We start from the raw sequence: 115343 nt of genomic DNA, 5'->3' as shown, positions 1-115343 counted from the left end.
CAGGCCCCCTGCCTCAGACATGCGGTCGGACATCTCCGTATCCAGCATATCCCGGAATATCTTCTCGCCGTTAGACTCCCCAAACAGGGAATTTTCCGGCACGGTCTTGCGCATTTCCTTCCACATCAGCTGAATGAACATGGATTCAAAGCCCTTGCAGGCATCCTTCAGCTTCTTTTGATACGCAGGGTCATCCAGAGTATTCTTCTGAGCCGCCTGCAGCTCATCAGCAAAGCTCTTTGCCTTGTCCACATCCTTGCTGCCCTGCAAATTCTGTGCCTGCTGCTGCGCCAGTATGGAATTTGTCCCAATATTGTCAATCTGCATCATAAATCCCCCTCGGCACCAGCTTAAATCAGCTCCAGATCAGCATGCAGCGCACCGGACGCCTTGATAGCCTGCAAAATGGAAATAATATCCCTCGGAGTAGCCCCCACAGAGTTCAGTGCCCCTACAATATCATTGATGTTTGAAGTAGCAGGCAGCACAATGGAGCTTGCCGTCTGCTCCTGTACATCTACATTCTCATCCGGCAGGATAACCGTGTTGCCGTGGGAGAATGGCGGTGGCTGAATCACATCATAATCCTTGCCAATCTTCACCGTAATGCCGCCCTGGGTAATGGCAATGGTATCAACGGAAACATCGCCGCCCATAACAATGGTGCCGGTACGCTCGTTGACCACCACCTTGGCCAGGTTGTCAGGGGTTACCGTCAGCTCCTCCAGGCTTGACACAAAGCCCACCAGGTTGTTTCGATAATACGCCGGTACAGTCACATCCACACGCCCCGGGTTGGCAGCCTTGGCAATGCCGCCATACTGGGAATTGATGGCCTGGGCAATCCTGCTGGCAGTGGTAAAGTCCGCCTTGTTCAAGGACCAGGACAGCACCCCGTTAGGTGCCAGGGTATCATCCTCAACAGAACGCTCTACGATGGCACCATTCGGAGTAGTTCCCACAGTGGGGAAATTCTTCTGGGCATTGTTGCTGCCCCTGCCGGCCGTAAAGCCGCCGGTGGACACCGCCCCCATGGCAACAGCATAGATGTTGCCGTTGCCTGCCTTCAGAGGCGTCTGCAAAAGGGTTCCCCCCTGAATGCTCTTGGCATCCCCCATGGAGGACACCGTAATATCAATAGTATCACCCTCACGCACAAAAGGCGGCAGGGTAGCCGTCACGATAACGGCAGCCACATTCTTGGGCTTCAGGCCGCTGGTATCAATCACCACGCCAAAGTCCTTCATCATGTTGCCGATGGACTGAATAGTCTGCTTCATCTTGTCGGAGTCACCAGTACCATTAAGCCCCACCACCAGCCCATAGCCCATCAGCTGGTTGGCACGGACGCCCTGCACCTTGGCAACATCCTTCAGCCGGGCTGAGGAGTAGCCAGCTGCCAAAGCACTGCCCGATGCCAGCAGGCACAGGCAGGTTATCAGGCTAATTATGCGAAATAGCTTTTTCATATAATTCTCCTTAGCTTTAGAACAAAATATTGAAAATCTGTGTCAAAATACCCTGACGCTGCTTTGCATTCAATGGGCCCTTGCCATCAAATCTCAGGGTAGCATCCGCTACCTTGTTGGACAGGATAGTGTTGTTATAGGAAATATCATCCGGGCGCACCACGCCGCGCACCGTGATCTTATGCTCGTTCTTATTGTTCCAGATGGACTGGGTGCCCTCCACCACCATATTGCCATTGTCCCTGACCTCCACCACGGTAACAGTCACGTTGCCGCTGGCAGAATTGGTATTGTTGGCACTGCCATTGGCCTTGAAGCTGTCAGAGCCGGAGGCAGTTGCCGCCGCCAAAAAGCTGAACACGCCCGTACCGGCCGCCAGGGTATTCTTGCCTTCCTTGGAATTGGAATTGGAAAGGGACTGGGATGTATTAGAGGACTCATTGATCACAATGGTCAGGATATCCCCCACCTGGGAGGCCTTGCGGTCAGCAAAAATACTGTGCCGCCCCCAGAGGCTTTCAGCACTGGCATTTCCTGGCACAAGCCCTGCCTGGGAAACCGCAAGCAAGGCCGCCAAAATAAGGCAGCCCCAGGCTTTTACACCTATTTTCTTCCCGGAAAAAAACTTTCTTTTCATCTGTATCACCTCTGATGACGCACCGCTGCCCCCTGCCGCTACTACGGCAGGACAGCACCGATATACTGTACGGCAGGCAGCTCACTCAGCTTACTGCACCACCATGACATTGTTTTCATCAATCACCTTCGCCCTGACCTTGCGGCCGGAGGAATCATTCTTGACAGAAATATATGCTCCCCTGCGGCCTGTTTCCAGGGCCGTGCCGGGAACCTTGATATCCACACCATTGAAAACAGTGCAGATATTCACCACCGCATAAGGGCGAATCAAAATAGGCTCACGCACCAGGCCGCTGTGCAGAACAGTGCCCTCGCTCACATTGGAGAATAAAACCTTGCCTATCAGCTCCTGGGGATCCGTATAGGTTGCATAGGCTCCGCCCTTGTCTTCACGCTCCTCTATGCGCAAATCCGCCGCCTGCAAAGGCACCTCATGCTGAATACGGCGGGCAGAGGTCACCACCTTGCCAAAAAAGCGCACCTTCATGATGCACTTCATGGTGGCATAATGCTCGCCATTAACCAGCACCTCAACGGAGATAGCCGAATTCAGGCTCTTGCGGATACCGTTAGGCGCATATGTCCGATAGGTAATCTCCCCCCAGGGCAGCCTGAGCCCTGCCGGAACATTGACAGGTACCACGGTATATCGCTTTGTCTCACCGCTGGCCGCCAATGTCTCATCAATACATTTTACTGCCTGCTGAATGAAATTCTCACGCACAATCACCTGCGGCAGCTGCGGGGTAGGCGTTACCGTCACAGCCGCCTCCGCCTGCCCGGCAGCCAGCCAGCCAGGCACCGCCTTATCCCGGCTCACAGCAGGCAAAAGCAGGAGCAGCGCCCCCAGCAGGCATACCACACCGAAAAAACTGCCCGGCCTGCCCATAGCATTAACGCTTCAGGCCGTTGGCAATCTCCAGCATGCTGTCAGAGGTGGTGATAGCCTTGGAGTTGGACTCATAAGCTCTCTGGGAAACAATCATATTTACCATCTCATCCACAATCTGAATGCTGGACATCTCCAGGCAGGACTGCACAATATTGCCCATGCCGTCAGTTCCCGGAGCGCCCTCCTGCGGTCCGCCGGAAGCTGCCGACTCCAGGAAAAGGTTCTGACCGATAGAGGTTAAACCTGACGGATTCAAAAATCTTACCAGATTGATCTGGCCAACCTGCGCCGGCTGCGTATCACCGCCCTGAATCACGCTTACCGCGCCATTCTGGCCCACAGTAATGCTGTCATGCTTCGTATTGGCAGCAAAGGTAATGTTTGGCACCAGCCTGTAGCCATCGCTGGTAACCAGGTTGCCGTCACCGTCAATCTTGAAGGAGCCATCCCGGGTATAAGCAGCAGTTCCATCCGGCAGCTCAATCTGGAAAAAGCCCTCCCCCTGAATAGCCAGGTCAGTAGGGTTGTCAGTAGTCTGCAGGTTGCCCTGGGTAAAAATCCTGTTGGTAGCACTCAGGCGCGTACCGAGACCGATCTGCATCGGCGTCGGATACATAATGCCATCGCCGCTCTCAGCACCGCCCTCACGCAAGGTCTGATACAGAAGATCCTGGAACTCAGCCCGCTGTGCCTTGGCACCATAGGTATTTACATTGGCAAGGTTATGAGAAACTACATCCATCTGCTTCTGCTGGCCCTTCATGCCGGAAGCAGCAGACCATAAGGAACGCATCATATCTATTATCCCCTTTTTCTAAAACATAAAAATACAAGTCATCACAACATAAATATCGTCATTTCAGCAATTCTGCTTAACTATTGCTTAGCTATTCCTGCCTACCTCGTTGACGGATTTATCCAGCATGGAATCCTGGGTAGTAACAGCCTTGGAGCTGGCCTCATAAGCACGGTAGTTGGCTATGAGGTTAACCATCTCCGACACTACCTCCGTATTGGAACGCTCCAACGCCCCCTGCTGGACAGAGCCGGTAGCCTGCCGCGGCCGCTGTGCCGGATCATCTACCCGGTAAAGGCTGCTGCCCTCCTTTGCCATTACGGCATCGCCTCCCGGAAAGGAAACCAGTCCCAGCCTTGCCACCTGCACGCCATTGGCAGAGATGGTGCCCTCCGGCGAAACCAGGAAATTTGCCGTTTCCTCCGGAATAGTAATCGGCCTCCCCCTGTCATCCAGCACATCATTGCCATTTACCGTAACCAGGCGGCTTCTGCTGTCCCGATAAAAATTGCCATCACGGGTATAACGCTCGCCCCGGGGGGTGGCAATCCTGAAATAGCCCTCACCCTGCACGGCAAAATCCAGCTGGTTGCCGGTAGTCTGCAAGGAGCCCTGGGCATGGTCCGTGGCAATAGCCGCCACCTGGGAGCCAAGCCCCAGCTCGCCTACCACAGGTGCCTTCCTGCCCAGGGAGAACCCCTTGAACTCAGTGACATCCTTCGGCCCGCTCTGGTCGTTGATGCGCCGTATCAGCATCGGCTCAAAATCAGAGGTCACCGCATCATCCCGCTTGAACCCGGTAGTATTGGCATTTGCCAAGTTATTGGCAATCGTATCTGTACGCTTGGTCTCAGTTATCATACCTGTAGCAGCCGTATATAGTCCACGCCACATAGTATTCCATCCCCCTTTTTGTTGCGGTATATTATCAGCAAAATCCTATTTCCAGAAGGAAATAGAATTCTTGGTTTCCAGCTTGTCAATATTCTCCAGAGCCCTGCCGGTACCCAGAGCCACACAGCTCAACGGGTCCTCAGCCAGGCTGGTGGAAATCTGCGTCTCCCTGCGGATGAGCTCATCCAGCCCGTACAGCATGGCTCCGCCCCCTGTCAGGATGATGCCGTGGTCCATGATGTCGGAGGCCAGCTCCGGCGGACATTTCTCCAGCACATTCTTCACCCTGTCCACAATCTGGGCAACGGACGGATTCAGGGCTTCGCTGATCTGCTCCGTAGTGACCTCGATATTCTTCGGCAGCCCCGTCAGCAAATCCCTGCCGCGGATATTCATCTTGCCCCTGCGGGCATCTGCAAATGCCGCACCGACCTCCATCTTGATGTTCTCGGCAGTGCGCTCGCCAATCATCAGGTTGAATTCCTTCTTGACATAGTCAATGATGGCATCATCAAACTTGTCACCGGCAATCCTCAGGCTGTCGCTGAGCACAATGCCACCCAGGCTGATGACAGCAATATCGGTAGTGCCGCCGCCAATATCAACCACCATGGAGCCATAAGGCTCGGAAATATCCAGGCCTGCCCCCATAGCTGCCGCCAGCGGCTCCTCAATGAGATATGTCTTGCGCGCCCCGGCCTGCTCTGCTGCTTCCTGAATGGCACGCTGCTCCACCATGGTAATGCAGGAAGGGATGCACACCATAATCCGCGGCCGGATCATGAAGCTGTGGCCTGTCACCTTCTCGATAAAATGGCGCAGCATGGTCTCCGTAATATCAAAATCCGCTATTACGCCATCCCGCATGGGACGGATTGCCACAATGTTGCCGGGAGTACGCCCAATCATCTGCCGTGCTTCCTCACCAACTGCCAGAATATTATTGGTATCCCTGTCAATTGCCACCACGGACGGCTCCTTCAGCACGATACCCTTGCCCTTTATATAAATCAATACATTTGCTGTACCTAAATCTACACCTATATCCATAGACATGCCAAACAATGTCTTCAACATCCTTCCTAAAATTAAACAAGATAAACGCTAATTGTTCCTAAATAAATATATAACAAAATCACATAAAAGACAATAAGCAATTTCTCTCTTTTTTTAGGAAAGCGGCCTCATAAATTTGCCCGATAAAAATTGGGATGCCGCCGCAGCAGCACCCCAAAAATTTACGCACAATATACTATTTGTTATACAAATCAGCAGGTATGGCACTTGTCATAAATGCCCTTCTCCTTCAGGAGCTTAACCATGGTCTCGCCAATCTGGGCTACGTTCTCAGCCACCGGAATGCCTACAGCATTCAGAGCCTTGATCTTGTCAGCAGCAGTGCCCTTGCCGCCTGCAATAATAGCACCGGCATGGCCCATGCGCTTGCCCGGAGGCGCCTGAGTACCTGCAATGAAGCCTACAACAGGCTTATTTGGCATGTTCTCAGCAATCCACTTGGCAGCATCTTCCTCGGCAGTACCGCCGATCTCACCGATCATGATGAGAGCCAGGGTATCATCATCATCCTTAAAGAGCTTCAGTGCATCGATGAAGTCAGTACCCTTTACAGGGTCGCCGCCGATACCTACAGCAGTGGTCTGGCCAAGGCCTGCCTGGGACAGCTGGAAGGAAGCCTCATAGGTCAGGGTGCCGGAGCGGGAAATAACGCCTACATGGCCCTTCTTGTAGATGTAGCCAGGGATAATGCCCAGCTTTGCCTCGTCTACGGTCAGGATACCAGGGCAGTTAGGGCCGATCAGGCGGGTCTTCTTGCCAGCCATGTAAGCACGAACCTTGATCATATCCTCAACAGGCACATGCTCGGTGATGCAGACTACCAGATCCAGGCCTGCCTCAACGCCCTCCATGATGGAGTCAGCAGCGAAGCGAGGCGGTACGAATACTACGGAAGCGGTAGCGCCGGTAGCCTCAACAGCATCCTGTACGGTGTTGAATACAGGCACGCCCTCTACTACCTGGCCAGCCTTGCCCGGAGTTACACCGGCAACAATCTTGGTACCGTATTCCAGCATCTGCTTGGTGTGGAACATTGCAGTCTTGCCGGTAATACCCTGTACGATAACTTTTGTATCTTTATTTAAAATAATACTCATTTTTGCAATCCTCCTTATCCTTAAGCGTTCTTCTCTGCCTCTTTAACAAGGGCAACGATCTTCTCTGCACCACCCTCCATGGTCGGAGCCATGATTACGTTCTTTACAGGGTTGTCAGTGAGAATCTTGCGGCCTTCTTCTACCTTGGTGCCCTCAAGACGAACTACTACAGGAACAGGAATACCATCACTGCCGGTCTTCTCAGCAATAATCTGAGCAGCCTTCTGGATGCCCTCGGCAATGACATCGCAACGGTTGATGCCGCCGAAGATATTTACGAAAATACCCTTTGCCTGGCCGCCGTCCAGCATAATCTCAAATGCGGTGGCAATCTTCTCAGGAGTGGAGCTGCCGCCTACATCCAGGAAGTTGGCAGGATTGCCGCCATAGTACTTCAGAATATCAACAGTAGCCATGGCAAGGCCGGCACCGTTTACCATACATGCCACATCGCCGCCCAGATTTACATAGTTCAGGCCTTCCTCAGCAGCCCACAGCTCCTTCGGGTCCTCCTCGGTCTTGTCCCGGAGCTCAACGATGTCAGGATGACGGAACAGGCCGCTGTCATCAAAGTTCAGCTTGGCATCCAGGCAGATCACATCGTCCTCGGCAGTTACAACCAGAGGGTTGATCTCAACCTGGCTGCAATCCTTGCCGATGAAGGCTTCGTACAGCTTCATCATGGTAGCGGTAGCCTTGCGGATAACCTCAGGCTTGAAATTCATCTTGTAAGCCATGCGGGTTGCCTGGAATGGCAGCAGGCCGACAGAAATATCAATGTACTCCTTGATAATCTTCTCAGGGTTTTCGGCAGCAACCTTCTCGATCTCCATGCCACCTTCCTCGGAGCCAATCATCACGATCTTTGCAGTATTGCGGTCATTTACAAAGCTCAGATAATACTCCTTGGCGATGTTGGAGCCTTCCTCAATGAGAAGTCGTCCAACCTTTTTGCCCTCCGGACCGGTCTGATGGGTAACCAGCACCTTGCCCAGGAGCTCCGTTGCATACTCCTTAACCTCGTCCAGGGACTTGGCAATCTTTACGCCGCCAGCCTTGCCGCGGCCGCCTGCGTGGATCTGTGCCTTTACTACAGTCACCTTGGAATCAAGCTTTTTTGCAGCCTCAACAGCTTCCTCAACGGTAAATGCCGGAATGCCGTTTGGAACGTTTACACCGAAAGATTTCAGTACCTGCTTACTCTGATACTCATGAATATTCATTCGATCTGCCCTCCTAATTTGTATACAAAATGTTTATGTACATATTTTATCGCTTTTTTCTTTATCTGTCCATAGAAGTTTCATATTTGTACAATTGTTTATTTTTTCCCATTATAATTGACATAATTTCAATTGCATTTATTCTTTTGTTTTTTGTGTTTATTCTTTCGCGTCACAATCTTTTCTGTTTTATCTTGTATTTTCTTGATGGATATTAGTTGTATTTTCGGGTACTATTTTATTTGTACAACAAATTTGGATGTTTCAGTTTATCGTCGTGAAGGTATGAGGCTTTGGGAACATTAACGGAGGAGTTTTTTTGGTTCGTGCACTCTGTTCAGACTATAAAAATGGGCTGAGCGGGACAGCTACCCATAGAAAACACGCTCTCGCTCCTAGTTGTGCCTAGCGGATGCTAAACTCACGCTTCGCCTACGGCTCGCGTATTGTTAAGCACCGAGGCACAACAAAGGTTTTCTATGGGTACTGTCCTCACTCATCCCTTTCTTTGTCTGAACAGATACAACAAAATGATAAAACGCCACTTGCTATATGTTACCATAGTGGTGCATACAGCTTTACGAGTAAACTGAAATAAAGGGGCGAAGTGGCTGACGAAACCTGTAACTGCCAGATATTTGCAAGGTAACTTAGCAACTTTACAGAACCTATATATTGTATTTTTATTGTAAATATGATACAATACAAGTGTTGCAGGATTATGCCTGCAGGGCGGACGCGGTATGAAAATACCGTTATCAATGATACGGAATGATGGTCGCTCTATAAATAAGGCGGTGGGTTCTGCTCAGGCAGTTTTTCACCGCAGAGAGCGTGATAGCATGGCTATGTTATCTAAGGTACGATAATAGTGTTCCCTGAAAAGGGAAGCGCCTGTGATAAGGCATTAGCTGAAGCAATTCGTGCACTCATCCCCCTAATCACATTAGTTGTGGTGACGGGCTTGGTGCTGTTGTGCAAGCTAACAATCACAGGCGAACTAATTTTGATGTTTCGGCATTGAGATATAAGTCACATATCGACCACATCTTCTAGCAGTTTTACTGCACGAAAAAAGCCATCCGTGCCTGGATGACTTCTTCGTAGATGTTGTGACCATCAGTGTCGTCCACACTGGTGTATGGTCGAATTAAACATTCACCAAAAACCTATAGCGGCGAGCCATCGTTGTGGTTCGCTCTTTTTTTATGTTTTCATTTTACAGCATTTTTTTCATCAAGTCAACCTGCAAGAAAAAAGCACCAGCCTTATTGCCGCTATTGAGGGCGGCAATAAGCTGGCGTGAGAAAAAATTTTTTACTGCATTTTTTGACAGCAGCAATTTTTATACTGACCTATTTGTGACAGGTGAGCAGAAAAAATTTTTATAATTCGTCTTATGCATTTATCTTTATCTTATATATATTATAGGACGTAGCACTTCTGGTAGCAGTTCCTGTAGCAGTCTGATAGCATTTAGTGCTACGTGAAAGCCCATAAATTGATGTTTTTAACCGTTGCTTTTTTCAGTCAGTTCCTGATACATCTTCATCAAAGCTGCCACTGTTTCCGATGGGCTGTACCATTTTGACGGATGCTCCGGTGTAGGCTCCATAAAAAAGCCATAGGCTTCCATTACCGCCATGTCATTGGCAACGTGGGCTTTTCTCAACTCCGGCGGCATCGTCAGATCATCATACAAGTCAGCCAGGCTGCAATCAGGGTACAGTGCCCTGGCATCTAATATGCTCTTAGCAGTCCTTTCTATTTTCTTCTTTTGCGCCTCTGTAGGATTGCACCACGGAAAGTTGTTATAAACCAATGTGTTAGAATATCTATAATCACTTTTTAGTCTACCACATACTATCCGCATCCAATAATTATGAACATTAGATGTCAAAATGCCAAAATCATATACAGAAGCATTCGGTATCATTTTTGCTAAGTTTGTACAGATAACATCAGATTTTAAAAATCCTAACGGAATGTATTTTCTTTGTTCAGAAGAGACTTCTGGAATGATTATAAACGTATCAGGATTTTTAGTTTCTCTAAATAAAGTAGGCGTATCTGCCAGCTTTTGCCTGTCGGGAGCACCGCCAAGACGTGCTTCACGGCATAGCTCTACGCGTTTAATTACCTCTGGCATTTTGCGTAATTCTGCCGGACTTACACCAACCAGCCACAAGCAATACCTCTTTTTGTTATTTATATACTCCGCTGAACCAGTCAATTTTTTAATATATTGCTTCGCTGATGGTTCTTTTTTTACAAAAGAATCATAATCTTCTGCTTCTATTATAAGATGACCGCCGTCAGCCGGTCTATTGCCAGTAACCATTTCAGGTACTGCACATAATGTTTTTTTCCGTGTTTCTATAAATATATTTGGTGAATCCAACAAATAAGGACTGATATTCTCCGCTATAATCTTTCGTTCATTTTCTATTATGAATTTCTGAGAAAAATTATTACAACTTGTTCCTACAATGATAACATGAACAGCTGCCTGTTCAAATGACTCACTAGCCCACTTGAATGTCCGCCAGGCAAAGTCAATGTGTATGCCAAAACGCTCGTAAAGCGGCTTCCATACGGATGCCACCTGCTCCCCCTGGCAGATGCTGTTAGTTGATACAAAGGCTGTGCGAATGAAAGTGTTTTGCATCATTTCTGCTGCCTTGAAATACCAGCCAGCTACATAATCTATTTTTCCTGCTGTTTTGTATGATTTCCCTTTTTCGTCTACATATACTGATAATATATCTGCCTTTTGGGACTTATCCTGCATGGAATAACCAAGGAATGGCGGATTGCCCATAATATAATGCAATTTGTCAGGCGATATAACACTGTTCCAGTCAAGCCGCAGGGCGTTGCCCTCTACGATATTTGAGTAGCTCTTGAGGGGCAAGAAGTCCAGATTCATGTTGACGATGCCCTGGGTTTCCACCATCATCTGGTATTCCGCTATCCACAGGGCTGTTTTGGCTACGGACACTGCAAAGTCGTTGATTTCAATGCCGTAGAACTGATGAATGGACACCTTGATTGGGTTAGCTATGTCACCAAGGACAATCTGCTCCCCCAGCATGGACTGAATCACTCTGTTTTCCAGCCTTCGCAAGGCAATATAGGTTTCCGTCAGGAAGTTGCCGCTGCCACAGGCTGGATCAAAGAAGGTAAGCCCTGCCAGCTTGTCCTGATAGGCCGCCAATTTGCTGTTCCTCTGCTTTACCTGGGGGATAGAAAGAATGGCTTCCAATTCCTCTGCCAGGTCATCCAGAAACAGCGGATCGATAACTTTGTGTATGTTTTCGATGCTGGTGTAGTGCATACCGCCACTGCGCCTGGTTTTGGCAGACAGGGTGCTTTCAAATACCGCCCCGAAGATAGTGGGGCTGATGTCGCGCCAGCTAAAGCTGAGAGAGGCTTCTTCCAGTATGATCTCTACGGTACGCTCATCAAACTTGGGAATTTCTATCTCGCCATCAAAAAGACCGCCATTGACATAAGGAAAAGCAGCCAGCTCATCGTCAAGATATTCATCACGTTCACTGATTGGCGTGTTCAAAACGTGAAATAATTCCACAAGGGAAGTGCGGAAGAACTTGGCAGGGAAATTCTTCATGTAATTGTAGAACTGATTGTGCTGGAAAATCCCTGCATCCTCGGCATACATACAGAATATCAGCCTCACGCACAGCTTGTTGAGGCTTTGCAAAACTTCCGGTGTCAGGCTGTTGTATCTGGCAGCAATATAATCGTATATCCTGCCCACCAGCTTGCCTGCCTCAACAGATATTTCCACTTCTTTCCGTATATGGACATTTTCCTTGGCAACGAGAAAGTCAAGGCGATGAAATTCATCAGGTAAATCTGCCAGCCTGATACGCTCCGGCTCGCTGTGCTTGTTGTTGAAATCAAAAATCATAAACTCCTGAAAGTTGCAGGAGATACCCCAGCGGGGCATTTCGTCATAGTTCATGGCATTGGCATAGCGTATCATCTGCTGCATAGGTGTCAGCCATGTGCCATCGGACTGCTTAATGCCCTTGGTCAAATCTTTTCCTAGGCTTTTCTGCTCAATGATAACCTTGGTGGAGGGGATATACACATCGATAAAGCTTACGTTGGACAACTGTATCTGCACTTCAAAATTCATATAATCTACAGGAGCTTTTACCCCATAGACTGTACTGATAAGCTCCAGCCAGAATTTTTGCGTTTCGCCCTTTTCATAGCCCTTGCCCTGCCATTTTTCCGCAAATGCCTTTGCCGCTTCCCTCTGCTCGTTTTCCGTCATTCAAACCACCCTCACAACATGCACATAATGTCTTCTGCTATCATTGTAACAAGCAAGCAAGACAGTAGCAAGCATTTTATACATCGGCTGGCTATATCAGTTTTCAGCAACCCATCGCTAACAGATTTCAGCTTATACAGCGGTCGGCAGTAACAGGTCTCGCCAGCCTCCCAGCTCCCCCTTTTCAGGCTTGCTCGTAAAGTCAGAATTAGTTGCTACAGTTGCATACTAATTAAATACAGTTGGATTATTATGTGCATATCTGTTCAGACACAAAGAGGGACAGGTGCGGCATGTACCCAAAGAAAACCTTGAGTGCAGCCTCGCTTCTTAGCGAGTGCGAGCGTAAGCGACGCAGGAGCTTAGAAGCGCGAGGCTGTGCTAAGAGCGAGAGCGAGTTTTCTATGGGTACTGCCGCTACCTGTCCCTTTAAAATGTCTGAACAGAGTCCACGAACTGTCAAAACATTTCAGTCAGTATGTGCACGAAGTAACAAACCGGCACGACGATAAACTGAAATTTATTTCATGGGAAGAAGGATTTCGAGTTTTTTTGCAGAAATATTATATATAATTTGGGGAGAAAGGGCTAATAGGGGGGTATGCTCAATGGAAAACAGAAAAACAATGCTGATTGTTGACGATATGGAAATCAACCGCGCCATCCTGATGCAGTTTTTTCAGGATGAATTCCATATCATCGAGGCGGAAAACGGCAGGGAAGCACTGGACTTCATCAAAAGCCAGCCCATCGACATCATCCTGCTGGATTTGATGATGCCGGTCATGACAGGCATGGAGGTACTGGAATGGCTGCTGTCAAATCCGCGCTACGGTGACATTCCGGTGATCGTCACCACATCTGCCGACGATGTGAACAGCGAGGTAATGGCAATGGAACGGGGCGCAGCCGATTACCTTACCAAGCCATACAATCCGTCCATCGTCAGCTGCCGTGTACAGAACGTACTGGGACGGCGCGAAAACGAAATCAGCAAGCTGAGGCAGGCGGCCCAGGACAAAAAAATCAGCGCCATGCAGCAAATTCTGGACATTGACCAGATGACAGGCCTCCTGACGCAAAAAGCATTCCTGCAGCAGGCAGCTGACAAGATATCCGGCAATCCGGAAACGCGCTATTGCTTCGTTTACCTCAACATAGCCAGCTTCAAGCTGATCAATGAGCTTTTCAACATGGAAACAGGCGATACCATCCTCAAGACTGCCGCCTCCTACTTCAATACCATCGTGGGCAAGCGAGGGCTTGCCAGCCACCTGACGGCTGACTCCTTCGCCATACTGCTGCCTGAGGATATGCTGGACATGGATTTGCTCATTCAGGGGCTGGATGCCATGATGCACTCCCTGACCATTTACCGCACAGTGGCATTTTTTGCCGGTGTCTATCAGATAGACAATATCTACCTGACTACCAGCCAGATGCTGGACAGGGCGCACATGGCAATGACCTCGGTAAAGAATTCCCATGCCCGCCGCTTTGCCTTTTACGATGATGCCCTGCGCACCAAGCTGATGGACGAGCAGATTATCGCCAGGGAAATGGAACCGGCACTGAACAACGGCCAGTTCTTCGTTAAATACCAGCCTATCTACAAAATAGACACGGAAGCCAGAACCATGGCTCCTATTGCTGCAGAGGCGCTGCTGCGCTGGCAGCATCCGGAACAGGGAATTATCAGCCCTGACAGGTTTATTCCCGTCTTTGAAAAAAATGGTTTTATCAACAGGGTGGACAGGTTTGCCTGGGAGCAGGCATGCCACTTCCTCAGCCGCCAGCGTGACTGGGGGCTGGACATACAGCCTATCTCCATCAATATTTCCCACATGAATTTTTATGATATGTCCTTTGTGGACTACCTGCTGCGGCTGCTGAGAAAGTATGACCTGCAGCCCTGGATGCTGTGGCTGGAGCTGACGGAAAAATCCTACAACCACGCCCCTGAGCAGCTGACAAAAATACTGCGCCGCCTGAACAGCTGCGGATTCTCCGTTATTCTGGACGATTTTGGCAGCAGCTTCAGCTCCCTGGGCATCCTCCGGGACCTGACCATTGACATGCTCAAGGTGGATGTGCGCCGCCTCTACGCCCACGGCAATCATGACAGGGTGGACATCATCCTGCAGGCAATCATCGATATGGCAAAGAAGCTGAACATGCAGGTAATTGCCGAAGGAGTGGAAACTCCGGTGCAGGCAGAGCTGCTGCAGACCATGGGCTGCCATACCATGCAGGGCTTCCACTACTCCCGTCCCCTGAACTCCGATGCCTATATCGAGCTGCTCTCCAGCCTCCGATAAAACTGCTTTGCAAAAAGAAAAATTGCCGCAGATGATTTCTCATGCTGCGGCAATATTTTTTGCCCTAAATTTAAATTCAGAACTGGAACTTCTGCAGATTCTCCTGCACCTCCTGGGCCTGGCGTGCCAGTGCATCACTGGCGGAGGCAACCTCCTGGGCCGAAGCGGACTGCTGCTCCGTGGCCGCCGAGATGGACTGCATGTTGTCAGCCACATGCTTTGCGCCCTTGTCAATCTCGTTCATCTGGCTGGTAATCCCCTCCGCCTGCCTGGCAACAGCTGCTACAGACCGGGACATATGATTGATCTTGTCAGATACCTGCACCACCAGCACATTGATTTCCTCAAATACCTGACGAAGTCCCTCGACAGACTCAGCCCCCTTGGCTACCGCATCCCGGCCGGAGTTCATAGAATCTACCGCCTTGCCGGTATCTTCCTGAATGCTGCCAATCAGGCCTGCAATCTGCTGGGCTGCCATGCCTGACTGCTCCGCCAGCTTTCTCACTTCCTCTGCCACTACGGCAAAGCCCCTGCCCTGCTCACCGGCACGGGCCGCCTCAATAGCCGCATTCAGTGCCAGCAGGTTGGTCTGCCCGGCAAGGTCGGAAATGGTATCTACGATGGCGCCAATTTCCTGGGAACGCTCTCCCAGCTTGTCCACCAGCTCCGCCGTCAGGCGTACGGTTTCCTCCACGCTCTGAATCTGGCTGACAGACGCCCCTACCACGCCATTGCCGGAAGATGCCTTTTCCGCTGCCTGCTCCGCGTTGGCAGAAACCTCCGCCGCCTCCCGGCTGATGCCCTCTACGGACTCAGTTATGGCAGCTATGCTATGGGTTCCCGAATCCACAGAGCCCTGCTGCTGGATAACCACCGTGGCGGCATCCGCCACGGACTGAGCCACTGCCGTGGCGGCATTGGCAGACTCCATGGAGCTGGAATTCAGCTGCTGGGAAGATGCCGCAATCTGCTCCGTAGTGCGGGAAAAATTCTTCAGCAGCTTGCTGACTGCCAGCGTCATATCATAGAGGCCCCGCTGGACATCGCCAAATTCATCACCCCGGTCAGAAGGTGCCGTCTTCACCATGAAATTGCCCTTGCTCAGCTTGTCGCAGACATGCAGCATAATCCCCAGGGGCTGCTTGATGGCGTTGATCAGCTTCCAGCTAAAGCCCAGCTGGATAATCATGCACACCACCGTTGTAATCAGCATCAGGGTAATGGCACTCTGCCCGTCAGCGGCATTCTGCTGATTTGCCTCGAAGGCTGCATCCCGGGTGGCATTGCTGAGTGCCGTCAGGGAATCCCTGAGCTTTACAGTATCCTGCCGTGCCGCCCTGTCGTACTCGGCGATGCCTGCCTCGGAGCCCCCGGACTTCACCGCAGACATGACGGCAGGCATGGATCTCCTGAAGCTTGCCCAGTACCCCATCATCTCCTGCACGGCAGCATCATTTCCATCACCGGCAGCCAGGGAGGCATACTCACCCAGGAGAGCCTCCATGTCGTCGATATCCTTCGCCTGACTCTTGGACAACTCCTCCAGCCTTGAAGCATCGGCTATCACCTGCATGGAACGCACCTGGATAGTGCGCATCTTCTCACAGGCCTGTCCCAAAAGTTCCACGGAACGCATATCGTCCTCGTACATTCTCGCCATCTGCTCATTGGCATTCTGAATAGATACAGCACCGCGCACCCCTACGATAGCCATACCTACAGCAGCTATAATCACCATAATCAGGATCTTGTAGCTGACCTTTACATTGTCCATAAAAATCACACTCCTTATATTTTTAATATGTTTTATTTTTAAGGCAATCCACCTCTCTGAAATTTTATTCTACAATTCTTCCATCCCAATAACAATAAAAATAAAATTCGGAGAGGGTTGCCCTTATTTGCACAAATGATTATTTGATTATGCAAATTAGTACAAGTCCTAAAAATAGGCGTATGCCGTAATCCACATACGCCTATTCTTTTCATCAAAGCATATAAAATTATGCCAAAACCTTGGACAGCCTGATGAACTCAGGATCCAGAGTCTTGGTGTTGGTAGCTGCCTCCTCCAGAGGAATCTCAACTACCGTACCTGTATCTAAGCCATACATGATGCCGCTTTCGCCATTCAGGAGGCCAAGGGTCGCCTTCTCACCCAGCAGGCTGGCATTGATGCGGTCCTGCACAGTAGGAGAGCCGCCCCGCTGGATATGTCCCAGCACGGTAACACGGGTATCGATCTCGGTCTTCTCGCCTACCTGCTTGCCCAGCTCCACGGCAGAGGCAGCACCCTCGGATACAACGATAATGCTGTAACGCTTGCCAGCCTCATAGGACTCACGGATTTCAGCGCACATGCGGTCCAGATTGTACTTTGCCTCAGGAGCCAGCACATACTCCGCACCACCGGCAATGCCGGTAGTCATGGCCAGCCAGCCGGATGTCTTGCCCATTACCTCGATGAGGATGATGCGGCGATGAGCGCAGGCAGTGTCACGCAGCTTGTTGATAGCATCCACAACGGTATTGGCAGCCGTATCGGAACCAATGGTATAGTCAGTACCCCACACATCGTTTTCGATGGTACCAGGGATGCCTACCACGTTCATGCCCAGCTTGGACAGCTCCCAGGCACCTGCCAGGGAACCTGCACCGCCGATGACAATCAGCCCCTCAATGCCCCGCTTCTGGAGATTTTCCAGGGCAAGCTGGCGCTTCTCCGCCTCCATGAACTCAGGGCAGCGGGCAGTACCCAGAAAAGTACCGCCCCTCTGAATCATATCACCCACGCTGCGGGTGCTCAGCTCCTCGATCTGGTCGCGAATCAAGCCCTTGTAGCCGTTGCGCACACCCCAAATCTTGACGCCATCATGACGTGCCGTGCGAACTACGGCACGAATAGCGGCATTCATGCCCGGACAGTCATTTCCACTAGTAAGAATAGCAATGTTTTTCAGCATATATACAACCTCCACATCAATGTGCTTTCATAATAATTTATCTAACGTTATAATTCAATAGCTTTTGGCAAAATCCTGCTAAATTCACAAAAAATTTGAGAAAAAAGTTTTAGGACCGTTTACTTGTACAAACATTCCGACCTACTTCAGCCCTTCTGCCTGTCCCGCAGCTCCCGTGCCACATCACGCTTGACGGCACGCTCCTGCAAATCACGGCGCTTGTCATAGTTGTGCTTGCCGCTGGCCAGAGCCAGCTCCAGCTTTGCCCTGCCCTGCTTGAAATAAATCTTCAGGGGCACCAGGGTAAAGCCCTTTTCCCTTGTCTTGCTGAAAAGCTTCACAATCTCAGCCTTGTGCATGAGCAGCTTCCTGGGGCGGAGCTCCTCATGGTTAAAGATGTTGCCATGCTCATAAGGGCTGATGTGCATATTTTGGATAAAAATCTCACCATTTTTGATTTCGCCATAGCTGTCCTTCAGGTTTGCCCTGCCGTCCCGCAGGGATTTTACCTCGGTTCCCTGCAAAACCAGCCCCGCCTCAAAGGTTTCGTGGATGAAATAATCATGCCTTGCCTTGCGGTTTTCACAGGCAATCTTGACAGCGGCATTTTTACGTCCCATATTTATCTCCTGTCATCGTTCCTACAAATTCCAATTATCCTTACAGGTCAGGCGCACCTCAGATGCTCAGGGGATCAAAGCTGGCAATCACGTCACTGCCCTGCTTTCTCCTGCCCTTCCGCTTGCTGTGCTTGTCCTTTCCTGCCTTCTTTTCCTTCTTGTTCTTCTTGCGCCCCATGTGCCCGGCAGCATTCCTGCCGTCATCCTTCCCGGCAGCAGCCCCCTTGGCGGCAGCCTCCCTGCCGCTCTTGGCGGACTTCCTGTCCTTTTTGGCACTGCGCTTGATTTTCCGCGCCTCAGAACGGCTCATGATACCGGCGGCCTCTCCCGGGTCCCTGTCCTTGCTGCCCTGCATGTTCAAGGCACGCAGGTCGCAGTTGTCCTTCACCAGGAAGTCAAGGGAGCGTGCCTCCACATCGGCACGGGCAAGGAGTATTTCCACTGCATCCCCCAGCTGATAGCGGCGCTTGTGATGGGTGCCCACCAGGGCATACTGGCTCTCCACATAGTCATAATAATCATCCTTGAGGGTGGTCATGTGCACCAGCCCCTCCACACCGTTGTCCAGCTCCACGAAAAAGCCGAAGCTGGTAACGCTGCTGATGATGCCCTCAAAGGTATCACCCACAAACTGCTGCATGTACTCCACCTTCTTGAGGTCAGTGGTATCACGCTCTGCATTTACCGCGATGCGCTCCCGCTGGGAGGCATGGTCTGTCCGCTCTGCCAGCTTCTCCATAATCTTTTCCCGCTTTTCCTTCGGGATGGAGCCTGTCTCAAAGGACTCCCGCAGCAGGCGGTGCACCATCAGGTCAGGATAGCGGCGTATTGGCGAGGTAAAGTGTGTATAATACTGTGCCGCCAGCCCGAAATGCCCCAGGTTTTCCGCCGCGTACCTTGCCTGCTGCATGGAGCGCAGGGCAACAGTGCTGACGATTTTTTCCGCCGGGCCTCCGGCAATCTTTTCCAGTGTCACCTGCAAGTCCTTCGGCCTGATGCTGCCGTCAGCAGCCGTTCTCAGGTGCAGCCCGAAAGTATTCAAAAGCCCGTTCAGTGCCGTGACCTTGCTTTCCTCCGGCTCCTCATGGACGCGGTAAACAAAAGGCTGCTTGCGGCGGCACATGTGCTCAGCCACGGTCTCATTGGCAGCCAGCATGCACTGCTCAATGATGGACTCGCCCAGGTTGCCCACACGCTTCTTCAGTCCGACCGCCTTGCCGTTCTCATCCAGCTTCACCTTGATTTCCGGGATTTCAAAATTGATGGCACCCCGGCGGTGACGGTACTTGTACATGGCATTTCTCACATCCTGCAAATTATGCAGCAGCGGCACGATGTCCTCATTATCCCGGACAAATTCTTTATCGTTATCCACGAGGATTTTATTAACCAAGGTATAGGTCAGGCGGCGATAGACATGGATGACCACTGGCAGGATTTTGTAATCCGTCACCTTGCCCTCCGGGCTGATGTTCATCTCGCAGGCCATGGAAAGCCTGTCCACGCCAGCATTCAGGCTGCAGATACCGTTGGACAGTGCCTTTGGCAGCATAGGCACAACCCTGTCCACCAGGTAGACGCTGGTACCCCGTGCCTCCGCCTCCACATCAAGGGGCTCATGCTCACGGACATACCAGCTGACATCGGCAATATAGACACCCAGGAAAAAGCTGCCGTCATCCTTCTTTTCCACATAAACGCCATCGTCCAAATCCTTGGCATCCTCGCCATCAATGGTGACGATTTTCAGGTGCCGCCTGTCCTCCCTGCCGTTCCTGCCAATATGCTCCTCAGCATTGATGGACTGCTCCACCCCATCCGCAGCGGCCTGCACCTCAGCCGGGAAGCTCTCCGAAAGGTCATACTGGCGCATGATGGACAGGATATCCACTCCCGGCTCTCCCTTCTGGCCGATGACCTCGATAATCCTGCCCTCCGCCTTCTGCTTGCCATCAGGCCACCTGGTGACCTCCGCCACCACCTTGGAGCCGGTAATGGCATCCATGGCCTCACCCTCCGGAATGTAAATATCCGCCTTCAGGCGGGTATCATCGGGAGCCACAAAGCCAAAACGGCGGCTGGCTGAATAAATACCCACAATCCTGCTGTTGGCACGTTCCAGCACCTCCGTCACCCTGCCCTCCCGGGACTGGCTGCCGGCCGGGGCATAGGCTGGCTGCTGTGCCAGCTGCACCTGCACCGTATCGCCGTTCATGGCGGTATGAAGCTCATCCTTCGGGATAAAGATATCCGCCTGATTTTTCTGCATTCCCTCAGGAGTCACAAAGCCAAAGCCGCGGCTGTTGATGGAAATCCTGCCCTTCACCGCTTCATCAGTGTATTTCAGGGCAGCATAGCGCATATCCCTGGGTGGCTGCGCCTGCCGCACCTCCTGCCTGGCACCTTTGCTCCTGCCAGCCTTGCCAAGGCTTTTCCTGCGTATGCGCACCGCTTTTCTCTGCTGTTTCATAATCTGTCACTCCCATCTATGCATGGATTCAGCTGAAATCCATTTTAATTCGGTTTTAATTCAATTTCAATTCAATTTCAATTCAGTTCCAATCCATTTACAATTCATTTTTGCAAGAATGCACTAACACGCTGGAAAACCTCCTCACGCTGGCAGTCCAGGGTCAGAAGATGGCCTGACTTATCCAGCCATTGAAGCTCCTTCTCCTGGCTGCCTGCCCGGCGGTAGATATAGCTGGCACTCCGATAGCGCACCGTATGGTCGTTGTAGCTCTGTATCAAAAGCAGCGGCGCAGTAACACGGGGCAGCTCCTTCTTGACCACCTCAATCAGGTCAAGCACCTCATGGACAGCCCCCAGGGGCATCTCCAGATAGGAAGCGTTGCATTCCTCCGGCACATCCGGCAGCTGGCGCCGCCGCTTGGGCTGAAAACGCCCGGTGCACTTCTCCCTTGGCGGCAGCCGGTACAGCATCTTGTCCTCATGAATAAAAATCGGTGCCGCCATAGCCGCCACCCTGTGAACAGGCACGTTAGCAGCCAGCCGCAGGCTCAGAAGCCCCCCCATGGACTGTCCTACCACAGAAATCTTCTCACAGCAGCTATCCAAAAGAGCATAGCCGTCACACACAGAATCATACCAGTCCTCACGGCTCATCCTCTCCAAATCCTTGGGTGTTGTGCCATGACCTGCCAGCCGTACCCCCAGCACAGTATAGCCCAGGTCATGGAGATGACAGCCCAGAAGCAGCATTTCTGCCGGAACGCTGGTAAAACCGTGCACCAGCAGCACCCCATGGCTGCCTCCCCGATAAAAAAATGGTTCCCCTCCGCGCAAAATCATTCTCTCACCTCTTGCATACATATTCTCCTAGCCCTATTCTACCACAAAAAATAAGCGTTCTCAATTTTTATATTGAGAACGCTCAACCATTTCATTTATATGCCTCAAAATCAGAAGCTTGTCAGCTTGGCAATAAACAGGGTAAGTACGCCAAACAGCACTGCCAGCACCACAGTAACCCTTGCCAAAAGGGCATCCAGCCCCCTGGCACTGCTGCTGAAAACAGTGTCGCTGCCGCCGCCCATGCCCATACCGGCAGACTTCGGCGTCTGCATAACAACGGAGCCAATCAGCAGCAAGCCGATAATGGCATCCAGAACCATCAAAACCGTAATCATCTACGGACAACCTCCTACCTCTTAAAAACTCCCATCATCATAACACAAAGCAGGAGATATTTCAAGCAAAGTTATTTGTTAATCCACTACAGCAATCTGGATTTTGGTAGTGTTGTTGCCCTTGCTCTTGAAGCCTGCCTCGCCGGAGGAAATGCCGGAGGTAATAACGGTGGTATCACCGATTTCCACATAGCCCTCACGGAGAGCGGCAGCCACAGCAGCCGCAGCACTATCATGCTCATCATCCCAGATGCGGCCATTAATCAGCTGCACGCCCCAGTACAGATTCAGCTGGCGGGCAACCTTGGCAGTGGTGGCATAAGCCACAATATCAGCCAGAGGGCGATACTTGGACACAGCCTTGGCAGTGTAGCCGGAATGAGTAGGAGTCAGGATTGCCTTCGCCCCCAGCTCATAGGAAAGCTGTACACTGGAATGAGCGATAGCATCAGTAATGTGCTTCTGCTCCTCCACGCCGGTGTGGGCAAAACGCTTTTGATAATGGATAGTGCTCTCAGTCTTCATGGCAATCTTGCTCATGGTCTGCACAGCCTCCACCGGATAGTCACCGCTGGCAGTCTCGCCGCTGAGCATGATGGCATCAGTGCCGTCAAATACGGCATTGGCAACGTCAGAAACCTCGGCACGGGTAGGACGAGGATTGTTGGTCATGGACTCCAGCATCTGGGTGGCCACGATAACCAGCTTGCCAGCCCTGTTGCACTTGCTGATGATTTCCTTCTGGAGGAATGGCACATCCTCCGCAGGAATCTCTACGCCCAGGTCACCACGGGCTACCATGATGCCGTCAGCAGCCTCGATGATGGCATCGATATTCTTCACGCCCTCCAGGTTCTCAATCTTGGCAATAATATCCATGCCGCCCTTGTGCTTCTTGATGAGCTTCCTGATTTCCTTTACATCGCTGGCACGCTGAATGAAGGAAGCAGCCACATAGTCCATGTCATTCTCGATGCCGAAGATGATATCCTTCTCATCCTGCTCGGAAATAGGCGGCAGGCTTACAGCTACGCCAGGAGCTGCTACGCGCTTCTTGGTGCTCATCGGGCCGCTGTTCAGGATTTCCGTCACGATATCCTTGCCCTTGATTTCCTTTACGGTCAGGCCTACCAGGCCGTCAGACAGCAGGATGGTGTTACCCGGCTTTACTTCCTTGTACAAATCCTTGTGGCTGATAGGGGCATGATGCTCATCACCCGGGGTATCTGCATAGGTCAGGACGAACTCCTCGCCCTTGGTCAGCTGAACCTTGCCGTCCTTGAACGTGCCCAGGCGCATCTCAGGCCCCTTGGTGTCCAGCAGCAGTGCCACGATGCTATCGGTATGGCGTGCCGCATCGCGCACCATCTTGATGCGTCCTGCATGCTCCGCATGGTCTCCGTGGGAGAAATTAAAGCGGGCACAGTTCATGCCATTCTTAATCAATTCTTCAACCAGTCCTGGTTTTTCAGTAGCAGGTCCCATTGTACATACGATTTTTGTCTTCTTTAACATGATTATATACTCTCCTTTCGCGCTGGTGCGCTCAACGTGACTCATGCCGCAGCCCCCTCAATACAAACATTCACACTTACAGCCGCTATAACTGCGACACCCGTCACCACTCATACATTACTTATTATTTATATTGTCATAATCAAAATATATGATACTTTCCTCATTCCATGCGTATTATATATGATAAAAATAAACTTGTAAAGGAAATACAGCCATTAGGCACAAACACTTTGCATTGCCATCAATCTACTATCTATTGTACCACAATAAGAAAGTTCCTTCAATTTTCGTCATATTTATTTTTCATTGCAGGAATTTTTCTTCTTTTGACGAATTATTACATATAGCAGATACAGTAAATATAAAACAAGATTTTTTGCAGAAAGGATGATTATATATGTTCGTTGCCAATCGCATGACCAAAAATCCTATTACCGTAGAGCCCACCACCCCCGTCAATGAGGCCGCCAAGCTGATGAAAAGGAGAAATATCCGCCGCCTGCCCGTAGTGGAAAAGGGCAGCCTGGTGGGCATCATCAGCGACCGGGACATCATGCGGGTTGCCCCGTCCCCTGCCACCACCCTGTCCAAGTTCGAAATCATGAGCCTCCTGGACAAGATTACCGTGGCTGAAATCATGGCAAAGGATGTGGTTTCCCTGCCTGACACGGCTACCATCGAGGAAGCCGCCCTGGTAATGTACAACGAAAAGCTCAGCGGCCTGCCGGTAGTCAGCAGCATGGGAGCCGTAGTGGGCATCATCACCGAAACCGATGTATTCAAGACCTTCGTTGATGTAATGGGACTGGCTGACGGCAAGACCCGCATCACCCTGGATGTAGTGGACAAAATCGGCGTGGTAAAGGAGCTGGCCGGCATCATCGCCGACGCAGGCTTCAACATCGACAGCATGGTCACCTGCAAGCAGGCATCCCTGGCAGGCCACTTTGAAATCGTCATCCGGGTGGATGCCGACAATGTAGAGGAAATCACCGCCAAAATTGAGGAAAAAGGATATAACGTTGTCCATGTGGCCAAAATCGGCTGATTTCATCTGTACTTACATCGTAACATACTTACAAAAAAAATTCCCTGAAAGCAGATAAACATCCGCTTTCAGGGAATTTTTATTCATATGTTGCGTATGGACATCAGCCGCCCAGGTATGCCTTCCTGACATCCTCGCTGGCGGCCAGCTCCTTGGCATCGCCACTGAGGGTGATACGGCCTGTCTCCAGCACATAGGCACGATGGGCAATAGACAATGCCATGTTGGCATTCTGCTCTACCAAAAGCACCGTAGTGCCAGCCTTGTTGATATCCTGAATGATAGCAAAAATCTCCTTGATAAGTAGCGGCGCCAGTCCCATGGACGGCTCATCCAGCAGCAGCAGCCGCGGACGGCTCATGAGGGCGCGCCCCATGGCAAGCATCTGCTGCTCGCCGCCTGACAAGGTGCCTGCCAGCTGGCTGATGCGCTCCTTCAGCCGTGGGAAGCGGTTAAACACCATCTCCATATCTTCCTTGATGCCATCCTTGTCCTTCCGGGTAAAAGCCCCCAGCTCAAGGTTTTCCAGCACTGTCATCTCCGCAAAAATCCGCCGTCCCTCCGGCACCTGGGAAATGCCGCACTTCACTATCTCATGGGCAGGCAGCCCGGCAATATCCCTGCCCTCAAACTCAATGCTGCCCCCCTTGGGCTTCAAAAGGCCGGAAATGGTGCGCAGGATAGTAGACTTGCCTGCACCATTGGCACCGATCAGGGTAACGATTTCCCCCTCGTTGACCTCCAGGGAAGCACCCTTGATGGCGTGAATTGCCCCATAAAAGACATTGATGTCATTAATCTTTAGCATAGTTCCCATTGTTCCATCAAGCCTCCCCGCCCAAATATGCCCTGATAACCTCAGGATTGCGCTGAATTTCCTGTGGCGTGCCGGTGGCGATAATCATGCCGTACTCCAGCACATAAATCCGCTCGCAGATGCCCATGACCAGGCTCATGTCATGCTCAATCAACAGCACCGTCAGGCCAAATTCCTTCCGTATCCAGCTGATCATCTCCATCAGTTCCCTGGTCTCCTGGGGATTCATGCCGGCCGCCGGCTCATCCAGAAGCAAAAGCTTCGGCTTGGCCGCCAAAGCACGGGCAATCTCCAGGCGGCGCTGAGCGCCATAAGGCAGGTTCTTGGCCTGCTCATCCGCCTTGCCGTCCAGCTTGAAGATTTTCAAAAGCTTCAGGCTTTCCTCCTCAATCTGCTTTTCCTCCCCAAAATACCTGCCTACACGGAAAACAGACTCCGCCAGGCCGTACTTCACATGGGAATGAAAGGCAATCTTTACATTGTCCAGCACGCTCAGCTCAGAAAACAGGCGAATATTCTGGAAGGTACGGGCCACGCCCCGCTGGGTAATCTCATAAGGCTTCCTGCCCACAATACTCTTGCCATTAAACTCGATATTTCCGGTAGTAGGCTGGTACACACCGGTAATCAGGTTGAATGCCGTAGTCTTGCCTGCACCATTAGGGCCAATCAGCCCCACCAGCTCACCCTTATTAATGTAAAAATCAAAATCAGAAACAGCCTTCAAGCCGCCAAACACGATGGAGACATTTTCAGCCTTCAGCAAAGCCTCGCTCATGATTCACGCCCCCTTTTGAAAATCCGGCGGAAGATACCCATGCTGGTAACCTCCATGTAGCCAAACAATCCCTGAGGACGATAGAACATCAGCAAAATCAGCGCCAGGGCATAAATAATCATGCGGAACTCCGGCCATGCTGCCAAAGCCGCCGAAATAAAGGTCACCACAAAGGCACCGGCAATGGAGCCGGTAATGGAGCCAAGGCCGCCCATAACTACCATAATCAGGTAGTTGAAGGACGCCAGGAAGGTAAAGGAGCCCGGATTGATGATGTAGAAATTATGGGCAAAGAGGCCTCCTGCCACACCGGCAAAGGCGGCACCGATAGTAAACGCCATTACCTTGTACTTGGTGGTGTTGATGCCCATAGCCTCCGCCGCAATCTCATTTTCGCGGATAGCGATGCAGGCACGTCCGTGGGAGGAATTAACAAAATTTTTGATAAAGAACAGGGTAAAGAGCATCACCATAAATACCCAGGCAAAATTGGTGTGATGGATAATGCCCTTGAAGCCTGCGGCGCCCCCCACATAATCCATGTTCATTATCACGATGCGGATAATCTCACCCAGGCCCAGGGTGGCAATCGCCAGATAGTCACCTCTGAGGCGCAGGGTAGGCAAACCAATCAGAAAGCCCAGAATACCAGCCAGCACGGCACCGGCCAGCAGGGCTGCGATAAACGGCAGGTGGAAGTAAGAGGTCATCACCACGCCGGTATAGGCGCCTACCGCCATAAAGCCCGCATGTCCCAGGGAAAACTGCCCCGTATAGCCGTTAATCAAATTCAGGCTGGCAGCCATAATCACGTTGATGCCGATAACAATCAGATTCAGTTCCCAGAAGGAGCTGAGGACACGGGTACTAATCAATGCCTGCAGCACAGCAAACAGCACCAGTGACAGGCCCAGCATAATTAAATCATTTTTACGCATTAAGTTCATATCCTGTCACCTACACTTTCTCACGGGTATTCTTGCCAAACAAGCCCGATGGCTTGAACAGCAGCACCAGAATCAAAATCGCAAAGGCTGCCGCATCACGGAAGGTGGAGGAAATAAATCCGGACACCAGCGCCTCAATCACGCCCAGGATGATGCCGCCTGCCACAGCACCCGGCAGGATGCCGATACCGCCCAGCACCGCCGCCACAAAGGCCTTCAGGCCCGGCATGATGCCCATCAGCGGGTCAATGGAGTTATAATACACACCTACCAGCACACCGGCAGCAGCCGCCAGGGCAGAGCCGATGCAGAAGGTAAAGGAGATTACCCTGTCCGCATTGATGCCCATGAGCTGTGCCGTCTCCACGTCAAAAGAAGCGGCCCGCATGGCCTTGCCCAGCTTGGTCTTCTGGACAATGTAGGTCAGCACCAGCATCAGTACCAGAGTAATGCCCATAATCAGCATCTGCTGGCCGTTAATGATAAACGGCCCCACGTTGAAGGCAATGCTTGGCATAACCTCCGGGAAGGTCCTCGGTGTAGGGGTAACAAAATACATAGTGGCATACTCCAAAAAGAAGGACACGCCGATGGCGGTAATCAGCACCGAAATACGGGGCGCATGGCGCAGTGGCTTGTATGCCAACCGCTCCACCAGCATACCCAAAAGGGCTGTCACCACCATGGAAATCAGCAGCGCCGGTACAATGGACAGCCCGGTAACGGTCACGGCAAAAAAGCCGATATAGGCGCCAACCATGTAAATATCACCATGGGCGAAGTTTATCAGCTTGATAATGCCATAAATCATAGTATAGCCCAACGCAATCAGTGCATAAATGCTGCCCAGGGAGACACCATTTATCAGCTGTTGGACAAACTGATGAGAAAATTCCATAAAAATTCCTCCGCGAAACTTAATTAAGCAAATCAATCTAATTAAGCAAATTAATTTTAAAAATATAAAGTAAATAATATCCTAAAAACTGAGAAAAGAGGTCACAGGAAGTGCTTACGCCGCACTAAACGTGACCTCTCAACTGTCATTAATCAATCAGCCGCAAAGCTGATTATGCTGCAAGTCAATCAGCCGCAAAGCCGATTCTGCCGCAAGTTATTTGCTGCAAATTATTTGCTTGGAGCAATCCTGCCCTTGAACACATACTTGCCATCAACGTTCTGGATAATGATAGCATCCTTAATCGGGTTATGGGTTGCAGAGTCCATGGTAATCTTGGCGGTAGCAACCTGCAGATCCTTGGTCTCCTCAAGAGCCTTGCGGATAGCCTCAGGATCATCACTGCCAGCGCGCTTCAGGGCATCTACCAGCAGCTTGCCGGCATCGTAGCCCAGAGCTGCGAATACGTTAGGTGCATGACCATACTCCTTGCTGAAGGCATCAATAAAGCTCTTGGCACCCGGGTCCTCTGCAAAGTAGTGGGTGGAGAAGAAGGTGTTGTTCAGAGCGGCAGCACCGGCAATGTCGGCAACCTTCGGGTCATCCCAGCCGTCAGTGCCCAGCATAGCGGAGGTAATGCCGATCTCGCGAGCCTGCTTTACAATCTTGCCCACTTCCTCATAATAAGCAGGAACGAAGATTACATCTGCATTGGCGCCCTTAATCTTGGTGAGGGCAGCCTTGAAGTCCTGATCCTTGGCCAGGAAGGCCTCCTCCATGACTACCTTGCCACCGGCAGCCTCAAAGGTCTCCTTGAACACCTTGCCCAGGCTCTTGGAGTAGTCGGAGCTGGAATCGATGTACAGAACTGCGGTCTTTGCCTTCAGCTCCTGAGTAGCAAACTGAGCCATTACGGTACCCTGCTGCGGGTCAATGAAGCAGCTGCGGAAAATGAAAGGCTTAACCTGACCGTTCTCAACGGTTACATCAGGGTTGGTAGCTGCAAAGCCAATTACAGGAACTTTATTGTCAGTAGCCACCTGGGACTCTGCGATAACGTTGGCAGTTACGGCAGGGCCAACAATAACCTTTACTTTATCATCAGAAATCAGCTTGGTTGCCGCATTTACGGCCTCGGCAGCCTCGGACTTGGTATCAGCCTCCACCAGGGTAATCTGCTTGCCGTTGATGCCGCCAGCATCATTGGCCTCCTTGATAGCCAGCTTCAGGCCCTCAAGTCCGGCCTTGCCGTAATTGGCCTGATTACCGGTCATCTCAATGTTGGCACCAACCTTGATGGTATCACCGGAGCCTGCATCGCTGCCACAGCCGGCAAACACGCTGCCCAGCATGGCAACACCCAAAAACGCACTTGCCAGACGAAGCTTTTTGCTAAAAAACATATTCATTCCTCCTATTATTAGTCATTTTCAGTGGAAAAGTATACTTTTTCATGTTTTTATCCATTTCAGATACTTTTCAGCCGCTGTACGCTAATGAAACTATTATAGTTTACATGTTTACAACTGTCAATACATTATTGTTTGTATTCAATGTACAGTTATGTGCAGATAACCTATCTATATCTGACCAAACACTCAGCAGCTGCCAATCAAGACATTTTTCCCTTCAAAGGCAAAGCCATACTTCCTGATGCGATTGGCAGCAATTCCCTTCGCTTCCAAGGCGGCAGCATACTGCTTTTCCTCAATCTGCTGCAGGGCGGACTGAACTGTTTCCTCCAAAGATTTCTCACCATATTTATCAAAAACCTTAAATTCCAAGATGATAGCGGCATCCACATCAGCATGCCTTGGCTCCAGCATAACATCATATCTGCCATAGCCGCTTTCCCGATTGGAGGTAATCACATACCTGTCCTTTAAATCCACCATCAGCCCCAGCACAAACCCATGATAAAAACGTTCCGGCTCTGTTTCCTCTGACGGATGCCGCCCGGCATCAAAGCTGCTGAATGTATACAACGCTATCCTGTTCATATAGTCATTCATTGCCTGTACATTGCCCTGCAGCATATACCTGATAAACTCATTATAGTATTCTTCACCACGCCGCCTGAACCATCTGCTCACCAGTCTTTCAAACATAATCCTGGTTTCCTTGTTGGTAATCCGCAGCCTGCAAAGAAAATGCCCTTCCTCCAGCAGCTTTATCTTTTCCCCGGTAAGATAGCCACTGGCCAAAAACAACGACCAGACAGAGGATATACTGTCATTTAAATCCACAAAAACTACCTGATCCTCTATCTCCGCTTCAAGGCTGTTCCCCTGCAGCAACACCTCAAACTGCTTTTTCAGCTCCGCCGAGCCGGACTGCAGCAGCTGGCTTACCAGTCCATTGCCGCTGCTATTTGCCCAATAGCATTCCAGCCTGCCCTTCCTGTCCAGATAATTGATTATTGACCATGTATTATATATGTCATGGTGACTGCCAATGGTGAAGCCATCATACCACTGCTTCACGATAGCCTTGTCTGCCAGCCCGTATTCGTCCATAGCAGCAAACACTTCCTGCTCCGTAAAGCCAAAGGCATCAGCATAATCATCGGACTGCACGGTGACAATCACCAGATGATTTAAATCCGAAAAAATTGATTCCTTGGCCACCCTGGTAATACCTGTCATCAGGGCCCGTTCCATATTTTCGTTGGTCTTAAAGGTAGCATTGAAAAACTGCCGCATAAAGCCTGACAGCTCCGCCCAATATCCCCCTGCAAAGGCCTCATGCATAGGCGTATCATACTCGTCCAGCAGAATAATAACCTTCTTGCCATAATACTGCCGCAGCCATTTGGATAATTTATGCAGGGCAACTGCAATATTCCCCTCCTCCCAGCGAATTTTCCGATAAAACTCCCTATCTGAGTCATCCATAAAATCCACATCATCCTTGATGAGAAAATCATAATCCTTGAAAATGTCCGCAACAAGCATCCTCATGCTCTGCATCATATCCGCATAATTATCCGCTTTCTGCCCGGCAAAACTAACAAATATCACAGGATATGTGCCCTGCAGCCTACGCATGGCTTCATCCTGCCATACCTTCAGCCCGCCAAACAGCTCAGCACCCCTGCCCTGGTACTCCACAGAAAAAAATGCCCGCATCATGCTCATATTCAATGTCTTGCCAAAACGTCGCGGCCGCATGACAGCCGTGGTATTGTCCGCACCACGCCACCAATCAGCAATAAAGCCTGTTTTATCGATATAAAAGTAATCGTTTTCCCGAATCTTGACAAAATCCTGCTCACCAACAGCTATCGCCCTTGCCATTAGCGTCACCCGCCTTCCTATCAGCCAGATATTTCACACAAATCCATTATATCACAAAACGCACATCCATATAGAATGTGCGTCTAAAAATCACTGCAACAGGCTCAGTACCCCACTTGGTGTCTGATTTGCCTGAGCCAGCATGGACTGGGATGCCTGCTGCAGTATATTGTATTTGGCATACTCCATCATGGTTTTCGCCATATCCGCATCCCGGATAACTGACTCTGCCGCCGTGGTATTTTCATTGCCAATAACCAGATTGGCTTCCGTTTCCTGCAAACGTGCCTGATAAGCACCAATACGGGTATTTTCATCAAGAGCATGCCGAATAGCGGTATCTATCTTGCCAATAGCATTGACAGCCTTGTGCCGGGTAGTCAGCTGCAAATCTGCAATCCCCAGCTTCCTGGTATGCATATCATTAATGAAAAACCGAGTATTGTCAGAAGCTCGCTGACCGGACTGAATAACCAGGCCAGGGAACTGATGCGCACCACTGCCTGCCGTATCGTCCCCCTCCAAGGACATCACCTCTGATACGATTGAACCTTTGTCATAAAACAGCCAGTCATAATTGGTGATTGTGCCATAATTCGCATCATAATTGTTGCCAACCTCGCGAGTGAGATAACAGGAACCGTCGGCAGCATCATAGGACAGGCGCATATTGTGGGTCCATCCCCAGGGATAGCCCAGATACGCCTCTCCTGCCACATTCTGCGTATAACCGGACCCATTGTTGTTATTGGCCGCAGTTACGCCATCATAAAAGGCCTTGGCCAGCCCCTGGGCATCATTTACATCCTTGATACCGATAACATATTGATAGGAGTTTAAGGCATCCGTGCCGTGCGCCCAAACCTCCGCAAATTCCACCGAAGACTCGCCAACGGATTTCGTGGCATCAAAAATAATGTTCACAAAGGATTCACACGCCGTACAGCCTATGGCAAAGCCCTGCCCATCAAAACTCTGGGGATAAGACACAGCTCCCCCTGACACTGTTGCCGCAGAAAAATCCACCTTCAACTTGCCGTCAGCCTTGGCATCCCTGGCAGTATCGGTAGCGGTGAAGCTATGCGTGGCTGTCAGCTCCTTCCAATCCGACGAATCCGGCGGGTCATAATAGCCAAAGATATTGCCGCCACCAGCTGCCATGGTAGAACCCACAACAGAAAAAGCACCCAGCAGATTTGTCACCGTGTTTTGACGAATTTTGCTATCCCTGCCATCTGCCACAATGGCTGACTGAGCATGGGGCTTTATTTGTTTGTAGTCACCATTGAGCAAATATTTGCCATTATAGTTGGTCTGAGCAGCTATATCGTCAATCTGATTCAACCTCTGGTCAACTTCTTTTTGGATAATTGCCCTATCCTTGTCCGTATTGGTATCATTAGCAGCATTAATCGCCTTTTCCTTTATATAGCGCAGGTTTTCAATAATCTCCTGAATACCGCCCTCTGCAATGGCCATCATACTGCGCCCTGTCTGCATATTCTCGATATTCTGCGATAATGCCCGCAGCTGCACACACATTTTTTCCGATATGCTGTAGCCTGAGGCATCATCCCCGGCTGAATTTATCCTCATGCCCGAAGCAGCCTTTTTCGCCGCCTTGCCCAGCTTATTGTTATTGCGGTTAAGCCTATTTAAGGCAAACATCGCTGCCATGTTATTGTTTATTTTCATCGCAAGCCCTCCCCTGCAGGGTTTACAACACAAAACTTTACAAAAAGATCCTTAAAAGCATCTAGATTATTTATGCGCACGCAAATAGCCGGCTGTGGTTGACGAATAATTTGCATGCTCCACATAATACTGCTCATCCTCCGGCAAATTATTTTTATCCAGATACCAAGGCAAATGCCTTATCATCAGATTGCCGGTAGTGCGAATAGACTTCATCATTCTATAGGAACATCTTGGCCTATGAAGTGCAAATGTAGTATCTACATGAGCAAACCATACATCCTTTTCCAGTGGAATTTGATAAAACTTTGCTTCACTATCACGCACATTTTCACGATCCAGCGTAATATCATCAGTAACAATCCCCAAGCCTGCCTTATCAATATCCGGATACCTGAATAGCAGCTCCGCCAATTGCCTCACCACATCATGCGGACAAGCTTCTACCGGCACAACATCCGAGTCAGTATATACGAACATATTATCTATACCAAATCTATAAAGTATATCTGCCTCCCACAGGGCAATATGCCCCATATTGGCTAACCGCACCACATCAACCCGCGCATCCTGCTCTATCCAAGCATAGTATTCCAGCAAAGGCTTATAGCTGGAACCATTATCCAGAATATAAATCCGTCTATAGCCAGCATCCAAAAGCCACGCCAAAAGCTGCTTCAGACAGCCCAGACGATCCCGTGAGTTAATTATAATAGGTACATCACGCCAGCTATCACCAGTCGGTACCTTCACATCAGCCTTGCGCAATCCATAATAAAGATGCTGCAAATAATCTATTGCCAAGCCAGCTTTAGTCCTTGAAGCCAAAAAGGCATCCACCAATGCCAAGTTTATGGCAGCTTCCGGATGGCTTGGGTGCTTTGCCAATATCTCCAGGAATTTTTCCCGCCCCTGCTCATACTGCCCCTGATGACAGAGCAGGCTGCCGAAAAACAAAGCAGCTTCATCATCGACACAAATACTCTCACAAAACCGACTTAGAAACGCAATCGCCTGATCATAATCCTCCATATTATGACAAAGCCTTGCTCCCAAGGCAAAATACTCATAGCTAAAGCCACAGGCAAAAGTTTCCACAAACCTGCCATATACATTAAGACACTCGATACTTTTGCCGGAATTGCCCACACGCAAATAGTAAACCGCAGCATAAAGAAGAACATGATGCCCCGCCAGCATAAACTTATATTTATCATCCTTACAGGCGCACAAATCATCAACGGACTGCAGCAGGCAATCTGCCATCTTCAGGGCATCACACTCCCGCTGAGCCTCCTTGTAAAGCTCTGAAAAAATAATCAATTTAGCCATATTAGTCACATTTGCCAAAACACTTCTCCTAAACTAAAATAAAACTTTAAACGTAAGCAATAGGTATTACAACAGGCTCAATCCCCCATTAGGTTTTACAGATTTTTAGGTTTCCAGCTTCATATTAATGAGATTTTCCAGCAAGGAAGCTGCTTCAAAAAACAGCCCCGGTGCCAATATAGCCGCACGATTCTCTTGTAAAAACTCATTTAAATCCTTTACTGCCTGCATAACGTGGACAAAATCCCGCGCCCTGTCTTCACGCTCCTGCTGCAGCCAGCCCTCAAACAAGCCTGCCACCTCATCCACCTTCTGGCGCACCAGTTGTCTCTGCCGCTCACGGGGTGGCACCGCAAAATCATCATCTGCCTGTTGCAGCATTCCCTTGGCAAAACCGGTAACAGCAACACAACCACTGTACAAATCCATAATCTGTACATCTCTCATATATGATGCCACCATCTTTGCATAATCTTGATTGCACATAACAATACATGGGCTATCCATGCATATTGCTGGGAAAATATTCGCCAGCACACCATCCATATCAATATCATTATCCATGCTGCCCGTACCAGAGCTGTGCCTCTTTAAAAGTTCTTGCATATCCAATACCAGCAGTTCACCAATAAAATGAGGCAAAGGAGATGCAAATACATCATGCTCGCTGACAATCATCTTCTTTGCAGGGCGTTCTGAAGGCTTTTCCATAGTTCTGCCTGTCACGGATGGCAAATAGCCAAAAAGCTCCGTAGCTGCTTCACAGAATTCATCCCCGTTCTGTCCGCCTACATACAAAATATCTCTTGCAGCAGGAACATACAGGAGCTTTTGCAACACCATCAGCAACAAGATAACCGTATGCAACTCATAATCCCCGCCAAAAATCTTGTTCGCCAATGGAGCAATAGACTTAATGAATGAATCAGGTTCTGCAATGGTTCCATAATCATCATTATCAAAATCCTGCAAAATACTGCACGTTGAATGATTAAGGCAGTTATCCGAAACATCCAGCAATGTAGCCTTTCTTCGTCCCCCCTCACTAAGGAAAACAGTCTTGGCATCACACTCCAGCTGCAATGTCAGCCTATCATAACCATACAGCAAATGCCTTAGCCTGCGTGCCAGCTTTTCATAGTCAAAGTTCCGCCTGCCATACTCAAGGGCATTAAGACAGCCTTTCTCCAACATATCAGGTGAAGAAAACAAGATTCTAAAACAATCAGCCAATGCCGATATATCCTTGCAGGGATATATCATACCGCAATTTCCATAATCCGTTGCATCATCCGCCCCATCAATATCGGATGTCACAATATAATCGCCAGCATACAGAGCCTCTGCTATAACATTAGGCGTTCCCCCTTCCCATTCTGATGTCAGGGCGAAAATTTTTGCCCTGCGATACCAATCATACAACACAGCCTTATCTTTTACCATGCCGGGGAGTATTACCCTGCCCTGCAAGAAGGGATGCTCAGCCAGAAACGCCTCTATCCACACTCCAAATTCCTCAGTTTGACCGCCTATCAATGCCAGCTGCCAGCTTGGATATTTCTCTGCCACCAGTGCAAAGGCTTCCAGCAAGTCCTCACTGCGCTTCTGCCGTGTTCCCAGCCTGCCCACTGTAATAATAAGGTCTTCCTTTTGCGTAAAATCAGGCTCCCTATATACCCCCAGAAAGTCATAAAAACCATTGGGAATATAATCTATGCGGTGAGGCCACTTGGCTCCCAGCCACCTGTGTATCTTGCGGCAGCTTGCCCCCACCACATCACACTGGGAGAGAAAATAACACAATTCATCTGTCAGTGGAATCCTGTCCACCCAATGGTTATTGGCATCCGTTTCCAGATAAACCTTCCCATCAGGCCGGAGCTGCTTATAAATATCAACCAATGGATAAAAGAAGGGAAACGTGCCATGCAATATAAGCAAATCTATATCAGCACTATGCTGCCTGATATAAGCTATACTGTTTTCCAGCTTCGGCTCCGACAGACAGACCATTTCCACCCCCGGCACTTCAGCCAGGGCAGGATATTCCACATTTTCCCGTCCTCCGACCATGACAGCCCTATCACCGTACAATTTGTGAAAAATATAGAGCAACATACCACAATTCTTCGTTATCTGCTGATTATCCCAGCCTTCACCGGCAGCAAAAGCAAAAACACCTGCCATATTTACCTCTCCCCTCATCTAGTAAAAAAGCTGCGGCCATCCCATAGACCGCAGCCAAAAATCACTGCAATATAATATTTCAAATTATTGCAAAAGGCTCAATACCCCATTAGGAGACTGATTTGCCTGCGCCAGCATGGACTGGGATGCCTGCTGCAGCAGATTGTACTTTGCCTGCTCCATAGCAACCTTGGCTATATCCGCATCCCGCTGAACAGACTCAGCCGCAGTTGTATTTTCCTGCATGACCACAATATTATCCTGAGTGTAATCCAGCCTGCTGGACTCCGCCCCCAGCGTAGTGTTGGCATTCAGCAAATATTTTATTGCCTGGTCAACATCGGCCAGAAAATCATTGGCTCTCTCCCTGCTACTGACACATTGGTCAACATCCAGCTTCACCTTGCGATTCGGATACTGCCATACTTCCTCTTTCCACTTTGCCTTCTTTTCAGCATCGCTGAGCGTATCATATCCCTTAGGCCACTCCTCCGGATAATCAACCTCCTTGGGATCAATATCCCAGCAGGAGCTGGCTGCCGGGAACAACATGGAAAGTGTTGTATTTGGCAGGGAAACCTTCACATTACGGCTGCTCTTGTCATCTGTGTGCAAGTACAAGTTCTGTTCCGGCTTGTAGCCCACATCCTCCTTCATTTCGCCCATCAGGCCGTTTTTCATTATAAGAGCCAGATTGCTATCCTTCTTAGTGATAGATAACTTACCTGTATCCGCATAATAATTAAGCTTAATAGTATGCCTGTCTGCCAAAGTTGTAGACGTATCGGTAGATGATGGCAAAGAATTTCCTTTGGCTCCCTGGGTAACAGCATTAACACCATTAAAAATAGCTTCTCCCAAAGATGCTTCCAATGTTGGAACATCAGTCACATCTTTCACGCCTATTACATAGCACAAAGGGTGAGGAGTTCCACTTTCTCCTTCATAAAGATTAGATGCACTTGTTGATGCATCAAACATAACCGTCACAAATTGGTCACAACCACCGCAGTCAAAAGAAAAACCGAGGCCATCCAAGTCCTCAGGTACATTGGCAATCGCACTACGGAGATCACTTAAATCCACTTCCGTTATATAGCTATAATCATTAAATGTATCCGTATTGAAATAAGACAGCTTGCCAGTAAAAGGATTTATCTCTACCCGATATGACTTGCCCGGATAATAAGGCGTATCAGAAACAAAATCACCAACACTCAGCGTAGTGTCAGGATTATGAATCTGTGGCAAAATACCATCATAAACATTGGTTGTAGTACCTACGTCACTAGGATTAGTACTTCCAGGGGGATTTGCCACACCATGTACTTCTATCAGGGCACCACTATCATTATCAAAGCGATAATGACCAGTTGAATCCGCATACACAGTATGAACATTGCCCCCTGCATCATACACCAGATTCCCAGCTGCTGGAATTACCGTCAATTGACTTCCTGGCGTAGTACCCGGTTCATACAACACACTGGAATGAGTAATTTCCACATACTCTCCCTGAGGCACGTTATAGTCACCTGTTGCCGCCTGCTTCAGCACAGGTATATTATTCCGATTGACCTTATAAGGAGCATCTGCATCAAACCACTTAATAGTTTCAGAAACCATCTTCTGATTAAGCAGTGAGATACCATTAAACTGTGTATTCGCTATATCCTCTGACTGGTCAAGCAGCTGGGACAATTCCTTCTGCAAATTGCCCCTGTCCGCATCCGTATAAGTACTATCCGTAGCACGCAGGGCAATAGTCTTGACCTGTTTCATAATATTTACCTGCTGGTCAACAGCTGCCGAAGCAGTATCAATCAAATCCTGTCCCTTGGCCGAATTCTCCTTGCACTGCCCCAAAGCACGAATCTTTACACGCATCCTTTCAGATATGCTATAACCGGAAGCATCATCCCCGGCCGAATTCAACCGCATACCGGAAGTTGCCTGCTTGATAGTCTTGCCAAGCTTGCTGGTATTGCGATTAGTTTCGTTCAAGGCAGACATAGCCGCCATATTATTAAAAATTACCATTGCATTCACTCCATACCATAAGGTTGTCACCATACATTTTTAGTATCGGAAGAACATTGGAAATTATTAATAGTTGCAACAAATAAAATTTAACAGGATAAATTTCCGCCCTCACAGACAACCATGCATCATTGCCAATTCTCCATACAGATTCTCTACGTTCCTGCAATACCCGATGCCATCCATCAATGGTGATTCCTGCACCATGCCACGCAGTTCCCGATGCAGGCAACGCAAAAGCTTTTTGTCCTGTGCCAGCCCGGCTGCCAGGCCTGCATAATCATCCTTATTGTCCGTTGCCAGCTCAGTCAATCCAAGATTGCTGAGAAAACTGAGGCCAAACCGTGTCCCATGCCGCTTTCCATACAAGCTCACAACGGGCACCCCCATCAAAAGTGCCTCAACAGTAGTCAGTCCGCCGGTATAAGGAAATGTGTCCATCGCTATATCAATATCACCGTACTCCTGCAAATAATCCGCTGAAAATCCCCGCAGCTCTATTCGTTCCACAGGCAACCCCAGATGGCATAGCCTGTCATTTGTCCAGTGCCTGCCTTCTTCAGAATCAAAAAGCTTGTGCTTCAGCACCAGATGGCTGCCAGCACATCGCTTCAATACATTCTTCCACACCAGCAGCATTTCATCCGTTACCTTGCTAAAATTATTAAAGCAGCCAAAAGTAATATAACCATTGCGCTCCCACGCCATCTGCTCAGCAACAGCTGGAAAATCTTCAAAAAAAACATAGCAAAAATGAGTTTGCGGCAAGCGAAGCAGCTTCTCGCTAAAAGCCGGATGCACCGCAGACGGACTGCAATACACATCTGACAAAAAACCATCCAGCGGCATGCCTGTACTGTTAAAATAACCAAGCCCTGACAAAAGCACAGGAGCCGGACGATAAGCCAATACCGGCAAACGATTGCCCTTGGTATGGCCTGACAAATCCACCAGCACATCAATTTCATCCCGGGCAATCTGCAAAGCCACTTCCTCATCCGCTAAACCTGCAATAAGTCTTGTGGCATCCGCCCACCCCTGCAGCTGTCTGGTCACGCTATCCTCCTCAGCATTTGCCCTATACAAAAAGACCTGAAACCTGGAACTGTCATGGCATTCCAGCAGCGGCCGCAAAAAATACGCCACAGGATGACAGCGTATATCCGCTGACAAATACCCGATGCGAAGCCTGTCATGATGATAAATATTTTTTCCATGCCCTGGTAACTCAAAAATCTCTATATCCGAAAGCAATGTTCTATATCCATCATACAGCTCCAGCCATTTTTCCGTGGGAAAATCACTGCAATAATTAGCCGCAAAAATGGCATTGCTGTATTCCTCCCGCCTTTTTGGAATATCCACTTCAAGGCTTGCAGACTGCAAAAAAGCCTCCACCGCCAGCCTGCAATCCCCCAGATTGACCAGTGCTTCTCCCAGCAGGCTCCAAGCTTCAGCTATCATGGCTGTATCGCTTGCACTACGCACCTCTATACGCTCTGACACCTGCAGCAAATCCTGCAAAGCCATCATCTCCTGCACATAGCATCCCAGCCCACGGAGTGCATACGCCCTAAGTAAAAAAGGCCTCAGCCAAACCAGCGGCCATTGCCCCACATCCGCCAATAAATCCATAGTCCCCTGATAATCCCGCTGCTGAAACCTGTCCAGGGCCTGCTCATATATATTTTCGTACAATACTCTCTCATTTTTAGCCATTCAAAATCCTCAACGAACTACCCGGCAGCCTCATATTCTCCTATTACCACATACCAGCATGCCACTATTATTACTTCGCCAGATACCGCTGCCAGATAAGCCGATACCCCTGCTGCAGCTCCTGCATATAACCAGCCTTGTCCATCACAGGTGAAGCCATAAGCATATTGCGTATCCCTAGATGCAATGCCTCCAAAAGTTCCATATCACCTGCCAGCAGAGCAGCTTTTTCGATATATTCCTCAACACTGGCAGCACAGCACGCATCCAGCCCGATATTTTTCAGCAGGCTGATACCAAAATTTCCACCGTGGCTGCCATCCCCCAAGGTAATGACAGGAACCCCCATATAAAGCGCATCGCAGGTAGTTCCCCCGCCCGGATAAGGAAAAGTATCCAAGGCTATATCTATGTCATAATACTCCGTCAAATACGGCTGCGAAAAACCACGCAGCTCAAAACGCTCCTCACTAATTCCCAGGGACAGCAGCTTCTGACGCACCAGCTCCCTGCCCTCGCGGTCCCCCAGCAGACTGCACTTCAGCAACAACCTGCTCTCCGGCAGCCTGTGCAAAATATCTGCCCACACGCAAAGCACCGTATCATTGACTTTGGTGAAATTGTTAAAGCTGCCAAAGGTAATATAGCCATTTTTCCTGCAAGGAGCTCCCTGGAGATCAGGCATCTCCGCCAAAGGCACATAACAGAAGTGCGAATGAGGCAGCACCAGCAGCTTCTCCACAAAACAATCACTCTCAGCTATTCTGGCTTCCTCCGAACCTACGCAGCTTTCACCACTCATACTGTCACAACTATCTGTTATCAGATACCTGTCTGACAAAAAATAATCCACTGACGACAGTCCTGTAGTAGCAAAATAACCAATACCGCACATCTGCACAGGAGCCGGCTTGTACGCCAGAATAGGCAGGCCGTTATTCTGGGAATGACCTGCCAGCTCCACCAAAATATCTATTTCCTTGTTATAAATCACTTTAGCTGCCTGCATGGCATCCAGCCCTGAAAGATTGCACCAAAAGTCAGTATGTGCCTTGATATATTCCGTATATTTATCCTCCGCAGGAGAATTGCTAAAGCAATAAACCTCAAACGCATCCCTGTCGTAGCAGGTAAACATCGCCCAGATAAATAGCAAAACCACATGCTGGCGAAAATCCGGTGACAAATATCCCAGCCGGATTTTTCTGTGCTGCTGATGCAGCCGCTTGTTGTGCCGGAGCTGTCTCACATTTCCATATCTGTCAAACAACCTGCCATATCCCAGATGAGCCTGCAGATATTCCCTAGGCGGCATAAACAGATAATGGGCATTAAACAGATAATTGCTGTACTCCAGCAGCCTGACAGGAAAATCCTCCACCACCCGGCTGCTTTGCAAATAACAGCTGCACGCCAGTTGGGAAAGTCCATAAAATTTGTAGCCATGTGCCAGCAGATTTAAAATGCGTTCCTTGATATCTGCATTAACCTGCCAATAGCTGCTATCCTGAGCAAAAAACACCTCTCCCCTGCCGGAATCAACCTGAAAATACTCCTCCAGCAAAGACAGCATCTCAAAGCAACGACCCTGCATCCAATATATCCGCGCCTGCAAAAAGATGCTATAAGGCTGTTCCCCTGCCGCTGACAACCTTGCCAGTGCCTCATCAGCACGCAGCATATCACCGGTTTCTATCACGATTGCAGCATTTATCTGTACCAGCTCCAACTGTATCTCCTGCCAGCCATCAGGCAAAACAGCTTCCTGTCCCTTGCCACCAGCCGCAAGCCGGCAGGCCGCCAAAAGCTCCTGGCACAAAGCATCAGCCTTTACCAGCTGATTACCTTCCATATATAAGTCCAGCAATTCCTTTTGCTGCCAAAAATCCTTACCAGCCAAGCCACACGCACCTCCCAACTGCCTATCCTACGGTCAGTGGCAATACATCTATAAAAGCCCTTCCTGTGCCAGCAGCCTGTCTATTGCTGACTGCACCATGCGAAAACTGATTGCCCTGCTGCATTCAAATTCACGTTCCGTACCGGCATGATACGGACAGCCATCCTTCCAATCCACCCGTATATCGTTGTAGCACCCATGGCAAACCATTTGATTGGTTACACGGTGAGGAGTATCAAACTCCCCTAAAGGCAAAGAAAAGCCGCTTATCAGCACTACAGGCACATCACAGGCATAAGCCAGCCAGGAAAGCCCGCTACCAAGGCCAATAAAAAAATCAGCATACGCCAAAAGATTAATCCGCTCCATCAAGGGACGCATCCCTGTAAAATCCTCTGCCCCGGCAGGACATTCGATTAAATGCCCCCCTGCTAGAACCTTGTTAGCACCATCAATGCACAAAACACGATACCCCAGATGCTTCAGATAAGCTATCACCCTCGCCCAGCCGCTGGAATTCAGCCAGCATTTCATTACCCCGGAAGCCTGAACAGCTATACACACATATTTTTCCCTAATCGTCCGCGGCAAAGTCGGCTTATAGATAACCTTTGGGGCATTACCATGCAGTCCCAATATGCTACGGGCAGCCATATCGGGAGTTACCGCCCGGCTATCTGTAGCAATCAGATAAGGCGGCCTCTGAAATACAGCCAGGCAGTAAGCAGCATAACAATCATCTGGAATTTTTTCCACAAGCTCAATATCCGGAAAATAATTGTTCAGCAATTCCTTAAAGCTTTCATTTGGAGGAAATAACGATACCCGGCAATGATATTGCTGCTGCAGCATCCTGATATAAGGAAACAAAGATATTGAATCTCCCAGGGCACCGCCTGCCATAAATACAAAAACTTCCTGATCTTCCAAATCCAGCACATGCTCAAAAACAGGTAGCCCATTCTGCCATACCTCCACCTGCCAGCGGATAAAATATTTTTCCGCTGACACCAAGGTACAATCTGATGCATCATCATCAAAAGCCACCAAACCACTGTCATAATCAGAAATCTTCACATGCCAGTTGCCGACAGGCAGCTGCACCCTTGCCCCGGAATTGAAGTCTATCTTCAGCCCTTCCACATCCGTTTCCAGTTTTACATCACCTGCCGCCTGTTCAAACGCCAGCAATCGCTTTATCTGCTCTGCCTGCAACTCATCACGGCTGATTGTATAATAAAAAATATGCTTCTGCATACTGCCTACACCTCAACACCGTATAGCACATCAACAGCTTCCAATATCCGCTCTGCTCTGTTCGCCCAGCGATGCCGTCTGACAGCCTTGCCGTAAGCACTAACAGCTACAGAAAGCCGCTTGCTCTCGTCAGCCAAAAGCTCATGGATAACCTGCACCTGCTTGTCACCGTTCTGCCAGTCAAACATAAACAAATCCCGCCCAGCTTCAAATTCCTCTGCCAAATAATGGCTGAATTCACTGACTACCACCGCACCATTCAGCATGCCCGTAAATACCCTGTCATGGGCACCGTGATTAAATTCCGCCTGGTCCTGAAAAATAATCTTCGCCTGAGAGGCAATTTCCAAGGATTGTTCATAAGAAACCGGGCCATGCAGTTTCAGCTTGCCTGCAAAAGGCACAATGTCCCAGCCGTTACCAAATACATCCACCGGAATATCATTCCGCGCCAAAAGCTCCACTGCTTTCAGCCTGCGATAAGACTTTATGTACAGCAGCAAGTCCCAGCAGTAGGGCAACATCCTGCGCAAATACTCGTCCCCCTGCAGTCCCCTCGCCTGCAACACATATTTCAGTGCCGCAAAGACACCTTCTGCATTAACTTCCAAATAATCCGCTGTATCGTCAAGAATTTTGGCAACCCGGCTGCTGACACCATTGCCATGCCACTGACGCTCCGTGCCCCCTGCTCCCCATGTACTGGCACTAACAACCACGTCGTAGCATCTTTCCCTGGCAAACACATCTTCAGCATTATCCGATTCCATACCTGCCAATGGCAAAAAAATAGCCTTTCCTGCCTTGTCCGGGTAAGCCAGCCTGACATATTCCTCCGCTGTCTTATCCAAAAGGGTGACAATATGCTTCGGACAATAATCATCAAAACCAGAAACAGCCTTGTTATACGGTGTATCCAGCATAATAGAGACATGAGGCACATCATATTCCTTATAGGTTTTGAAAATTTCCTTTTCTCCCACATTCCAAATCATGCCAAAGTTATTCAGTCCTGCACAAAATGCCACCTGCCTGGCACGCATCAGGTCAAAACAGGCATTCACACATTCAGTATCAGTACAATCACAAAAAGCTACATTTTTTCCCAGCTCCCTGAATCCGTCAGCAAGCCCCATGCTGATGGGCAACAGGCTAGGATGATTGCCTGCCCCCCAAAAAACGATTATATATTTATCCGCGTTTTTCTCTGTCATCATCTTTTCCCCTTACTCTAACGAACTATCCTTCTGATACGCTGCCATTAATTCCCGATAAGATATATCAGCGCTGAGAATAATTCCCTCATGCATTGAACCGCCCCTGACCGGCTTTTCATAATCGCCATACCGTCTGCTCAACACCTCATGATAAAGCTTCGGGGCAGGAATCTGTATGCCCTCAAAAGGCAAATACACCACATCTGCATAATACTCCCTTGGCAGCTGTACACCACTGCCGCCAAAAGTATAGGTGACCACATCTATCATCTCTGATGTGCCAAAATGATTGCTGCAAAATTTCTCATACTCGGCAAATCGCTCCTGCCGTGGCAATGCCAGCAGCCTGTGCAGCAAATCACCTGATAGCCTGGTAGCTGCCCCATTCGCCAAATCATGCTGCAAATTTCTCTCATCCATAATAGTCCGCCAGATTTCCAGCTCAATCTGAAAAATATTATTCTGCCGCACACTGCCATCCGGCACATCATCCAAGGGAAAAATATCCACAAATATTCCTTGATGCATGCCATCATAATCAGGAAATTCAACCGCTGAAGTTCGGCTATCACGAATTTTTGAAAAACCGATCACAAAGCCGTCCGTATATGTATTCTGAAAAACAATGGCTCCCTTATCTCAATGGCAGCAACCTGCTTAAACCTTTCATATTCTGGGCGCAGCATGACAACATCAATATCATCATCCCAAGGAACAAACCCCTGATGGCGCACAGCCCCCAGCAAAGTACCATAATCAGCAAAATATCTGATGCCATGCTTGCGGCAAATCCTGTCCAGCTCCCGCAATATATTCAGCTCGGCCTGCCATACCTTTTTACGATCAGCCGTCACCAGAAAATTGCTCCTGAGCTCATCCTTGTATAAATCCTTAATAACCCAATCCATAAATTATCCGCTTTCCTATCCTAATCACTCACAAACAGCAAGATGTGCCATAAAATACTTCTTATTTTCCTCTGCCGTGCTGGTTGGCCGCCCTAGGTCGATTCTTGCTCCAATAGCTGACCTGACCTCCACAAAGCGCAACCCCTTTGCTCCGGCATAACGCTGCAATACCTCCTGCAGGGACTGCATGTCTCTGACAGAAACCGCCTCATCATAGCCGCACCCTCTGGCAATCGCTGCAAAATCAGCCGTATTGCCAGCCGTCGGCATCCCTCCCACAGACTCATGGGCTTCATTGTTAATAATCACATGGATAAAATTGTCAGGATGCGCCTTGCCGATAACAGCCATAGCTCCCATATGCATCAGCAATGCCCCATCCCCGTCCACGCACCAGATATCCTGCTCCGGTTTCTGCATGGCTATCCCCAGGGCAATAGAAGAACTATGCCCCATAGAGCCTACAGTCAAAAAATCCCTGCCATGCAGCATTTCCTCCCGGACAGCTCCCCCCTGCTGCTCCCGCAGCTCAAAAAGCTCCCGGCTAGCCTTGCCAGTTGTGGACACAATAGGCGCATTGCCCGACACAGCAATAATCTGACGGATAATTTCCTCCCGCAGCAGGGTATAGCTGTTGGCATATTTCAGCTTGCCCTCATACTCCAATGCGCCCTTCTTTACCACCAGCGCCACACTGCCTCCCTGCTGCAGCACATGGCGAAAATCCGCCATACATCTACGCAGCTCCGTCAGCTCCGTCTCCTTGCCCAGCACCATGTAAGGTATCTCCAGCACATCCAGCAGCTGCAATGTAATCTCACCCTGAAAGACATGCTGAGGCTCATCTTTTTGCCCTGGCCCTCCGCGCCAGCCGATAACAAAGATTTCCGGTATGCCATACACCTTTCTGTGCAGCAGCGAAGCCACCGGATTGACAATATTTCCCTCACCGCTGTTCTGCATATAAACCACCGGCACCCTGCCGGTAGCCAGGTAATACCCTGCTGCAACCGCTACTGCATTCCCTTCATTAGCTGCTATTACATGATGCTGTGCATCCGTGCCATAATTATCCATCAGATAACTGCTCAGTGGCTTCAACAGCGAATCCGGCACCCCGGCAAAAAAATCCGCCTCCAAAGCCTCCACAAAATTCTCTACCCTCATCCTGCACACTCCTTCCCTGCCCTCAGCTTTTTTTAGCTGCATCTATCTTCCTGACAAAATCCTTCGATACACGTCCTCAATATATTCTCTGCTCAAAACAACAGGATGATTTTTTAACCTGACCGGATTCACATTATCCGCCAGAAGCCTCACTTGTTCCTCAGCAACATCAACATTTTCTGCAGTGGGCAGCTTCATTCCCCAGTCTTGCAAATGCTTCAGAAGCCAGTCAACATGCTTCTGAAGAAAAAACTTCTCCAGCAAATCCGGCATATCCTCCGCCAGTGCCGCAACACATAGGGCTGCTCCATGCCCATGGGCAATCCCGGTCAAAGCACACATCTTGTAGCACATGGCATGCCCCGCCGTTGTCTGGGTAATATCTATAGCACGGCCTGCCCAATAAGCTGCCGAAAAAAGCTGCCTATACACTGCCAGCTCAGTTTCACCACACGTCAAAGCCTTTTCCCCGGCATCAATATAAATATCGCCATACTTCTGCAGGATAGCCAGTGCCTTTTCTGCATGCAGCCTGCTTTCCCTAGTTCCATTAATGGACCAGCAGGCTTCCACTGCATGACAATAAGCATCTAAAAAAGCTGACTTTTTCTGATAAAGTGGCAAACTAGCCAAGCTGCTGGAAAAATACCAAACCACATCCGGATAAAAAATCTCATCCGTATGGGACTGCTTCTGACCATCCAGATAGGTTACAGCATATCGTGTCGCTTCGCTTCCCGTACCGGCAGTCGTTGGCAACACCAAAAAGGCCGTCTTCCTGCCAGACTCCGCCAAAAGCTTTTTCCGTATGCATTTTGCCACATCAATGGCACTGCCACCACCCACTGCTATCAGCAAATCGCACCCGGCAGCCAAAAATCTGTCACAACCTGCCTGCACCGACTCATATAGAGGATTTGGCTGAAAATCCCCAAAGGAAATCCTCTCTATTCCCTGCTGCACCAGCATATCTGTCAGCACCTGCCAACCAGCCAGCTGCATGGCAGAACCGCCATGCACCAGCATCGCCCTGTGACATCGGATATCCTGCAGCCACCCTGCCACCTCACCTGCGGCAGCCGCTTCTGTCAAAATTTTTGTCCGATGCAAATCAATCACCTCAACCGCCCCTGTCCAGCCTAAATAAATAACTTTAATAAACCTCAATAATCAGCCGGAATCAGCCGGATAATCTCCTTAAATGGCATACAAATATCATCACACTCCAGGGAACGGTGATTGGACAATATGCGCCTTGCCGCTTCCTGCATAGCCGGAACAGCAGCCCGGGTAATCTGATTGGCATAAATGATGACATTTACCCCTCGTGCCGCAAACTCCTCCTCACGCACATGGTTAAAAGAAGTAGGCACCACTACCAGTGGCGTTGCCGCATCCCCCTGACGGAACCTTTCCACAAACTCAAAAATCTCATCCGGTTCCTTTCGGCGGCTGTGGATCATAATGGCATCTGCCCCGGCCTCAGTAAAAGCCCTCGCCCTGGCCAAAGCATCCTCCATGCCTTGTTCCAGAATAAGGCTCTCAATCCTGGCACAAATCATAAAAGAATCCGTCTTCTGTGCCTGCTTGCCTGCCCGTATTTTCTCGCAGAAATTTTCAATGCTATCCTGTGTCTGCTTTACCTCCGTGCCAAAAAGGGAATTTTTTTTCAGCCCCTTTTTATCCTCTATAATCACCATGGACACACCCATGCGCTCCAGTGTGCGCACCGTATAAACAAAATGCTCCTTCAAGCCGCCGGTATCACCGTCAAAGATAATCGGCTTGGTGGTAACCTCCATAATGTCATTGATGGTCTGAAAACGGGAAGACATATCCACCAGCTCAATATCCGGCTTTCCCTTTGCTGTGGAATCGCACAGGGAGGATACCCACATAGCATCAAACTGATGCACTCCGCCCTTTTCGCCTACAGCCATCTTCTCAGCCAGCAGCCCGGTCAAGCCACTGTGGGTTTCAATAGCAGTCACCAGCCCCTTGATATCCAGCAGCTTTTTCAGCCGCGGACGCCTGCGATCAGCCATACCCAGCTCGGCCTTGGTTCTGCCCTCGATTTCCTGATACTTCCTATCCCCGGCATAAGGAAACTCCACCAGCCGTCCGCCATAGGATGCCAGCACCGAAACCACCTCATCCCTGACAGGCTTCTGCAATCCGTTCTGCCAATCATCTCCATGCACAACCACATCAGGCCTGTAGCGTTCCAGATTGTCCCTGTAGCTCAGGGACTGCTGCTCCACCACCTTGTATACGCCTGCTACGTTGGCAAAAAGAGCCATTCTCTCTGCCTGGGGCAACAGCGGAAATCTCTTGTAGCTGGCTACCGCCTCATCTGACAGAACACCTATAATCAGACGGCCATACTGCTGCGCCCTGCGAATCAGAGCTATATGCCCGCTGTGCAGAATATCTGTTGAAAAACACATATAAACGTTACGCCTTGCCAGCTCTGCCAGCCTGCCTGATACTACCTCCAGGTCAGCAGGATTATCAATTTCCCCGCACAACAAATTCCTGACATCCAGCGGCATGAGGCTCAACCTGTCCAAAATCCTGTTCAGGGCATTTTCTGCATAACCCCCCCTGTCACCAGCCTCGCAAAAAGCAGCTATTTCCTCCTGCCATGCCTGCCAAGCCTGCCGGCACAGGCCATATAAAGGCTGTGCTGCCATGGCATTAGCAAAAAACTCTATGCCCACAGCCCGGATACTGCCATTCTCTACCACGGCCTTAAAATCCTTTTCCGGCAGCAGCTGACTTGAGCTGACAGCCATGCAACTCTGCCCCCCGGCTACCTGATCCACCGTTCTCTGCAATACCTCGTGCTCAAAAACCAAATCACCATGCAACAGGATAATATCCTCATCCTGCACCAGCTCTCGTGCCAGATACAAGGAATAAATATAATTCGTTTCCCTATACAATGGATTGTGAACAAAGGAAATCTCGACAGGCAGCTCCAATGACTGGCAATAGCTCTCCAGCACTGCTGCATGAGCCCCTGTAGTAATCACAACCTCTTTTATGCCAACGGCAGACAACTGATTCAGCTGCCTGCTGAGAATAGTTTCCTGCCCGCTGATTTTCGTCAGGCATTTCGGCTGTTCCGCTGTCAGGGCACCCATACGGCTGCCCATGCCGGAATTCAAAATTAATGCTTTCATACCGTTGCCGTCCCTTTCTGCTCTGTCTCAAACCAATTTGCCCGTTCCCTGCGCATTTCCTGCCAATAACGCCCCTGATGATTAAAGGAAGCCGTATGTGCCCTGGCTATATCCATAAAATACCGCAATACATCCAGGTCATAATTCTGCACAAAATCCTTGCCACGCTCCAGAACATACATAGAGGCACCGGTCAAATCAACCGTTCCATCCTCATCCACCGTCTCCCGGGACTCCAGCTGAAACTCGTACTTATCAGTACGAATGCACAGCTTATAGGACTGCCCGGGAAAAATGGAATTGCTGATGACAGATTCCCGTCTCCTGCCGCCAAAAGCCTCTGGCAGATTGCCATCCAGACGATGGGCTGGGGAAAAGCCATGGCAGTGAGCCATAACCTGATAGATATCCAGGGCACTGGTAAGCTCATCGACTATCCCCAGAGCAGGAATGCCGCTGCCCCGAACCATATATGCCCCATTAGTCTGATAATCCCCCAGCAGGCACGGATAATCATCATACACAGAACAGCCATGGTCCGAGTAAAGCTGCACCACATATTCGTCCTCGTCATAATGCGCCTGCAAATAGTCAAACAGCACCCCCAGGCTACGATCTGTATTGCGTATGCCCTGCATATTGGCATCTGCATACAGAGGTGCGTATTTCATGTACACGCTGGCAACCTTTTTCTCCGTGCCAAAAAGCCTCTCATCCAGTGAAAGCCGTGTCTGGCTTGCTAAAGGCACCTGAATAGACTGAATCGGCCATGGGTGAACATCCATAATATGCAGGAATAAAAACTGGTCACATTCGGCAAAGGCCTCCAGCTGCTGAATAGTCCGCTCCACACCCTCATAAGCCCTCATGGCGTAGGAATTGGAAACGAAATGGTCATACCCCCGCACCGCTCCATTATAAATAGCATGACCGCCCCCCATGACATTCACGCAATAATATCCAAGTGCCCCCATCTGCTCAGAAATAGTCCTGATGTACCTGTCCAGCGGCACATGCACATGCTCGGCAAACAGCTGGGAATGATGGGGATACAGTCCTGTCTCAATAGTAGGCAGAGATGGATATGTGTACTCACTGACAGAAAAATACTGGTCAAAGATTATGCCCTTCTGGAAAAATTTCATGGTATTTGGCATCAGGCTGTAGTTTCTTTCCTTAACCGCCTTCCAGCTGAGGGCATCCACCAGAATATTCAGTACCACCTTTTTCCGCTTCGGGCTATGCCCCAGCTGCACAGGTTTTCCCACGACAAAAGCCTGTGGCGATTTTATCGACACAGGTTCAGATATCTTATAATAGCTGTATTCATAGCGTCCCAGCACTGCACTATAGGATTTTTGACTGGTACTTATGTCCAGCTCCTGGCTGTCCGTATTACCGGCAATAGGCAGGATATACTCCCTGCCACGAGGATCAAAGTCTAAATGTGACAGCTCTTTGGCTCGCATAATATCATAGACGAAATCTGCCCCATAGCCGTCCATAAACTCCGGCAGCTCAGCCTCCCTGGCTAATAGCTGTCCCTTGGCATTAAGTATCTCCTGATTGACATAGGCACCTACCCAGTAGCCATAGCCCTCATCATCAAAACTTTCAGGAATAAACTCCCCTGCCAGGGACACTTGCTTTTTTTCCAGGCTGCCATTATTCAAAACAGCCTTGTTCAGCAAAAATGGCGCAAAATTGCCAAGGCTGCCAGCCATCGTCACCGCAGCCAGGATTTCCCCATCATGTATGTCATCCAGCTGCAGCTCCATGCCGATGCCATAAAGAATATTGATATGCGTTAAAAATCTATTTCGCTCGACAAGATTGCCCAGCTTTTCATAGCACTCTGCCAAAAGCTGCCAGATGACCAGATTTACCTTTCGCTTGTGAAAGGCACTCAGGGCAAAATCCAGGGCAGCCTGATAATCGCCATAGGCAAAAGCAAATCTGGCTGCAAAAATATCTACATGCTCAGACTCAGGATAAAGCTGACGATACTTGTCCAGCAAAGCCAGAAATTCATCATCATAGGCATTATCCTCCAATTTTTTTAGCAGCTTTTTAAAGGTTGCTAGCCCTTCTTCCCCCTCCCGGGGCCAAAAAGCCACATCTACATTTTTTATCTCCATAAAATCCTACCATTGCAAAAATATTGTTGTCAGCGGATAATCAAGCTATTCAATTGTGCTTCAATGCATACAGCAAGCCAAAATCTGCCATCGGCAGCTTGGCTGCATAGGCAAGTGCCTGCTCCTTCTCACCAGCCGACAGACACACATACGCCATATTTCTGAGGGTAGCAGCATCGCAGCCATCCAGCTGCAAGGCAGCCGACAAAAGATCAAAGGCAGACTGGTGGTCATTCTCCTGATAACATGCCCCGGCAAAAATATTCAGCAGCTTCACTTTCTCACACAGGGAAATCGCTTTTGCCAGCACCTTCTCCACCGTGCTGTCCACATCGAAGCCTGTCTCTGCTATATTCCCATCAGCAGCCTCTGCATTTTCCTGTTCTTCAACAGCAGGAACCTTGCTCGCCTGTTCATCTGTTAATACAAAACTCTCCTGAGGCACTTCTTCTGCAGGCTGAACCTGCTCCTGACCGGCAGCCCTGCTCTTTTCCAGCATCCTGCGCAGCTTGGCAAGAGCTTCCACCGCAGACGGCTTTGCCGCATCAGCCTCAGCCTGCTCCCTTTCCGGCTGCCTGTCAGCCACCTCCGGCATGCCTGCTGCCACATCCAGGGCAGACTGGATATCACTGGTTTCCGCCAGGAACTCCCTCACCTGAGGATACTGTGCCAATACATCGGCACTGCCATAGCGTACCGGTGCCAGCACCTCCTGCAAAAACTCCCTGTCCTGCTCAGCCAGGCCAGCACCGGCATTGGACAGGACAAATCCTGCAATCCTGATGCCGTCTTCCCGGCGCCCCTCGCCAATGCAGATGGCAGCCAGCAGACTCCTCGCCCTGAGGCTGCCGCTATCATAGGTCAGCACGTTATTTACCCATTTAGCAGCCCGTTCATAATCCCCTGTACGGAAGTAGCAGACAGCTCCCCAGTACATAACATCCGCATCAATCTTTTTATTGGCAGCAATCTCTGCCATTACATCCATTGCAGCCACATAATCCTCTGTATCCATCAGCTGCTGCATCTCCGCCTTCAAATCCCTGAAAGCTGCATCCTGTGCCTCAGCCTTTTTCTGCATGCGCTTGTTGGCAATCCGATTTTTTATCTTAGCCATGAATAATCCCCCTAAAAATATTTTCTCGAACTAATTATCGAATTTTTATCACTTAACATTAAGTTTCTCTGCTATTATATTTTGCCATTATATTTTCATAGCCGGTCTCCAGCTCCTGCATATACTTTTTCCCATTCATTATATCAGAAGCCTGCAGCATGAGCCGCAAATTGAAATGCAGCTCATCCAAAAGCTGCCAGTCATGAGCGAGCCCCGTTGCCAGGCCGATATATTCCTCCGGCGAGGCTGCTGCCAGCATGCCAAGGCCTGCATTGGACAATATGCTCAGCCCGAAGCGCGAGCTGCGCCGCTCCCCATGCATGCTGATAACCGGCACCCCCATATACAGGGCATCCAGTGTAGTGCCACCGCCAGTATATGGATAGGTATCCAGGGCAATATCTACCTCAAGATATCTGTTCATATAATCAGTAGTAGCCGGTTCAAAAAGCAGCCGTTCATTCCCGATGCCCCATCTGGCAAACCTGCCCATCAGCTCCCTTTGCAGCCTCCCATCTATAAAAGCATAACATTTCAGCAAAAGCCTGGACTCCGGCACCAGCTGCAAAATTCTGCTCCACAGCTCCACCACTTCCGGGGTAAGCTTGTAATAGGCATTAAAGGAACCAAAGGTAACATATCCCTTCCCCCTGCAGGGAGCCCCGGCGGGCTCAGGCACATCACTGCGCCCTGTGTAGCAAAACTGACTGGTCAGGTAAAAAGGCTTTTCTGCCAGATACTGTTCATATTCTCCGTCAAATCCCTCCAGATACCTGTCCGTCAGAAGATAATCCGTACAGGAAAATCCCGTGGACTCCATCCAGCCCAGGCCTGAAACCTGCACAGGCGCAGGCCGCAGGGCAAACACCGGCAAGGCACTGCCGGAGCTATGCCCGGACAAATCCACCAAAATGTCTATCCCGTCCTGGCGGATAATCTCCGCCAGCTCCGGCAGTGATTTTCCCTGCACATCCTGCCACCCATCCACCAGCGTCTTCAGATGCTCCGTATATCCATCAGCTTTTTCCCCCAGGCTGTAGCAGGTCACCTCAAACCTTTCCCGGTTGTAGCCCTGCAGCATCACATAATAAAACGAAAACATCACATGCTGGCGAAAATCAGCAGAAAGATACCCCAGCCGGATTTTTTTCCTGCCCTCACGCCTGCCAGGCAAGCAGCCTGAGCCACTTTGCAGCAATGCCCTGTTCCCTGCAAACAATTCATTGTAGCCAAGGCATGCCGCCTGCATTTCCCTTGCCGTCACATCAAGACAGGCCAGCGTTAAAAGCCATGAACCATAAGCATCAGAACGATGCCGGATATCCTTCGCCTCGTACAACTCTGCCGACTGGCTGTAGCCCTCAAGTGCCTCCGGGATATTGCCTGCGGCACGATTGTATTCTCCCTGCCGCATGCGGAGCCTCAGCTGAAATTCTGCTGTGCCCCTGTTCTGCTCCTTTGCCAGCTGATGACATGCCTTATTAATCATATCTGCCGCCAGCCACAGCTGATTGTTCAGCTTGTACGCCTCTGCCAGATAGAGCATGATTTCCAGGGAAAGCCCTGCCCCCTGCTGCCGGTCCAAAGCCAAGGCCTGCTGCAGCAGCCTGACAGCCTCCGGATACTCCTGCCGCTGCATCCTGTCAAAGCCCTGCTGCCACAGCTCATCCGCCCGGCTGACACCTGTCACAGACGATTGATGATTATTTACCATACTGACTGCCTATAGCCTCCATGCAGGCTCGATACGCGGCAAAATTCCCTGCCTGCTGCACGCTGGGATATTCCCTGATTTTTTGATAATCCTGCCACAGGGACAGCTTGCCCTGCCGCAAGGCAGCTCCGTCCAAAAAGGCCTGCCGGTCTGCATATTCATCCAAAAGCCTATTCCACTCCATGCGGCTCAGCAGCACCACCTCCGGCTGCTGCCCTTCCTGGCTGTCATGCCGCCGATAATAGCTCAAGGACTCACGGAATACCACCATATCCCCCTTTTCCAAAAGCTCCAGCCACATGGCCACGTCCGAGACAGCCTTGTAGCCCCGGCAGTCAGCAGCCCAGTAATGATGCTGCAAATCCCGCCGCCTGAACAGCACTGCGGAAGGCTCCCCGATAAAGTTATTAGTACCAGATAGCATGACACGCCCCACATCACGGCCGCCATAACACTGCCAGGCTGCCCCGCTATCCATCAGCTGCACCGCTTCTTCCGACAGAATATTGCCTTCAGCATCAATCACGCTGCGCTGGGAGGTCACCAGGGCAATCCCCGGATTGTCACGCAGTACCGGCACCATCACCGCCAGCTTATTAGGTGCCAGCACATCATCATCCATGCACCATTGCAGATATTCTCCCCGTGCCATCTGCTCAAAAGGACGGAAATTATCCGCCTTGCTACTGGCATCCCTGTTGCGAAAATACCTGATACGGACATCCTCCACATATTTTTCCATCAGAAGACACGTATCCTCATTTGTGCTGTTATCCGTGACCAGTATTTCCACGTTAGGATAGGTCTGTGCCAGGGCACTCTGCAAGGTCTGCTCAAACAAATCCGGCCGATTGTAGGTAGGTATCATAATGCTGACCAGCGGATACTGCCGGTTGTCCAGATAACACTCCGCTCCGGCAGAAATATCCATGGCTGCCAGCCTGCGCAGAACCTCCCTGCCCACGAAGCTGTCCCTTTCCGGCTGACCACTATTCACCAGTTCCTTATGCTTAGGTGATAAAATCAGCTGCAGCATAGCTTTATTTTCCTGCATTTTGGCAGCCTGCAAGCCTGCATACTCGTCAGCAGGCTGAGCCTGCCCTGCCCTGTTATATTTCAAGCTGTCCCTTATGCTGCCGCATATCAAAGCCCCTGCCAGCCGCCGAATATTGGCAGCAGCCTCCACCGCCGCCGCATCAAACCTGTCTGCCAGCAGGTATTTTTTCACTGGTGATATACTGCCATCACCCCCGGCATAATACAGCAATACTCTTTTATCAGCCTTGCCCTTCAAGGCATTGACCAAAAAGACGGCATCCTCCCTGGGGCTGTACATAGTATTCAAAAGCTGGACAATCTCTGCAGGTTCATTGCCGCCTATACAGTCCAGCAGCCCTGCCAGAAGTGCCTCACTATACTTGTACTCCTGCAGCCCCCTAAAGAAATAATCACTTGCAGCAGCTAAATCCTTCCGCCTGTATGCAATATCTCCCAGTACTTGATAGGCATACGGCAAAAGCCGCAGGGAATTATCCGTCAAAAACTGCCCCTGGGACAGCTTGCGCTCAAACCGCTTCCGCAGCTCCAGCCCCCGCAGCATGCATTGCTCCGCCTCTGAGAGCTCGCCAGACTGCCAGTATAGATCCCCCTTCTCGATGATGAACGCCGCCTCATCCGGATATACTCCCATAGCCTCATCCAAAATGGCAAAGAGTTCCTCCCGGCTTTTCCCCAGCCGCTGGCTGGCACTGAACAAGGCTTCATAGAGATATCCTTCCATGCCAATCAGCCTGATATGGGCAGCTATTGCCTGCCTGGCATATCGGACAGCTTTTTCATAATCCTCCAAGGAGTGATAGGCATCCATCAGATAAGGTGCCAGCTCATCCCTTTCCTTCTGCGTACTGGCTGACGCCAGCTTTTCCTTCAGCAGGACCAGATTGCGCCTTGCCTTGAGCTGAAAGGTGGTGGCAGCATAGCCGGTATGATAGATTATCAGCTGATTATTGCAAACCATTTTCAAATTTCCCTTGGTATTGATGAGATGTTCATGTATACATCCCTCAAATCTGATGTGGGGCAAATTGCGAAAAATCCTGCTCTGCAGCATGGTATCAACGATTTTGTTGTTATTATCCTTGTCGATATTAATCAGGCGGCATAAAACAATCCCTACAGTCCTGTCACGATGATACTGTACCATTTCCCGCCGTAAAATCTTCATGCTTTCACTGGAAAAATATTCATCCGCATCCAAAAACAATATCCAGTCCCCTGTAGCATGCTCCAAAGCATAATTCTTGGCTGCCGCAAAATCATTGCACCAGGCAAAATGGCAGACCTTTGCCCCTGCCGCCTCCGCGATAGCCACCGTATCATCTGTAGAGCCGGTATCTGCCACAATCATCTCATCAGCAATCTGCCCCATGCATTCCAGCCATTTGGGCAGATTGGCCGCCTCATTTTTCACTATGACACAAGCGGAAAGCTTCATGTCCCTTCCCGTACCAGCCCCTGTGGGCTTCACCCTGCCTGCTCTCATACTCCAGCCTCACCAAAAACCTTTCCCAAATTCCTGTATGCCTCTATAATCTCCGCAGTCCCCCAGTCGGTCACCGCAGACATCATGCTTTGATAATCGCTCTGCTCCAGCTGTCCTGCATCCTCAAGCCGCCCATGATAGGCCAGCACCAGCCTCTGCAAGCCCTCCGGCAGCAGCCCAATCTGTTCCTTGAACATAGCTGAGGCAAAGTCCGGCTGCCGCCCCAGCAAGCTGACAAATAAATACTGCATATTTTCTACCAAGGCGGTCATAGCCTTACGCACATCCCAGTCCTCCGGCTGACTTCCAGCTCCGAAGCCATGCCTGTCCAGCAGCCTCTCTAAAGCCTTTCGTTCCTCTGCCGAAGCATATAATTCATACAGTGCTGCCCTGTCTGCTCCCATATCAAGATAGCCCGAAATCGCCGCTTCATACCACCTGTTCAGACGCAGAACCTCCAGATACATCGCCTCTGCCAGCTGCCACTCCCCCAGATGGAAATAGCACTCTGCCATATAAGTCCTGAACTGGCAATAAAGCTGCGGAAAATGGGTTGCCGCATGTCCATTGCTGCCTGACTGATGCAAATCAAATGCCTTTGCCAGATTGTCCCTGCCGGAAGCCCAATGTCCCTGCCTGGCCAGATAGTACCCCTTGTAGCCCCAGAAATCAGGCACCTCCGACAGTTCCTGCCTTGCCACCTCCGCCACTGCCAGCCTGTCATCATAGCCATACCCCAGTTCCTCCATAGATTCCAAAGCTATCCAATAATTATCACCACAATTGTGGACAGGCTGATACCCTGACTGAATGGCCAGCAGCGCATAATCCAGTGCCCGACTGTATTCCCCCATGCCAAAATAGCAGCCTGCCAGATTGCCATAATAAAGCTCTATATCCGCACCTTCATTGATAACCTTGATCAGCAGGCTCAGATTTCTTGCCAGCTTCTGCCGGATTATCCCGGATGAATAACCTGTATGCTCCACAGCCAGCAGCCCATCCCCATAGGTGCAGCGAAGCTGCCTCCCAGGACACCTGCTATCGGCAACCTGCTCATGGACAGCCCCGGCATAGCAAAGCCCTGCCTTGTTTTTCAGGATGCGCACCACCTGATTGGTATTGATGAGATTATTGTTGTTATCCACATCGATATTGTGCAGGTCAACCACCACTACATCCCAGTCATCCCTGTTCTCCCAGAGCCTGCTGAGACTGCCCCTGACGCTTGCCGGATACCTGAAGGTTTCATCCGCATCCAGAAAGACAGTCACATCGCCTGTTGCCTTTTCCATGGCAAAATTCCTGGCTGCCCCGAAATCCTCCTGCCACTGATACTCGTAGTATGATACGCCCCTGTCAGCCAGGATGTTCACTGTGCCATCCGTAGAACCCGTATCAACTGCCACTATCTCGTCAGCATATACGCAAGCATTATCCAGCCATTTGGGCATATTGCCTGCCTCGTTTTTGCAGATGATGCATGCCGTAATGCGCAGATTTGCCTGTGCTGCCGCTCTTGCGGCAAATAATTCCCTGCGCTTCTCCATCACATCTATATGCTCCTGTGTCAAAAGGCATGGCTCCAGCCCATCATAGCCGTCCCACAAAGCCAGTGCCTGCTGCAGCTCCCTAGCTGCCTCATCATACCTCCGCCACTGAAAGAGGCACTCCCCGTACTCGGCATGAAAATCCGGCAGCTCCGGGAACTGGCTGGCAGCCAGCTCCGCCAGCTCCAGCCGCCTCTCCCTGGCTTCCCAGGTATCCTTATCGGCATAATACTCCAGCAGGATGCGATGGCACTGGGCTGCATAGGTAACACTGCTGCGCCCCTGATGCACATTCAGCCAGCCATAATACAGTGCCTTGTCCCATTCCTTCAGGGCGGCATAAGTGACACAAAGATACAGGGACAATTCCGCCTCACTGCTGCCTGCTGCCAGAGCCTTCTGCAACAGCCGTAGATTGCGCCTTTTCTTGAACTCCGAGGTCCCTGTTCTGTAGCCTGTATGGTAAATCTCCAGCAGATGGCTCTTTACCAGGGCTATCCCCGGAATATCGCCCCCCCTGAGCCGCAGCCGCTCATGAATAATCCCATGATATGCCAGCCCCGGCAGATTTCTGACAATGCGGAGCTGATAAAACCTGTCTTGCTCCTCCTGCCTGTCCGTATCATAGTTCACCATCTGTATCAACAGCCCGTTGACATCCTGTGCTGCACCTGCCAGCAGGCTTCGGATATTCCCCGCCGTGCTTTCCGTAAAGTATTCGTCCGCATCCAGCAGAATCAGCCAGTCCCCTGTAGCCCTTGACAGAGCAAAATTCCTGGCTGCCGCAAAATCCTCCTGCCACGGAAAGCTGTACACAGCTGCCCCCAGTTGCCTGGCAACCGCTATGGTATTATCCTCCGAGCCAGTATCTGCCACGATAATCTCGTCCACCGCGTCTCGCAAGCTGCCTATGGACTGTGCCAAGTTTTTTTCTTCATCCTTAACTATATAACACGCCGATATTTTCATAAATCTCTCCCAGCTGCTAACCATTGCACATTACGTAAATCAAACCGTCAATAAGATTATCGTAGACTTTCCCGAACATCTTGAATTTGCATACCAAAAAGGAGCCACCCGAAGGTGGCTCCCCAAACAGATGCCAAGCACCCGAAACAAATTCAGTTTCGTGCAAGCATGCTGCCAGATTACTGGAGCAGGCTGAGTACGTTGGAACTGCTCTGATTTGCCTGTGCCAGCATGGACTGCGCAGCCTGCATCAGAACGTTGTTCTTGGTGTACTCGGTCATTTCCTTAGCCATATCAGCATCGCGGATAGTGGACTCAGCAGCAGTTACGTTCTCGCTGGCAGTAGTCAAGTTGGACTGAGTGTACTCCAGACGGGACTCAATGGAACCAATAGTGGTCTGCTGGTCAAGAGCCTTCTGGATAGCTGCATCCAGAACATTGATAGCTGCATTTGCATTCTCCTGGTTGCCGATGGACAAAGTCTTGCCATCATCACCCTGCAAGCCCAGAGCGGTAGCCTTCATGTCGGTCAGGCCAACATTGATGGACTGGCCGGCCTTGGTGCCAATCTGCATAACGATGGAGTTGTCCTCGGACTTGTTCTGAGCACGGAGAGACTCATCGAAAGCATCCAGAGCTGCGTTAGCGGACTTGTTTACATTGCCCTTGTTATCGGTAATGTACATGGTGAAGCCTGCAATCTGACCTGCAATGCCGCCGGAAACAGAAGTGATAGTGATAGCCTTCTGGTTGGAAGCAGTAGCTACGGTGTTGCCGGAACCATCGATACCAATGAAAGTACCCTGTTCCTTAACAGTAACCGCACCATTGGTCAACGAGCTAATAACAGCATCCAGCTTCTTGCTACCAACCTGGGTAGAATCAGTATAAGTCTTACCATTCTTTACATAAGAAATAGTAACAGTATCCGTGGAATGAATGTTCAAGCCATCACCGTTACGAGCTGCCAATGCAGTCAAAGCCATACTCTTTGTAGTATCAGTAGACAGGCTCTGGTTGGTCATCAAAGTAGTGGTCTGATTAGTTGCCTTATTCTTGGAACCATCTACCAGGTACTGACCATTGAATGTTACGTTTGCGTTATCGTTGATCTGGTCGATGGACTGATCCATTTCCTTCTGGATAGTCGCACGGTCAGCATCAGTGTTGGTGTCGTTGGCTGCGTTTACTGCCTTCTCCTTCAGAGTCTTCAGGATCTCTACAGTAGAGCTTACAGCACCCTCAGCAACCTTCATCATAGAACCGCCGTTCTGCGCGTTGCTGTTTGCCTGATCCAAAGAACGAATCTGAACGCGCATACGCTCGGAAATAGCGTAGCCGGAAGCATCATCAGCTGCGCTGTTGATCTTCATACCGGAAGAAACCTTCTGCAAGCTCTTGGAGAGTGCATTGGTGTTCTTGTTCAGGGTGTTCAAAGTGGTCAATGCGGACATGTTGTTCTTTACTACCATTGCCATGATAATTTCCTCCTTGGTTGTCAACAAGTTTTTTGGCATCCATGCCATTACCTATGAAATTTTTTGCAAAATATCAATACTCCTGCTGGTTGCTAGCCACCTGAGAAGTACCTTTTGCCGTTGTCATTTATATTATCGTAACATCATTCCGGCTACTTAAATCACCTAAAAAAATTTTTACGCCTCATCTGTGTATAAACATATCTTCTTGCCACAAAAGCCAATTCCATATTTCCACACTTTATTTATCTGCCTCTGCTCAAACTCGCTGCTATAGGCAAGCTCCTCTATCTGCTTGAAAGCTTCCATAGCCTTTGCCAAATCCTGCTCCTGCAACGCTATGTCTCTTGCATATATCCGCTTGTAGTATTCCTTTTCATTCTCATCCAGTAAATCTGATTTCAATAAATATGTGTTCCATATAAATCAGATAAAATCCATCTAATCATACCAAGGGTATTCACGTGTAATAATATTGTACGATAATCTCCGCTTACATTCAACAAAAAAGCAGGCTACCACACGGATAACCTGCCTTTACAACACATCAATATTCCCTGCTGAACAGCCCGGCGTTGGCACCGTAGCCGGTCACATCATAATTGCGCACCTGGGCGTTGTTGCGACGGGATTTGTTCAGCCAGGTGCGAGCCTTGTACATAATCTGCATATCCATGGGCTTGATCTGCTCCCGCATGGCATCACACTCAGGGGTGCTGCTGAAATCACGCTCTGACTCCGGCAGTGCCTGCATCATCTCCATCAGCTGCTGGCGCTGGTCTACCAGCTCCAGGAACGTATCGATATCCCCAGCCTTGATAAACTTCAAAAGTTCCTCCGTAGCCCCCAGATATCTTTCCCACAACTGCTTTTCCGTGTACTTGGGAACCGGTCTTTTCAGCTTCGGTGGCTGCATCATCAGGATGCACCTCTTTCCTTTCTGGCAATCTTCATGGCCTCAGCCCAAGCATCCCGCAGTTCCCGGATAATGTCCATGCACTCCGTCACCTTTTCCGGCTTGCTGCGCATATTTGCCTCCACCAGGCCATTGTAGACATAATCATACAAAGGCATCAGCTGCTTGGAAATATCATACTCCATTTTCAGGGTAGCCTGAAATTCCAAGATAATCTTCTGTGCCTTTTGCAGGGATGTATTACACTGCTCCCACTTCTTGGCCTCCATGGCATCCAGCCCTTCCTTCATAAAGCGGAGGGCTCCATTGTAAAGCATCAGGGTCAGTGCCTCAGGGGTAGCAGTCATCACCTGCTGTCTTTTATATGCTTCTGCTGCATTATTAATCATATATTTCCCTCATTTTCAGATTATCAGCCTGTAATATAGCTCAGCTGGGTTCCCAGCTTGGAAAGTGCCACTTCCATGGCATCGTACTTGTCGTAGAGCTTATTCTCGTAGGATTTCATCAAGGTCTGGAAATTGGTCATCTTGGTCTGCATGTTGGTAATCAGCTTGCCCAGGTAGCTCTGGTCATCCGTGGCCTTGCTGGTGCCAGCGTAATCCTCAAAGATGCTCATGTTCTCAGTCATGGCGTTGTACAAGCGGTTGGCGATACCGGTATTCTTGTAGTCCTCTTTCTTCTCATACGAAGACAACTTGTTGGTATTGGTGCTGCCGGCAATGTAGGAACTGTCCTGGTCGGAAGCAAAGAGCTGGTATACGCAATCCGGGTCTTCGGTCAGAGCCTTTCTCAGCTTGTCCTCATCCAGCGTAATGTGCCCCTTGGTGGTAGTTGTTGTAATGCCGATTGCAGACAGGGAATTATACTTGCTGTCTACTGCATCTACAGGCGTGTAAATAGCTTCGCGCATGTCGCTGACCAGGCTACGCACCTCATTGTTGTGATACAGAAGTCCGGACTTCGCCTTTTCGTTCCACTTCTTGATCTGATCCTCTGACATATCCTTTTCCTGCTCTTTGGTCAGCGGCTTATAGTCGGAGTACTTTTCCTCCGACAGCTTGTCATTGAGGCTGTCCAGCAGGGTGTTGTACATGTCTACGAATTTTTTAACATTGTCTACAATCTTGTCAGTATCCTGGCTGACATTGACTGTAGTGGTCTTGCCTACCTCGCTGACATTGTTAAAGTTGTAAGTAACACCTGCTACGGTAATCTTGTTGGACTCAAGGTCATAGGTCTTGCCATCAATGGTTGCCTTGGCATTAGTGCCTGTAACTGCACCACTCGGCATTGCTCCATTTGCTGAAAATGTCCCCAAATCAGTCAATGCATTCGCTTGATCCGCCTCATTAGGATTGTAACTTGCCAAATGCAGGCTGTTCAGCAATTTCGCAGTGTCAGAACCAACATTATCACCAGTATTTGCTGCAGCAATATCTATAACATTCTTTGTGCCGCTGGTCTTGTTATACAGGCTAAAAGAACCATTTGCCACATCAAAGCCAGCCTGAATATTGATAGCCTCAGCAGTCTTATCTATCGTGCCATCATCTTTGTAAACCTTGGCATTATTAACAGCACTAGCCAAATCACTCAGGGTTTTCTTATCCTGGAACAGCTCATCATAAGTAAACTCTACAGTATAAGTCTTGGCACCGTTTTCGGTCGAATCCTTTAACTGCAATTTGATGGCAGTAGCGGAACCATCAACTTCCTCAAAATTAGCGCCATCTCGTGATATTTTATACTTGCCATCAGCAGTAGCCTGAACATCTTTATACAGCACATCCATCAGGTAATTTTTACCCGGATTTGCATCACTTGCAAAATTAATAGTAGCCGGAACTTTATTTCCACTATCATCAACCTTCATGCCCGTCATAATATACGCATTGCTTGCCACCTGGGATACGCTCACCTTGTGGCTCATGGCAGCAGCTGCACCGTTAGCCGTAACGCTTACCACATCCTCATTGGTAGTGGTAGCCTTCATAGCACTCATGTTGGACTGCATCTTGAAGTCCGTCATATTGTTCTTGAAGGTCTTCATGCTGTCGTAAACCTCTACATAGGCTTCCTTCAGCCACTCCTGCTTCATCTCATTCTGATACATCTTGTCGTACTGGTTCTGCTTGTTCATCATGCCCATCTTTACCAGGGACTCAATGTCAAGCCCGGAACCGGACAAGCCATATATGCCGTTTGCGCCCATTTTCGCCGCCTCCTATTCTCTCACTCAATCACTCGCCAATTTTCACTCAAAAGTACTCAAAATTACTCAAGCTCATTCAAACCTTCTTAGGCATTCTTGTCCAGAAAAGCACCCAGCCATTCCTGTGCCTTAATCATGCCCTCAACCATTTCCTCTGGCGGATATTCCTTGATGACTTCCTTGGTGTTCTTATCTATCATCCTTACAGACATTACATCTACTTCCTTGTGATACTGGAACTCCAAATCACAATTCAGCTTGCCCATCAGCTCATTCAGCTCTCGTGTCATCTCGCTGACAAACTCAGGAGACAGCTTGCCCCTCTGCTCCTGCTTTTCTTCCTGCTGCTCCTGTGAGGACTTGCTGGAATCAGGTACTGCGGATACGGCATCTGCCATCTCCGGCTGAATGCCAAACTTGGCAGCCGCACTGCTGCTGTCTGCCGCACCCTGGCTGCTCTTGCTCTCTGGACCAGCAAATTTAGGACTCTTATTATCAGCCGCAGAAACAACAACCGCAGCCGTTACCATGTCACGCATCTTTCCAATCATTGTTATCCCTCCATAGAAAATGATTATTCCTTTATATTTGGCAGATTATCCTCAATCTGTCAGCAGGTGAAGCCCATTGCCGAAACTAAAGCCGCCAGACTATCACTTCACCGGTAATGCCTCTGTCAAATCGAAATCCATCGGAGCCGCCGCAGCCGTGCGGTTCTCATCCTTAATCTCCCGATAAATCTCGCCACGGTATATCTTTACATGACGAGGAGCATCAATGGCAATCCTGACATTCTCCCCATTCACATCAACGATATTGATAGTTATATCATCACCCAGCATAATCTGCTGGTGAGGCCGTCTCGTCAAAACCAGCATTACTTATCCCCCTTTTTCTCAGGGAACAGCCTGTGCTTGGTGGTGTACTGTGTCTTTTCCAGCACAATCTGCTTTGCCTGCATGGTATGCCGGTTGATGACTACTGGTGCCAAAAGGTTGGTAGTCATATCAGCCACCCCTGACCTTGGAATAGAAATCAGGGTGCAGACAAGGACATCATCCATTGTCTTTATCTCCAGCTTGTCCATGTTCTCATCATCCAGCTCAAAGCTGTAGTCCGGGAAAAATACAAACGGGTCTGTCATCAAAAATGCCAGCTCTGGCGTTGCCATGGATTGCAGGAACATATAAGGTGTGCCTTCCTCATAGGGAAGCACCACAAACTCATGCTCATCCTCAAAGGCAGGTATTCCATCAGCAAATCTCACAACATCCTGCTCCTCAATCTCCAATTCGCCAAAACGCAGTGTATTAATCTTTTTCATCCAAAAGCCTCCAAAAATCAATTTGCATCAATTTACGCATAGATATCCAAACGGCCTTCCGTGGCCCACATGCGTATGGAGCCTTCCTTAGCAATATAAGTCTCCGCTGAGCCCGTCTTGATAGCAATGTCGGCATGGTCTGTCGGCTGAATGCTGTACTTGTCATGCCCTACGTTCATCTGCCCCTTAATCTCCGACGGGGTTACGGTAAACTCCGGGTCAGGTATTTGCTTGGCAGTCCACTGTGGCCACTTTACTACCTGGCTCCAGAAATCGGACTTCGCCTGCTGGGCAATGACATTACGCCCCGGCCTTGCACCGTTCCGCGCCATGTCCCAGCCATCATTGGTATGCTTGGAGGTGGCTGCTGCCACATCCTGCTGCCCCTGCTGACCGTATTTCTGGGCAAAATCCGTATTATTCAAAAATCCATAAGCGGTACGGCACGGATAACAATTTATATCCACCTTAATCTGGGACCAGCCCATATCGGCAAGAGGCGCCTCATAATCCCGATGCATCTCCGCCTGTATATAGCCGTTCCGCTCACCCATGGCATGCTGCTGACGGATACCGATTTCCGGCAGCTCATGCCTGATATTTACATATTTCATACCGGACAACATGCCGGTGCCGCCCAGGCCATCCAGCATTCCCATACTGCCTCACATCCTTTCAACAGCTCTGCCATTTATAGAAACAAACTATAAACTACAATCAATCATTAATTAATTCAGGTAATCAGCCAGGCTGCCCGGCAGTATCTTGGAGCCTACAGACAGGGACATACTGTAAATAGTCTGGTACTCCATCAGCTTGGTAGCAAGATATGCCACATCAGTGCTGGACACATCAGTAATATCGCTGGTTATAGACTCATTCTGAGTTGTCAGCATGCCGGAAGCAGCAGTATAAGCCTGCTGACGGGCTGCCATCTTGGTCTCAGCCCCCAGCACAGTAGCATGAGCAGTATCTGCGATAGTCATGCCCTCCTGACCAGCCCAATGATAGTCACATGCCTCAACCTTTGCTACGGTGTACATCAGCTGGTTCAGCATGGCGGTGCCGGTAGCTGGATTCTTGCCTACATCAAATATATCAGTGCCGTTAATATCCTGCCCGGTAACATTTACTGTATCTGTTGCCTGGTCAACGCCACCATTCTTCTTTACCATGGAGATGTATTTGTCATCACCGTTGTACTTGACAATGTACTGCTTGGTGGTAGCAAAAGTCAACTTAACACCATTGACGGTTTTGTTCCACTCCCTGCCATCAGCGCCTTCCTTGATGACACCATATTCATCAAAATGATCTGAAATATCAAACTTTGTAGTTGGCGTTATGCCAGGTGCCGTATTCAGCGTAGCAAACCTCTGCGCAGCAGGATCAAATTTTGTTTCGTTCTTGTATCCATTGACTACAAAATCCTCAGTAAAAATATCACCTGTCTGCACATTCATATAGTAAACATTACCATCATCGCCATTCAGCTTCAGCATCTGCTTCATGGTAGTATTTTCCTCGCCCCACTCAGTAGCACCAGAGAAAAACGCCTGCTGCTTCTCATCAAGGGTACGAGTCTCGCCTCTGTCCATCTTATCATCTGTAATGGTAAATGGCATGGTAGTGTCCTTCTGCCCGGCAAAGAGGAAGCGGTCACCAATCTGGGTATTCAAGTCTGCCACCTGCTCCTGCACGTTGGCAAGAAGCTCCTTAGCTATATCCTGCCAATCGCTGGTATTATTGGTAGAATTAGCTGCCTGCTCTGTCTTCGCTTTAAATGTCTGCAACAAATCAGTAACATTTACCAGTGCCGCATCAGCATTTTTCATCCAGCTGGTAGCAGTGCTCACATTATCCTGATACTGCTCATTGCCGATTTTGTTATTCTGATAACGCAGATATTTGGAATATCCCACTGCATCATCTGAAGCACGATGCAGCTTGCTGCCGTCGCTCTGCTCCATGAGCTTGGCATACTGCTCATAGGTGCCGTTCAGCTGCTTCAGGTAGTTATGGGACATCATTGTGCTGGCTATACGCATATTATTTCACCCTATTCTCTATGTTATGGTCTAAAAAATCTAATTTATTTTGCCGTTATGCTATCTATATTACCTGCCCACAGTGCCAGTGCCGTTAATCAGCTTATCGAGGCACTCATCCATAGCATTCAGGCAACGGGAGCAGGCGGAATATCCCTGCTGGAACATAATCATGTTAGTCAGTTCCTCATCCCAGTTTACACCGTTGGTGGAGCTTCTGAGGTTTTCCACCTGGCTCATGACGTTGGACTGGAAATCAACCCTGCCGTTCATGTTGGAAGCAGCTGAGCCCATGGTTGTCATACTGGTGTTGTAGTAGCTGTACAGTGAGCCTTTACCAATTGCCCTGACACTATCACGAACCTCAGGACTGGTCTTGTCGTTTTCACAGTTCAAAAGGGTTGCCATCCACACGGCATTGCTGCCATCACCTGTACCGTTTACATCAACTGGTATTGGATAGCCACTGGCAGCCTTATCTGCCAAGGCAGCATCAGTTGTATATCTAGTCTTGAGACCGCTAGCTCCATTAGCTGTATACACAAGCTTGTCACCCAAATCTACCTCAACCAGAACAACGTTACCTGAACCATCTGTCTTAATATTAGGATCGTTCTTATCCGTAGTATATACCCCAGGAGCATTTGTTTCATAGAAAATAGTGCCCATATCGCTGGCGCGCTCGCCACTTCTGGTTGCCAGCTTCTTATGTCCATCCACTGCTGTCAGCTCGCCATTCACAACCAAAAGATCCACAATCTGTATGCCGGACATTTTTTCCTCTGTGTTAGTGGTAGTATTCTTCACTACCAATCCATCAGCCTCAGTCCAGGTAAATTCATAGTCCGACTCACCATAAAAATTCAGGCCTGTGGTAGCATCATCGTCAGGATTGGCATTGCCAAAAGGCTTATCCTTGTTGCCATCAATGCCATAGCCAGCCTTGTGCTGGTCGTTGAGGGTAGTCAGCAGGAAGGTTGCCATACGGGCCACCTCATCAATATATCCCTTATCCTCGGCAATTGCCTCAAACTGAGCCTTCAGCTCACCGCCACCCGGAGAGTAGATAGTACCCGTCTGCTTGATGATGATATCATAATCATTCAGGCCGTATTCCTTGTTGTTCTTCGGGGCAGACATTTCCAAATCAACCTTGGTAATGCCGTTGACCAAGGTAGTGCCGTTGCTTACCAGCGTGTACATGCCGTTGCTGGTCTCGTAAACGGTGATATTGGTCATCTCCGTCAGCTGGTCCACAATCAGATCCCGCTGGTCACGCAGATCATTGGCATTAGCGCCATTTGCCTCAATGCCGGAAATATTCTTGTTCAGCTCTACAACCTGTCCCAAAAGGCGATTCATAGTTTCCACACTGAGGGTGATATCGTCATAGAGGGAATTAATCTGCTCCTGCACCTGATTGGCTGCAATCTGCAATGTCTGGGCGAAATTCTGCCCCGCATTGATGACATTCTGACGGCTGGTATCGCTGCTGGCCGTAGTGGAGCAGTCCTCCCATGCCTCATAGAATTTCTCCATGGCATTCTGGATGCCGGTATTCTTGGAATCATTGAAAATGGACTCTATCTTGGCATAGTTATTTGCCTTGCCGTTGTAGTAGCCATTGGTGCTGTTTTCCTTCCAATACTGGCGGTCTGCATAAATATCCCTGGCCCTGATGACGGAAGTGACAGTGGAGCCGTTGCCCACCTGGCTGGCACCTGCTAATGTATAAACCTCGGAGGACGGAGTTGCCGCCGCATGAGCTGTCTGGCGGGAATATCCCTCCGTGTTGGAGTTGCTGATATTGTGACCGACCGTATTCAGCCCCAGCCTGTTTGTATAGATACCATTTACCATGGTATTGAGTCCGGAAAAGGTACTCTGCATGTTGTTTCACCTGCTCTCAAATATTTGTCACGCTATGCCGGTTAGACATTCGCCTCGAACATCTTGCTGCCCTGTACCGGCATGCCACCGTTATCGCCCGGTGTTCCGTAGGTTACCCCTGCCGCAGTACATGTCATGACATTCACGTTATAATCGATATATTCTATATTTTTATTTAAATATTGCAGATTGTTGCCAGAGGCTTCCTTTAGTTTCTGCAATAGTCCTGCCTGTTTTTCCAATAGCTGCAGTGCCATATTCTTTTCCAGCCCCTCAGGCTGGGCAGCTACCCAGCTGGCAGCATCCCTGCTACCTTGCTGCTGCAAAAAATCACAACGTTTTTTCTCAAGCCTGTTCAAATCTATAACTACTGCCTCTATTTCCTTGGTCAGCCGCTGCACTGCCGGAGCTGCCGTATTCACCAGGGCATTCTGCTGTTCCCTGGTCAGTTCATAAAGCCTGAGGCAAAGCACCAGCTGCTGCCTGATAATGTGTATCAAATCCTGCACCGGCTATACCTCCAAATCAAAGTTCTTGACATGTGAAACCTGCTCCTGTCCCCTGCTGCCATAAGCAGGCTCCACCATGGAGCCTCCCAGCTGGTTCAGCCTGAAATTGATAGCATCCAGTGCACTGGAAATGAGTATTTCATTGTTTGCCGATGCCTCCTGCACCTCTGCCACCAGCTTGCCCAGCATTTTGTGAAGCTTGTACAAGGTCTCCCGCTGCTGCCGTTCCGGGCACTGGGACCATACGCTGTCCATGCGCATATCAGGAGTTACCCTGACACCGCCTGCTGCCATCCTTGCCAACAGTTCCTGGCGCTGCTTCTCTGTCTGGTTGATGACCTTGATAACATCCTCCTCCTGCCTGACCAGCTTTTCCAGCTCCTGCATCTTCACGAGAACCAGGATGCCGTGCTTTTCCTCATTCAGCTGTTTCAGCTTCTGATACTGGGTTATCAAGACTGCCAGTATTCTGGCTAATTCCTGCCACATGGGCTGCCCTCCCTCTTGATGATCGCAATACGCCAACAGATCTTACATGCACATCTGTTGATTGACATGAATCATACCGGCATCAATAGCGATACTGCAAAATCTTATCTGCCAAATCACCATTGCTCACCTGATAAGCACCGGAAGCAATCAGGTTCTCGTACTCGGTTACCTTGTCCATGCGCACATCAGAGCCTGCCTTCAGCTTCTTCATAATCTCGCTGAACTGCTGCCCCTGGGATGAAATCTGAATATTGTCATTGACAGGCGCCTCCTGGCGATATGCCTTTGCCAGCTTGTTGACACTGCCGGAATTGGTGTAGACACCGGCTACGCCTTGCAGGGTGTTATTTATAATCACGATTTTTCACCATCCTTGCCACTATATTTTCTGTAAAATTCTCTGTAAGAATAAACCCATCATCTTCTAATCCTAGCAAAAATATCGAAAAAAATAGCAGGATTCTTAAATAATCCTGCTAGCCTTCTAAATTATCAGCACTATCAGCCGGGGCACCCTACCATAAAATGCCCTGCCTGCTCTTTACCTGTTACGGGAAGAATTATACATGGTGGAGCTCTTGTCCACTTTCTTTACAGCTTTTGCAGCCTCCAGACGCTTCGCCTGATTGATGATGTCATTGCTGCATTTGCTGCAAAGCTTGCCGGTGGTAATCGGCGCACCGCACCCCTGGCACGGATAAGTAATCTCGAAACCGCTGGCGATGAAACGCCCCTGCTTCAGCATGCGCAGTACAACTCGCTCCTTGACTCCCGTATTGTCCACAATCTGCTTGATGCTGCATTTGTCATGATCACGGACATAGGAATAAACTGTCTGTTCATCCTCCTGCTCCCTGCGGTAGCAATCAGGGCACATTCCCTGCCCTATTTCCATATACAGCTTGCCACAACCGTTACAATTTTTCAGTTTGTTCATGTAATCCTCTCCCTAAAGCTCGACACTACGCTTTTATTATAAATTATTCCGTATTTTTATTCAATATAAATTTTTAGCCGCTATTTTCTGCCGGAGGCTGCCACAATCCCCATGAGGCTGGCAGCACCTGCTTCCTTTAGCACCAGGGCGCATTCCTGCAGGGTAGCGCCGGTGGTCATGATATCATCTACGAGAATAACTTTTTTGCCGTTCAAAGCATCGCCAGCTGCCGTTGCCTCCTCCGCCAGTGCAAAGGCCCCCTGGAGGTTGCCCCTGCGCTCTGCCGCTGTCAGCCCGAACTGGGGCGTTGTGGCACGGCATCGCACCAGTGCCCCTTGCAGGGGAATATCCAGTGCCGCCAGGGGCTCCCTGAATAAGAGCTCGCTCTGATTGAAGCCCCGCTCCTTCAGCCTGTCAGGATGCAGCGGCACAGGCACTGCCAGCACATTTTCCCTGCTAACATCACCATCCGCTCTGCTCTTATTGCACCGCAGCCCTTCCTGCCTTCCATTACCTGCCGCCAGCGGCAGCTGCCTGAGCCCTGCCGCCATATACCTGTGCAAGCCAGGCAAAAGACCTTTTTTACCATCGTATTTCAGCTGGCGCAGCATATCCCGGAGCCCTGCCTCATACACGCCCAGTGCCCATACACCCCCATCAAACAGGCTGTACATCTCAGCATCCAGGGGCAGGCGGTGGGGCTTCACCAGCCCCGCAAAGCAGCTGTCGCACCATGTGTCCCTGCGCTCCGTATACCTGCCGCAGGCAGGGCATTGGGGCGGAAAGAGCAAATCCAGCACCCAGTCTAACACAGCCTCACCCCATTCCCCTCATTTACTTCATTAGCAAACTATCACCAAACTATCATCAAACCGATAAAACTGACAAAAGCATTATCCCCTGCATTTATTTCCCTTACAGCCTCACAGCTTTCGTCCCAGCCGTTCAGCCAGCAGAGTGTAGCGTTTCTTCGTCCTGTCATTTGCCACGGCAGTATTCAGTGCCGCCTTGGTGCCCAGCAGGATAACCAGCTTCTTTGCCCTGGTTACTGCCGTATAGAGCAGCGTCCGTTGCAGCATCACATGATGCCCCGGCACCAGCGGCAATATGACTACCGGGTACTCGCTGCCCTGGCTCTTGTGCACGGTCATGCAGTATGCCAGCTGCAGCTGATTCAGCTCCGCAGTTTCATATTCAACTTCCATTTCATCTCCGAACTGCACCCGGACATGCACTGTATCCAGCAGGGTGATATAGCCTATATCGCCATTAAAGACGCCCTTTTCGTAGTTGTTTTTGTTCTGCATCACCTTGTCCCCCAGGCGGAAAACCCGGGAGCCGTGAGCCAGCTCCGGCACATCCTCCCCGGCAGGGTTCAAGGAATCCTGCAACAGCTGGTTCAGCCGCTCCACGCCGCAGACGCCCCGATGCATGGGTGACAGCACCTGCACATCCTCCAGCACATCGTAGTCCCTGGCCGGGAGGATTTTCCGGCACAGGGTGACAATATGCTGCTCCACCCACTCAGGGCTCTGCTGCTCAATAAAGATAAAATCGCTCCCATCATCCAGGGAGCACTGAGGCAGCCGCCCTGCATTGATGGCATGGGCATTCATGACAATGGTGCTGTCATCCCGCTGGCGGAAAACTTCCGTCAGGCTCACCTGGGGCACCACGCCGCTGCGAAGGATATCCTTCAGCACCGATCCCGGCCCCACAGCCGGCAGCTGGTCCGCATCCCCCACCAGAATTACACGGCAGCCCACAGGCACCGCCTCCAGAAAATGGCGCATCAACACGATATCCATCATGGACATCTCGTCCAGGATAACCACATCCGCTTCCAAAGGCTCATCCTGATTGCGGCCGAAGCCGGAACCCTCCCCGTCACCGCCTGATGCCTCCAGCAGCCTGTGCACCGTCCTGGCTCCCCTGCCTGTTGCCTCGCTAAGCCGTTTCGCCGCCCTGCCGGTAGGAGCTCCCAGCAAAATCTGCAAGCCCAGCTTTTCCAGTATGTCCAGCATAGCCCGGACCACGGTGGTCTTGCCGGTGCCGGGACCGCCGGTCAGCACGAAAACACCATGTTCCAGCACCGCTTCCACCGCCTGCCGCTGCTGCTCCGCCAGCACAACTCCTGTTTTCTTTTCCCAGCGATGCACCAGCCGCCCGGGATTGCTGGCGGCAATAGGCGCCGCCTTCTCCTGCAAATACAAAAGGCTCTCCGCCGTCTCAGCTTCCGCCCGATAGAGATACTCCGGATATACCAGGATGGTGCCCCCCACCGACTCCTGATCCAGCCTGCCTGTTGCCAAGTCCTGCTTCAGCACTTCCCAGACCACATCCCTGGGTACCATGATGCCCTTTTCCACATCGTCCACCAGCTGATTTTCCGGCACGCAGCAATGTCCGTTGACAGCAATCCTCTGCAGCTGATAGGAAAGAGCCGCTGATACACGAAAGGCATCACAGGGGTCTAGCCCTAGGCTGGCAGCGATAGCATCAGCCGTACTAAAGCCGATTCCCTCAATCTCAGTGGCAAGCCGATAGGGATTCTGCTCCATGACCTCCACGGAAAAAGAGCCGTAACGCTCATAGATTTTCCCGGCAAAAATCCCCGACACATTATGCTGTTCCAGCCACACCATCACCTGCCTAAGCTCCGCTTTTTCCTGATAGGAAGCATGGATTTTCTCCGCGGTTTTCTTGCCGATGCCCCGCACCTCCCGGAGCCTGTGGGGCTGCTTCTCAATAATCTCCAGGGCCATGCCGCCGAATTTGTCCACGATGCGTGCCGCCATGGCCTTGCTCACGCCCTCAATGGTGCCGGAGGCCAGAAAGCGCCGGATGCCCTCCACCCCTGTAGGGGCGGAAACAATCATGTGCATGGCATTAAACTGGGTGCCGAACCTGGGATGCTCCACCCATCTGCCCTTCAAATCCAGCTGCTGCCCCTGCAAGGGCGCAGCCATCTGCACCGTTACGGTCACGGTGCTTTTCTGCCCCTCCGGCAGCAGCCGGAACACGCAAAAGCTCCCCTCCGGGCTGGCAAATATGATATTGTCCACTACTCCCGTCAGGGCTTCCAGCTCATCCTGCACTTCCATGACCGTCACTATACCTCCGTCAGCTGCTCCCACTTCTCATACTTTGCCTGAATCTCCTGCTCCTTTGCCGCATAGGCCTCGGCTATTTCCTGGCTTTTGGCAGGGTCCGCCTGCAAGCTCACATCGTTCATCTCATGCTCCAGCATTTTCAGCTCCGCCTCTGCCATGGCAATCTCCGCCTCCGTCCGCTGGATGAGCTCCGTGCGCTTTGCCTCGCTCATCTTCTGGATAGCCCCCAGCTGAGCCTGCTTTTTGCTTTCCGCCTGGGCTGCCGCCCTTTGCAGAGCCGCCTTTTCCGCCTCATCCTGCTGCTGTTTTGCCTTGGCAGCCGCCTTCTTTGCCAGGGCAGCCTCCTGTGCCGCCCTCTCAGCTGCCGCTTCCTCGGCTTCCTTTGCTTCCTCCGCCTTTTTCTCCCGATAATAGCTGTAGTTGCCATCGTACTCGGTCAGGCTGCCGCCATCAATCTCCAGCACGCAGTTTGCCACCTTGTCCAGAAAATAACGGTCATGGGAAACAGTGATATAGGTTCCCGGAAAGGTGGACAGGGCTTCCTCCACCGCTTCCTTGGCCGGAATATCCAGATGGTTGGTAGGCTCGTCCAGCACCAGGAAATTCGCCCCGGTCAGCATCAGCTTCAAAAAGGCCAGCCTGGACTGCTCGCCGCCGGACAGGGCGCCAATCAGCCTGAATACCTCGTCACCATGGAAAAGGAACGCCCCCAGATAGCGGCGGCTCTGCTCCTCGGACAGGCCGTACTCGTACTCCATTTCCTCCAGCAGGGTGCGCTCCATGTGAAGTCCCTCATGCTGCTGGGAAAAATAGCCGATTTTTACCCGGGAGCCAATCTTTATCCGCCCCTCCGTAGCTTCCAGCTCACCTACCAAAAGCCGCAAAAAGGTAGTCTTTCCGGCACCGTTTGGCCCCACGATGGCCACGCCGTCTCCCTTGCGGATCAGCACATCCACATGCTCAAAGAGCTTTTTCTGCGTGTCCGGGAAATGATATGCCACATTCTCCAGCTCTGCCACCCGCTGGGCGCACTCCCCCGGCTCGTTAAAGGCAAAATAGTTAAAGGCCGCTGTCTCCGCAGGCCTGACAATCCTCTCCAGCCGGTTCAGCTGGCTCTGGCGCCCCCTTGCCTGCTTTGACTTGATGCCTGCCTTGTACTTCCTGATGTATTCCTCGGTCTTCCTGATATGCTCCTGCTGCTTCTCGTAGGCAGAAAGCTGTGCCGCCCGGCGCTGCTCCCTGACCTTCATGTAGTAGCTGTAATTGCCCTCATAGGCGGTGACAGTTTTGTTCTCTATCTCGAAAATGCGGTTGGTCACCTTGTCCAAAAAGAAGCGGTCATGGGAAATAATCAGCACGCCGCCGCTGTAGCTCTGCAAAAAGCCTTCCAGCCACTCAATCATGCCGATATCCAGATGGTTGGTAGGCTCGTCCAAAAAGAGAAAATCCGGCTCCCGGAGCAGTGCCTTGGCCAGGCAGACACGGGTTTTCTGACCGCCGGAAAACAGAGCCACCTTCTTCTCCATGTCCTCCTCGGCAAATCCCAGCCCGAAGGCAGTACGGCGGATGCGGCTCTCAAAGTCATAGCCACCGGCATGCTCGAACCTCTCCACCAGCCTGCCATAGGCCGCCAGCTTTTCCTCGCTGTGGTCATGCCTGATTTCTGCCTCCATGGCTTCCTTGGCAGCAGCCAGCGCCATCACATCTGCAAAGGCACTTTTCAGCTCCTCATACAGGGTTGCCTCGCTAGCCATCTCCGCCTGCTGCTCCACATAGCCGATGGTATCAGCCGGGTCAATAGAGATAACCCCCTTGTCATACTCCACCTTTTCCAGCAGGCACTTCATCAATGTGGACTTGCCGGCACCATTGGCTCCCACGAAGCCCACTCTTTCCCCGCGCTTTATCTCAAAACTCACATCATTAAAAAGCTCATCTATACCAAAGGCCTTGCACAAACCGCTAACCTTTATGCTACCCAAATCTAACACACTCCTTATACACCGCAATGAAGCTGTTGCAATAAATATAAATTAGCACTATCTACTTGAATGATATCATATCAGCCGGAACTAAGGGGATATATATGCCTCCCCGCCGAACCTTATCGCATCATTCATAGTCCTGCCCTATATACACAACAGCTTCATTAGGCTCCCCTCCATCCATGATGGTGCAAGGGAACGGCATCCCATAAAACCACTCCGTATTGCTGCTGTCCGTCACAATAATCGTATGGCTGCGGTCGCTCTTTCTGCCGGTATCAACACCGGTCACATTGAAACCCTTGGCACGGAGCCTGTCAGCCAGCCGTGCCGCAGCCCCATTGATGCCGCTGTCATTGATAATCAGCACAGAGATGCCCCCCGGCCCATCAGCCTTGGCAACCTGCTTCACCTGTTCCTCCTTGGCCGCCTCCCGGGTATCAGTATCTGCTGCACCATTGCCGTCAGCAGGCTTTGCTGCCTCCTTTGCTGCGCTATTCACAGCCCCATCAGCATTCTCAGCCATTACCGTCAGCCCCTTCGGCAGGGAGTCATCATACTGTGCCTTCACCTTTTCCGCATTGGCAAGAGCCTTGTCCGCCAGCTCCGTTTCCATCTGCCTGGAAACCAGCTCCCGGAGGCTCATGATATCCGGCAGCCAGTAGCTCACATCCTCCAGATAGGCAGGCTTGCCCGGCACCATCACCGACTCCATGCCATGCTCCCGGATGGACGGCAGCAGCTGTGCCAGCGCCACCATCTCCGTCAGGGGCATATCCGTCTCTACCGCAGAGCGGATTTCCTCCACCAGCTGAGGCAGCTTCGGCAGGATAGCCGGTGACAGCATCTTGTCCATCACTGCCCGCATGAAATGCTGCTGCCTGCCGATGCGCCCGATATCCCCCTCGCCATCACGGTAGCGCACATACTGAATAGCCCTGTCCCCGGTCATGTGCTGCATACCCGGATAGAGGTCAATCACCAGCCCCCCGTTGTCATCCCAGGGGTCCTCATAATACATGCGCTTTTCTACATCAATATCGATACCGTCCATGGCGTCAATAATCCGCTCAAACGCCTTGATATCCACCAGCACATAATAATCCATGGGCACCCCCAGAAGCTCCTCCACGGTTTTCCTGGTAAGCTTGGAGCCGCCAAAGGCATAAGCATGATTGATTTTGTCGTAACCGTTGTCCTCTATTCGTACACGGGTATCCCGGGGCAGGGACAAAATCTCCGCCTTGCCGGTGGTCTTGTTCACCGTCACCACCATCAGGGTATCACTGCGCCCGGCATCATCACTGCGCCTGTCCACGCCCATCACCATCACATGCATATAATCATCAGGCCGCTCAATGCCTGACTCCGCCACTACCGGATTTTCCTCCTGGCTGCCGCCCATAAAGCTTGCCGCCAATACCCCTGCCAGTGCCACCAGCAGGCAGGCTGCCAAAATATATACTCGCGTAAAATTGCGGCGTCTCCTGCGCCTTACTCGCATCTAAAAACTCCTCTTTTCCTTAGAATTCAAACAAAGCTTCCAATCCACATTTCAGTATACCAAAATGCCCACACTCTAGCAAGAGCAAAGAACTCTCCAAATTCACTATTTCTTTTTTTCGCAAAATATATTATCATATTATGTACAATGTATTAAAAATCCATTAATGTAGAAAGAAACCATTATTTACAACAAGAGGGACTTTTATATGATACGTTTACCAATAACCCGTCTCCGGGATGGCATGGTAACAGCGCAAAGCATCTACAACAGCGAAGGTGCCAGCTATCTCACCCGCGGCACAAAGCTCAACCAGCAGTATATCGACAGGCTGCGCAAAATAGGCATATCCAGCGTGACTATCACCTCCCTGGACCCTGATATGCCGCTGCCGCTTCCCGAGGACATCATCCAGGAGGATACCAGGGTAACAGCCATCCATCAGGTATATGATACATACGCCAGAATCCAGCAGGCCAAGGACATGGAAATCCCGCCTCTCCTCAGTGCTTCCGAGAGTATTATCGCTGACCTGATCCAGAAGCCGGACAATCTGGTGCAGATGACGGATATCCGCCTTTATGATGACTATACCTTCGCCCATTCTGTCAATGTGGCCGCCCTGTCCGCCATGCTAGGGCTTTTATGCCATTTTACCAAGTCGGATCTGATTACCCTGACCATGGGGGCGCTGCTTCACGACATCGGCAAGCTGAAGGTAAACCTCAAGATCCTCAACAAGCCGGGAGCGCTGACGGACGAGGAATTTAAGACCATCCACCTGCACCCGGAATGGGGCTGGCAGCGGCTGCGGGAACTTACCGGCACCGACCTGGATGTATCCGCCATTGCCAACATCGCCTACCAGCACCATGAGCATCTGGACGGCAGCGGCTATCCACGCCATCTGACGGATGACAGCATCAGCGATTTTTCCAAAATCGTAGCTATTGCTGATGTATATGATGCCCTAACCACCCAGCGGCCATACAAAAAGGCATATCCGCCCCACATCGCCTACAAGATTATGACGAAATGCTCCGGCAAGCAGTTTGATCCGCCGCTTTTAAAGCTGTTTTTTGACCATGTGGCGCTGTATCCTATCGGCACGGTGCTGAAAACCGCCATGGGCTACGGCATTGTCAAGGACGTGCACATCGGCATGACCCGGTATCCGCGGCTGATTCTCTTTGCCGACAACAGCAACCAGCTGCTGCCGACACCGATTACCATCGAAACCACCGACCACGACAGCGATTTTATCACCTCGGTCGTCGACGGCAATGATTTCGGTGCCCTCTGCTTCCGCCTGAAATTCAACCCTGCTTCCTTGCTGATGCAGGAATAGATGAGAGCACATAATTATTTCTAAAACAAAACAGGATTTTCCTGCTATCATCAGGGCATGCAACGCCATGCCCTGATGATAAATCAGGAGAACCCTGTTTTTTTGCATTATTTTATTTGCTCCTACCTGCAATACGCCATTTTCCGTGCCTCAAAAGTCACCGGCTGCAACTCAAGGGCCTCCGCCATGTCCAGTGCCGCCCTGAAGTTCATGCCGATATTCTCTGCCGCATGGGCATCGGAGCCCAGGGTGATATACCGCCCCCCCAGCTCCCGGTAACGCCTGTACACCGGCAAGAGCGCCTCCACCGCCCGGCTGTCCCCCAGCCGCCTGGTATTCAGCTCCATCACCACATCGCAGTCAATGGCTGCCTTCAGCACCTCATCCACCAGCCCGGCAAAATCACCATATGCCAGCTCCTTGTCCTCATAAGCGGCATAGCGGCAGATATAATCAATATGCCCCAGCACATCAATATAAGGGTTTGCCCTGAGCATATCAGCCATCACCCTCAGATATCTGCCAAAAGCCTCAGCCTTGGACTTTCCCTCATAAAAATCAGGATAGTACAAATCCAGCATATCAATGATATGGATGGAGCCTATCACCAGGTCAAAAGGCGCACCCTGCAAAAACTCCCTGTTGGCAGCGCCGCTGGTCTCCGACAGGCCGATTTCCACCCCCAGCCTGAGACTGTCTCCCCGGTAGGGCAGGTATTTTTCCCAATATCCGGCGGCATCAAAGCGGAACTCCATTTCCTTGTAATGCCTCGTATTGATGTAGTCATAATCATAATGCTCGGTAAAGACCAGTCCCAGCCCCTGCCTTGCCGCCGCCTCCAGGGCCGCCTCCGCCTCCATCTCCGAATCTGAGGAAAATACCGTATGGGAATGATTATCAAATATCATATTCTCAACCTCGATTTCACCTGAAAACACCGCCAGCAACATCACTGATGCATCATCTGCTGCATTGCAGCAGCCTGCATATATTACTGCTGTGCCTTGTACTGCTTCAGTGCCTGTGCCAGCTGGTCAGGGCAGGAAGTAATCTTGGCACCGCAGCGGATGCCCTCCAGCCTCCTGATAACCTCGTCAATATCCATGCCCTCAGTCAGCCTGCCCAGCCCTTGCAGGTTGCCGTTGCATCCTCCCAGTGCCTGAAAGCCCTTCAGCTTGTTGTCCTCCACCTCAAAACGCAGCAGCCGCGGGCAAATCCCCTGAGGCTCATACTCTATTTTTGCCATTTTTATCATCCTTTCCCAATTATGATCATGCCAGCTCCGTCAAGGCATCTGCCAAAATGCCGAATTCCTCCATGGAGAAGGTTTCGCCCCGGCGTGTGCTGTCCAAGCCGCATTTTTCAAAAGCACCAGCAATCTGCTCCGGCACAAAGCCTGCCCCCTTCATGGCGTTGGACATGGTCTTGCGCCGCTGGCCGAAGGCAGCCTTCACCACCCGGAAGAACAGCTTCTCGCTCTTTACCGCCACTGCCGGTTTTTCCCTCACATCGCAGACAATCACCACCGAGTCCACCTCCGGCGCGGGGATAAAGGAGCGGGGCGGCACATCAAAAGCGATATGAGGACGAGTATAATACTGCACCGCCACGGACAGGGCACCGTAAATCTTGCTGCCAGGCTTTGCCACCATCCGCAGGGCAACCTCCTTCTGCACCATGGTCACCAGCACACTGATAGGCAGATGTTGCTCCAAAAGTGCCATCAGGATAGGCGTGGTAATGTAGTAAGGCAGGTTTGCCGCCACCTTGAAGGGCTGGTCTCCCATCAGCTCGCGGATGTTGACCTTGAGTATATCCCCCGGCACAATGGTTACATTGTCATATCCTGCCAGGGTTTCCGCCAGCACAGCCGGCAGCTTCTTGTCCAGCTCCACCGCCGTAACCTCCGCCCCGGACTCTGCCAACCCCTGGGTAAGGGTGCCGATGCCCGGGCCGATTTCCAAAATCCTGTCCCCTGGGCCAGCCTCAGCCGCATCCACAATCCCCTGCACAATACCTGCATCCACCAAAAAATTCTGCCCCAGCTTCTTGGCCGCCCGCAGGTTGAATGCCTTCATAATATGGCGCGTCACCTGGGGATTGGCGATCACCGGGCGGGGGGAGCTGGCACGTTTCGTCCCGGCCAGCTCCTGAGAGATATCCTTATCTATATTTTCCGTCATGAAATTATCAACTGTCCTTTCAGCCACACTTTACATACACTTTACTTGCACTCTATCTCAGCCAGCGCCCTGTCAAATTCCTCACGGGTGACACCATAATGGTTCAGGCGCAAAAGAAAAGTCTTGGCATTGGCATAACCTACTCCCAGGATAGCCCCCAACTGCGCCCTGCGCTGGCTGGCAGCCACGCCGCCGCTGACACCTGCCTGGAGCAGATCCGCCCCCGTAAAGGTATTTTTCGGCTCCCAGTCCATGGTACGCACCTTTTCCAGTGCCTTCCTGATAGCCTCCGGGGATGCCTGCTCGATGCCGATGTCGTTGTTGGCAGTGGCATCCTCCCGTGGCACAAAGGCGTGCTTCGCCTCCGGGAACCTTTTGGTCAAAAACCTGCGGATGCGCTCCCCGGCTGAATCCGGGTCCGTCAAAATAATAATGCCCCGCTTTTTGTATGCTTTTTCAATAGCATCAAGAGCCTGCGGCTTCAGGTTGAAGCCCTCCGTGATAATGCAGTCCGCCTCTACCGCCTTGCCGATAGCCACCACATCCATCTTGCCCTCAACTACCAGAACTTCCTTGATCAAAATCTCATCTCCCCAAGACCTTCTTCACTACATTATACACATCCTGGTGAATGTCTTCAATACTGCGCACCTCACCAGCCTCGCTGCACTGCACCCTTGCCCAGCCATATTTGTCAGCCACTGCGCTGTAGGCAGCATGGCAGCGGTGCAGGTAGGCACTGTCCTTCTCGTGAATATCCTTCTGCCGGGCTGCATTGTTTTTTGCCCGTGCCGCAATCAGCCTGTCGCTGACCTCCGGCGGCATGTCGAGGAAAACCACCGCATCCGGCACCGGCAGCTCCAGCCTGACGAACTCAAAATCCCACAGCCAGTCAAGAAACGCCTCACGCTCTGCCGCATCCTGCAGCTTCACCGCCTGATGCACCATGTTGGAAGTAGTGTACCTGTCTGCCAGGATAACCGCCCCTCTCTCGTAGGCTTCCTTCCACTTGAGCTGATAGGAAGCATAGCGGTCAACGGCAAAAAAAGCAGATGCCCCATAGGCACTGACATCCTCCGCCCTGTCCCCAAAGTCTCCCCCCAGGTACATGCGCACCAGCGCCGAAGACTCGGAGGCATAGTCGGGGTATTCCACCTTGAGCACATCATAGCCTTCCCTTTTCAATCGGTCATACAGGGCATTTGTCTGGGTAGCCTTGCCGGAGCCGTCCCCGGCCTCGATTGTTATCAGCCTGCCCTTTGCGTTTTCCATCAGCAACAATTCCTTTCCAAACACCTCAAAAACACCTTATACCATTATTTTATCACCCTGATATCCTCCAGCCGTCCGTCAGCAGGGCCGGACAGGCGCATCCCCATAGCCTGATAGCGGCGTATGTAGTCCACCAGCTCCGCCGTAATTTCCTCCCCCGGGCACAGCAGGGGCACCCCGGGAGGATAAAAGGCCACTGTTTCTGCTGACACAGCCCCCACAGCCCTTTCCAAAGCAATTGCCTTATAATCCGCAAAAAATGCCTCCCTTGGGCTTATCCGTTGCCGTGGCGCAGGCATATCCCCCATTGCCCCCCGGCAACCATTGGCATTTTCTGTATTTTCTGTATTTCCTGCATTTTCCGTCCGCAGATGACCTGCCGCCAAATCCTTCAGTGCTGCCAAAAGCCTCGCAATTACTGCCTCATTGTCCGCCATGGAAATGATAAACAGCAGGTTGCTGGCATCAGACAGCTCGCACTGGATCTTGTACTGATGCCTGAGGATAAGCTCCGCCTCAGGGCCATCCACAGCCAGCCCGGCCAGATTTACCGTCACCTTGGTATAGTCCAGGCAGGCCGCACCGCTATCTGCCCCGGAGCGGCAGCTTTCCAGCCCCGGGCTGTAGAGGCCGCTGATTTTATTGACCTCTGAACGCAGAAGATGAGACAGCCTCACAGCCTCCGCCATGCGCGCCCTGCCCTCCTCCGCCATCTGCAGCCTGGCTATATCCAACGAAGCCAGCAGCAGCTGGTTGGGGCTGGTGGACTGCAAAAGCCCTGCCGCCTGCCGCAGCCTGCTCCTGTCCACCCGATGGCTGCCCACATGCAGCATGGAAGTCTGGGTCATGGAACCCAGCAGCTTGTGGGTACTCTGGGCAGCCACATCCGCCCCCAGCTCTATGGCCTGCAGCGGCAGCTCGTCACTAAAGCGCAAATGGGCACCATGGGCCTCATCCACCAGCAGCAGCATGCCTGCCCCGTGCACCGCCTCTGCAATAGCCCGCAGATCACAGCCATAGCCATAATAGGTGGGATAAACCGCCACCAGTGCCCTGGCTCCCGGATGGGCAGCTATGGCACTCTGCACGGCAGACAGGCTCAGCCCCATGGCAATGCCCAGCCTTGCATCCACCTCCGGCTGAACATAGACAGGCACAGCCCCTGCCATTATCACGCCCCCTATAATGGAGCGATGGGCATTCCTGGGTATCAGCACCTCGTCCCCCGGAGACAATGTTCCCAGCAGCATGGCGTGAATCGCCCCTGTAGTGCCGTTGATAATAAACATGGTATCCTCAGCACCCCACAGCTCCGCTGCCAGAGCCTCTGCCGCCTTGATGCAGCCCTCCGGCTCATGGAGGTCATCCAGCTCCTCCATAAGGGAAACCTCCTGCCGCAGGCCTTCCTCCGTAATCAGCTCCCTGAGAAGCCGATGAGCCCCCAGCCCCTGCTTGTGGCCGGGAGTATGAAAAGCAAGGGCGCCGTCCCCTGCATATTCCTTCATTGCATGAGAAATCGGCGCCTCGTGTTGATTCAGCATATTCTCTGTATATCTATCTGAAACTCTACCTGAAAATTTACCTGAATTTTTAACTGACATAAATTATTTTCCCCCGGCCGGCCTTAGTCCTTTTCCAGCTTTGGATAAGGCAGCTTGACATGAATCTTCGTGCCCTCCCCGGGATTGGAAATCACATTCAGGGAAGCCCCGATCAGCTTTGCCCTTTCCTCCATGCCCAGGATGCCAAAATGCCCGTTGCCGGTACCGCTCTTGCGCATCTCCTCAGTTTCCGCCATATCAAAGCCCCGTCCCTCATCAGAAATCAGAATGGACAGGTCGTTAGGTGAAAACAGCAGCCGCAGGCGCCCCTCGCTGACACCGGCATGGCGATGGATATTGTTCAGCCCTTCCTGAATAATGCGGAACAGCGTCACCTCCACATGCTTCTCCAGAGCACGCTCCTTGCCGTTGACCTGGAAATCCGTCTTGAGAATCTTGCGTTCCTCCAGCTTGCTGACCAGCTGCCTGAGAGCAGGTACCAGTCCCAGGTCATCCAAGGACATAGGCCGCATGTCAAAGATAATCTGCCGCACATCAGCCAGGCAGGTGCGAATCTGCCGCCGCAGCTCCTGCAAGCCTGCCTTCGCCTCCTCCGGCCTGGTATCCACCAGCCGCTCACAGATAGATGCCTGATAAATCAGGTTGGCCATCTCCTGAGCCGGGCCATCGTGAATTTCACGGGACACCCTCAGCCGCTCGTCTTCCTGAGCCTTGATGATCTGTACCCCCAGGAACTTGTTCTTGGAGGCAATATCCATCTGTGCCACCACATTGCTGATCTGCGAAGTCAGATAGCCAACAACCGTCCCCAGCTTGGTGGCCAGCCGCTCTGCCATCAGCAGTGTCTGCTCCATGCCCCGCAGCCTTATTTCCAAGCGGTCACGCTGGCGGCGGGACTGAAATTCCTTTTCCTTCACCAGGGCCAGGCGCACCTGCACATCCTTGACCGCCTCATAGCTGGCACGAATCTTATCCTCGGAATAGTTGGCAAAATTGCTGCTGACCTTCACTAGCCGCTGCTTCTCCTGCTGCTCGCAGTGAACCAGCACATCCACCTCGTCCTGCAGCTTGGCGGTCTCCTCCTTCAGCTCCTTCAGCATGACACGAGCTGCTTCTACATCATTTTTGGTATTTTCATAAATTTCAAATATCTGTCCCTTGCTATTTTCCATAGCATCCACAGTATTTTGAAACGCCTCCCGCAGCAGCCGCTCTCCCTGCTGCTCCACATCCATATCGCTAGAAAGCTTCATCCTTTATCTCCCATATTTCCGAAACAATTAAACTATCTCAGCTTCTATTCTACATGATAAAGCAAATTTACGCAAAGACTTTCCACTTTTTTGCAACATTATTTCAAAAAAGGACTGCCGCATCCCCGAAAGGTGATACAGCAGTCCTCTTATTTACTGCATATACAGCAGTATATGCAGCAGCATATTTATTTCAGCTTACGTCTTATTCCAGCCTGCACCTTGCTTCAGCTTACATCTTGCTTCAGCTTACGGCCTTCTGCCTGAGAGCGGCAACATTGTCCTCGTACACGATGGTCTTCGCCGGCTGGAAGCCGTTGAAGCTGGTAGCGGCAGAGGCACAGTAGGAGCCTGCCTCCGGTGTCAGCACCTTGTCTCCCACCTGCAAAGCTGGTGCCGGCAAATCCCTGGCCACCACATCGATGGAGTCGCAGCTAGGCCCTACAAACACGGACGGAGTCCTGGCTCCCTCCCGGAAAAACTCCAGCTTGTAGGTCCAGTGGTCAAAGACCAGGCCGTTATAGCTGCCATAGAGGCCATCATCCAGCACATACCACGGCTGACCGCCCCGCAGCTTGGTGCCGATGACGCTGGCAACCAGATTTACGGCTGTGCCGCACATGTAGCGCCCCGGCTCTGACCAGATTTCCACATCCGGGAACAGCTCATCAAGACCTGCACGGATGCTGCCTGTCATGGCATCCAGATCAGGCTCTGGCTGACCGATTTCAGGAATCGGCAGGCCGCCGCCAATATCCAGGATTTTCAGGTCAAGCCCCTCACAGGCTGCCTGGTCAAAGAGCCTGCGGCACATCCTCAGAGCCCTGCCATAGGCATCGGCTTTCAGGGACTGGCTGCCCACATGGAAGCAGATACCGGCAGGAACCAGCCCTGCCGCCTTGGCTTTATGCAATAAAGGCAGTGCCAATTCTGGCACTACGCCGAACTTCTCATTCAAATTCACAACGGCTGATTTATTCTCCACCTGCACCCTGATGAGCACCCTGGCGCCGTGAGCATTCTCAGCCAGCTTTGGTATTTCGCTTTCATCGTCGAAGGTAAATTTATCTACCCCTGCCTGAGACGCCAGCCTGATGCTGTCAGGCGGCTTCACGGGATTGGCATATATCATGCGGCTGCCCGGTATGCCGAGAGAACTCAGGAGCCTGATTTCCCCCTCTGAAGCCACATCAAAATTGGAACCAAGACCTGCCAGCCTTGTGAGCACTGCCGGTTCAGGATTCGCCTTGATGGCGTAGAACACCTTCACCCGGGGCAGCCTGTGACGGAGATAGTGGTAATTTTTCTCCACCTTGTCCAGTGACACCACCATAAATGGTGTAGGATACTTCTCTGCCAGATAATTCACTTCTTCTTCAGTTAAACGAAAGCTATTCATAACAACCTCCTCTTTTCTCATGGAGTCCCTTGCGGCTTCTCCATGCAGCATACATAGTACAGCAGCGGCTTTCGTCACATCTCGCATTTATCGCATCTCTGCTGCTGCACTCGGCGCAAAATATGCTGTCCACCGACCATGTACACTGTCTTTACATCTTTGTATTTTTTACAGCACATTTATGGGTTGCATTATAGACCTATTCACTAGATATTGCAAGTAAAAATACATAAAAAAACAAGACTGACAAGACAGGAAAAATACCTCCGCCTTTTTCCTGCCCGTCAGCCCTGAATTATCAAACGATATCTCCGTATTCTATTTTTACTGCAACAGGCTTAGAACCCCGGAGCTGTTCTGGTTTGCCTGAGCCAGCATCGACTGTGCCGCCTGCAGCAACACATTGTTCTTGGTGTATTCTGTCATTTCCTTTGCCATATCCGCATCACGGATGACAGACTCCGCGCTGACGGTATTTTCGCTGGCAGTAGTCAGGTTTGCCTGGGTATATTTCAGCCTGCTTTCAATGGCACCGATGTTGGTCTGCTGGTCAAGCACCTTTTCAATGGCATTGTCAAGAATGGTCATTGCCTGCTTGGCCTTGACACGGGTGCCTACGCTGAGATTTGTGCCATTGTCTGCCTTGAGTCCCAGCCCTTCGGCACTGATACTGCCAAAGGCAGAATTAATTACCTGATTGGCCCTGGTGCCAACCTGGAATTTCATGCCTTCCCCCTTCTGGAAATCGGGCCACTTGACGGTCAGGCCGTTTATCAGGGTTGAGTTAGCACTAGGATAATACCAGAATTTGGTATTCAGGCCTTCCAGTACAGACCCCTTATCATCGCGTACTTCCCCCTGATTGGCATCCGCGCCGAGAATGGAACCCACATCAGGGTTGTCCAGATCTATGCCGCAGGAATTCAGCAGAAACGCCTTTGTATCACCTGCTGCTGACTTTGCTCCATTGAAGGAATCTATCATATTCTGCAGTGTACTAAACCTGCCGCCGGTAGCGGACTGCACCGCCTTATCAGCATCTCCCTCATACTGCACCAATCCCTGCATAAAGGACTGTACACTGCCAGTGCCACATTGCTTGTTCATATAGCGCAAGAAAGCATAACCACCGGCATAAGCACCCTCGCCGGACATGCCCGTTGACAAATCTGGTAAACTTTCCAGCGTTGACCTTCTGTTATCATCTATGCCGTGGGTAACCTCTGCAAAGCCTTCTACAATGAATAAAGGCACATTATCCATATCTTTGACATTAGCCGCCATCACAGCATGGGTCAGCTCATGGGCAATAACCCGGTCAAGATACTGACTGCCAGTCGATGGTGATGAACCGTTAGGATCACTCTCATCCATATCATCATAATAATGCATGTTAACAGTCAAAGTAAGCTTATCCGTCACACCGCCAACAGCTCTGTGAGTTACATACGCCAAACGGTTATTATCTCCCTCATCCTTCAACACTACTTCCATTTCATTGACACTTGCCCTGCCATCGGTGAAGTTAATGCCATAGGCATCCTGTATCATTTCAAAGCTTGCCTTGAGCCATTCGGAATTCAATGCCTTGATGATGGTATCCTGCACAGATTTGCTGATATCTGCCCCGCCATCAAAAATTCTTATGCCGTTAAAGGTGACATTGGCATTATCTGAAATCTGGTCGATAGCCTGGTCCATTTCCTTCTGGATGGTTGCCCTGTCAATGTCTGTGTTGGTATCATTGGCAGCGTTAATCGCTTTTTCTTTTAACGTTTTCAATATATCCACTGTCGAGGATGCTGCCCCCTCTGCCGTCTGCAGCAAGCTGCCTGCATTCTGAGCATTGGCATTTGCCTGGTCCAGTGCCCTGATCTGCACCCGCATTTTTTCAGATATGGAAAAACCGGAAGCATCATCAGCAGCACTGTTCAGCTTCATCCCCGAAGCAACCTTTTTCAAGCTTTTGGACAGTGCCTTGCTGTTTTTATTCAGTTTATTCAATGTCTGCCTGGCAGGCATATTATTCTTTACTACCATTGCCATGAAACAATCTCCCCCAGAAAAATCTATAACATTCAATCCCTTAATACACTAAAACTTGTTGTCATCAAAGAAATCATCGAAAACTACCCACAAATTATTAAATTTTAGTTTGTCGTAGTGCTTGATTGTTACTTTTGCAATATATGTACGTTTTAATGATTAGTGCAGGGGAGCTGTCATAAAAATATCAGCAAATACTCCAATGGGCGGTCACTGTTTTACATTGTTGTGTATAAACTTACGGTCAGACCTTTTTATAGAGCATCAGGGCAGTACCATCGCAGGCACGCTCGCGCTACTATCCACGCCTAGCGGATGCTAAGCTCTTGCTACGCCTACGGCTTGCAAGTCGCTAAGCACCGAGGCGCGTCTCAGTGCCATGCGAATGGTACATGCCCTGATACTCTTTAAGAGGTCTGACACAAAATTTTCACAAATCTGCTTATAAAGTCAACCGCCCATTAAATTATCTGCCAATAGTTGCAATACTGCGACAGCTCCCCACTCACTTTTCAGCAAGCCTTTATATTTTGCCGTAGCAACATGATGATGCCTTACGAACAAGCCTGAAAAGGGGGGCTGAGAGGCTGACGAGACCTGATACTGCCAACAACTATGCAAGGTAACCTGCCCTTATAAGCAGTTTTGTTTGTATGTCACTATAATCTTATACTAAAGTTAGCAGTCTATCCTATGCACCCTATGTAGCTAGGCTAAAAAACTGTTTGATTGCACTATACGTTATACAGCGGTTGGCAATAGCAGATTTCGTCAGCTTCCCGGCTCCCCCTTTTCAGGCTTGCTCGTAAAGTCAGAATTAGTTGCTACAGTTGCATACTAATTGAATGCAGTTGGATTATTATGTGCATATCTGTTCAGACACAAAGAAGGACAGGTGCGGCATGTACCCAAAGAAAACCTTGAGTGCAGCCTCGCTTCTTAGCGAGTGCGAGCGTAAGCGATGCAGGAGCTTAGAAGCGCGAGGCTGTGCTAAGAGCGAGAGCGAGTTTTCTATGGGTACTGCCGCTACCTGTCCTTTTATAATGTCTGAACAGAGTCCACGAACTATCAAACCATTTCAGTCAGTATGTGCATGAAGTAACAAACCGGCACTACGGCAAACTGAAATTTACATAGCACCAGCCATTTTTTTAAAAGCTTCCTCGCTCATACCTGCTTCTGCTGCCGCATCGCGTAGGGATAGCAAATTCTTTTTTACCAGGCTCACTAATGTTCTTTGAGTTCCAATAATTTCACCGCGTGCTTCCCCTTGTGCTACTATTCTATCTAGTACCTCGCACATATTTATTCCCTCCTTTGCAGCTGAATCTTCATTTAGGAAGTCGTAATAACGCTTATCCCGTGTAAGCACGGACATAAGCTTTAACATGCTGTCTACATGCTGAATAGGTTTATTTGGCGGAACATATTCCTTGCCACTGGTACGCTGAACGAAATAATCTGCAATTATCTGAAAATCTCCTTTGTAACGTTTTACCTGCTCAGGAGTCAGCCGCGGCACATCAATAATATTCAGCTTAAAATCATTGACAAATGGCTTCAGTTTGTCAGGTACATCAATCACATCATACAGGCACCTTGGCTTTTTCCAAGGCTTTTCACCAAAATATAAAACCAGGGTGATTACAGGATAACGCTTGTGGCGTACCCTGCGCTTCTTGCCGGTAGCTTCATCTACCACTATAGTGTCCTGATTCATTTCATCACGATATGAATCACCGTCATAGCCCATAACGTGCAATGGCATATCAGAGTCAATTGCCATCTGATTTTCAAAGCCCACCATGGCAAGACGGACGTTGCAATTGGCATCCACGCAATACTTGGCAACATCCCGCTCCTGCTCATGCAGCACACCATCATCTGCCTTGTATTGCGAGAAGGGCTGTGCATCTATCAGGCTATCCGCCTTGATAAATTCCTCTCCCTCAAATAGGCTGCCATTTACTATATCTGCCACTACATCATTATGAGACTCAAAATTTTTCTGGGATATATCTTTCTCTCCCATTATGCTCACCACCTATATATAATATCAATCCCTATTGTTATTATATCATAAGTTTGGTTTTTTGTAAATTTCAGTTTATACAGCGGTCGGCAATAGCAAGTTTCGTCAGCCTCCCAGCTCCCCCTTTTCAGCTTTTTCGTAAAGTCAGATTGATTACCTTGGTAGCGTACAGCAGAGTATAGTTGATAACTATGTGCATATCTGTTCAGACACAAAGAGGGACAGGTGCGGCATGTACCCAAAGAAAACCTTGAGTGCAGCCTCGCTTCTTAGCGAGTGCGAGCGTAAGCGATGCAGGAGCTTAGAAGCGCGAGGCGCAGGGGATGACGAAACCCTATTGACATGAATTAGTTTCGAGGATAAATCCTTGTATGCTAGGCGGAGGAAGAAGGCATGGTGGTTCCATGCCGACCGACGACAACAACGCAGACAAGGATTTAGACCGAAAATAATCATGGAAATAGGGTTTTGTCACCCCTCCGAGCGAAAGCGAGTTTTCTATGGGTACTGCCGCTACCTGTCCTTTTATAATGTCTGAACAGAGTCCACGAACTATCAAACCATTTCAGTCAGTATGTGCACGAAGTAACAAACCGGCACTACGGCAAACTGAACTTTATTTCATCAATCTGCGTTCCATCTGCCAGATAGCACCGAATATCCAGCGTATCAGCAGCCGCCTCCATAGTCAGGTAATTGCCATTTTCCGGCTGTGGCGCAGTTACTCTGTCCAGTGCATGGTCAATCCAAAGATTCGGATAGCGCACATCACCGGCAACACCTGTCAAAATGTACACCGGCCCTTTATCTGCGCTGTCACGCTGGAAAAGGTGCCCCCTGTTTCTATAGGTATGCAGATGGGCTGTCAGCACAACATCCACATTAAACTCCTCAAAGACAGGCATAAAGGCAACACCTTCCTCCGAAAAGCCCTCCAGCCGTTCAGGCCTGTTATGAATCCTGTACTGCAGCACATCCCTGTGCATCAGTACCACCTTCCACGGCTTATCAGAACTGCTCAGATCCTGCCTGAGCCATGCCAGCTGCTCCGCCAGCAAATCCTGCTGGAAAGCCTCCAGCTCATAATCCGAAGTGCAAAGCACCACAAAATGCACCGCACCATAGTCAAAGGAATAATAATACCTGTCATACTTGCTGCTGCCATTGGCAGGTGTCTGAAAATACCCCAGATAGGCAGCTGGCAGGCGCATCTGCCAGTTCTTGTCATAGCACTCGTGATTGCCCATCACAGGCACAAAGGCACTCTGGCTGATGATATTGTCCAGCCCCCGGAACCAGGCACGCCACTGACTGCTGTCCTCACCATTGTCCACCAGGTCACCCATGTTCACCACCAGCTCTGCCCCCTGATTGCGCTCCCAGGCCGCCTGGGCCAGCTTCTGCCAGCCGCTGTAATCCGCCGACTGGGAGTCAGGGAAAATCAGCATCTTAAAAGGCTGTCCCGCACTATCCGTTTTCAGCCTGTGCCAATCGCTGCGTCTGTCCTTGTCAATAATAGCGTATTCATATTCTGTACCGGGATGCAAATTATCCAGCAATACCGTGTACTGATAATTCTCACTGCCATCATCCGCCCAGAAATCCTGCACCGCATCATAGCGAAGCTCCCCTTCCTCCGAACCTGCCAGCCGCACCATCACCTGAGGTGCTTCCATAGGGCTTGCCGACTGCCACATGATGCGCCTTTGGGTACTGTTATCCTCCGTCACCATCTGCCGCAAATTCTGCACCTGCCCGTCTTGTAAAATAGCATAAAGCTGATTGCTGGCCGCCCTGTGCAGACGTGTCTGAGGCAAAAAATACAGACCTATCCCCAGCAGGACAATAACCAGCGGTATAACAGTCCGCCAATTGCATAAATGCCTGGCAATCTTTTTCAAAAAATTATTCTGCCCTACCTTATCCATATCGCGCTCCTCCGCCATAAACCACCCTCCATGCTTCATAACAGCTTCACTGTCATTTCTTTTCATCCAGCAAAACAACGCCCTGCTCAGGATTTTTATCAATTGCGCCAACAATCCTGTGCGGAACATATAGCTCTTCCAGATATGCAATATCCTCCCCGGTTAATTTTACTGCAAAAGCTCCTGCGGCATCATCTAAATAGCGTGTTTTTGTAGCCCCGATAATCGGCGCTGCAATCCCCTTTGCCCACTGCCATGCAATGGCAATCTGGGACATTTTACAGCCATACCCTTCGGCAAGCTCCGCTACCCGCTTCACTATCTGCATATCCTCTGCTTCAGTAGTATCATATTTCCCCATTGCAACCCTGTCCGTACTGCCACGCAGAGAATCTGACCTCCACTGCAATCTTGCCAAATGCCCTGCCGCAAGGGGACTATAAGGCATGAGTGAAACGTTCATCTGCTTACAGATAGGAATTAATTCCCGCTCATCTTCCCTATAAAGCAAATTGTAATGATTCTCCATTGCTGAAAACGGCGTCCAGCCATTATCCCTTGCAACTATCTGCATATTGTGAAACTGATACCCATACATAGCCGATGCGCCAAGCGCCCGAACCTTTCCCGATTTTACAAGCTCATGCAATGCTTCCATAGTTTCTTCTATCGGTGTATCATAATCAAATCTATGAATCATATATAAATCAAGATAATCCGTTCCAAGACGTGACAAGCTACCGTCTATTTCCCTCATGATTGCCTGCCTTGATAAACGCCCCTCATTAAAGTACACCTTGGAGGCAATCACAACCTGGTTCCTTGCTATGTTTTTCTTCAACGCTTTTCCCAGATATTCCTCACTTGTTCCTGCTGAATACCCATTTGCAGTGTCAAAAAAGTTATATCCCAAATCAAGAGCATGTTTGATAACCTTCTCACTCTCAGCCTCATTCAGCGTCCAGTCATGCATGGTTCCGGCTTTACCAAAGCTCATACATCCCACACATAATTTTGAAACCTCTATATCTGTATTTCCAAGTTTGCTGTATTCCATAACCCGCTCCTTATTTTACCTTAGATTTTACATAAGCTTCCATAGCCCCATCTTCATAAATGTCATCATTAATTATTTTCATTTTATCCATCTTCTTTTTGGAATTGCACACAGGACTATTCCTGCCGCAGCTTTGCCTGCTTGATATAAGTCAAAAAGGCACTTGCCACACCAAAGGACATGCCGTACTTCCGCCATGCCAGCACCGTATTGGTAGTTATTTCCGGCACAAAAGGACGAAAAACAACCATTTCAGGATTCAGGTAGCTTGCCGCTCCATCAGTGGTCAGGCAGCCCCAATCGCTATTTTCCACCAAAGGCAGGGCATTATCTACCAAATTCACATAACCACGGATATTCATCCTGGCCTGCTCCCCTAGCAGGCTGCTGATTTCATTGAAAATAGCCTTTCTGCCCGTAACCAAAAGCTCTGTGCCATTCAAATCCTGCACGGAAATACTCTCTTTTCCTGCCAGGGGATGCCCGGCTGAAAGCAGCAAGCCCCATTTATCCTTGGTGCGCAGACGAAAATACTCATACCTGCTCACATCAATCGGCTCCATCATAATGGCAAAATCCAAAAGCCCCTTATCCAGCATCTCTTTCAGCTTGTCAGCCGTAGCCGTATGAATTTCATAAGTCACCTTTGGAAACTGACGGGAAAAATCCTGCAACGAGCTGAATACCTCATTGGAAGCACTATATATGCCGCTGCCAATAGAAAGCTGCCCCATAACATCCGACCGGGCTGAAAAATCCCGCTCCAGCATATCCATGAGGCTGTCAATCTCCATCGCCCTCAGCTTCAGATGCACCCCTGCCTCCGTCAGCGTAATCTTATTTGTCCTGTTGAAAAGCTGCACCCCCAGCTCATCCTCCAGCAGCATCATCTGCCGGGACAAGGTAGGCTGGGTAATATGCAGGACATCTGCCGCCCTGGAAATACTCTCCTCCCTTGCCACCGCCAGAAAATACCGCAATACCCGTATATCCAAGCCATCCCCTTCTTTCCTTGCATCAAATAAGCTTCTTAGCTACCTATATTATGCGAAAATTTCCTCAAAATCAACTATATATTCAAGTGAGCAGCAAAATCTTTCCCTATACCGATTAATAGCAATGTTCTCAGCATTTTCAACTCCTCCTACAGACACCTTACCACAGGCATATAATGAAATGCCATACATAGCATCAGAAGCATAAAGAATACCAGATTATTCATCCAGTGCCCATACCTCCTTGGCCAGATTAAACACTGCCCATGCCTTTGGCCAGCCAGCATAAAAGGCCACATGGGTAATCACCGCCGCAATTTCCTTTTGGGTAACGCCATGCTGCTTGGCATTTTCCAGATGATATTTCAGGGAGGAATCCGTTATGCCGGAGGCCATCAATGCTACCACCGTAATCATACTTCTGGTCTTTAAATCAATATCCCCATTATTCCAATTTTCACCGAACAACACATCATCATTATAATGAGCAAACTCCGGCGCAAATTCGCCCAAAGCATTCCTGCCTGCCATCTGTACAACCCTCTCATTTTTCATATCATCATCATTCCTTTCCATACCTGCCGCCCAGGCACAATTGCTGCCAACCGTCAAAGACATTGCCAATAATAGCGGCAAAAGCTTTCTCCACTTCATTCCTGGCACCTCCTATATAGCGAATGTAGTTTTATTTTACACCGCAAAAAAATTCTTATCCAATACCTATATCAAATATTCAATTATGCTTCAAAGGCATATTCATTTTGCAGCAATATAGCGGGGTAATATAGCTTTGCGATAACATTGCTCCGCAAGCAAAAAAATCCCTGCTGACTCCATACCACGAAGTTAGCAGAGATTTTCTTTTGCTATTGAAATTTTACGCTGTCAATCCAGACGCTTGGCAATATATTCCCAGGTTTCCGTCTTGAAGAAGCACTCATCTACGTTGGCTTCCATTTCCAGATACCGCTGATATGGTATGCTGAAGGAGAGAATATCCTTGTCAATGACCTTGCGGGCAGACAAATCCGTAAGGCCTATATAGCAGGTACGCTGTCCCTGCTCATGGGCATCCAGGCCGTAAAGCACGCTCTGAGTGCAGCCTGCGCCAAAAAGCAGCTTGACATTATCCTGATTGGGCGTATCGTAGTTGGCAAGCCCTGCCAATGCTGACAGCCTGTCAGGATTTACCAAAAACACCACCAGCTCCGGCTGCTCATCCCCATCCCCTACCTCATCCAGCGGGCGGAAGACCACATATTTTTTCTGCGGCACCTTAGGAATATTATCCATAAATTCCAGAGCCAGCTCCGGGCTCTGCTTGTACCACTCTCCCGGACGCGGTATCCCCTCGCCTGTTGAAATAAACTTTTCAATAAAGCCATGGGGATAAGGCTCCAGCCCCAGGCCTGCCTTGCCACCGATACATTCCACCCGCTCGCGGCAGAAAGCTGCAGTGCGCCCCTTCTTGGCCACAGTGTTCAGCATGGCAATCACGCAGCCCCATACCCCTTCGCGGAACTGCATTGCCCCCTCCGGCAGCGCATCTGAGCGATATACCGCCACCGGATGATTTTTCAGCCTCAGTGCCTTTGCCAGCTTACTCTCCATAAAAAAATCCCCCTCTCAAAATACATTACCGGCTACAGGAATATTGCTTCTGTTCTTCACGCACCACATACTCCTGCAAAGCCGTTTCCACCAAGCCGTTTAAAGATATTTCTTTTTCGACAGCATACATGGCTATCTTCCTGTGCAAATCCTGCCCTATGCGGACATTAAAGCTACCTTTGTATGCCCGCTCTGGCAACCTGCCACTTTCCTCGCACCATGCCAAGTATTCATCAATAGCCTGATGGAAGGAACTAAGCAAGGAAACAGCATCTTCTCCCTCATAAGAAATCAATGCCCTGATCCCCATTACCTTACCAAAGAAAATACCATCTTCCTCTGAAAATTCCACACTGCCAACGTAATCCTTATATTTCATAGTATTGTTCAAATTAATCCCTCCCCCTGCAAAAAATCCACCAGCTGCCTGACCTGATATACAAGCAGTTCCTTGCGCGGATGTGGTTTGTGCAACAAAATTGGCGGACGTTTTTCGTGTACAAAAATAACCCTGGAACCACTGGTTTTTCCCTTATCTTTCTGTATATAGCCAAAGCCACTCAATAAGCGTACAACTTCATCAAATGTCAAATCTTTCGGCAAGCCTTTCACACGTTCTATGAGCTTTTCATTTTTCCCCACACCGTCACCCCCTGTATCACACATTTTACACCAACGGCTATAAAATAGCAACTATTTATAGTTGCATTTTAGATAGAATCAGATTAGAAAATATATTGCTTGCAATTCTGTTGATTTCAAAGTACAATTTATATACAGAACAACACAGCATATCGCTGATTTATAAAGGAGCATTTATTTATGGGTATTTTTGACAGATTTTTACCAAAGAAAAAACAGCCTGAGGTGAAGAACACCATTCCGCAGGAAAAGGCCAACATCAAGAAAACTTTCGGTGTATACTGCAACAAACATCACAGCACCAAGGGCGAGAAGCTCTGCCCGAAGTGTACCGCGCTTCTTGCCACCGTTATGACCAAAATCAACCGCTGCCCGTATGGCATCACCAAGCCAATCTGTGACCGTTGCGAGCGACAGTGCTTTGGCAAGGCGCAGAACACCGAGTTCATGAAGATTATGACCTCCTCCAGCAAGGGCATGTTCCTGAAGCACCCTATGATGACCATGAAGCACAAGATGGCCAGCCTCAGCGTAGACTACGCCAAGCGGGAGCAGGAAAAACGCCAGGCTGAAAAGGCAGCTGCCAAGAAAAAGAATGCCGAAGCAAAAGCCAAGGCAAAAGAGGAAGGCAAGAAGGAAAAATAATTGCCTTCCATCCATAAGAAGGCAGCCAATAAGTGAGCAAACATATAAGCGAATAAATAAACAAAAAGCAAGCAGCCGGTTCAGGGCATATCTCCATGCCCCGGACCGGCTGCTTTATTCTACGCAATTTTCATTTTTACGATTTGCATAGAAAAAATCCTCTATTTTTCCGCAGAAAAACAGAGGATTTTCTATGCAACCCTATGGCCGGGATGACTGCCCAACTCCGTGCAGCCACCCTTGCAAGCAATTTATCTTAACGCTTGTAAGTCTCGTCCAAGACTACGAAATGGGCCTGCGGATGAGCGCATACAGGGCACTCCTCAGGAGCAGCCTCGCCGGTGCACACATAGCCACAGTTGGAGCACTGCCAGATAACCTTCTCGTTAGCCTTGAATACCTTATCCTGCTCCACGTTGAGCAGCAGCAGCTTGTAACGCTCCTCATGCTCCTTCTCGATAGCGCCAACAGCATCAAACAGCTGGGCAATCTTGTCAAAGCCTTCCTCACGGGCAACCTTGGCAAACTCAGGATACATGGAGGTCCACTCATCATTCTCACCGGCAGCAGCATCCTTCAGGTTGTCAGCAGTCTTGCCTACGCCGTCATTGATGAGCTTGTACCAGATCTTGGCATGCTCCTTCTCATTCTTGGAAGTCTCCAGGAAGATGTTCTGAATCTGCACATAGCCGTCCTTCTTTGCCTGGGAAGCGAAATACTGATACTTGGTATGAGCCTGGGACTCACCAGCAAAAGCAGCCTTCAAGTTTTCCAAAGTCTTTGAACCCTTTAAATCCATAACAGATACCTCCTATTAATAAATACACACTCTATTTAATGGATAATAATTATCCGTTACTAACAGTATATCATTTATGGCAAAAATGTCAACCACATTCTTACATATTTTTCACAGGCACAGGGCCACGGGAAAGGGCAATGGCACCGGTTCTGGCAATCTCGATAATCTGGAACTCAGCCAGCATCTCGCAGATTGCCTCAATCTTGCTGCGGGAGCCGGTGAGCTCAATCACCACGTTCTCAGGGCTTACATCCACAATCTTGCCCCGGAAAATATCCACGATATTGCGAATATCTCCCAAAGTTTCCTTCTGAGCCTTTACCTTCAGCAGCACCAGCTCCCGGACGATGGAATCCACCTGCCCCAGGTTGACAATCTTGATAACATCAATCAGCTTGCCCAGCTGATGTACCACCTGCTCCAGCTCCCTATCGTCCTCTACGGACACCTCGATGTTGATGCGGGTAACATCACGTTCCTCCGTATAACCGGCAGAAATGCTTTCAATATTGAAGGCACGACGGCTGATAAGGCCGGAAACATGGGTGAGAACGCCCGGCTTGTTGTCTACCAGCACAGCTAAAATATACTTTTTCATTCCTTGTCCCCTCCCAAAACCATATCACTGAGGCAGGCTCCCGGTGCTACCATCGGCAGCACATCCTCGTTGCCCGGCAGCATCACATCAATCAGCATCGGCCCTTCGGCAGCCAGTGCTTCCTTCAGCATCGGCTCCAAATCCTCCGGCTTCTCAATCCGGCAGGCAGCCATGCCCATAGCCTCTGCCAGCTTCACGAAATCAGTCTTGCCACCCAGCAATGTCTGGGAATAACGCTTGCCGTAGAACATGCGCTGCCACTGAGTTACCATGCCCAGCACCCGGTTGTGCAGGAGGACAACCTTCACATCGATATTGTTGTCAGCAGCAGTGGACATCTCCTGGCAGTTCATCATGATGCTGCCGTCGCCGGTAAAGAGCACCACCTGCTTGTCAGGCTGCCCCAGCTTTGCCCCCAGGGCAGCCGGCAATCCGTACCCCATAGTGCCCAGGCCGCCGGAGGTCAGGAACTGGCGCGGCTTGCGGCTGTTGAAGAACTGGGCCGCCCACATCTGATGCTGCCCTACATCGGTAACAATCACGGTATCATCATCCACCAGCTGGCTGACCTTCTCAATCAGCTCCTGTGGCATGATATAGCTGTCATTGGTCTTGTACGCAAATGGATACTTGCTGTTCATCTCAATGACATGGCTCCGCCATGCATCATAACTGCCTTTGTAATCCACCGCAGACTCCTGCAGGAGACGGGCAAAAATCGGCAGTGACCAGCACAAATCGCCAACCACAGGGAAATCAGCTACTACATTCTTGTTGATTTCCGCCTTGTCCACCTCAAAATGCACAATCCTTGCCTCTGGCGCAAAGGCGGCCACCTTGCCGATAACCCGGTCATCAAAGCGCACGCCGATGCCAATCAGCAGGTCACACTCCTGCACCGCCATATTGGCAGCATAGGAGCCGTGCATGCCCACCATGCCCAAAAAGCCCTCTTGGGCAGAAGGGATGCAGCCCAGCCCCATTAGGGAGCTGACCACAGGGATATGGGTTTTATCAACAATCTCCCGGAACAATGCAGCCTGATTGGCAAGGGTAAGCCCGCCACCGATGAAGAACAGCGGCTTCTTTGCCTCCCCCAGCACCTCCATCACATCTGCCAGCTGGCTCTCATCCCCGGTAAAATCACCGCTATAGCCCGGCAAATGCACTTTTTCAGGGTATTCATAATCAATTTCCGTGGTAAATACATCCTTGGCAATATCAATCACCACAGGCCCCGGACGGCCGGTAGAGGCAATGAAAAACGCTTCCCTGATTACCCTTGGCAGGTCCGCCGCCTTCTTCACCAGGTAGTTGTGCTTGGTGATAGGCGTGGTGATGCCCACAATATCCGCCTCCTGAAAGGAATCCTTGCCAATCAGGGGATTGGTCACCTGACCGGTAAAGCAGACCAGCGGAATAGAATCCATGTTGGCGGTGGCGATGCCAGTAATCAAGTTGGTAGCTCCCGGCCCTGATGTGGCAAAGCAGACACCAACCTTGCCGGTGGCCCTGGCATAGCCGTCAGCTGCATGGACAGCACCCTGCTCATGGCGTGTCAGGATGTGGGGATACTTTGTCTTGTAAAGTGCATCATACAAGTCCAGCACCGCACCACCCGGATAACCAAATATTACCTCGACATTTTCTCGTTTCAGGCTCTCTAGTACAGCCTGCGCTCCATTCATCAGCAAGGAAATTCCTCCCCCTATAAGAAATTTCAACGTAATCTTATTCTACGCTTATTCTTTGTATATTCTATGGAAATCGCTAACACATAGTCTCTACATTATACCCAATTGGGCAGAACATTTCAACAGACAGATGACATATTAACAATTTTCTTGCCTGTTATTAAGAGTGTGTATTATTTTTTCTCCATTTTTGTGCTCTGAATATGTACGCAAATATTATTAGCCGAATATTATCCACTGGCAAAAAACGAAAAGCATTTTTTGAAAGACACCTTGTTTTTCTTCTCTTATTCCCTTTACACTTTTTAATAAGTGTGTTATAATCAAAAAACTTTCAGATGAGGAGGGACGTTTTTTCAGTATGTCTTGTAGCCGCGAAGAAATAACAAGCCGTCTTTTAGATAGCTACCAAAGGTATTATAACATTACGATTTATGATGATGCGAAGCTGCCTCTGAAGGCTCTTTGCGAGTATTATGAGGCTGCCGAAAAATACGTTGTTTCCCGCAAGGTCAACCTGTGGACTGCCAAGGGCGAGGAATTTATTTTCCTGTACGAGATGCCTGTGCTGACCAGGGAGCTTTTTGAAAAACATCTGGCTGAGGCCCGTGAGACGGGCATGAAGCTGGCGCATATCGGCTCCGGGCACATGTACACCTACATAACGCCCGTGTTTGTCTGCGACTCCTGCGAGCCTGAGGCTCTCAGGATGCTGCAAAAATGCAGTGTGCACAAGACCTTTCTTTTTTCCTTTCATGGCTGGATGGATGTGCGGCTGGCTGTCTGCCAGGCAGCTGAACAGGCCGTTGCCACCAACAAGGCCGGCAGATGTATGGAGAAAAATCTGAAAAGAATATTATTTTCTTGAAGGGGGTATCCTACATGAATACGCTGGTACTTTTATTGATATGTACAGCAATTCTTGCCTGCGGTTATACCTTTTATGGCCGCTGGCTCTGCAAACAGTGGGGCGTTGACGAAACCAACAGTACGCCAACCCCTGCACACACCATGACCGATGGCATGGACTACGTTCCTGCCAAGGCACCTGTGCTGATGGGGCATCATTTTTCCTCCATCGCCGGTGCAGGCCCTATTACCGGCCCGATTGCCGCTTCTATTTTCGGCTGGGTTCCTGTTGCCCTGTGGGTATTGATCGGCGGCATCTTCTTCGGCGGCGTCCATGACTTTGGCGCACTGGTTGCTTCCATCCGCCACAAGGGACAGTCCATCGGCGAGATTATTGATGTAAACATGAGCCGCCGTGCCAAGGTATTATTTACCGTATTTACTTACCTGACCATTATTCTGGTAGTGGCCGCCTTTGGCGCCATCGTGGCCAGCACCTTCGGCGCCGTTGTCAAGGACGGCGTGGTGGATGTGGCTGCCAGCTCCACCCAGGCCTCCGTGGCTATGGTGTCCCTGCTGTTTATTGCCGTGGCAGTTGTTTTTGGCTTTTTTGTCTATCAGCGGCACACCTCGATGGCTGTTACCACTGTCTTCGGCATCGCAGCCATCATCTTCTGCCTGGCTGTGGGCATGAACTGGCATCCTATTTACCTGTCTACCCAGACCTGGATGTATGTGGTGGGCTTATATATCGCCATCGCTTCCGTAACGCCGGTATGGATTTTGCTGCAGCCCCGGGATTATCTCAGCTCCTTCCTGCTTTACGCTATGCTGTTTATTGCCTTTATCGGCGTAGTGGGCGCACACCCGGACATCAACCCTGAGCTGTTCCCGGCCTTCACCGGCTTTGCGGTAGAGACCAAAAACGGCATGCAGTACCTGTTCCCTATCCTCTTTACCACTGTTGCCTGCGGTGCCATCTCCGGTTTCCATTCCCTGGTTTCCTCCGGCACCACCTCCAAGCAGCTGGATAAGGAATCCGATGCCCGCCCTATCGCCTACGGCTCCATGCTGCTGGAGTGCGTGCTGGCAATCCTGACCATCTGCGCCATTGCTTATGCCCGTGAGACAGGCCATACCAAGGGCGTAACTGATATTTTTGCCGGCGGTATCGCCTCTATGGCTGCCACCATTCCGGGGCTGGGTGGCATTGAGCACATCCTCTACACCCTGCTGGTGCTGACCTATTCCGCTTTCTGCCTCACCTCCCTGGATACCGCAACCCGCGTGGGCCGCTTCATGTTCCAGGAGCTGTGGCTGGAGCCTGGCCAGACCGTGGATGACATCAAGGACGGCTGGAAGAAAATCCTGGTAAATCCTTATGTGGCTACCCTGATTACCGTTGTGCTGGGCATCGCCCTGGGCATGAACGGCTTCCAGAAAATCTGGGGCATCTTCGGTGCCGCCAACCAGCTGCTGGCAGGCCTGGGCCTCCTGGCCATCTGCACCTGGCTGGGCAACGCAGGCAAGAACAACAAGATGTTCCTGCTGCCAATGGCATTTATGACTGTGGTTACCATCAGCTCCCTGCTGATTATTGTCAAGAACCAGCTGAATGTCATCGCTGCCGGTGGTGCTGACTGGGGTCCTTATGCACAGGTTATCATCGGCGGCCTGCTGACCATCCTGGCAGTAATTTTGGTTATCGAAGGTATTTCTACTTTGAGAAAGCCAAAGAAGGTTACAGCATAATTTCCGGCGCATTATAGCGATATGATGATATGCTGATATAAAAATTGCGGTTTAAGCACCTGATGGGCTAAACCGCAATTTTTTATTGCCTTTGAATTTTTCTGGCTTCCATTAAATGATTTCTATAAGGATAGTTTATTGCCATGATGGAAAAATTTTACCACTGATGGGAAATTTTTATAGCTTTTGCTTGAAAACTTTCTTCAAACATGCTAGAATATAAATGTTGCTGAAATGCGGGCGTAGTTCATTGGTAGAATGCAAGCTTCCCAAGCTTTAGAGGGGGGTTCGATTCCCCTCGCCCGCTCCATATTTTTTCAAAAATAGCTTGCATTATTGCAAGGTTTGATGTATAATAGTTTACGTTACTGGCGCGTTGGTCAAGTGGTTAAGACTCCGCCCTCTCACGGCGGCTTCAAGGGTTCGAATCCCTTACGCGTCACCAGCTAATAACAGCCCGAAGCGAAAGCTTCGGGCTTTTTTGCTGTGCAATATTTACATAGTTATCATCCTTTTCCCATGCGCCTGATCTCATCCATAATATCCGCATAAGGACGATTCTGAGTAAAAAGCAATGTTGTACCCAATATAAATCCATCTACCCCCATCGGGCCGAATTTCCGTATCTTATCCGCACCGCAGGCTCCATCCCAATAAACCTCAAATCCCATCTTATCACGCAAAGACAGCAAACGCTCCAGCTTCTCACCGATATAAGGCAAATACATCTGCCCCGCCTTGCCCGGATTAACCGACATTACTAGAACACGTTTCACAATCCTCAGCATCTCATATACAGTTTCCACACTGGTACCAGGATTAATAGCCAGCCCCGGCACCATACCTGCATCTATTACTTTTTGCAAGGTTGTAGACGGATGATACTCTGCTTCCGGGTGAATATACACCGTATCCCCCGGGCGCATGCACCGCAAAAAGATTTCCACACTATTGTTGGGATGTTCCACCATCAGATGCACATCCATAGGCTTCCTGGTCAAAGTGCCGATACAATACAAATCATTCAAGGACATAGCAAAATTCGGCACAAACCGGCCATCCATTATATCAATATGAAATGAATCTATACCTGCATTTTCCAGTTCATGCACTTCCTTCTCCAAATTGCGATAATCCGCGCACATCATGGAAGCACAATATTTGATTGACATATCCAACCCCTCCGCTAGCAAAATCTACATTGTCAAAAACTACCATTGCAAATATACAAATATCTTCACAAAAAATTACAAAACAAACATCACCTTTAAGTAAGGCTCCTGCTTTTCATGCATCAGGTCAAAGGCTTTTTTATACTCACTCAGGCTGAATCTATGGGTAATCAGCTTTTCCGGCTGCAAAATACCTGACTGCATCGCCTGCAAGGACTGCTGCCAGTCATTTTCCTGCCTGCTAAAGCTGCTATTCCAGGTGCCAATCAACTGCAATTCCTTGCGCAAAATCTGCCAATATCCATTCTGAGAAATATTGATATTTCCTGCCGGATTGCCCATGAGAACCACATTGCCAAATCTCTTTGCCACATCCAGGCAGGCTTCTGCACCATCACTGCAGCCTGTGCCCTCAATGCATACGTCGGCACCTTCTCCGCCAGTAAGCCCCCGTACATATTCGCCTAAATCGACCTCACGCACATTGACTGCCGCAAAGCCAAGCTGCTCTGCCATCTGCACCTTGGCCTGCGAGCGGCCAGCCAGGATGATGTTGCTTACCCCGGCAGCCTTTGCCCACCAGGCCAGCAAAAAAGCAATAGCTCCAATGCCATAAATAACCATCGTATCCCCCAGCGCAGCACGGCTTTTCCTAAAGGCATGCAGCGCCACCGCTGCCGGTTCATTCATAGCCGCAGCTTCATAGCTTACACCATCCGGCAGTAGGCAAAGATTAGCTTCCTTAACAGCCAAATATTCCGCCATTGCCCCGTCCTGTCGTGAGCCATAATAGCTATAAGCCTTGCACTGAGCATAATGGCCGGTCTGACAAGCAAGGCATTTGCCACAGGGCAATAACGGAAAAACCGATGCCCCTTTGCCTACCAAGGACTGATTATCTGCCTCCACTATTTCCCCGGCAAATTCATGCCCAATAATGGTCGGAAAGTGGTACGTTCCCTTATCAAAAACACGAGGTATATCACTGCCGCAAATGCCCACAGCACGCACACGCAACATTACCTCTCCCCGCTTGCGCTCAGGCAGAGGCACATCCTCAAACCGCAAATCCCCTACACCATACAAATTTAATGCCTTCATTTCAACCACGCATCCTTTTTCGTCAGCAACAGTGCCTTAAATAGTTCTATATCCTCTACTCTGGTCAATTTTATATTGCGCTCCGAGCCTTTAGCAAAATAAATAGGCCAACCAAGTTCATTCTGCATAGCAGAAATAGAATCCAGCTCCACCCCTCGTTCATCTGCCAGACGATACATATCCTGCATCCGCCTGCCTGTCACAGCCTCCGGCGTTTGCCCACGCACCAACCTGCTCCGTTCTACCACCTGTGCCGTATAATCCTCACCACTGCGGCTGTACATGGTATCGAAGCAATCCAGCACTGACATGGAGTTGCCATTCCTGCGGCAAACCGCAATCACATCCGACAGGCACTCCGCCGTCACCAGAGGGCGCACCGCATCGTGCACGATGATAACATCCTCATCCCCCACCGTCCCCAAAGCCTTCATCCCTACTCTGGTGGAAGCAAATCTTGTACTGCCGCCAGCTACTATGCTCTGCAGCTTATCAATACTGAACTGCTTTGCATAGCCTGCCAATATTTTTTCCCAACCATCTACACATACGCAAACAATACCATCAATCTCAGCATGTGCCTGCAAAACCTCCAAGGTATATACAATCACCGGCTTATTTTCCACATGAATAAATTGCTTCGGGATATCCTGCCTCATACGGGAACCCGAACCGCCAGCCAATAAAACTACATAATTCACTTTTTACACTACCCTTGCATCCTAAATAATTGTTGTCATAAACAAAAACTACATTATATCAATCACCAATAATCTTAGCCATTATCGCAAAGAAAATTTCATCTGCCAAATTCCAAAGGAACGATTCCTCATCCACGACTTCATCATTTGATGGTTTAGCTATCGTAATTACATTATCGGCAACATTGTCATCATCTTTAAAACATAAAGTGTAAATAATGATCTGCCCATCATCTAAGTAATTATCCTGAGGCAAGGCTATTAAGCGATAGGCCTGCTTGAGCATACTATCCTGACAGTCCAGCCTAATAGCAAACAATGCCTGCAATTCCGGGAAAGCTTCCAGTACTGCCTTTTCAGCTCTATTGCACACAGTCCTGCGCGCATCCAAATCCCCAGCAGAGAACTTCCCATTTAACACGCGATAAATAAAACAAAGCTGGCACCAAAACAAATATCTCAGCTGAGGTAAATATTCAGCGTAACTATTGTCCGCAAAAAAACTATTCCTCAACATTTTTAAAGCGTCTATAAGATCTGCCAGCTTGGAAAAATTATTTACAATACTTCCCTGCCTATTGCGAAAATAATGGTACAATGGCTTATCTACATAAAAAATGCCTTTTGCCTTCGACATTAAATACGGAGTAGTTGCTACATCCTCATAGGCCTTGGCTGGAATCTCTATCCCATAATCAATGAAGAGCGACCGTCGATATAATTTGCCACACATGAAAGTTCTAGCTTTATTTAATAAATTTTTTTCCCTTGCTATATCCAACCTTCCTGGTACAAATCTCAAACGTGAAGTCTTATGCGTAAATCCTCCACCAGCATCCACCGTAGCAAAATCCATATCACATAATACAATATCATTTCTGCCCTCTTCGGTTCCACGCATCATATTTTCCAGATAATCATCACTCCACCAATCATCTGCATCCAAAAACGTAACATACTCCGTATCAGCCAGCATTATGCCACGATTACGAGATGGCCCCAGTCCGGCATTGTCTTGATGAACAACTTGAACGCGCTTGTCACCAACAGTCAAACGCAGGCATTTCTGTAGGGAATCATCGGTGGAACCATCGTCGATAATGATAAGACAAAAATTACGATATGTCTGTTGCAACACAGAGGATATACAACGTTCTATATATGGGCTCATATTATAAACCGGCACAATAACTGCAACCTTATACATCAAATGCTCCTTTACTCACACAAAGAACTCATATAGCCTGCAATCTTACTCATTACAAGCTCCGGCGTGATAGCCAGCATACATTCAGGCTCTACCAAACCTCTGGCACAACGATTTACATCCACATAGCAACCATAACAACCATGACAATTACCAGCAGAAATATTTATATTCTGCTCATAACCATAGTACTCCATCGGTGTAGGACCAAAAAGCACTGCGCACTTCGTACCTAACTGAGTTGCCAGATGAACCAAGCCCCCCTCAATATCCACATGCAAAATAGCATTTGCCAAAATATGCTCCACCAACCCAAGAGGCTGCCCTAAAATATGCAAATCAGCATTATCCAATGGCCTTGCAGATGCATCTCCCAGTTGTATTATATCAATATCAGGATACTGTGTCTTAAACAGTACCAATAACCGTTCATAACAGTTAGTTGGCCATGTTTTAGAAACTTTTTTGGTATCTGCACAATCACCATTGCCAATATTAACTGTAACATAACGATTCAAGTCCAAATTCTTAAATTGTTCTTTATAAACGTGCTGTAACGGAACATTCACAACCTTATCTTTTATATCAAACAATCCGCCACATGAAAACACTGTATAGCAATTCAGCCCACGCTTCATACTTCGTAAAAAAGAAACTACAGCTGGTATTGTAAGAGATAGTGCCTCTGCTTGAGCATACTGCCTCAATTGATACATTAAATCCTGTAGCGTATTCAACTCACCACATAATTTCCTCTCATCCAAATAGTCGACACTTATGAAGCTAGTGCCGTTTATCGTCATACATGCTGCATAATTATTCCATTCCTGCTTATAACGAAATCCCAAGTCATCAATAATATTTTCAACAACCTGACAATCAAAATATAACTCTCTTAAAAAAGAAATTTTTCCCACAGAGTACACATCAATATGTATTTGAGGAATTTTTTTAACAATTTCTAAAACAAACTTTTTTTGTACTACTAAATCACCCAAACCACCCAACATCATTACAGCAAGTGAGCAACTTTTTCCAAACCGTACATATGACAAATCTCTAGGCGAAATTCCCGAAACAGATTGTTCTCTAAACAAACTAAAATTTTGTACATCTCTTTCTAAAACATACACAATCCGATCTTCTGACACACCTTCTGCATGCAAAACCCGTAATACTTCATTTAACGCAATACTCACTCGCAAAGCAACTACAACATAATCAAATTCTAATTCACACAAATAGCACGGTTTATACACATTAATCACTGTCCCCTGATATTTCTCCGCATTGCGATCTATCATGGCAACAACGTGACAATATTTAGTAATATGCAACTGCTGTAAATATTCCTGACCTAACCGCCCTGCTCCATAAATCACAATTTTTGCACCATAAGGTATTCGTTCAAACGGAAATAAATATCTATACGGACTCTCCATAACAACCTCCGCTACTCCACGCATTGTATGCCATTCCAATTTCCCAAAACCAATTCCGATACCTCTTTCCAACATGGTGCATCCAATGTTAAAGGATATATCGGATGCCAATCAAAAAAACTACATATCCCTCTGCGTATATATGAAACCTCAATAGCATCAGACACAACTAATTCTCCCCAAGAAACACTATTAGCGTAATTGTTAGCATGAATATGCACAAGCTGGTGAGTTGCATTTATTTTTCTCAATGCTGCCAATATCTCCTCTTGCTTGTCTAAGTTCAGCAAACCATGCAATTCAAATACAATCTGGTCAAACTGCTGCATAACATCTGACGACGTACTATGCAAAAATCCCCATTCAGCCCCTTCCACATCCATTTTCAAAACCATGTGCTGAATACCTCTATGCCCATTTTCCCGTAATAAATCTTCAAGGGTAAATAAAGGAGCTACAGAAATACTGCCTGCCGAAATACCTTTCCTATCAAAATGAAACCGCGCACATTCTTCCGGCAAAGCAGATATAGTGTGATCATACATATAAATATCATAACCACGTTTTACCATATCACTATCCCAGGCAACATCATCATTTATTCCAAAGCTATATGCAATACCACCATTCAGAGCAGCTTCAGACATAACATAGCCACCATCATTACTGCCCCCGACACGCACTAGCTCTCCATCTACACATTGCTTTGTTATCAATAGACTATGAAGTTCCTTAAAGTAATCACAATACCTTTCTCTTTCTGCATAATTATCCAATGCCTTTCTCTCAACAGCAACAGGCATTGGAAATGGCGAAAATTCAGGGTACTCATATATTATGCGGTTCTCTGCAATACCCCACGCTTTTAACATCCCCATAATCTGCCTCGCAACAGTCCTTGACCCAATAGCCAATAAAATACGCGCTTCTGGCTCAGATAAAATACTTTTAGGTGCCTTTACTTCTACACCTAGCCAACCTTTTTCGATTTTGTCATAATTAGCATCCACTGCAAATAAAATATGACAAATCCTCATGCCGGATAAAGTTGCAATATACTGGCGCCCTACATTGCCATAACCATATATAACAATACTTTCACCCTGATTAATTTTTTGAATCGGTGGGAAAAAAACACCTGCTAAACTATAATTCACTTTTATCAACTCTCTTTAGCTTCATACACAACTTCATATAATGATATTATTGGTATATTGTTTTTTTGTTTTAATACCTTAAAAATATCCACGTATTCACCAATAATCGACACGATAATAACGTCGCACAAAGGCAAACTTTCATCTGGACTATAAACATCTGCAACTTCAGTATGTTTCAATCCATCCTTATGAATATCTATAAAATATGCAATATCAATAACACTATCTTTCAGCTCATTATATAACATCTTGCCATATATACCACATCCATAGATAGCAATCTTTTCAAACCCACATTTACATAAATAATCTGCAATACTCTTGCCTTCCATTTTTAAATACATCCATTCGGTGAGACAATCCTGATGTATACTAGCCCTAAGCAGTTGTTTCTCTAGCTTTCCCAAATATCTCAACAGCATATTTTCGTTATAAGCAGTTCCTGCTTTTTCATTTGACCCCGTCTTAGACATAACATCACGTACAGATTTCAAATACCCATACCCATGAACAACGTCTGGTTCTAAATACTTGCCTTCTCCCCATTCATTCCAAGCATCTATAAAAACAAATGGATTATCATCAGCAACACTTTTGGAAACTAGGCGAGAGAAATATTTTTTAAACTTTTCTGGAGAAGCACCAATATACACACGCCCATTTTTCCCACGTCGCGGTGTATCGTCAAAATCTACTGTACATAGCCACAAAGTTTTATTTATACTAGAAGGAATATAATTCAAATAGTCTTCCCATACTTCATCATAATTGTATCCCCTCACTGATGTATTTTGTATTAAAAACTCCAGTGAAGGATTATACCCCAAAGCACTCAAATTAAATGCCATAGGAGTAACCACAGCATCTAAACACAGACTAGGAGAAAAGAAGCCTATTATATATAAATCTGGAAAACCTTCTTCCTTAGCCCATCGTCTCCAATAAAAAACCATTCGCTCAAAACAAGGAATTTTATATGAAGTGTAAAACATAAATACTGGTTTTCCGTCTACTTTTATATATCGATTATCTTTGAAAAACTCAAGTAAATAATCAAAGTGCCTACGCCAAAAGGCTTCATTACCATATTTCTGCTCAATCAAAACACCATTACTTGTGTCATTTTTGTCACGCTTTGGCTCAAAAGCATCAGCCCAGGCATTACCCATTTTAGACCATGTACGTGCCCATTGACTTGAATCCCAACAAAAACAAAAAGGCATATCTATATCCTTATTATCAAGTAATATTTCTGCTGGCTTTTCTAATATCTTTCTATCTTTGCCAAACCAATAATGATAAAAGCAAAAACCAGCAATTCCATATTTTTTGGCCAACTCGGACTGCCATCTCAAAGTTTCTTTATCCAGCAAATTATAATATTTACCTTCCAAAGGTTTTTTAGGCTGCACATGCCCATTATATAAGGGTTCCCCATTCTTCACAGCAGTCCACTCTGTGTACCCTGATCCCCACCATTCATCATTTTCTTTTACTTGATGAAATTGCGGCAAATACATTGCCAATGCTTTTATACTTTTTTTCATCCATATCACTCCAAAAATTTTCCCAGACTAGACAAAAATACTTGTGGCTGATAAAACAATTCTATATTCTTCTCAATTTTATCAAGCGACCAATTCCACCACGCTATACTTAATAATTTTTGCCTCTCCTCAGCATTAAATCTATATTTTATAAGCTTTGCAGGTACCCCTCCAACTATCGCATAAGGTTCAACATCCTTTGTAACAACAGCCCCGGCAGCAATAACTGCTCCATGACCAATGTTTACTCCCGGCAAAATAATAACATTCGCACCAATCCATACATCATTACCAATAATTACAGGTTCATTTTTGCGAAGCTTACTATCTTCATAAGCCGCATTATTTTTATAAACGCCATATTTATCAACAAAATTCAAACGTTGCTTATACTTCTTCCACGGAAACATCCCTGGATAGTCTAAAAATGGATGCGTTGTTATACATGTCATAGCATGGTTATTCCAAATACGTGCAGTGCCATTTATAGAACAAAATCTTCCTATACTGACAGCCATGGGATATTCCTTTAACAAAGTTTCATATCCATAGGTATATCTGCCAACATGACAACCACGATAAACTATATCATTTTCATTTACTAGTTCACTGATATAACAAAAATCATCATCAGAAAACCCTTTGGTATACAATAATTCAACAATATCCGGACACGCCTTCAATAAAGTTACTACTATATAATGCTTATCTTTATTTACCAAACTTGGGCTAAGCACCGGAATATCACAAAAAAACTTCATTCCATCATCAACTTTTTGATCCACACACCCTGTTATCTGTACACCTTTTTTCCTGAAAAAATCTACTGCTAGCTTGCCTCCATGACCACATCCCCATAAATAAATTGCACGTTTTCCTTTCGCTGTTACAATTTCTTCTATTTTCTTTTCGCAACAAAACAAAAAATTTTCTTCAGCAACCAACATTGAAATCGACCTTTCCGAATAAAGCAATCTATACAATGAGGAAATATTGCCATACATATAATGCAGTCATTTCTTTTGCTTTTACAATATCTTCCACCAATAAAGTATTGTTATAATTCATAGCTATTATTACAAATGATCCGATAGCAATATCATCAACTTTATACACAAAATAATTCTTATATGTTTTTTTTACTGGATTAGTTTCTATAAAACCAGCTATCTTTATCCCCATCACTTCTAATAAATCTAAAGTTGCCTGCCCATAGGCTCCCGTACCATATATGTAAGTTTCATGGATTCCACTAGAATTGCAAAACGAAAATATTTTTCTTTCCCAATTAGTTTTCCACTTTAAATATTCATATGGTTTCTTCAGTACAATTGGGATTGCATAATTTTGTTGAACATCCAATTCAATACAATCATACCACATAGATAAATTAACCTGATATTTAGAAATAAATGACTTATATTTTGGATATTCACTCAACATAGCTTTTAGATATACAATAGACAAATTAACCATCAAATTTCCCAGAGCATTAAATAATCTTAAAGAATTATCACTATATTTCTTCATTAAAGAAGTTACTATGTCAATAGATACCAATTTCCCAACATTAAAAGAGTTATTCATCATACTATCACTGCGCATGCAGTAATGATAACCATACACAGGAAGAAATATCATCTTCTTTGACATAGGGAACACCATGGAGTTGGCATATGTATCTTCACCATGAGATGACGGCCAATTAGCCATTATAGCATCTTGTATAAACAATTCACGTTTATATACCTTTCCACATAAACTCCAAATGAATTTCTTTCCTTCAAACATATCAGCCATCGCTTCTATAAAATCATAATATATTTCACTAGTTCTATCGGTAAAAATATTTACTATACTACCATCCATTTTGTTTATAACGTGACCACCAAGACTGATATCAACACCATCACCTTTTAGTATAGGTTCCACTAATTGTGCAAACATATCACTATCTACATAATCATCACTATCTACAAAAGCCACGTATTCTCCCGTACTAGCCATTAATCCTGCACAGCGAGCTGATGCCAAGCCACCATTGTCTTTATGTATAACTTTTATCCTCGTATCACTCTTTGCATACACGTCACATATATATCCTGATTTATCAGTTGAACCATCATCCACCAAGACGATTTCAAGATCTCTATATGTCTGACTCAACAATGAATCAATGCATCTTGCTACATACTTTTCTACATTATAAACCGGAACTAAAACACTTAGTAACATATAGACTCCTCAAATCCAACTCCATATAAGCAATATGCCGTAAAATCAAAAACTTTTAAAGAAGTACCCATCGTCTGATTTAAAACATCATCAATAAATCTTTCATTAGTAACAACTATCATCTCAGCTAAAGGACTGCATTCATGAAAACTTTTTACGCTAATGCCATTATATTCTCCCCATTTTGAACAATCTTTATCATAAAATTCAACCACCTGAAAATTATATTTTTGAGCATATTCCTGAAATTCTTTTCCTAATTTTCCATATCCCCAATGGGCAATACCCAAATTTCGTACAGAACTCTCATGAAAAAAAGCTCTATACGTTTCCTCTTTAAACACTACTTCAGTTATTAAATCTTCAAAATTGCATCCTTTTTTTAGTGCTTGCCATTTTTTATAAGCAAAACTTGAATTAAAACATTCTCTAGTTAAATTAAACATATCTAAACTTGGCAGTCCTCGCTCCTGCCAAAGTTCAAAATACGCACTCTCCTTTTCTCTAGATACATAACCACTACATGCACAGACCGTAAATGCAACATGAGAAAAAAATCCTTTTTTCAACGCCTCATAAATACCCAATCGACATAACTCATTATAAGTCTTCATAAAAGCCCACAATAAACATTCTATATTTCTCCCACGCGGTGTTGAAATTTGTTGTCCAGTATTATATCTATAATGCAATAACGGCTTAGCTATATGCATAATGCGATTGGCATATATCAAAGACATTTCACTAAAATAAACATCATTTGAATTAGACAAATCTTGAAATAAAACACTATATTCACTAATGAATATCCTT

Annotated in this window: 96 protein-coding genes, 2 tRNA genes and 2 pseudogenes (2 of these 100 cut by a window edge); 8 read left to right on the top strand and 92 right to left on the bottom strand. The window is 49.1% G+C overall.

Features of this window, described 5'->3' with window-relative positions; translation table 11 throughout:
- The 10 genes from FYJ84_RS02620 to FYJ84_RS02570 form a co-directional block, all read right to left on the bottom strand.
- Window positions 1–327, bottom strand: partial view of a rod-binding protein gene (locus FYJ84_RS02620; RefSeq protein ID WP_235901317.1) — the 5' portion only. Its footprint begins 120 nt before the window's first position; 327 of the gene's 447 nt are visible here — the first part of the coding sequence; its start codon is at window positions 325–327; the stop codon falls past the left edge of the window.
- A gap of 23 nt (window positions 328–350) precedes the next feature.
- Window positions 351–1469 carry a flagellar basal body P-ring protein FlgI gene (locus FYJ84_RS02615; protein WP_154405834.1) on the bottom strand — a complete coding sequence of 373 codons (1119 nt, stop codon included), beginning with the start codon at window positions 1467–1469 and terminating at the stop codon, window positions 351–353.
- 16 nt (window positions 1470–1485) lie between these two features.
- A complete protein-coding gene (locus tag FYJ84_RS02610; protein WP_154405832.1) occupies window positions 1486–2106 on the bottom strand; it encodes a flagellar basal body L-ring protein FlgH in 621 nt (206 codons plus the stop codon).
- A gap of 90 nt (window positions 2107–2196) precedes the next feature.
- Window positions 2197–2997 carry a flagellar basal body P-ring formation chaperone FlgA gene (gene flgA / locus FYJ84_RS02605; protein ID WP_154405830.1) on the bottom strand — a complete coding sequence of 267 codons (801 nt, stop codon included), beginning with the start codon at window positions 2995–2997 and terminating at the stop codon, window positions 2197–2199.
- 4 nt (window positions 2998–3001) lie between these two features.
- Window positions 3002–3796: a flagellar basal-body rod protein FlgG gene (gene flgG, locus FYJ84_RS02600; RefSeq protein WP_154405828.1), complete on the bottom strand. Its 795-nt coding sequence runs from the start codon at window positions 3794–3796 to the stop codon at window positions 3002–3004.
- Between the two features lie 87 nt (window positions 3797–3883).
- Complete coding sequence (flgF, locus tag FYJ84_RS02595) at window positions 3884–4690, bottom strand: flagellar basal-body rod protein FlgF (protein ID WP_154405826.1); 807 nt, start codon at window positions 4688–4690, stop codon at window positions 3884–3886.
- A gap of 45 nt (window positions 4691–4735) precedes the next feature.
- Complete coding sequence (gene mreB / locus FYJ84_RS02590; protein WP_154405912.1) at window positions 4736–5755, bottom strand: rod shape-determining protein; 1020 nt, start codon at window positions 5753–5755, stop codon at window positions 4736–4738.
- 203 nt (window positions 5756–5958) lie between these two features.
- Window positions 5959–6864, bottom strand: coding sequence for a succinate--CoA ligase subunit alpha (gene sucD / locus FYJ84_RS02585; RefSeq protein WP_154405824.1), 906 nt, complete (start codon window positions 6862–6864; stop codon window positions 5959–5961).
- 20 nt (window positions 6865–6884) lie between these two features.
- Entirely contained in the window at window positions 6885–8105 is a 1221-nt protein-coding gene (gene sucC / locus FYJ84_RS02580; RefSeq protein ID WP_277008785.1) for an ADP-forming succinate--CoA ligase subunit beta, read from the bottom strand.
- A gap of 1492 nt (window positions 8106–9597) precedes the next feature.
- Window positions 9598–12393, bottom strand: a complete 2796-nt coding sequence (locus FYJ84_RS02570) for a DNA methyltransferase (RefSeq protein ID WP_154405818.1) — start codon at window positions 12391–12393, stop codon at window positions 9598–9600.
- Window positions 12394–13001: 608 nt separating this feature from the next.
- Between FYJ84_RS02570 and FYJ84_RS02565 the strand changes: the two genes are divergently transcribed.
- Entirely contained in the window at window positions 13002–14711 is a 1710-nt protein-coding gene (locus tag FYJ84_RS02565; RefSeq protein ID WP_205764064.1) for a putative bifunctional diguanylate cyclase/phosphodiesterase, read from the top strand.
- 76 nt (window positions 14712–14787) lie between these two features.
- On the opposite strand, the gene FYJ84_RS02560 is transcribed toward FYJ84_RS02565, so the two are convergent.
- The 7 genes from FYJ84_RS02560 to pyk form a co-directional block, all read right to left on the bottom strand.
- A complete protein-coding gene (locus tag FYJ84_RS02560; protein ID WP_154405814.1) occupies window positions 14788–16488 on the bottom strand; it encodes a methyl-accepting chemotaxis protein in 1701 nt (566 codons plus the stop codon).
- A 229-nt stretch (window positions 16489–16717) separates the two neighbouring features.
- A complete protein-coding gene (gene pfkA / locus FYJ84_RS02555) occupies window positions 16718–17677 on the bottom strand; it encodes a 6-phosphofructokinase (RefSeq protein ID WP_154405812.1) in 960 nt (319 codons plus the stop codon).
- 146 nt (window positions 17678–17823) lie between these two features.
- Window positions 17824–18297: an SsrA-binding protein SmpB gene (gene smpB, locus FYJ84_RS02550; protein ID WP_154405809.1), complete on the bottom strand. Its 474-nt coding sequence runs from the start codon at window positions 18295–18297 to the stop codon at window positions 17824–17826.
- 58 nt (window positions 18298–18355) lie between these two features.
- Complete coding sequence (gene rnr, locus FYJ84_RS02545) at window positions 18356–20767, bottom strand: ribonuclease R (RefSeq protein WP_154405807.1); 2412 nt, start codon at window positions 20765–20767, stop codon at window positions 18356–18358.
- A gap of 104 nt (window positions 20768–20871) precedes the next feature.
- Window positions 20872–21609, bottom strand: coding sequence for an alpha/beta hydrolase (locus tag FYJ84_RS02540; protein ID WP_154405805.1), 738 nt, complete (start codon window positions 21607–21609; stop codon window positions 20872–20874).
- Window positions 21610–21719: 110 nt separating this feature from the next.
- Window positions 21720–21947 carry a preprotein translocase subunit SecG gene (gene secG, locus FYJ84_RS02535; protein ID WP_154405803.1) on the bottom strand — a complete coding sequence of 76 codons (228 nt, stop codon included), beginning with the start codon at window positions 21945–21947 and terminating at the stop codon, window positions 21720–21722.
- Between the two features lie 78 nt (window positions 21948–22025).
- Window positions 22026–23462 (bottom strand): pyruvate kinase, encoded by a 1437-nt coding sequence (pyk, locus tag FYJ84_RS02530; protein ID WP_154405910.1) that lies wholly within the window; start codon window positions 23460–23462, stop codon window positions 22026–22028.
- 400 nt (window positions 23463–23862) lie between these two features.
- Here pyk and FYJ84_RS02525 point away from each other — a divergent pair, with 400 nt between their 5' ends.
- Window positions 23863–24513: a CBS domain-containing protein gene (locus FYJ84_RS02525; RefSeq protein ID WP_154405801.1), complete on the top strand. Its 651-nt coding sequence runs from the start codon at window positions 23863–23865 to the stop codon at window positions 24511–24513.
- Window positions 24514–24616: 103 nt separating this feature from the next.
- Here FYJ84_RS02525 and FYJ84_RS02520 read toward each other — a convergent pair whose 3' ends face one another.
- From FYJ84_RS02520 to FYJ84_RS02310, 44 genes and pseudogenes are all read right to left on the bottom strand, one after another.
- Window positions 24617–25321, bottom strand: coding sequence for an ABC transporter ATP-binding protein (locus FYJ84_RS02520; RefSeq protein ID WP_154405908.1), 705 nt, complete (start codon window positions 25319–25321; stop codon window positions 24617–24619).
- A gap of 16 nt (window positions 25322–25337) precedes the next feature.
- A complete protein-coding gene (locus tag FYJ84_RS02515; protein ID WP_154405799.1) occupies window positions 25338–26108 on the bottom strand; it encodes an ABC transporter ATP-binding protein in 771 nt (256 codons plus the stop codon).
- Window positions 26105–27055 carry a branched-chain amino acid ABC transporter permease gene (locus FYJ84_RS02510; protein WP_154405797.1) on the bottom strand — a complete coding sequence of 317 codons (951 nt, stop codon included), beginning with the start codon at window positions 27053–27055 and terminating at the stop codon, window positions 26105–26107. The genes FYJ84_RS02515 and FYJ84_RS02510 overlap by 4 nt, the downstream gene beginning before the upstream one ends.
- Before the next feature lie 10 nt (window positions 27056–27065).
- On the bottom strand, window positions 27066–27953 hold the full coding sequence (locus FYJ84_RS02505; protein ID WP_154405795.1) for a branched-chain amino acid ABC transporter permease: 888 nt from the start codon (window positions 27951–27953) through the stop codon (window positions 27066–27068).
- A gap of 230 nt (window positions 27954–28183) precedes the next feature.
- A complete protein-coding gene (locus tag FYJ84_RS02500) occupies window positions 28184–29356 on the bottom strand; it encodes an ABC transporter substrate-binding protein (protein WP_154405793.1) in 1173 nt (390 codons plus the stop codon).
- A 195-nt stretch (window positions 29357–29551) separates the two neighbouring features.
- A complete protein-coding gene (locus FYJ84_RS02495; RefSeq protein WP_154405791.1) occupies window positions 29552–31249 on the bottom strand; it encodes an AAA family ATPase in 1698 nt (565 codons plus the stop codon).
- 90 nt (window positions 31250–31339) lie between these two features.
- Entirely contained in the window at window positions 31340–32944 is a 1605-nt protein-coding gene (locus FYJ84_RS14865) for a flagellin N-terminal helical domain-containing protein (RefSeq protein WP_154405789.1), read from the bottom strand.
- Between the two features lie 66 nt (window positions 32945–33010).
- Window positions 33011–34294: a tetratricopeptide repeat protein gene (locus FYJ84_RS02485; RefSeq protein WP_154405787.1), complete on the bottom strand. Its 1284-nt coding sequence runs from the start codon at window positions 34292–34294 to the stop codon at window positions 33011–33013.
- 87 nt (window positions 34295–34381) lie between these two features.
- Entirely contained in the window at window positions 34382–36463 is a 2082-nt protein-coding gene (locus tag FYJ84_RS02480) for a glycosyltransferase family 4 protein (protein ID WP_205764063.1), read from the bottom strand.
- 84 nt (window positions 36464–36547) lie between these two features.
- Complete coding sequence (locus tag FYJ84_RS02475; protein WP_205764062.1) at window positions 36548–38503, bottom strand: flagellin; 1956 nt, start codon at window positions 38501–38503, stop codon at window positions 36548–36550.
- A 111-nt stretch (window positions 38504–38614) separates the two neighbouring features.
- Window positions 38615–40222: an O-linked N-acetylglucosamine transferase, SPINDLY family protein gene (locus FYJ84_RS02470; protein ID WP_154405781.1), complete on the bottom strand. Its 1608-nt coding sequence runs from the start codon at window positions 40220–40222 to the stop codon at window positions 38615–38617.
- A gap of 70 nt (window positions 40223–40292) precedes the next feature.
- On the bottom strand, window positions 40293–42122 hold the full coding sequence (locus FYJ84_RS02465; protein ID WP_154405779.1) for an O-linked N-acetylglucosamine transferase, SPINDLY family protein: 1830 nt from the start codon (window positions 42120–42122) through the stop codon (window positions 40293–40295).
- A gap of 48 nt (window positions 42123–42170) precedes the next feature.
- The gene (locus tag FYJ84_RS02460) at window positions 42171–43379 is read right to left on the bottom strand and encodes an autotransporter strand-loop-strand O-heptosyltransferase (RefSeq protein WP_154405777.1); all 1209 of its coding nucleotides are present in this window, start codon (window positions 43377–43379) and stop codon (window positions 42171–42173) included.
- A gap of 5 nt (window positions 43380–43384) precedes the next feature.
- A complete protein-coding gene (locus FYJ84_RS02455) occupies window positions 43385–44593 on the bottom strand; it encodes a glycosyltransferase family protein (protein WP_205764061.1) in 1209 nt (402 codons plus the stop codon).
- Between the two features lie 12 nt (window positions 44594–44605).
- A complete protein-coding gene (locus FYJ84_RS14760) occupies window positions 44606–45190 on the bottom strand; it encodes a LicD family protein (RefSeq protein ID WP_328596309.1) in 585 nt (194 codons plus the stop codon).
- Window positions 45187–45504: a LicD family protein gene (locus FYJ84_RS14755; protein ID WP_154405771.1), complete on the bottom strand. Its 318-nt coding sequence runs from the start codon at window positions 45502–45504 to the stop codon at window positions 45187–45189. Before FYJ84_RS14755 ends, FYJ84_RS14760 begins: the two co-directional genes overlap by 4 nt.
- Window positions 45505–45528: 24 nt before the next feature.
- The gene (gene aepY / locus FYJ84_RS02440; protein ID WP_154405769.1) at window positions 45529–46671 is read right to left on the bottom strand and encodes a phosphonopyruvate decarboxylase; all 1143 of its coding nucleotides are present in this window, start codon (window positions 46669–46671) and stop codon (window positions 45529–45531) included.
- Between the two features lie 42 nt (window positions 46672–46713).
- The gene (locus tag FYJ84_RS02435; protein ID WP_205764060.1) at window positions 46714–47790 is read right to left on the bottom strand and encodes an iron-containing alcohol dehydrogenase; all 1077 of its coding nucleotides are present in this window, start codon (window positions 47788–47790) and stop codon (window positions 46714–46716) included.
- A gap of 44 nt (window positions 47791–47834) precedes the next feature.
- Window positions 47835–49118, bottom strand: a complete 1284-nt coding sequence (gene aepX / locus FYJ84_RS14570) for a phosphoenolpyruvate mutase (protein WP_235901328.1) — start codon at window positions 49116–49118, stop codon at window positions 47835–47837.
- 342 nt (window positions 49119–49460) lie between these two features.
- A pseudogene (locus FYJ84_RS14565) lies at window positions 49461–49856 on the bottom strand (phosphocholine cytidylyltransferase family protein); the annotation flags it as partial.
- Complete coding sequence (locus tag FYJ84_RS02425) at window positions 49853–51994, bottom strand: sulfatase-like hydrolase/transferase (RefSeq protein WP_154405763.1); 2142 nt, start codon at window positions 51992–51994, stop codon at window positions 49853–49855. The pseudogene FYJ84_RS14565 and the gene FYJ84_RS02425, both read right to left, overlap by 4 nt.
- Before the next feature lie 49 nt (window positions 51995–52043).
- Window positions 52044–53111, bottom strand: a complete 1068-nt coding sequence (locus FYJ84_RS02420; RefSeq protein WP_154405761.1) for a CDC27 family protein — start codon at window positions 53109–53111, stop codon at window positions 52044–52046.
- 58 nt (window positions 53112–53169) lie between these two features.
- The gene (locus FYJ84_RS02415) at window positions 53170–54825 is read right to left on the bottom strand and encodes an O-linked N-acetylglucosamine transferase, SPINDLY family protein (protein WP_154405759.1); all 1656 of its coding nucleotides are present in this window, start codon (window positions 54823–54825) and stop codon (window positions 53170–53172) included.
- A complete protein-coding gene (locus tag FYJ84_RS02410; RefSeq protein ID WP_154405757.1) occupies window positions 54815–57367 on the bottom strand; it encodes a glycosyltransferase in 2553 nt (850 codons plus the stop codon). The genes FYJ84_RS02415 and FYJ84_RS02410 overlap by 11 nt, the downstream gene beginning before the upstream one ends.
- A complete protein-coding gene (locus tag FYJ84_RS02405) occupies window positions 57364–59886 on the bottom strand; it encodes a glycosyltransferase family 2 protein (protein ID WP_205764059.1) in 2523 nt (840 codons plus the stop codon). Before FYJ84_RS02405 ends, FYJ84_RS02410 begins: the two co-directional genes overlap by 4 nt.
- Window positions 59887–60065: 179 nt before the next feature.
- On the bottom strand, window positions 60066–61364 hold the full coding sequence (locus FYJ84_RS02400) for a flagellin N-terminal helical domain-containing protein (RefSeq protein WP_154405753.1): 1299 nt from the start codon (window positions 61362–61364) through the stop codon (window positions 60066–60068).
- Window positions 61365–61541: 177 nt separating this feature from the next.
- Window positions 61542–61769, bottom strand: coding sequence for a hypothetical protein (locus FYJ84_RS14430; RefSeq protein ID WP_205764058.1), 228 nt, complete (start codon window positions 61767–61769; stop codon window positions 61542–61544).
- Window positions 61770–61911: 142 nt separating this feature from the next.
- The gene (locus FYJ84_RS02390) at window positions 61912–62283 is read right to left on the bottom strand and encodes a flagellar protein FliT (protein ID WP_235901316.1); all 372 of its coding nucleotides are present in this window, start codon (window positions 62281–62283) and stop codon (window positions 61912–61914) included.
- A complete protein-coding gene (fliS, locus tag FYJ84_RS02385) occupies window positions 62283–62669 on the bottom strand; it encodes a flagellar export chaperone FliS (RefSeq protein WP_154405751.1) in 387 nt (128 codons plus the stop codon). The genes FYJ84_RS02390 and fliS overlap by 1 nt, the downstream gene beginning before the upstream one ends.
- Window positions 62670–62692: 23 nt before the next feature.
- A complete protein-coding gene (fliD, locus tag FYJ84_RS02380; RefSeq protein ID WP_154405749.1) occupies window positions 62693–64495 on the bottom strand; it encodes a flagellar filament capping protein FliD in 1803 nt (600 codons plus the stop codon).
- 86 nt (window positions 64496–64581) lie between these two features.
- Window positions 64582–65046, bottom strand: coding sequence for a flagellar protein FlaG (locus FYJ84_RS02375; protein ID WP_235901315.1), 465 nt, complete (start codon window positions 65044–65046; stop codon window positions 64582–64584).
- Between the two features lie 102 nt (window positions 65047–65148).
- Window positions 65149–65373 carry a carbon storage regulator CsrA gene (gene csrA, locus FYJ84_RS02370; RefSeq protein WP_154405747.1) on the bottom strand — a complete coding sequence of 75 codons (225 nt, stop codon included), beginning with the start codon at window positions 65371–65373 and terminating at the stop codon, window positions 65149–65151.
- Window positions 65373–65819 carry a flagellar assembly protein FliW gene (gene fliW, locus FYJ84_RS02365; RefSeq protein ID WP_154405745.1) on the bottom strand — a complete coding sequence of 149 codons (447 nt, stop codon included), beginning with the start codon at window positions 65817–65819 and terminating at the stop codon, window positions 65373–65375. Before fliW ends, csrA begins: the two co-directional genes overlap by 1 nt.
- Window positions 65820–65851: 32 nt before the next feature.
- Window positions 65852–66478, bottom strand: coding sequence for a DUF6470 family protein (locus tag FYJ84_RS02360; protein ID WP_154405743.1), 627 nt, complete (start codon window positions 66476–66478; stop codon window positions 65852–65854).
- 69 nt (window positions 66479–66547) lie between these two features.
- Window positions 66548–67867 carry a flagellin N-terminal helical domain-containing protein gene (locus FYJ84_RS02355; RefSeq protein ID WP_235901314.1) on the bottom strand — a complete coding sequence of 440 codons (1320 nt, stop codon included), beginning with the start codon at window positions 67865–67867 and terminating at the stop codon, window positions 66548–66550.
- A gap of 69 nt (window positions 67868–67936) precedes the next feature.
- Entirely contained in the window at window positions 67937–69757 is a 1821-nt protein-coding gene (gene flgK / locus FYJ84_RS02350; RefSeq protein ID WP_154405741.1) for a flagellar hook-associated protein FlgK, read from the bottom strand.
- Window positions 69758–69798: 41 nt separating this feature from the next.
- Window positions 69799–70266: a flagellar protein FlgN gene (locus FYJ84_RS02345; protein ID WP_154405739.1), complete on the bottom strand. Its 468-nt coding sequence runs from the start codon at window positions 70264–70266 to the stop codon at window positions 69799–69801.
- A gap of 3 nt (window positions 70267–70269) precedes the next feature.
- A complete protein-coding gene (locus FYJ84_RS02340; protein ID WP_154405737.1) occupies window positions 70270–70755 on the bottom strand; it encodes a flagellar protein FlgN in 486 nt (161 codons plus the stop codon).
- A gap of 82 nt (window positions 70756–70837) precedes the next feature.
- Window positions 70838–71116 carry a flagellar biosynthesis anti-sigma factor FlgM gene (gene flgM / locus FYJ84_RS02335; protein ID WP_154405735.1) on the bottom strand — a complete coding sequence of 93 codons (279 nt, stop codon included), beginning with the start codon at window positions 71114–71116 and terminating at the stop codon, window positions 70838–70840.
- A 183-nt stretch (window positions 71117–71299) separates the two neighbouring features.
- Window positions 71300–71695 (bottom strand): flagellar protein, encoded by a 396-nt coding sequence (locus FYJ84_RS02330; protein ID WP_154405733.1) that lies wholly within the window; start codon window positions 71693–71695, stop codon window positions 71300–71302.
- An 80-nt stretch (window positions 71696–71775) separates the two neighbouring features.
- Window positions 71776–72507 (bottom strand): ComF family protein, encoded by a 732-nt coding sequence (locus FYJ84_RS02325; protein ID WP_328596308.1) that lies wholly within the window; start codon window positions 72505–72507, stop codon window positions 71776–71778.
- A 111-nt stretch (window positions 72508–72618) separates the two neighbouring features.
- On the bottom strand, window positions 72619–74799 hold the full coding sequence (gene recD2 / locus FYJ84_RS02320; RefSeq protein ID WP_154405896.1) for an SF1B family DNA helicase RecD2: 2181 nt from the start codon (window positions 74797–74799) through the stop codon (window positions 72619–72621).
- Between the two features lie 8 nt (window positions 74800–74807).
- Window positions 74808–76790, bottom strand: a complete 1983-nt coding sequence (locus tag FYJ84_RS02315; RefSeq protein ID WP_154405731.1) for an ABC-F family ATP-binding cassette domain-containing protein — start codon at window positions 76788–76790, stop codon at window positions 74808–74810.
- A gap of 130 nt (window positions 76791–76920) precedes the next feature.
- Entirely contained in the window at window positions 76921–78297 is a 1377-nt protein-coding gene (locus FYJ84_RS02310) for an LCP family protein (RefSeq protein WP_154405729.1), read from the bottom strand.
- A gap of 208 nt (window positions 78298–78505) precedes the next feature.
- Here FYJ84_RS02310 and FYJ84_RS02305 point away from each other — a divergent pair, with 208 nt between their 5' ends.
- Entirely contained in the window at window positions 78506–79645 is a 1140-nt protein-coding gene (locus FYJ84_RS02305; protein WP_154405727.1) for an HD-GYP domain-containing protein, read from the top strand.
- Window positions 79646–79767: 122 nt separating this feature from the next.
- Here the strand turns inward: FYJ84_RS02305 and FYJ84_RS02300 are convergent, their stop codons facing one another.
- The 18 genes and pseudogenes from FYJ84_RS02300 to FYJ84_RS02220 all read right to left on the bottom strand — a co-directional run bounded on the left by FYJ84_RS02300 (window position 79768) and on the right by FYJ84_RS02220 (window position 97625).
- Window positions 79768–80595 carry a histidinol-phosphatase HisJ family protein gene (locus FYJ84_RS02300; protein WP_235901313.1) on the bottom strand — a complete coding sequence of 276 codons (828 nt, stop codon included), beginning with the start codon at window positions 80593–80595 and terminating at the stop codon, window positions 79768–79770.
- 41 nt (window positions 80596–80636) lie between these two features.
- Window positions 80637–80891: a TIGR03905 family TSCPD domain-containing protein gene (locus FYJ84_RS02295; protein ID WP_154405725.1), complete on the bottom strand. Its 255-nt coding sequence runs from the start codon at window positions 80889–80891 to the stop codon at window positions 80637–80639.
- Between the two features lie 25 nt (window positions 80892–80916).
- On the bottom strand, window positions 80917–81723 hold the full coding sequence (gene rsmA, locus FYJ84_RS02290) for a 16S rRNA (adenine(1518)-N(6)/adenine(1519)-N(6))-dimethyltransferase RsmA (RefSeq protein WP_235901324.1): 807 nt from the start codon (window positions 81721–81723) through the stop codon (window positions 80917–80919).
- 146 nt (window positions 81724–81869) lie between these two features.
- Window positions 81870–82409 (bottom strand): ribonuclease M5, encoded by a 540-nt coding sequence (rnmV, locus tag FYJ84_RS02285; protein ID WP_154405723.1) that lies wholly within the window; start codon window positions 82407–82409, stop codon window positions 81870–81872.
- A 4-nt stretch (window positions 82410–82413) separates the two neighbouring features.
- The gene (locus tag FYJ84_RS02280) at window positions 82414–83100 is read right to left on the bottom strand and encodes a dTMP kinase (protein WP_154405721.1); all 687 of its coding nucleotides are present in this window, start codon (window positions 83098–83100) and stop codon (window positions 82414–82416) included.
- 44 nt (window positions 83101–83144) lie between these two features.
- Window positions 83145–84641, bottom strand: coding sequence for an aminotransferase class I/II-fold pyridoxal phosphate-dependent enzyme (locus FYJ84_RS02275; RefSeq protein WP_154405889.1), 1497 nt, complete (start codon window positions 84639–84641; stop codon window positions 83145–83147).
- Window positions 84642–84724: 83 nt separating this feature from the next.
- Window positions 84725–85915: a sensor histidine kinase gene (locus tag FYJ84_RS02270; protein WP_235901312.1), complete on the bottom strand. Its 1191-nt coding sequence runs from the start codon at window positions 85913–85915 to the stop codon at window positions 84725–84727.
- A gap of 244 nt (window positions 85916–86159) precedes the next feature.
- Window positions 86160–87314, bottom strand: a complete 1155-nt coding sequence (locus tag FYJ84_RS02265) for a type III PLP-dependent enzyme (RefSeq protein ID WP_154405719.1) — start codon at window positions 87312–87314, stop codon at window positions 86160–86162.
- 324 nt (window positions 87315–87638) lie between these two features.
- Window positions 87639–87902, bottom strand: coding sequence for a flagellin (locus FYJ84_RS15005; protein ID WP_407060735.1), 264 nt, complete (start codon window positions 87900–87902; stop codon window positions 87639–87641).
- 6 nt (window positions 87903–87908) lie between these two features.
- Window positions 87909–89360 (bottom strand): annotated as a pseudogene (locus tag FYJ84_RS02260) (flagellinolysin); the annotation flags it as partial.
- Between the two features lie 1129 nt (window positions 89361–90489).
- On the bottom strand, window positions 90490–91392 hold the full coding sequence (locus FYJ84_RS02255) for an Rpn family recombination-promoting nuclease/putative transposase (protein WP_154405715.1): 903 nt from the start codon (window positions 91390–91392) through the stop codon (window positions 90490–90492).
- A 599-nt stretch (window positions 91393–91991) separates the two neighbouring features.
- Window positions 91992–93338: a purple acid phosphatase family protein gene (locus FYJ84_RS02250; protein ID WP_154405713.1), complete on the bottom strand. Its 1347-nt coding sequence runs from the start codon at window positions 93336–93338 to the stop codon at window positions 91992–91994.
- Window positions 93339–93372: 34 nt separating this feature from the next.
- Complete coding sequence (locus tag FYJ84_RS02245; protein ID WP_154405711.1) at window positions 93373–94377, bottom strand: aldo/keto reductase; 1005 nt, start codon at window positions 94375–94377, stop codon at window positions 93373–93375.
- 116 nt (window positions 94378–94493) lie between these two features.
- Window positions 94494–95372, bottom strand: coding sequence for a LysR family transcriptional regulator (locus FYJ84_RS02240; RefSeq protein WP_154405709.1), 879 nt, complete (start codon window positions 95370–95372; stop codon window positions 94494–94496).
- Window positions 95373–95591: 219 nt separating this feature from the next.
- Window positions 95592–96026 (bottom strand): carboxymuconolactone decarboxylase family protein, encoded by a 435-nt coding sequence (locus FYJ84_RS02235; protein ID WP_235901311.1) that lies wholly within the window; start codon window positions 96024–96026, stop codon window positions 95592–95594.
- A 231-nt stretch (window positions 96027–96257) separates the two neighbouring features.
- Window positions 96258–96983 carry a DUF169 domain-containing protein gene (locus FYJ84_RS02230; protein WP_154405707.1) on the bottom strand — a complete coding sequence of 242 codons (726 nt, stop codon included), beginning with the start codon at window positions 96981–96983 and terminating at the stop codon, window positions 96258–96260.
- 25 nt (window positions 96984–97008) lie between these two features.
- The gene (locus FYJ84_RS02225) at window positions 97009–97374 is read right to left on the bottom strand and encodes a type II toxin-antitoxin system HicB family antitoxin (RefSeq protein ID WP_205764057.1); all 366 of its coding nucleotides are present in this window, start codon (window positions 97372–97374) and stop codon (window positions 97009–97011) included.
- Window positions 97371–97625 carry a type II toxin-antitoxin system HicA family toxin gene (locus FYJ84_RS02220; protein ID WP_205764056.1) on the bottom strand — a complete coding sequence of 85 codons (255 nt, stop codon included), beginning with the start codon at window positions 97623–97625 and terminating at the stop codon, window positions 97371–97373. The genes FYJ84_RS02225 and FYJ84_RS02220 overlap by 4 nt, the downstream gene beginning before the upstream one ends.
- 180 nt (window positions 97626–97805) lie before the next feature.
- Here FYJ84_RS02220 and FYJ84_RS02215 point away from each other — a divergent pair, with 180 nt between their 5' ends.
- A complete protein-coding gene (locus FYJ84_RS02215) occupies window positions 97806–98270 on the top strand; it encodes a nitrous oxide-stimulated promoter family protein (RefSeq protein WP_154405703.1) in 465 nt (154 codons plus the stop codon).
- Between the two features lie 256 nt (window positions 98271–98526).
- Here the strand turns inward: FYJ84_RS02215 and rbr are convergent, their stop codons facing one another.
- From rbr to ilvB, 3 genes are all read right to left on the bottom strand, one after another.
- On the bottom strand, window positions 98527–99069 hold the full coding sequence (rbr, locus tag FYJ84_RS02210; RefSeq protein WP_154405701.1) for a rubrerythrin: 543 nt from the start codon (window positions 99067–99069) through the stop codon (window positions 98527–98529).
- Window positions 99070–99169: 100 nt separating this feature from the next.
- A complete protein-coding gene (ilvN, locus tag FYJ84_RS02205; protein ID WP_154405699.1) occupies window positions 99170–99670 on the bottom strand; it encodes an acetolactate synthase small subunit in 501 nt (166 codons plus the stop codon).
- The gene (gene ilvB, locus FYJ84_RS02200; protein ID WP_205764068.1) at window positions 99667–101358 is read right to left on the bottom strand and encodes a biosynthetic-type acetolactate synthase large subunit; all 1692 of its coding nucleotides are present in this window, start codon (window positions 101356–101358) and stop codon (window positions 99667–99669) included. Before ilvB ends, ilvN begins: the two co-directional genes overlap by 4 nt.
- A 367-nt stretch (window positions 101359–101725) precedes the next feature.
- Between ilvB and FYJ84_RS02195 the strand changes: the two genes are divergently transcribed.
- The 4 genes from FYJ84_RS02195 to FYJ84_RS02180 all read left to right on the top strand — a co-directional run bounded on the left by FYJ84_RS02195 (window position 101726) and on the right by FYJ84_RS02180 (window position 104410).
- Window positions 101726–102232 carry a hypothetical protein gene (locus tag FYJ84_RS02195; RefSeq protein WP_154405695.1) on the top strand — a complete coding sequence of 169 codons (507 nt, stop codon included), beginning with the start codon at window positions 101726–101728 and terminating at the stop codon, window positions 102230–102232.
- A gap of 14 nt (window positions 102233–102246) precedes the next feature.
- Complete coding sequence (locus tag FYJ84_RS02190; protein WP_154405693.1) at window positions 102247–103965, top strand: carbon starvation CstA family protein; 1719 nt, start codon at window positions 102247–102249, stop codon at window positions 103963–103965.
- A gap of 236 nt (window positions 103966–104201) precedes the next feature.
- Window positions 104202–104275, top strand: a tRNA-Gly gene (locus FYJ84_RS02185).
- Window positions 104276–104335: 60 nt separating this feature from the next.
- A tRNA-Glu gene (locus FYJ84_RS02180) sits at window positions 104336–104410 on the top strand.
- Between the two features lie 61 nt (window positions 104411–104471).
- Here the strand turns inward: FYJ84_RS02180 and FYJ84_RS02175 are convergent.
- The 10 genes from FYJ84_RS02175 to FYJ84_RS02130 form a co-directional block, all read right to left on the bottom strand.
- The gene (locus tag FYJ84_RS02175; protein ID WP_154405692.1) at window positions 104472–105137 is read right to left on the bottom strand and encodes a ribulose-phosphate 3-epimerase; all 666 of its coding nucleotides are present in this window, start codon (window positions 105135–105137) and stop codon (window positions 104472–104474) included.
- 75 nt (window positions 105138–105212) lie between these two features.
- On the bottom strand, window positions 105213–106238 hold the full coding sequence (locus tag FYJ84_RS02170) for a galactitol-1-phosphate 5-dehydrogenase (RefSeq protein WP_154405690.1): 1026 nt from the start codon (window positions 106236–106238) through the stop codon (window positions 105213–105215).
- Entirely contained in the window at window positions 106235–106939 is a 705-nt protein-coding gene (locus FYJ84_RS02165; RefSeq protein ID WP_154405688.1) for an IspD/TarI family cytidylyltransferase, read from the bottom strand. Before FYJ84_RS02165 ends, FYJ84_RS02170 begins: the two co-directional genes overlap by 4 nt.
- A 58-nt stretch (window positions 106940–106997) precedes the next feature.
- Window positions 106998–108146: a glycosyltransferase family 2 protein gene (locus FYJ84_RS02160; RefSeq protein ID WP_154405686.1), complete on the bottom strand. Its 1149-nt coding sequence runs from the start codon at window positions 108144–108146 to the stop codon at window positions 106998–107000.
- Window positions 108147–108157: 11 nt separating this feature from the next.
- Window positions 108158–109588 (bottom strand): glycosyltransferase family 9 protein, encoded by a 1431-nt coding sequence (locus tag FYJ84_RS02155; protein ID WP_154405684.1) that lies wholly within the window; start codon window positions 109586–109588, stop codon window positions 108158–108160.
- A gap of 11 nt (window positions 109589–109599) precedes the next feature.
- Window positions 109600–110745, bottom strand: a complete 1146-nt coding sequence (locus FYJ84_RS02150; RefSeq protein ID WP_154405682.1) for an FkbM family methyltransferase — start codon at window positions 110743–110745, stop codon at window positions 109600–109602.
- A 5-nt stretch (window positions 110746–110750) separates the two neighbouring features.
- Window positions 110751–112295, bottom strand: coding sequence for a glycosyltransferase WbsX family protein (locus FYJ84_RS02145; protein WP_154405680.1), 1545 nt, complete (start codon window positions 112293–112295; stop codon window positions 110751–110753).
- A gap of 5 nt (window positions 112296–112300) precedes the next feature.
- Window positions 112301–113242 carry a CatB-related O-acetyltransferase gene (locus tag FYJ84_RS15000; protein WP_407060734.1) on the bottom strand — a complete coding sequence of 314 codons (942 nt, stop codon included), beginning with the start codon at window positions 113240–113242 and terminating at the stop codon, window positions 112301–112303.
- Between the two features lie 28 nt (window positions 113243–113270).
- Window positions 113271–114530: a glycosyltransferase family 2 protein gene (locus tag FYJ84_RS02135; protein ID WP_154405678.1), complete on the bottom strand. Its 1260-nt coding sequence runs from the start codon at window positions 114528–114530 to the stop codon at window positions 113271–113273.
- On the bottom strand, window positions 114521–115343 hold the 3' portion of the coding sequence (locus FYJ84_RS02130) for a glycosyltransferase family 2 protein (RefSeq protein ID WP_154405676.1). The gene runs 509 nt beyond the window's last position; only the last 823 of its 1332 coding nucleotides appear in the window; its start codon lies off the right edge, out of view; its stop codon occupies window positions 114521–114523. The genes FYJ84_RS02135 and FYJ84_RS02130 overlap by 10 nt, the downstream gene beginning before the upstream one ends.

Origin of the sequence: Anaerovibrio slackiae (genome assembly GCF_009695585.1) — a bacterium.
GTDB classification, from domain to species: Bacteria; Bacillota; Negativicutes; order Selenomonadales; family Selenomonadaceae; genus Anaerovibrio; species Anaerovibrio slackiae.
This window is presented reverse-complemented; position numbering and strand designations above follow the sequence as displayed.

Bases quoted from the DNA above. Each gene is read 5' to 3' on its own strand.
- pfkA (WP_154405812.1), bottom strand. From the start codon at position 17,677: ATGCTGAAAAACATTGCTATTCTTACTAGTGGAAATGACTGTCCGGGC.
- FYJ84_RS02470 (WP_154405781.1), bottom strand. From the start codon at position 40,222: ATGGCTAAAAATGAGAGAGTATTGTACGAAAATATATATGAGCAGGCC.
- FYJ84_RS02525 (WP_154405801.1), top strand. From the start codon at position 23,863: ATGTTCGTTGCCAATCGCATGACCAAAAATCCTATTACCGTAGAGCCC.
- FYJ84_RS02275 (WP_154405889.1), bottom strand. From the start codon at position 84,641: ATGCTGAATCAACACGAGGCGCCGATTTCTCATGCAATGAAGGAATAT.
- FYJ84_RS02340 (WP_154405737.1), bottom strand. From the start codon at position 70,755: ATGTGGCAGGAATTAGCCAGAATACTGGCAGTCTTGATAACCCAGTAT.
- FYJ84_RS02540 (WP_154405805.1), bottom strand. From the start codon at position 21,609: ATGATTTTGCGCGGAGGGGAACCATTTTTTTATCGGGGAGGCAGCCAT.
- FYJ84_RS15000 (WP_407060734.1), bottom strand. From the start codon at position 113,242: ATGTTGGTTGCTGAAGAAAATTTTTTGTTTTGTTGCGAAAAGAAAATA.
- FYJ84_RS02475 (WP_205764062.1), bottom strand. From the start codon at position 38,503: ATGGTAATTTTTAATAATATGGCGGCTATGTCTGCCTTGAACGAAACT.
- FYJ84_RS02425 (WP_154405763.1), bottom strand. From the start codon at position 51,994: ATGGAGATAAAAAATGTAGATGTGGCTTTTTGGCCCCGGGAGGGGGAA.
- recD2 (WP_154405896.1), bottom strand. From the start codon at position 74,799: ATGGAAGTGCAGGATGAGCTGGAAGCCCTGACGGGAGTAGTGGACAAT.
- FYJ84_RS02195 (WP_154405695.1), top strand. From the start codon at position 101,726: ATGTCTTGTAGCCGCGAAGAAATAACAAGCCGTCTTTTAGATAGCTAC.
- rsmA (WP_235901324.1), bottom strand. From the start codon at position 81,723: ATGAAGGCATTCAACCTGCGGGCGGCCAAGAAGCTGGGGCAGAATTTT.
- fliD (WP_154405749.1), bottom strand. From the start codon at position 64,495: ATGGGCGCAAACGGCATATATGGCTTGTCCGGTTCCGGGCTTGACATT.
- FYJ84_RS02570 (WP_154405818.1), bottom strand. From the start codon at position 12,393: ATGACGGAAAACGAGCAGAGGGAAGCGGCAAAGGCATTTGCGGAAAAA.
- sucD (WP_154405824.1), bottom strand. From the start codon at position 6,864: ATGAGTATTATTTTAAATAAAGATACAAAAGTTATCGTACAGGGTATT.
- aepX (WP_235901328.1), bottom strand. From the start codon at position 49,118: ATGTGTTTTTCAACAGATATTCTGCACAGCGGGCATATAGCTCTGATT.
- FYJ84_RS02495 (WP_154405791.1), bottom strand. From the start codon at position 31,249: ATGGCAAGGGCGATAGCTGTTGGTGAGCAGGATTTTGTCAAGATTCGG.
- FYJ84_RS02280 (WP_154405721.1), bottom strand. From the start codon at position 83,100: ATGGAAAACGCAAAGGGCAGGCTGATAACAATCGAGGCCGGGGACGGC.
- rnr (WP_154405807.1), bottom strand. From the start codon at position 20,767: ATGAAACAGCAGAGAAAAGCGGTGCGCATACGCAGGAAAAGCCTTGGC.
- FYJ84_RS02515 (WP_154405799.1), bottom strand. From the start codon at position 26,108: ATGAGCGAGGCTTTGCTGAAGGCTGAAAATGTCTCCATCGTGTTTGGC.
- FYJ84_RS02330 (WP_154405733.1), bottom strand. From the start codon at position 71,695: ATGAACAAACTGAAAAATTGTAACGGTTGTGGCAAGCTGTATATGGAA.
- FYJ84_RS02155 (WP_154405684.1), bottom strand. From the start codon at position 109,588: ATGGAGAGTCCGTATAGATATTTATTTCCGTTTGAACGAATACCTTAT.
- FYJ84_RS02610 (WP_154405832.1), bottom strand. From the start codon at position 2,106: ATGAAAAGAAAGTTTTTTTCCGGGAAGAAAATAGGTGTAAAAGCCTGG.
- FYJ84_RS02135 (WP_154405678.1), bottom strand. From the start codon at position 114,530: ATGTTACTAAGTGTTTTAGTTCCGGTTTATAATGTAGAAAAGTATGTA.
- FYJ84_RS02265 (WP_154405719.1), bottom strand. From the start codon at position 87,314: ATGAATAGCTTTCGTTTAACTGAAGAAGAAGTGAATTATCTGGCAGAG.
- FYJ84_RS02245 (WP_154405711.1), bottom strand. From the start codon at position 94,377: ATGGAATACAGCAAACTTGGAAATACAGATATAGAGGTTTCAAAATTA.
- FYJ84_RS02360 (WP_154405743.1), bottom strand. From the start codon at position 66,478: ATGGGAATGCTGGATGGCCTGGGCGGCACCGGCATGTTGTCCGGTATG.
- FYJ84_RS02405 (WP_205764059.1), bottom strand. From the start codon at position 59,886: ATGAAAATATCGGCGTGTTATATAGTTAAGGATGAAGAAAAAAACTTG.
- flgG (WP_154405828.1), bottom strand. From the start codon at position 3,796: ATGATGCGTTCCTTATGGTCTGCTGCTTCCGGCATGAAGGGCCAGCAG.
- FYJ84_RS02235 (WP_235901311.1), bottom strand. From the start codon at position 96,026: ATGAAGTGGAGAAAGCTTTTGCCGCTATTATTGGCAATGTCTTTGACG.
- flgK (WP_154405741.1), bottom strand. From the start codon at position 69,757: ATGCAGAGTACCTTTTCCGGACTCAATACCATGGTAAATGGTATCTAT.
- FYJ84_RS02510 (WP_154405797.1), bottom strand. From the start codon at position 27,055: ATGAACTTAATGCGTAAAAATGATTTAATTATGCTGGGCCTGTCACTG.
- FYJ84_RS02455 (WP_205764061.1), bottom strand. From the start codon at position 44,593: ATGACAGAGAAAAACGCGGATAAATATATAATCGTTTTTTGGGGGGCA.
- FYJ84_RS02300 (WP_235901313.1), bottom strand. From the start codon at position 80,595: ATGTTGCTGGCGGTGTTTTCAGGTGAAATCGAGGTTGAGAATATGATA.
- FYJ84_RS02250 (WP_154405713.1), bottom strand. From the start codon at position 93,338: ATGGCGGAGGAGCGCGATATGGATAAGGTAGGGCAGAATAATTTTTTG.
- FYJ84_RS02460 (WP_154405777.1), bottom strand. From the start codon at position 43,379: ATGCAGAAGCATATTTTTTATTATACAATCAGCCGTGATGAGTTGCAG.
- FYJ84_RS02175 (WP_154405692.1), bottom strand. From the start codon at position 105,137: ATGTCAATCAAATATTGTGCTTCCATGATGTGCGCGGATTATCGCAAT.
- FYJ84_RS02305 (WP_154405727.1), top strand. From the start codon at position 78,506: ATGATACGTTTACCAATAACCCGTCTCCGGGATGGCATGGTAACAGCG.
- smpB (WP_154405809.1), bottom strand. From the start codon at position 18,297: ATGGGACGTAAAAATGCCGCTGTCAAGATTGCCTGTGAAAACCGCAAG.
- FYJ84_RS14865 (WP_154405789.1), bottom strand. From the start codon at position 32,944: ATGAAAATAAACAATAACATGGCAGCGATGTTTGCCTTAAATAGGCTT.
- FYJ84_RS02375 (WP_235901315.1), bottom strand. From the start codon at position 65,046: ATGATTGGAAAGATGCGTGACATGGTAACGGCTGCGGTTGTTGTTTCT.
- FYJ84_RS02270 (WP_235901312.1), bottom strand. From the start codon at position 85,915: ATGAAGCTTTCTAGCGATATGGATGTGGAGCAGCAGGGAGAGCGGCTG.
- FYJ84_RS15005 (WP_407060735.1), bottom strand. From the start codon at position 87,902: ATGACCATTCTTGACAATGCCATTGAAAAGGTGCTTGACCAGCAGACC.
- secG (WP_154405803.1), bottom strand. From the start codon at position 21,947: ATGATTACGGTTTTGATGGTTCTGGATGCCATTATCGGCTTGCTGCTG.
- FYJ84_RS02520 (WP_154405908.1), bottom strand. From the start codon at position 25,321: ATGCTAAAGATTAATGACATCAATGTCTTTTATGGGGCAATTCACGCC.
- fliW (WP_154405745.1), bottom strand. From the start codon at position 65,819: ATGAAAAAGATTAATACACTGCGTTTTGGCGAATTGGAGATTGAGGAG.
- ilvN (WP_154405699.1), bottom strand. From the start codon at position 99,670: ATGAAAAAGTATATTTTAGCTGTGCTGGTAGACAACAAGCCGGGCGTT.
- FYJ84_RS02295 (WP_154405725.1), bottom strand. From the start codon at position 80,891: ATGGCAAAAATAGAGTATGAGCCTCAGGGGATTTGCCCGCGGCTGCTG.
- FYJ84_RS02615 (WP_154405834.1), bottom strand. From the start codon at position 1,469: ATGAAAAAGCTATTTCGCATAATTAGCCTGATAACCTGCCTGTGCCTG.
- FYJ84_RS02390 (WP_235901316.1), bottom strand. From the start codon at position 62,283: ATGATGCAGCCACCGAAGCTGAAAAGACCGGTTCCCAAGTACACGGAA.
- FYJ84_RS02160 (WP_154405686.1), bottom strand. From the start codon at position 108,146: ATGTATAAGGTTGCAGTTATTGTGCCGGTTTATAATATGAGCCCATAT.
- ilvB (WP_205764068.1), bottom strand. From the start codon at position 101,358: ATGAATGGAGCGCAGGCTGTACTAGAGAGCCTGAAACGAGAAAATGTC.
- flgF (WP_154405826.1), bottom strand. From the start codon at position 4,690: ATGTGGCGTGGACTATATACGGCTGCTACAGGTATGATAACTGAGACC.
- fliS (WP_154405751.1), bottom strand. From the start codon at position 62,669: ATGATTAATAATGCAGCAGAAGCATATAAAAGACAGCAGGTGATGACT.
- FYJ84_RS02215 (WP_154405703.1), top strand. From the start codon at position 97,806: ATGGGTATTTTTGACAGATTTTTACCAAAGAAAAAACAGCCTGAGGTG.
- FYJ84_RS02190 (WP_154405693.1), top strand. From the start codon at position 102,247: ATGAATACGCTGGTACTTTTATTGATATGTACAGCAATTCTTGCCTGC.
- FYJ84_RS02420 (WP_154405761.1), bottom strand. From the start codon at position 53,111: ATGGCTAAGATAAAAAATCGGATTGCCAACAAGCGCATGCAGAAAAAG.
- FYJ84_RS02560 (WP_154405814.1), bottom strand. From the start codon at position 16,488: ATGGACAATGTAAAGGTCAGCTACAAGATCCTGATTATGGTGATTATA.
- FYJ84_RS02310 (WP_154405729.1), bottom strand. From the start codon at position 78,297: ATGCGAGTAAGGCGCAGGAGACGCCGCAATTTTACGCGAGTATATATT.
- FYJ84_RS02355 (WP_235901314.1), bottom strand. From the start codon at position 67,867: ATGCGTATAGCCAGCACAATGATGTCCCATAACTACCTGAAGCAGCTG.
- FYJ84_RS02500 (WP_154405793.1), bottom strand. From the start codon at position 29,356: ATGTTTTTTAGCAAAAAGCTTCGTCTGGCAAGTGCGTTTTTGGGTGTT.
- FYJ84_RS02480 (WP_205764063.1), bottom strand. From the start codon at position 36,463: ATGGCAGGTGTTTTTGCTTTTGCTGCCGGTGAAGGCTGGGATAATCAG.
- FYJ84_RS02505 (WP_154405795.1), bottom strand. From the start codon at position 27,953: ATGGAATTTTCTCATCAGTTTGTCCAACAGCTGATAAATGGTGTCTCC.
- aepY (WP_154405769.1), bottom strand. From the start codon at position 46,671: ATGAGGGTAGAGAATTTTGTGGAGGCTTTGGAGGCGGATTTTTTTGCC.
- FYJ84_RS02410 (WP_154405757.1), bottom strand. From the start codon at position 57,367: ATGAGAGCAGGCAGGGTGAAGCCCACAGGGGCTGGTACGGGAAGGGAC.
- FYJ84_RS14755 (WP_154405771.1), bottom strand. From the start codon at position 45,504: ATGGATTGGGTTATTAAGGATTTATACAAGGATGAGCTCAGGAGCAAT.
- FYJ84_RS02565 (WP_205764064.1), top strand. From the start codon at position 13,002: ATGGAAAACAGAAAAACAATGCTGATTGTTGACGATATGGAAATCAAC.
- FYJ84_RS02230 (WP_154405707.1), bottom strand. From the start codon at position 96,983: ATGGAGAGTAAGCTGGCAAAGGCACTGAGGCTGAAAAATCATCCGGTG.
- FYJ84_RS02170 (WP_154405690.1), bottom strand. From the start codon at position 106,238: ATGAAGGCATTAAATTTGTATGGTGTAGGGGATTTGCGGTTTGAGGAT.
- FYJ84_RS02255 (WP_154405715.1), bottom strand. From the start codon at position 91,392: ATGGGAGAGAAAGATATATCCCAGAAAAATTTTGAGTCTCATAATGAT.
- pyk (WP_154405910.1), bottom strand. From the start codon at position 23,462: ATGTTAAAGAAGACAAAAATCGTATGTACAATGGGACCTGCTACTGAA.
- flgA (WP_154405830.1), bottom strand. From the start codon at position 2,997: ATGGGCAGGCCGGGCAGTTTTTTCGGTGTGGTATGCCTGCTGGGGGCG.
- FYJ84_RS02415 (WP_154405759.1), bottom strand. From the start codon at position 54,825: ATGGTAAATAATCATCAATCGTCTGTGACAGGTGTCAGCCGGGCGGAT.
- rbr (WP_154405701.1), bottom strand. From the start codon at position 99,069: ATGGATTTAAAGGGTTCAAAGACTTTGGAAAACTTGAAGGCTGCTTTT.
- csrA (WP_154405747.1), bottom strand. From the start codon at position 65,373: ATGCTGGTTTTGACGAGACGGCCTCACCAGCAGATTATGCTGGGTGAT.
- FYJ84_RS02145 (WP_154405680.1), bottom strand. From the start codon at position 112,295: ATGAAAAAAAGTATAAAAGCATTGGCAATGTATTTGCCGCAATTTCAT.
- FYJ84_RS02400 (WP_154405753.1), bottom strand. From the start codon at position 61,364: ATGGCAATGGTAGTAAAGAACAACATGTCCGCATTGACCACTTTGAAC.